87 protein-coding genes, 2 tRNA genes and 3 pseudogenes (1 of these 92 running past the window's edge) are annotated in these 96,329 nt (G+C 71.9%); 35 read left to right on the plus strand and 57 right to left on the minus strand.

Features of this window, described 5'->3' with window-relative positions:
* From folB to ACFC8N_RS38530, 3 genes are all read left to right on the plus strand, one after another.
* On the plus strand, positions 1 to 256 hold the 3' portion of the coding sequence (gene folB / locus ACFC8N_RS38520) for a dihydroneopterin aldolase (protein WP_356029223.1). 104 nt of this gene lie to the left of the window's left edge; the window shows 256 of its 360 coding nt (coding positions 105–360); its start codon lies off the left edge, out of view; the stop codon is at positions 254 to 256.
* Complete coding sequence (gene folK / locus ACFC8N_RS38525; protein WP_356029226.1) at positions 253 to 864, plus strand: 2-amino-4-hydroxy-6-hydroxymethyldihydropteridine diphosphokinase; 612 nt, start codon at positions 253 to 255, stop codon at positions 862 to 864. The genes folB and folK overlap by 4 nt, the downstream gene beginning before the upstream one ends.
* A 71-nt stretch (positions 865 to 935) precedes the next feature.
* Complete coding sequence (locus tag ACFC8N_RS38530) at positions 936 to 1,424, plus strand: DUF3180 domain-containing protein (protein ID WP_362821669.1); 489 nt, start codon at positions 936 to 938, stop codon at positions 1,422 to 1,424.
* 36 nt (positions 1,425 to 1,460) lie between these two features.
* On the opposite strand, the gene folE is transcribed toward ACFC8N_RS38530, so the two are convergent.
* From folE to dacB, 6 genes are all read right to left on the minus strand, one after another.
* Complete coding sequence (folE, locus tag ACFC8N_RS38535; RefSeq protein ID WP_356029230.1) at positions 1,461 to 2,066, minus strand: GTP cyclohydrolase I FolE; 606 nt, start codon at positions 2,064 to 2,066, stop codon at positions 1,461 to 1,463.
* Positions 2,067 to 2,178: 112 nt separating this feature from the next.
* A complete protein-coding gene (ftsH, locus tag ACFC8N_RS38540) occupies positions 2,179 to 4,221 on the minus strand; it encodes an ATP-dependent zinc metalloprotease FtsH (protein WP_356029232.1) in 2,043 nt (680 codons plus the stop codon).
* Positions 4,222 to 4,419: 198 nt separating this feature from the next.
* The gene (gene hpt / locus ACFC8N_RS38545) at positions 4,420 to 4,959 is read right to left on the minus strand and encodes a hypoxanthine phosphoribosyltransferase (protein ID WP_356029235.1); all 540 of its coding nucleotides are present in this window, start codon (positions 4,957 to 4,959) and stop codon (positions 4,420 to 4,422) included.
* A gap of 97 nt (positions 4,960 to 5,056) precedes the next feature.
* On the minus strand, positions 5,057 to 6,085 hold the full coding sequence (gene tilS, locus ACFC8N_RS38550; RefSeq protein WP_376293730.1) for a tRNA lysidine(34) synthetase TilS: 1,029 nt from the start codon (positions 6,083 to 6,085) through the stop codon (positions 5,057 to 5,059).
* Between the two features lie 192 nt (positions 6,086 to 6,277).
* A complete protein-coding gene (locus tag ACFC8N_RS38555; protein ID WP_376293732.1) occupies positions 6,278 to 7,411 on the minus strand; it encodes a zinc-dependent metalloprotease in 1,134 nt (377 codons plus the stop codon).
* A 67-nt stretch (positions 7,412 to 7,478) separates the two neighbouring features.
* On the minus strand, positions 7,479 to 9,035 hold the full coding sequence (gene dacB / locus ACFC8N_RS38560; RefSeq protein WP_362821671.1) for a D-alanyl-D-alanine carboxypeptidase/D-alanyl-D-alanine-endopeptidase: 1,557 nt from the start codon (positions 9,033 to 9,035) through the stop codon (positions 7,479 to 7,481).
* Positions 9,036 to 9,159: 124 nt separating this feature from the next.
* On the opposite strand from dacB, the gene ACFC8N_RS38565 reads away from it, so the two are divergent.
* Positions 9,160 to 9,651, plus strand: coding sequence for an inorganic diphosphatase (locus tag ACFC8N_RS38565; protein WP_018547987.1), 492 nt, complete (start codon positions 9,160 to 9,162; stop codon positions 9,649 to 9,651).
* Between the two features lie 121 nt (positions 9,652 to 9,772).
* The gene (locus ACFC8N_RS38570; RefSeq protein ID WP_376293734.1) at positions 9,773 to 11,422 is read left to right on the plus strand and encodes a threonine/serine exporter ThrE family protein; all 1,650 of its coding nucleotides are present in this window, start codon (positions 9,773 to 9,775) and stop codon (positions 11,420 to 11,422) included.
* Between the two features lie 5 nt (positions 11,423 to 11,427).
* Here the strand turns inward: ACFC8N_RS38570 and ACFC8N_RS38575 are convergent, their stop codons facing one another.
* Positions 11,428 to 12,408, minus strand: coding sequence for a DedA family protein (locus ACFC8N_RS38575; RefSeq protein ID WP_376293826.1), 981 nt, complete (start codon positions 12,406 to 12,408; stop codon positions 11,428 to 11,430).
* A gap of 160 nt (positions 12,409 to 12,568) precedes the next feature.
* Here ACFC8N_RS38575 and ACFC8N_RS38580 point away from each other — a divergent pair, with 160 nt between their 5' ends.
* Positions 12,569 to 12,934, plus strand: coding sequence for a YbjQ family protein (locus tag ACFC8N_RS38580; protein WP_356029250.1), 366 nt, complete (start codon positions 12,569 to 12,571; stop codon positions 12,932 to 12,934).
* Positions 12,935 to 12,987: 53 nt separating this feature from the next.
* On the opposite strand, the gene ACFC8N_RS38585 is transcribed toward ACFC8N_RS38580, so the two are convergent.
* Positions 12,988 to 13,749 carry a MerR family transcriptional regulator gene (locus ACFC8N_RS38585; protein WP_356029251.1) on the minus strand — a complete coding sequence of 254 codons (762 nt, stop codon included), beginning with the start codon at positions 13,747 to 13,749 and terminating at the stop codon, positions 12,988 to 12,990.
* Positions 13,750 to 13,899: 150 nt separating this feature from the next.
* Between ACFC8N_RS38585 and ACFC8N_RS38590 the strand changes: the two genes are divergently transcribed.
* A complete protein-coding gene (locus tag ACFC8N_RS38590; RefSeq protein ID WP_376293738.1) occupies positions 13,900 to 15,186 on the plus strand; it encodes an ion channel protein in 1,287 nt (428 codons plus the stop codon).
* Between the two features lie 39 nt (positions 15,187 to 15,225).
* Positions 15,226 to 16,632 (plus strand): glutamate decarboxylase, encoded by a 1,407-nt coding sequence (locus tag ACFC8N_RS38595; protein WP_376293741.1) that lies wholly within the window; start codon positions 15,226 to 15,228, stop codon positions 16,630 to 16,632.
* A 131-nt stretch (positions 16,633 to 16,763) separates the two neighbouring features.
* On the opposite strand, the gene ACFC8N_RS38600 is transcribed toward ACFC8N_RS38595, so the two are convergent.
* The 5 genes from ACFC8N_RS38600 to ACFC8N_RS38620 all read right to left on the minus strand — a co-directional run bounded on the left by ACFC8N_RS38600 (position 16,764) and on the right by ACFC8N_RS38620 (position 20,693).
* The gene (locus tag ACFC8N_RS38600) at positions 16,764 to 16,946 is read right to left on the minus strand and encodes a DUF397 domain-containing protein (protein WP_376293744.1); all 183 of its coding nucleotides are present in this window, start codon (positions 16,944 to 16,946) and stop codon (positions 16,764 to 16,766) included.
* 38 nt (positions 16,947 to 16,984) lie between these two features.
* Complete coding sequence (locus tag ACFC8N_RS38605; RefSeq protein ID WP_376293747.1) at positions 16,985 to 17,626, minus strand: PadR family transcriptional regulator; 642 nt, start codon at positions 17,624 to 17,626, stop codon at positions 16,985 to 16,987.
* Positions 17,627 to 17,665: 39 nt separating this feature from the next.
* Complete coding sequence (locus ACFC8N_RS38610) at positions 17,666 to 18,214, minus strand: DinB family protein (RefSeq protein ID WP_362821676.1); 549 nt, start codon at positions 18,212 to 18,214, stop codon at positions 17,666 to 17,668.
* 119 nt (positions 18,215 to 18,333) lie between these two features.
* Positions 18,334 to 19,794, minus strand: coding sequence for an aldehyde dehydrogenase family protein (locus tag ACFC8N_RS38615; protein WP_356029266.1), 1,461 nt, complete (start codon positions 19,792 to 19,794; stop codon positions 18,334 to 18,336).
* 68 nt (positions 19,795 to 19,862) lie between these two features.
* The gene (locus tag ACFC8N_RS38620; protein WP_356029394.1) at positions 19,863 to 20,693 is read right to left on the minus strand and encodes a helix-turn-helix transcriptional regulator; all 831 of its coding nucleotides are present in this window, start codon (positions 20,691 to 20,693) and stop codon (positions 19,863 to 19,865) included.
* A 365-nt stretch (positions 20,694 to 21,058) separates the two neighbouring features.
* Between ACFC8N_RS38620 and ACFC8N_RS38625 the strand changes: the two genes are divergently transcribed.
* Positions 21,059 to 21,535: an ATP-binding protein gene (locus ACFC8N_RS38625; protein WP_356029269.1), complete on the plus strand. Its 477-nt coding sequence runs from the start codon at positions 21,059 to 21,061 to the stop codon at positions 21,533 to 21,535.
* A 103-nt stretch (positions 21,536 to 21,638) separates the two neighbouring features.
* On the opposite strand, the gene ACFC8N_RS38630 is transcribed toward ACFC8N_RS38625, so the two are convergent.
* From ACFC8N_RS38630 to rpmG, 8 genes are all read right to left on the minus strand, one after another.
* Positions 21,639 to 21,917 carry a DUF397 domain-containing protein gene (locus ACFC8N_RS38630; RefSeq protein ID WP_071373266.1) on the minus strand — a complete coding sequence of 93 codons (279 nt, stop codon included), beginning with the start codon at positions 21,915 to 21,917 and terminating at the stop codon, positions 21,639 to 21,641.
* A 170-nt stretch (positions 21,918 to 22,087) separates the two neighbouring features.
* On the minus strand, positions 22,088 to 22,552 hold the full coding sequence (locus ACFC8N_RS38635) for an SRPBCC domain-containing protein (RefSeq protein WP_376293751.1): 465 nt from the start codon (positions 22,550 to 22,552) through the stop codon (positions 22,088 to 22,090).
* Positions 22,549 to 22,896, minus strand: a complete 348-nt coding sequence (locus ACFC8N_RS38640) for a metalloregulator ArsR/SmtB family transcription factor (protein WP_356029273.1) — start codon at positions 22,894 to 22,896, stop codon at positions 22,549 to 22,551. Before ACFC8N_RS38640 ends, ACFC8N_RS38635 begins: the two co-directional genes overlap by 4 nt.
* A gap of 7 nt (positions 22,897 to 22,903) precedes the next feature.
* On the minus strand, positions 22,904 to 23,278 hold the full coding sequence (locus ACFC8N_RS38645; protein ID WP_376293754.1) for a VOC family protein: 375 nt from the start codon (positions 23,276 to 23,278) through the stop codon (positions 22,904 to 22,906).
* 76 nt (positions 23,279 to 23,354) lie between these two features.
* Positions 23,355 to 23,585 (minus strand): 30S ribosomal protein S18, encoded by a 231-nt coding sequence (rpsR, locus tag ACFC8N_RS38650; protein WP_362821678.1) that lies wholly within the window; start codon positions 23,583 to 23,585, stop codon positions 23,355 to 23,357.
* Positions 23,585 to 24,865, minus strand: a complete 1,281-nt coding sequence (locus ACFC8N_RS38655) for a GTP-binding protein (protein ID WP_376293756.1) — start codon at positions 24,863 to 24,865, stop codon at positions 23,585 to 23,587. Before ACFC8N_RS38655 ends, rpsR begins: the two co-directional genes overlap by 1 nt.
* Positions 24,862 to 25,125 (minus strand): type B 50S ribosomal protein L31, encoded by a 264-nt coding sequence (locus ACFC8N_RS38660; protein ID WP_356029284.1) that lies wholly within the window; start codon positions 25,123 to 25,125, stop codon positions 24,862 to 24,864. Before ACFC8N_RS38660 ends, ACFC8N_RS38655 begins: the two co-directional genes overlap by 4 nt.
* 9 nt (positions 25,126 to 25,134) lie before the next feature.
* The gene (gene rpmG / locus ACFC8N_RS38665) at positions 25,135 to 25,299 is read right to left on the minus strand and encodes a 50S ribosomal protein L33 (RefSeq protein ID WP_020141033.1); all 165 of its coding nucleotides are present in this window, start codon (positions 25,297 to 25,299) and stop codon (positions 25,135 to 25,137) included.
* 61 nt (positions 25,300 to 25,360) lie between these two features.
* Here rpmG and rpmB point away from each other — a divergent pair, with 61 nt between their 5' ends.
* The 4 genes from rpmB to ACFC8N_RS38685 all read left to right on the plus strand — a co-directional run bounded on the left by rpmB (position 25,361) and on the right by ACFC8N_RS38685 (position 27,209).
* Positions 25,361 to 25,597: a 50S ribosomal protein L28 gene (gene rpmB / locus ACFC8N_RS38670; protein ID WP_362821680.1), complete on the plus strand. Its 237-nt coding sequence runs from the start codon at positions 25,361 to 25,363 to the stop codon at positions 25,595 to 25,597.
* Positions 25,597 to 25,902, plus strand: coding sequence for a 30S ribosomal protein S14 (gene rpsN / locus ACFC8N_RS38675; RefSeq protein ID WP_356029289.1), 306 nt, complete (start codon positions 25,597 to 25,599; stop codon positions 25,900 to 25,902). The genes rpmB and rpsN overlap by 1 nt, the downstream gene beginning before the upstream one ends.
* 131 nt (positions 25,903 to 26,033) lie before the next feature.
* On the plus strand, positions 26,034 to 26,516 hold the full coding sequence (locus ACFC8N_RS38680) for a hypothetical protein (RefSeq protein ID WP_362821682.1): 483 nt from the start codon (positions 26,034 to 26,036) through the stop codon (positions 26,514 to 26,516).
* Between the two features lie 165 nt (positions 26,517 to 26,681).
* Positions 26,682 to 27,209, plus strand: coding sequence for a DUF4232 domain-containing protein (locus ACFC8N_RS38685; protein ID WP_362821683.1), 528 nt, complete (start codon positions 26,682 to 26,684; stop codon positions 27,207 to 27,209).
* A gap of 57 nt (positions 27,210 to 27,266) precedes the next feature.
* On the opposite strand, the gene ACFC8N_RS38690 is transcribed toward ACFC8N_RS38685, so the two are convergent.
* Positions 27,267 to 28,418: a DUF2786 domain-containing protein gene (locus tag ACFC8N_RS38690; protein ID WP_356029296.1), complete on the minus strand. Its 1,152-nt coding sequence runs from the start codon at positions 28,416 to 28,418 to the stop codon at positions 27,267 to 27,269.
* Between the two features lie 250 nt (positions 28,419 to 28,668).
* Between ACFC8N_RS38690 and ACFC8N_RS38695 the strand changes: the two genes are divergently transcribed.
* Both ACFC8N_RS38695 and ACFC8N_RS38700 read left to right on the plus strand, forming a co-directional pair.
* Positions 28,669 to 29,439 (plus strand): Clp protease N-terminal domain-containing protein, encoded by a 771-nt coding sequence (locus tag ACFC8N_RS38695; RefSeq protein WP_356029299.1) that lies wholly within the window; start codon positions 28,669 to 28,671, stop codon positions 29,437 to 29,439.
* Between the two features lie 133 nt (positions 29,440 to 29,572).
* Positions 29,573 to 31,273 carry a bifunctional 3'-5' exonuclease/DNA polymerase gene (locus ACFC8N_RS38700; protein WP_376293761.1) on the plus strand — a complete coding sequence of 567 codons (1,701 nt, stop codon included), beginning with the start codon at positions 29,573 to 29,575 and terminating at the stop codon, positions 31,271 to 31,273.
* Between the two features lie 7 nt (positions 31,274 to 31,280).
* Here the strand turns inward: ACFC8N_RS38700 and ACFC8N_RS38705 are convergent, their stop codons facing one another.
* The 3 genes from ACFC8N_RS38705 to ACFC8N_RS38715 all read right to left on the minus strand — a co-directional run bounded on the left by ACFC8N_RS38705 (position 31,281) and on the right by ACFC8N_RS38715 (position 36,841).
* Positions 31,281 to 34,598 carry a BTAD domain-containing putative transcriptional regulator gene (locus ACFC8N_RS38705; RefSeq protein WP_376293764.1) on the minus strand — a complete coding sequence of 1,106 codons (3,318 nt, stop codon included), beginning with the start codon at positions 34,596 to 34,598 and terminating at the stop codon, positions 31,281 to 31,283.
* A gap of 442 nt (positions 34,599 to 35,040) precedes the next feature.
* On the minus strand, positions 35,041 to 35,934 hold the full coding sequence (locus tag ACFC8N_RS38710) for a glycosyltransferase (protein ID WP_356029304.1): 894 nt from the start codon (positions 35,932 to 35,934) through the stop codon (positions 35,041 to 35,043).
* A 307-nt stretch (positions 35,935 to 36,241) separates the two neighbouring features.
* Positions 36,242 to 36,841 (minus strand): hypothetical protein, encoded by a 600-nt coding sequence (locus ACFC8N_RS38715; RefSeq protein WP_376293767.1) that lies wholly within the window; start codon positions 36,839 to 36,841, stop codon positions 36,242 to 36,244.
* Between ACFC8N_RS38715 and ACFC8N_RS38720 the strand changes: the two genes are divergently transcribed.
* Positions 36,815 to 37,054, plus strand: coding sequence for a hypothetical protein (locus ACFC8N_RS38720; RefSeq protein WP_376293769.1), 240 nt, complete (start codon positions 36,815 to 36,817; stop codon positions 37,052 to 37,054). The two genes, ACFC8N_RS38715 and ACFC8N_RS38720, sit on opposite strands and share 27 nt — an antisense overlap.
* A gap of 756 nt (positions 37,055 to 37,810) precedes the next feature.
* Here ACFC8N_RS38720 and ACFC8N_RS38725 read toward each other — a convergent pair.
* The 11 genes from ACFC8N_RS38725 to bldG form a co-directional block, all read right to left on the minus strand.
* Positions 37,811 to 37,884 (minus strand) — tRNA-Thr (locus ACFC8N_RS38725).
* A gap of 130 nt (positions 37,885 to 38,014) precedes the next feature.
* Positions 38,015 to 39,619 carry an alpha/beta hydrolase gene (locus tag ACFC8N_RS38730; protein ID WP_376293772.1) on the minus strand — a complete coding sequence of 535 codons (1,605 nt, stop codon included), beginning with the start codon at positions 39,617 to 39,619 and terminating at the stop codon, positions 38,015 to 38,017.
* A gap of 163 nt (positions 39,620 to 39,782) precedes the next feature.
* The gene (locus ACFC8N_RS38735) at positions 39,783 to 40,988 is read right to left on the minus strand and encodes a DNA polymerase III subunit delta' (protein ID WP_356029314.1); all 1,206 of its coding nucleotides are present in this window, start codon (positions 40,986 to 40,988) and stop codon (positions 39,783 to 39,785) included.
* Positions 40,989 to 41,162: 174 nt separating this feature from the next.
* On the minus strand, positions 41,163 to 44,336 hold the full coding sequence (gene tmk / locus ACFC8N_RS38740; protein WP_376293774.1) for a dTMP kinase: 3,174 nt from the start codon (positions 44,334 to 44,336) through the stop codon (positions 41,163 to 41,165).
* A 155-nt stretch (positions 44,337 to 44,491) separates the two neighbouring features.
* Positions 44,492 to 47,350, minus strand: coding sequence for a type I DNA topoisomerase (gene topA, locus ACFC8N_RS38745; protein WP_376293777.1), 2,859 nt, complete (start codon positions 47,348 to 47,350; stop codon positions 44,492 to 44,494).
* 267 nt (positions 47,351 to 47,617) lie between these two features.
* Positions 47,618 to 47,815 carry a hypothetical protein gene (locus ACFC8N_RS38750; protein ID WP_356029321.1) on the minus strand — a complete coding sequence of 66 codons (198 nt, stop codon included), beginning with the start codon at positions 47,813 to 47,815 and terminating at the stop codon, positions 47,618 to 47,620.
* 275 nt (positions 47,816 to 48,090) lie between these two features.
* Complete coding sequence (locus ACFC8N_RS38755) at positions 48,091 to 49,620, minus strand: methyltransferase (RefSeq protein WP_362821691.1); 1,530 nt, start codon at positions 49,618 to 49,620, stop codon at positions 48,091 to 48,093.
* A gap of 20 nt (positions 49,621 to 49,640) precedes the next feature.
* A complete protein-coding gene (locus ACFC8N_RS38760) occupies positions 49,641 to 50,270 on the minus strand; it encodes a small secreted protein (protein WP_362821692.1) in 630 nt (209 codons plus the stop codon).
* A gap of 268 nt (positions 50,271 to 50,538) precedes the next feature.
* Positions 50,539 to 52,941, minus strand: a complete 2,403-nt coding sequence (locus tag ACFC8N_RS38765) for a sodium-translocating pyrophosphatase (RefSeq protein ID WP_376293779.1) — start codon at positions 52,939 to 52,941, stop codon at positions 50,539 to 50,541.
* A 271-nt stretch (positions 52,942 to 53,212) separates the two neighbouring features.
* Positions 53,213 to 53,641, minus strand: a complete 429-nt coding sequence (locus ACFC8N_RS38770) for an ATP-binding protein (RefSeq protein ID WP_376293782.1) — start codon at positions 53,639 to 53,641, stop codon at positions 53,213 to 53,215.
* Between the two features lie 158 nt (positions 53,642 to 53,799).
* Positions 53,800 to 54,141, minus strand: a complete 342-nt coding sequence (gene bldG, locus ACFC8N_RS38775) for an anti-sigma factor antagonist BldG (protein WP_023547751.1) — start codon at positions 54,139 to 54,141, stop codon at positions 53,800 to 53,802.
* An 82-nt stretch (positions 54,142 to 54,223) separates the two neighbouring features.
* Between bldG and ACFC8N_RS38780 the strand changes: the two genes are divergently transcribed.
* On the plus strand, positions 54,224 to 56,791 hold the full coding sequence (locus tag ACFC8N_RS38780) for a DEAD/DEAH box helicase (RefSeq protein WP_376293785.1): 2,568 nt from the start codon (positions 54,224 to 54,226) through the stop codon (positions 56,789 to 56,791).
* 40 nt (positions 56,792 to 56,831) lie between these two features.
* Here the strand turns inward: ACFC8N_RS38780 and ACFC8N_RS38785 are convergent.
* The 7 genes and pseudogenes from ACFC8N_RS38785 to ssd all read right to left on the minus strand — a co-directional run.
* Positions 56,832 to 57,170: pseudogene (locus ACFC8N_RS38785) on the minus strand (Rv3654c family TadE-like protein); the annotation flags it as partial.
* Positions 57,167 to 57,505, minus strand: coding sequence for a TadE family type IV pilus minor pilin (locus ACFC8N_RS38790; protein WP_376293787.1), 339 nt, complete (start codon positions 57,503 to 57,505; stop codon positions 57,167 to 57,169). The pseudogene ACFC8N_RS38785 and the gene ACFC8N_RS38790, both read right to left, overlap by 4 nt.
* 22 nt (positions 57,506 to 57,527) lie before the next feature.
* Complete coding sequence (locus ACFC8N_RS38795) at positions 57,528 to 57,728, minus strand: DUF4244 domain-containing protein (protein ID WP_356029337.1); 201 nt, start codon at positions 57,726 to 57,728, stop codon at positions 57,528 to 57,530.
* 72 nt (positions 57,729 to 57,800) lie between these two features.
* Positions 57,801 to 58,580 carry a type II secretion system F family protein gene (locus ACFC8N_RS38800; protein ID WP_376293789.1) on the minus strand — a complete coding sequence of 260 codons (780 nt, stop codon included), beginning with the start codon at positions 58,578 to 58,580 and terminating at the stop codon, positions 57,801 to 57,803.
* 61 nt (positions 58,581 to 58,641) lie between these two features.
* The gene (locus tag ACFC8N_RS38805; RefSeq protein WP_376293828.1) at positions 58,642 to 59,487 is read right to left on the minus strand and encodes a type II secretion system F family protein; all 846 of its coding nucleotides are present in this window, start codon (positions 59,485 to 59,487) and stop codon (positions 58,642 to 58,644) included.
* A gap of 77 nt (positions 59,488 to 59,564) precedes the next feature.
* Positions 59,565 to 60,782 carry a TadA family conjugal transfer-associated ATPase gene (locus ACFC8N_RS38810; RefSeq protein ID WP_376293790.1) on the minus strand — a complete coding sequence of 406 codons (1,218 nt, stop codon included), beginning with the start codon at positions 60,780 to 60,782 and terminating at the stop codon, positions 59,565 to 59,567.
* A complete protein-coding gene (ssd, locus tag ACFC8N_RS38815; RefSeq protein ID WP_376293792.1) occupies positions 60,779 to 61,885 on the minus strand; it encodes a septum site-determining protein Ssd in 1,107 nt (368 codons plus the stop codon). Before ssd ends, ACFC8N_RS38810 begins: the two co-directional genes overlap by 4 nt.
* A gap of 593 nt (positions 61,886 to 62,478) precedes the next feature.
* On the opposite strand from ssd, the gene ACFC8N_RS38820 reads away from it, so the two are divergent.
* Positions 62,479 to 63,309, plus strand: coding sequence for an HAD-IB family hydrolase (locus ACFC8N_RS38820; protein ID WP_356029346.1), 831 nt, complete (start codon positions 62,479 to 62,481; stop codon positions 63,307 to 63,309).
* 369 nt (positions 63,310 to 63,678) lie between these two features.
* Here the strand turns inward: ACFC8N_RS38820 and ACFC8N_RS38825 are convergent, their stop codons facing one another.
* Positions 63,679 to 64,503 (minus strand): oxidoreductase, encoded by an 825-nt coding sequence (locus ACFC8N_RS38825; RefSeq protein ID WP_362821699.1) that lies wholly within the window; start codon positions 64,501 to 64,503, stop codon positions 63,679 to 63,681.
* A 100-nt stretch (positions 64,504 to 64,603) separates the two neighbouring features.
* Between ACFC8N_RS38825 and ACFC8N_RS38830 the strand changes: the two genes are divergently transcribed.
* On the plus strand, positions 64,604 to 65,596 hold the full coding sequence (locus ACFC8N_RS38830) for an ATP-binding protein (RefSeq protein WP_376293795.1): 993 nt from the start codon (positions 64,604 to 64,606) through the stop codon (positions 65,594 to 65,596).
* A gap of 31 nt (positions 65,597 to 65,627) precedes the next feature.
* Here the strand turns inward: ACFC8N_RS38830 and ACFC8N_RS38835 are convergent, their stop codons facing one another.
* Positions 65,628 to 66,893 carry a hypothetical protein gene (locus tag ACFC8N_RS38835; protein ID WP_356029353.1) on the minus strand — a complete coding sequence of 422 codons (1,266 nt, stop codon included), beginning with the start codon at positions 66,891 to 66,893 and terminating at the stop codon, positions 65,628 to 65,630.
* Between the two features lie 480 nt (positions 66,894 to 67,373).
* Between ACFC8N_RS38835 and ACFC8N_RS38840 the strand changes: the two are divergent.
* From ACFC8N_RS38840 to ACFC8N_RS38860, 5 genes and pseudogenes are all read left to right on the plus strand, one after another.
* Positions 67,374 to 68,621: pseudogene (locus ACFC8N_RS38840) on the plus strand (carbonic anhydrase); the annotation flags it as partial.
* Between the two features lie 116 nt (positions 68,622 to 68,737).
* Positions 68,738 to 70,693: an acetate--CoA ligase gene (gene acs / locus ACFC8N_RS38845; RefSeq protein ID WP_376293798.1), complete on the plus strand. Its 1,956-nt coding sequence runs from the start codon at positions 68,738 to 68,740 to the stop codon at positions 70,691 to 70,693.
* Between the two features lie 234 nt (positions 70,694 to 70,927).
* Complete coding sequence (gene nhaA / locus ACFC8N_RS38850; RefSeq protein ID WP_356029357.1) at positions 70,928 to 72,370, plus strand: Na+/H+ antiporter NhaA; 1,443 nt, start codon at positions 70,928 to 70,930, stop codon at positions 72,368 to 72,370.
* Positions 72,371 to 72,495: 125 nt separating this feature from the next.
* Positions 72,496 to 72,984, plus strand: coding sequence for a phage holin family protein (locus ACFC8N_RS38855; protein ID WP_356029359.1), 489 nt, complete (start codon positions 72,496 to 72,498; stop codon positions 72,982 to 72,984).
* Positions 72,981 to 73,913 (plus strand): alpha/beta hydrolase, encoded by a 933-nt coding sequence (locus ACFC8N_RS38860; RefSeq protein WP_356029361.1) that lies wholly within the window; start codon positions 72,981 to 72,983, stop codon positions 73,911 to 73,913. The genes ACFC8N_RS38855 and ACFC8N_RS38860 overlap by 4 nt, the downstream gene beginning before the upstream one ends.
* Positions 73,914 to 74,323: 410 nt before the next feature.
* On the opposite strand, the gene ACFC8N_RS38865 is transcribed toward ACFC8N_RS38860, so the two are convergent.
* The 3 genes from ACFC8N_RS38865 to nth all read right to left on the minus strand — a co-directional run bounded on the left by ACFC8N_RS38865 (position 74,324) and on the right by nth (position 77,106).
* A complete protein-coding gene (locus tag ACFC8N_RS38865) occupies positions 74,324 to 75,523 on the minus strand; it encodes a MarP family serine protease (RefSeq protein ID WP_356029364.1) in 1,200 nt (399 codons plus the stop codon).
* Positions 75,524 to 75,536: 13 nt separating this feature from the next.
* On the minus strand, positions 75,537 to 76,232 hold the full coding sequence (locus ACFC8N_RS38870) for an NUDIX hydrolase (protein WP_376293802.1): 696 nt from the start codon (positions 76,230 to 76,232) through the stop codon (positions 75,537 to 75,539).
* A gap of 76 nt (positions 76,233 to 76,308) precedes the next feature.
* Positions 76,309 to 77,106, minus strand: a complete 798-nt coding sequence (gene nth, locus ACFC8N_RS38875; protein ID WP_376293831.1) for an endonuclease III — start codon at positions 77,104 to 77,106, stop codon at positions 76,309 to 76,311.
* Positions 77,107 to 77,439: 333 nt separating this feature from the next.
* Here nth and ACFC8N_RS38880 point away from each other — a divergent pair, with 333 nt between their 5' ends.
* Both ACFC8N_RS38880 and ACFC8N_RS38885 read left to right on the plus strand, forming a co-directional pair.
* Positions 77,440 to 78,114, plus strand: a complete 675-nt coding sequence (locus tag ACFC8N_RS38880; protein ID WP_014674022.1) for a Crp/Fnr family transcriptional regulator — start codon at positions 77,440 to 77,442, stop codon at positions 78,112 to 78,114.
* Between the two features lie 94 nt (positions 78,115 to 78,208).
* Positions 78,209 to 79,051: a nucleotidyltransferase domain-containing protein gene (locus ACFC8N_RS38885; RefSeq protein WP_376293805.1), complete on the plus strand. Its 843-nt coding sequence runs from the start codon at positions 78,209 to 78,211 to the stop codon at positions 79,049 to 79,051.
* Between the two features lie 17 nt (positions 79,052 to 79,068).
* Here ACFC8N_RS38885 and ACFC8N_RS38890 read toward each other — a convergent pair whose 3' ends face one another.
* From ACFC8N_RS38890 to ACFC8N_RS38905, 4 genes are read right to left on the minus strand one after another with little or no spacing between them, the layout of a single operon-like run.
* Positions 79,069 to 79,899 (minus strand): MBL fold metallo-hydrolase, encoded by an 831-nt coding sequence (locus tag ACFC8N_RS38890; RefSeq protein WP_376293807.1) that lies wholly within the window; start codon positions 79,897 to 79,899, stop codon positions 79,069 to 79,071.
* A complete protein-coding gene (locus tag ACFC8N_RS38895) occupies positions 79,896 to 80,780 on the minus strand; it encodes an NUDIX hydrolase (RefSeq protein WP_356029374.1) in 885 nt (294 codons plus the stop codon). The genes ACFC8N_RS38890 and ACFC8N_RS38895 overlap by 4 nt, the downstream gene beginning before the upstream one ends.
* Positions 80,781 to 80,837: 57 nt before the next feature.
* Positions 80,838 to 81,302, minus strand: a complete 465-nt coding sequence (locus ACFC8N_RS38900) for a RidA family protein (protein ID WP_356029376.1) — start codon at positions 81,300 to 81,302, stop codon at positions 80,838 to 80,840.
* Complete coding sequence (locus ACFC8N_RS38905; protein WP_356029377.1) at positions 81,299 to 81,457, minus strand: hypothetical protein; 159 nt, start codon at positions 81,455 to 81,457, stop codon at positions 81,299 to 81,301. Before ACFC8N_RS38905 ends, ACFC8N_RS38900 begins: the two co-directional genes overlap by 4 nt.
* Before the next feature lie 96 nt (positions 81,458 to 81,553).
* Between ACFC8N_RS38905 and ACFC8N_RS38910 the strand changes: the two genes are divergently transcribed.
* Together ACFC8N_RS38910 and ACFC8N_RS38915 are read left to right on the plus strand one after the other, a co-directional pair.
* Entirely contained in the window at positions 81,554 to 82,531 is a 978-nt protein-coding gene (locus tag ACFC8N_RS38910; RefSeq protein ID WP_356029379.1) for an ArsA-related P-loop ATPase, read from the plus strand.
* Positions 82,528 to 83,910: an ArsA family ATPase gene (locus ACFC8N_RS38915; protein ID WP_376293810.1), complete on the plus strand. Its 1,383-nt coding sequence runs from the start codon at positions 82,528 to 82,530 to the stop codon at positions 83,908 to 83,910. The genes ACFC8N_RS38910 and ACFC8N_RS38915 overlap by 4 nt, the downstream gene beginning before the upstream one ends.
* A 348-nt stretch (positions 83,911 to 84,258) precedes the next feature.
* Here ACFC8N_RS38915 and wblA read toward each other — a convergent pair whose 3' ends face one another.
* Positions 84,259 to 84,597, minus strand: a complete 339-nt coding sequence (wblA, locus tag ACFC8N_RS38920) for a transcriptional regulator WblA (RefSeq protein ID WP_067046754.1) — start codon at positions 84,595 to 84,597, stop codon at positions 84,259 to 84,261.
* Between the two features lie 493 nt (positions 84,598 to 85,090).
* Between wblA and ACFC8N_RS38925 the strand changes: the two genes are divergently transcribed.
* Entirely contained in the window at positions 85,091 to 87,415 is a 2,325-nt protein-coding gene (locus ACFC8N_RS38925; RefSeq protein WP_356039837.1) for a transglycosylase domain-containing protein, read from the plus strand.
* 131 nt (positions 87,416 to 87,546) lie between these two features.
* Here ACFC8N_RS38925 and ACFC8N_RS38930 read toward each other — a convergent pair whose 3' ends face one another.
* Positions 87,547 to 88,017: a GatB/YqeY domain-containing protein gene (locus ACFC8N_RS38930; RefSeq protein WP_356039840.1), complete on the minus strand. Its 471-nt coding sequence runs from the start codon at positions 88,015 to 88,017 to the stop codon at positions 87,547 to 87,549.
* Between the two features lie 94 nt (positions 88,018 to 88,111).
* Between ACFC8N_RS38930 and ACFC8N_RS38935 the strand changes: the two genes are divergently transcribed.
* The 3 genes from ACFC8N_RS38935 (at position 88,112) to ACFC8N_RS38945 (ending at position 90,065) form a co-directional block, all read left to right on the plus strand.
* Positions 88,112 to 89,044 (plus strand): metallophosphoesterase, encoded by a 933-nt coding sequence (locus ACFC8N_RS38935; RefSeq protein ID WP_356039843.1) that lies wholly within the window; start codon positions 88,112 to 88,114, stop codon positions 89,042 to 89,044.
* Positions 89,045 to 89,166: 122 nt separating this feature from the next.
* Positions 89,167 to 89,925: a Pr6Pr family membrane protein gene (locus tag ACFC8N_RS38940; protein WP_376293813.1), complete on the plus strand. Its 759-nt coding sequence runs from the start codon at positions 89,167 to 89,169 to the stop codon at positions 89,923 to 89,925.
* Between the two features lie 66 nt (positions 89,926 to 89,991).
* Positions 89,992 to 90,065 (plus strand) — tRNA-Pro (locus ACFC8N_RS38945).
* A 97-nt stretch (positions 90,066 to 90,162) separates the two neighbouring features.
* On the opposite strand, the pseudogene ACFC8N_RS38950 reads toward ACFC8N_RS38945, so the two are convergent.
* A pseudogene (locus ACFC8N_RS38950) lies at positions 90,163 to 90,348 on the minus strand (site-specific integrase); the annotation flags it as partial.
* Between the two features lie 164 nt (positions 90,349 to 90,512).
* A complete protein-coding gene (locus tag ACFC8N_RS38955) occupies positions 90,513 to 90,725 on the minus strand; it encodes a hypothetical protein (protein ID WP_376293816.1) in 213 nt (70 codons plus the stop codon).
* Positions 90,726 to 91,375: 650 nt separating this feature from the next.
* Between ACFC8N_RS38955 and ACFC8N_RS38960 the strand changes: the two genes are divergently transcribed.
* Together ACFC8N_RS38960 and rodA are read left to right on the plus strand one after the other, a co-directional pair.
* Positions 91,376 to 93,109: a TIGR03767 family metallophosphoesterase gene (locus tag ACFC8N_RS38960; RefSeq protein ID WP_356039850.1), complete on the plus strand. Its 1,734-nt coding sequence runs from the start codon at positions 91,376 to 91,378 to the stop codon at positions 93,107 to 93,109.
* 110 nt (positions 93,110 to 93,219) lie between these two features.
* A complete protein-coding gene (gene rodA / locus ACFC8N_RS38965; protein WP_356039853.1) occupies positions 93,220 to 94,419 on the plus strand; it encodes a rod shape-determining protein RodA in 1,200 nt (399 codons plus the stop codon).
* Positions 94,420 to 94,558: 139 nt separating this feature from the next.
* Here the strand turns inward: rodA and ACFC8N_RS38970 are convergent, their stop codons facing one another.
* Complete coding sequence (locus ACFC8N_RS38970; protein ID WP_362821711.1) at positions 94,559 to 95,533, minus strand: heavy metal transporter; 975 nt, start codon at positions 95,531 to 95,533, stop codon at positions 94,559 to 94,561.
* A gap of 122 nt (positions 95,534 to 95,655) precedes the next feature.
* Between ACFC8N_RS38970 and ACFC8N_RS38975 the strand changes: the two genes are divergently transcribed.
* The coding region (locus ACFC8N_RS38975; protein WP_376293820.1) for an FtsW/RodA/SpoVE family cell cycle protein at positions 95,656 to 96,329 on the plus strand (674 nt) is incomplete at its 3' end.

The raw sequence follows: 96,329 nt of genomic DNA on the forward strand, positions 1-96,329 counted from the left end.
GCTGGACACCCGGCCGGCCGCGGCGGACGACGACCTGACGAAGACCGTGCACTACGGCATCGTGGCCGAGGAAGTCGTGGCCGAGGTCGAGGGCGAGCCGGTGAACCTCATCGAGACGCTCGCCGAGCGGATCGCGCGCACCTGTCTGAAGCACGAAGGGGTCCTGGAGGTGGAGGTGTGCGTCCACAAGCCGGACGCGCCGATCACCGTCCCCTTCGACGACGTGACCGTCACCATCACCAGGAGCCGAGTATGACCCGACCGTACCTCCAGGGTCACAGCGACCCGACCGTCCAGCCGGTGCCCGCCTCGGTCGTCGAGCAGGTCGACGCCGCCGACACGACCTTGCAGAACCCCAAATGGGCCGTCATCTCCATCGGCGCCAACCTCGGCAACCGCCTGGAGACCCTCCAGGGCGCCGTCGACGCGCTGGAGGACACCCCGGGAGTGCGCGTCAAAGCGGTCTCGCCGGTGTACGAGACCGAGCCGTGGGGCGTGGCACCCGGCACCCAGCCGTCGTACTTCAACGCGATCGTGGTCCTGAAGACCACCCTGCCCCCCGAGTCCCTGCTGGAGCGCGCGCACGCCGTCGAGGAGGCCTTCAAGCGGGTCCGGGACGAGCACTGGGGCCCGCGCACGCTGGACGTCGACATCGTCGCCTACGCCGACGTCACCTCCGACGACCCGCGGCTCACCCTCCCCCACCCGCGCGCCCACGAGCGCGCCTTCGTGCTCGCCCCCTGGCACGACGTGGACCCGCAGGCCAAGCTCCCCGGCCGGGGCCCGGTGGCCGATCTGCTGGCGGCCGTCACCCGCGAGGGCGTGACGCCCCGCGCGGACCTGGAACTCCGACTGCCCGAGTAGTCGTTAAGGTCAGGACGGCAAGGTCGGAACGACCACGGTCCGGGCCGGTCCGGGGGAGCTGAAGGGACACCGTGAAAGAGCTGCGCATCAGGGTGCTGGTCGGCGTGTTCGTCGTGGCCGGAGTCCTGTCGTGGGCGGGCGCCCGCCTCTGGAACGCGATCGGGACCCTGCCGAGCGTCCCCCTGGCCGCGCCCATCGTGCTCGCCCTGATCGCCGTGGTCCTGGCCGCGACGGCGCTCTCGCTGCGCGCCCGGCTGAAGGCCCAGCGCGAGCGCCGGCCCGGTGCCAAGGGCGTCGACCCGCTGATGGCCGCCCGCGCGGTCGTCTTCGGCCAGGCCAGCGCCCTGGTCGCGGCCCTCGTCGCCGGCATGTACGGCGGCACGGGCGTGTTCCTGCTGGAGCTGCTGGACCTGCCCACCCGCCGCGACCAGGCCATCTACGCCGGCTTCTCGGTGCTGGCCGGCATCGCGGTGATAGTGGCGGCCCTGTTCCTGGAGCGCGTGTGCAAGCTCCCGGACGACGAGGACCAGAACCACCCGGGGGCGGAACCGGCGGCGTGACCGCCCGGCCGCATCCCGCCGGGTCCGGCGCGCGGTTCAGCGCGCCATGATCAGGCTCATCGCCTCGTTCCGGGTGGCGACGTCCCGCAGCTGACCGCGGACGGCCGACGTTATGGTCTTCGCCCCCGGCTTGCGGATGCCGCGCATGGACATGCACATGTGCTCGCACTCCACGACCACGATCACGCCCCGGGGCTCCAGGATCTCCATCAGGGAGTCCGCGATCTGCGTAGTGAGACGTTCCTGCACCTGCGGGCGGCGTGCGTAGACGTCCACGAGGCGGGCCAGCTTGGACAGGCCCGTGATCTTCCCGGACGTCGACGGGATGTACCCGACGTGCGCGATGCCCCGGAACGGCACCAGGTGATGCTCGCAGGTCGAGTACACCTCGATGTCCTTCACGAGGACCATCTCGTCGTGACCGATGTCGAACGTCGTCGTCAGGACGTCCTCCGGCTGCTGCCACAGGCCCGCGAAGATCTCCTTGTACGCCCGGGCCACCCGCGCCGGCGTCTCCCGCAGCCCCTCGCGGTCCGGGTCCTCACCGACCGCGATCAGCAGCTCCCGCACGGCGTTCTCGGCGCGCTTCTCGTCGAACTCGCCGATGCGTCCCTCACCGTCCAGCGTCACCGGGTCGGTCATCTGGTGCCTCGTTCCTGTCGTCCACATGCGTGCATAAGGAAAATGCCGCGCCCCCCAGGCTAAAACCCTGGGGGGCGCGGCGTGCATTCCGGGCCGCTTGGCCGAAACACGCTCAGCTCTCGGAGCGGTCCTCCGGAGCCTGGTCCGTCACCGGAGCGGACTCCGATGCAGTGGACTTGACCGTGCTGATCGAGGCCGTCGAGCCGTTCGCACCGTTGGTCAGTGCCAGCTCCTTCGGGGAGAGCACCGGCGGGCGGGTGGACGGGGTGCGGCGCGAGGAACCGGTCCACGCGGGCCGCGGCGGGCGCTTGACGATCGGGGCGAAGATCTCGGCGATCTCCTCCTTGCCCAGGGTCTCCTTCTCCAGCAGGTGAAGGACGAGCTGGTCGAGCACGTCGCGGTTCTCGACCAGGATCTCCCAGGCCTCGTTGTGCGCGTTCTCGATGAGCTTCTTGACCTCTTCGTCGACCAGCGCGGCGACCTCTTCCGAGTAGTCGCGCTGGTGAGCCATCTCACGGCCGAGGAAGGGCTCGCTGTTGTCGCCGCCGAACTTGATGGCGCCGAGCCGCTCGGTCATGCCGTACTGCGTGACCATCGCGCGGGCCAGGTTGGTGGCCTTCTCGATGTCGTTCGCGGCGCCGGTGGTCGGGTCGTGGAAGACCAGCTCCTCGGCCGCGCGGCCGCCCAGCATGTAGCCGAGCTGGTCCAGCATCTCGTTGCGCGTGGTCGAGTACTTGTCCTCGTCGGGCAGGACCATCGTGTAACCGAGGGCACGGCCGCGGGACAGGATCGTGATCTTGTGGACCGGGTCGGAGTTCGGCGAGGCCGCCGCGACCAGGGCGTGACCGCCCTCGTGGTACGCGGTGATCTTCTTCTCCTTGTCCGACATGATCCGGGTCCGCTTCTGCGGGCCCGCGACCACGCGGTCGATCGCCTCGTCCAGCGCCTTGTTGTCGATCAGCTTCTGATCGCCGCGGGCGGTGAGCAGCGCGGCCTCGTTCAGCACGTTCGCGAGGTCGGCACCGGTCATGCCCGGGGTGCGGCGGGCCACGGCGGACAGGTCGACGTCGGGCGCGACCGGCTTGCCCTTCTGGTGGACCTTGAGGATCTCCAGACGGCCCTGGAGGTCCGGCGGGTCGACCGCGATCTGCCGGTCGAACCGGCCGGGGCGCAGCAGCGCCGGGTCCAGGATGTCGGGGCGGTTGGTGGCGGCGATCAGGATGACGCCGCCCTTGACGTCGAAGCCGTCCATCTCGACGAGCAGCTGGTTCAGCGTCTGCTCGCGCTCGTCGTGACCACCGCCGAGGCCGGCGCCGCGGTGGCGGCCGACCGCGTCGATCTCGTCGACGAAGACGATCGCCGGGGCGTTCGCCTTGGCCTGCTCGAACAGGTCACGGACACGGGAGGCACCGACACCGACGAACATCTCGACGAAGTCGGAACCGGAGATCGAGTAGAACGGCACGCCCGCCTCGCCGGCGACGGCGCGCGCGAGCAGCGTCTTGCCGGTACCCGGGCGGCCGTAGAGCAGCACACCCTTGGGGATCTTGGCGCCGACGGCCTGGAACTTGGCCGGCTCCTGCAGGAACTCCTTGATCTCGTGGAGCTCCTCGACGGCCTCGTCGCAGCCTGCGACATCGGCGAACGTCGTCTTCGGGGTGTCCTTGGTGATGAGCTTGGCCTTGGACTTGCCGAAGTTCATGACCCGGGAGCCGCCGCCCTGCATCTGATTCATCAGGAACAGGAAGACGACCACGATCAGGACGAAGGGCAGCAGGGAGAGCAGGACGCCGACGAACGGGTTCTGCTTGGACGGCGACACGGTGTAGCCGTCCGGGATCTGCTTGCTCTCGTACTTGGTCTGAAGGTTGCTGGCGAGCTGGGTGCCCTGCTGGTCGCCGATGTAGCTCGCCTGGATCTTCGAGCTGCCGTCGACCTTCTGGCCGTCCTTGAGGGTGACCTTGATGGTCTGCTCGTCACCAGTGGTGATCTTGGCCGACTGGACCTTGTCGGCATTGATCGCTGCAACGACCTGGCCGGTGTCCACCGTCTTGTAGCCGCCGGACGAGCCGACGACCTGCATCAACACGACCACGGCAAGGACGGCCAGCACGATCCACATGACCGGCCCACGGAAGTATCGCTTCACGTCCATCCATACGGAGCGGTGCCGCCCCGTCCCTCCTGCCATAGTGAGTTTGATAAGACAGTTCTTCTGACGGTACCCCAGCGTGGCTGTGTCCGAAGCCGCACGAAGCGTTTCGAAACAGCCGGGAGGCCCGTCTCTGCATGCTTCAACGGCGCGGAACCCGCCGGGGTTCCCGATCGTCCTACAAGGCTTGAGCCGAGTGGCTCAGCCGCCGTAGACGTGGGGCGCGAGCGTACCGACGAACGGCAGGTTGCGGTACTTCTCGGCGTAGTCGAGGCCGTAGCCGACGACGAACTCGTTCGGGATGTCGAAGCCGACCCACTCGACGTCGATCGCGACCTTCGCGGCGTCGGGCTTGCGCAGCAGCGTGCACACCTTCAGCGAGGCGGGCTCGCGCGAGCCGAGGTTGTTGATCAGCCAGGACAGGGTCAGCCCGGAGTCGATGATGTCCTCGACGATCAGGACGTGCCGGCCCTTGATGTCGGTGTCGAGGTCCTTGAGGATCCGCACGACACCGGAGGACTGGGTGCCCGCGCCGTAGGAGGACACGGCCATCCAGTCCATGGTGAGGGGCGTGGACAGCGCGCGGGCGAGGTCCGCCATGACCATCACCGCGCCCTTGAGGACGCCGACGATGAGCAGGTCCTTGCCCGCGTACTCCGCGTCGATCTTCGCGGCCAGCTCCGCCAGCTTCGCGTCGATCTCTTCCTTGGTGATGAGCACCTTCTCGAGGTCGGCACCCATGTCTTTCGCGTCCACCCGCATCACTTTCGGTCGTCCCGCACTTCCCGGCGGCCGGCCGCCCGGACCGCCGGAGGGTCGCTCCGCCGGGTGTCGGGATTCAGCCTTGCCGAATCACCAGTCTGCCACCCTGCCGCTGGGCGACGACTTTGCCCGGGAGATTGATGGCTCCCTGGCCGCGCCAGCCGGTGATCAGACGGTCGACTTCCTCGATGTGACGGGCGAACAGCGCGCCGGCCGGAGCACCGGCCTCGATGGCCGCGCGGCGCAGGATGCGGCGGCGCACGGCGGGCGGCAGGGCGTACAGCTTGGCGCATTCCAGCAGGCCGGCGCCGTCCCGTACGGAACCCTCGGCCTGACGGGCCCAGCTGTCGAGGGCGTCGGCGTCGTCGCGGGAGAGCTGGGCGGTGCGGGCGAGCGCCTCCACGACGCCCTTGCCGAGGGCCTTCTCCAGGGCGGGCAGACCCTCGTGCCGCAGCCGGGAGCGGGTGTAGGCGGGGTCGGCGTTGTGAGGATCGTCCCAAACGGGCAGGGACTGGACCATGCAGGCCTTGCGGGCGGTCTGCCGGTCGAGCTGGAGGAAGGGCCGCCGGTAACGGCCGCCGGCCCCCGAGACCGCGGCCATGCCGGACAGGGAGCGGATGCCGGAGCCGCGGGCGAGGCCGAGCAGGACCGTCTCGGCCTGGTCGTCGCGGGTGTGGCCGAGCAGGATCGCGGCGGCGCCGTGGCGTTCGGAGACGGCGTCGAGGGCGGCGTAGCGGGCGTCGCGGGCGGCGGCTTCGGGGCCGCCCTCGCGGCCGACGGTCACGGCGACCGACTCGACCGGGTCGAGGCCGAGGCCGCGCAGGCGCAGGGCGACCTCGTCGGCGCGGAGGTCGGAGCCGGCCTGGAGGCCGTGGTCGACGGTGACGCCGCCGGCGCGGATGCCGAGGCGGGGCGCTTCGAAGGCGAGCGCGGAGGCGAGGGCCATGGAGTCGGCGCCGCCGGAGCACGCGACGAGGACGAGCGGGGAGGGGGGCCGCTCGGCCGTCCGGCCCGGGATCTCGCCCGAGGTGTGGTCATTGAGGATGTCGTGGAGGACGCGGCGGACCGCCAGGCGTATCGCCGCGACCGCAGGATGGGGACCCATGGTCGGTTCCCTTCATGAAGTTGTCGGGGGGTGGGTCCGAGCTCAGTCACTCAGAGTGTGTAGATGGTGACAGAACCGGGGGGTTCCCCGAGCATTGCACGCCTACGCAAGGCTCACGGTCCCTCGGACGGGTGATTGGAGGGGCGTTCGCCTGCCGCAGGCCGAATTCGATTCACGACGCGGCCGTCGCGTTCACGACTCGGCCTTGCGGTGCACCCGCGCGACCCAGTCCGCCGGTTTCGCGATCTCGGCCTTGGTGGGAAAGGTGTTGGGCGAGGTCCACACCCGGTTGAAGCCGTCGGTGCCGACCTGCTCGACGACGGCCCGTACGAACCGTTCGCCGTCCCGGTACTGCCTCAGTTTGGCATCCAGACCGAGCAGCTTGCGCAGGGCGAGATCCAGCCGGGAGGCGCCCTTGGCGCGGCGCTGCTGGAACTTCTCGCGGATCTCGGCCACGGACGGTACGACGCTCGGTCCGACGCCGTCCATGACGTAGTCGGCGTGGCCCTCCAGCAGGGACATCACGGCGGTGAGGCGGCCGAGGATCTCCCGCTGGGTGGGGGTCTGCACCAGCTCGACGAAGGAGCGGCCGCCGTCGTCCTCCTCGCCCTCGGGGCGGCCCCCCGCCAGGGACTGGGCGGCCTCGCGGATGCGCTCCAGGAACGTCATCGGGTCGACGTCGGTCTCCGCCAAGAACGACTGGATTTCGCCCTCAAGGTGGTCGCGCAGCCAGGGCACGGCGGTGAACTGCGTCCGGTGGGTCTCCTCGTGCAGGCACACCCACAGGCGGAAGTCGTGTGGTTCGACGTCGAGTTCGCGCTCGACGTGGACGATGTTGGGCGCGACGAGCAGGAGGCGGCCACCGCCGTTCTCGCCGGCCGGCAGCTCGCGGGTGGCCGGGGCGAAGGTCTCGTACTGGCCGAGGACCCGGGAGGACAGGAACGACAGCAGCATGCCCAGTTCGACCCCGGTGACCTTGCCGCCGACGGCGCCGAGGACCGCGTTGCCGGGGGTTCCGGAGCGGCGCTCCTGCATTTTCTCCAGGAGCGGTTTGAGGATCTCGCGGAAGCCGGCGACGTTGGCCCGGACCCAGCCGGGGCGGTCGACGACGAGGACCGGCGTGTCGTGGATCTCGCCGGTGCCCATCCGGGTGAAGCCCCGGACGTGCTCCTCCGAGGCCTTCGCGTGCCGTCGCAGCTCCGCGACGACGGTGCGTGCCTCGTCGCGGCTGACGTCGGGGCCCGGTCGCACGAGCCGTGTCGCGGTCGCCACCGCGAGGTTCCAGTCGACCATCCCGGGAGATGTGGTGCCACCGAAGCCAGTCATGTCGTCAACCGTACGTGAGCGTTCCCACTTCGGGCAGGCCGTGTGAACGTGCGGCACGCGCGTGTGCCTAGCCGCATCCGCACCCCGCCAGCGCGGTGGCCGTCCGGTCGAGGGCCGACTGGGCCTCCTCGGGGTTCGTCGTGCCGGCGGCCATGAAGGCGAAGGCCAGGAGGCGGCCGTCGGCGTCGACGACCGTGCCGGCCAGGGTGTTGACGCCGGTCAGGGTGCCCGTCTTGGCGCGTACGACGCCGGCCGCGCCATTGGCGTAACGGCTGGTCAGGGTGCCGGTGAAGCCGGCGATGGGCAGGCCGGTGAGGACGGGGCGCAGGCCGGGGCGGGCCGGGTCACCGGCCGTGACCAGCAGGCCGGTGAGGAGGTCGGGGGTGAGCCGGTCGTCGCGGTTGAGGCCGCTGCCGTCATGGAAAGAGGCACCGGCCATCGGCAGGCCCAGCTTCGTCAGCCGCGCGGAGATCGCCTTGGCGCCGCCCTCGAAGCTGCCCGGCTGACCGCTCGTGAGCGCCGTCTGGCGGGCCAGGGTCTCGGCGATGTCGTTGTCGCTGTTGGTCAGCATCCGCTCGACGATGTCGGCCAGCGGGGGCGAGGAGACCGTGGCGAGGGTCTGCGCGCGCGTGGAGGCCTTCGAGGGGCCCGGGGACGAGGTCGTGACGCCCGCGGAATTCAGGTAGTCCGCGAACTTGGCCGCCGTGTCCTTCGCCGGGTCGCTCACCCGGGGTGCCGGGCCGCCGGCGGAGTCGTCGGTACGGCCCTCGTCGACGGTCAGGGCGCTGACCGGGGCGAGGTTGTCGTTGACGCCGATGGGGTGCAGGGCGGGGCCGGTGAACAGGGTCGTGTCGTAGGAGAGCGTGACCTTGCGGATGCCGCGCCTGTGCAGCGCCTGGGCGGTGTCGGCGGCGAGCCGGCGCAGGCTCGCCCAGATGTCGGCCTCCTTGTGGGCGGTCAGCGTGGGGTCGCCGCCGCCGACCAGGACGAGCTCGCCGGTGTCGGGTTCGAAGGCCGCGCGGGTGGTGAAGCGGTGGTCGGGGCCGAGGGCGGACAGGGCGGCGACCGCAGTGGCGATCTTGGTGGTGGAGGCGGGCGTGAGGGCCTCGGTGTCGGCGCTGCCGTACAGGCGCTTGCCGGTGGTGACGTCGACGACGGCCGCCGCGTGGCTGTCGCCCAGCGCGGGAGCGTCCAGAAGGGGCCCGAGGACGTCCGAGAGGGGCTTTCCGCCCGGGGCGGCCTTCTTGGTGCCCACGGCCTGCGTCGCGGCGTCCAGGCCCACCAGGACGGGCGCGGCGCTCGGCGCGGGCCGCGGCGCCCCGGCGGCCGCTCCGGAACCGCCGTGATCTGCGCCACCTGAGCGGTCCAGAGCGATCGCTCTGTCCCGCTCGGCCGTACGCTGACCGTTGGCGTCCCAGGGGCCGGACACGGTCACCACGCCGGCGGCGAGTGCGAGGCCGGCGGTGGCGGCGCCCGCGGTGTACTGCCAGGTCCTGACGGCTCGCGGACGGGGGAGGTGCGGGGACCGGGCGACAAGGGCCCGGGTCAGCCGCGCGGCCCGCGGCCGTACGGCTGCGAAGGCCCGCGCCAGACGCGGTCGTACGGCGTTCGCAATCCGCTCCACCTGCGGTCCTGCGGCCCGCCACGGCCTCGGCTCCGGCACGACCACCAGCCCCTTTCGCGATCACACACGTGCGTGAGGGACACTTAACCACCAGAACTATGTGCTGATCATGGAGGAGCCACCGGTGGAGTTCGACGTCACGATCGAGATCCCGAAGGGTTCGCGCAACAAGTACGAGGTGGACCACGAGACCGGTCGGATCCGCCTGGACCGTCGCCTCTTCACCTCGACCGCCTACCCGACCGACTACGGCTTCGTCGAGAACACCCTCGGCGAGGACGGCGACCCGCTGGACGCGCTGGTCATCCTGGACGAGCCGACCTTCCCGGGCTGCCTGATCAAGTGCCGCGCGATCGGCATGTTCCGCATGACGGACGAGGCGGGCGGCGACGACAAGCTGCTGTGCGTCCCGGCCACCGACCCGCGTGTGGAGCACCTGCGCGACATCCACCACGTGTCGGAGTTCGACCGCCTGGAGATCCAGCACTTCTTCGAGGTCTACAAGGACCTGGAGCCCGGCAAGTCCGTCGAGGGCGCCAACTGGGTGGGCCGCACCGACGCCGAGGCCGAGATCGAGCGGTCCTACAAGCGCTTCAAGGAGACGGGCGGCCACTGAGCCGGTCCTGTCCCGCTGAGACGGGCCGCACGCGCACGCGTGCGGCCCGTTTGTGTGTCCGCCGCGCAGGCATGCGCATACTGAGGGTTGCAGAAGGGTGTCGTTCAGGGAGCGGTGCGAGGTGACGGAGGCGGAGGACCGCAAGCCCCGGTCGGACGAGGCGCGGTACGACCCGGAGATCACGTCCGAGTTCGCCATTCCCCAGGGCATCGAGGTCCCCGAGGGCAGTGTCGAACCGGAGACGACGTCCGAGTTCGCCGTGCCGGACGGGCTGGCGGTGCCCCAGGCGCCGGGCGCGGAGCCGGAGGGGTCGGCGTTCAGCCTGCCGAGCGCCTACAGCGCCGGTGCGTCGGCCGCGTTCACCCCGGCGTCCGGGATACCGGTCAGCCTGATCAAGGACGCGCCCTGGCAGGACCGGATGCGCACGATGCTGCGCATGCCGGTGACCGAGCGGCCGGCGCCCGAGCCCGTGCAGCGCCACGAGGAGGAGGGCCCGGCGGTTCCGCGCGTGCTCGACCTGACGCTGCGTATCGGGGAGTTGCTGCTCGCGGGCGGGGAGGGCGCGGAGGACGTGGAGGCCGCGATGTTCGCGGTGTGCCGCTCCTACGGCCTGGACCGCTGCGAGCCGAACGTCACCTTCACGCTGCTGTCGATCTCGCACCAGCCGTCGCTGGTGGAGGACCCGGTGACGGCGTCGCGGACGGTGCGCCGGCGGGGCACCGACTACACGCGGCTCGCGGCCGTGTTCCGGCTGGTGGACGACCTGACCGACCCGGAGACGCACGTCTCGCTGGAGGAGGCCTACCGGCGCCTCGCGGAGATCCGCCGCAACCGGCACCCCTACTCCGGCTGGGTGCTGACCCTCGCCGGCGGGCTGCTGGCCGGTGCCGCCTCCGTCCTGGTCGGCGGTGACCTGATCGTGTTCGTCGCGGCGGCCCTCGGCGCGATGCTCGGCGACCGGCTGGCCTGGCTGTGCGCGGGGCGCGGACTGCCGGAGTTCTACCAGTTCACCGTCGCCGCGATGCCGCCCGCCGCGATCGGTGTGGCGTTCGCGCTGGCCGATGTCGACGTGAAGGCGTCCGCCGTGGTCACCGGTGGGCTGTTCGCGCTGCTGCCGGGGCGGGCGCTGGTGGCGGGCGTGCAGGACGGCCTGACCGGCTTCTACATCACCGCCTCCGCGCGCCTGCTGGAGGTCATGTACTTCTTCGTCGGCATCGTCACCGGCGTGCTGCTCGTCCTGTACTTCGGCGTGAAGGTCGGCGGCACGCTGAACCCGGACGCGGCGCTGATGATCAACGAACGGCCGCTGATCCAGATCGCGGCGTCCATGGTGCTGTCGCTGACCTTCGCGGTCCTGCTCCAGCAGGAACGTTCGACCGTGCTGTGGGTGACCCTCAACGGGGGCGTCGCGTGGTCGGTGTACGGCGCGATGCACTACGTCGGCGGCATCTCGCCGGTGGCCTCCACGGCCGTCGCGGCGGGGCTGGTGGGTCTGTTCGGGCAGTTGCTGTCGCGCTACCGGTTCGCGTCGGCGCTGCCGTACACGACGGCGGCGATCGGGCCGCTGCTGCCCGGTTCGGCGACGTACTTCGGGCTGCTCAGCATCGCCCAGAACCAGGTGGACAAGGGGCTGGTGTCGCTGGCCAAGGCGGCGTCACTCGCCATGGCCATCGCCATCGGGGTCAACCTGGGGTCGGAGATCTCCCGGCTGTTCCTGCGGATCCCCTCCGCCGGGAAGCGCAGAGCCGCCAAGCGGACCAGGGGGTTCTGAGCGGCCTACTGGTTGCGGTAGCCGTCCGGGTAGGGGCTCTGGTCGTACGGGTTCGGCGCGTACTGGTTCTGGTCGTACTGCTGCTGGTCGTACTGCTGGTGCCCGTAGTGCTGCTGCTGCCCGTACTGCTGCTGTCCGTGCTGCTGGTACTGCCCCTGGTCGTAGTACTGCTGCTGGTTCCACTCCTGCTGCGGCTGCTGCTGGTACTGCGGCTGCTGAGGCTGCTGGTAGGCGTACGGCTCCGGCTCGGTCGGCTCGATGCGGCGGAGCTGGGCCGTCGCGTCGTCCGTCACCGGCTGCCGGTGCTGGTACGCGGGCCGGGGCTGCTGCGGGAGGGGCTGCGGCTCGGGGCGGGCGGCGGCCTCCTTCCTGGCCTTGCTCCGCGCGCGCAGGAACTCGATCGCGATCGGGACCACGGAGACGAGGACGATCAGGATCAGGATCGCCTCGATGTTGTTCTTGACGAAGTCGATGTTGCCGAGCCAGGAGCCGAGCAGGGTGACGCCCGCGCCCCACAGGGTGCCGCCGATGACGTTGAACGTCACGAACGAGCGGTACTTCATGCCGCTGACGCCCGCGATGATCGGCGTGAACGTGCGCACCACGGGCACGAAGCGGGCCAGGACCAGGGACTTCGGGCCGTACTTCTCGAAGAACTCGTGCGCCTTGGTGACGTTCTCCTGCTTGAACAGGCGGGAGTCGGGGCGGTTGAAGAGGGACGGACCGACCTTCTTGCCGAACATGTAGCCCGCCTGGTCGCCGAGTACCGCGGCGAGGCAGATCAGGCCGACGGCGCCCCACAGGGGGAAGTTCAACTGGTGCGAGGTGATCAGCAGGCCGCAGGTGAACAGCAGCGAGTCACCGGGCAGGAAGAACCCGATGAGCAGGCCGGACTCGGCGAAGACGACGAGCAGCAGGCCCCATATGCCGAAGTTGTCCAGCAGGTTGTTGGGATCGAGCCAGCTCGGGCCGAGGGCGAGTGTCATCACGGGTCCGGGCTCCTGAGGGGGTGAAGGCGGTTGCGGCGGCTGAACGGCGTACTTCCCTGCGAGTGCCGCCCAAAGCTATCAACGTGAAGTGACCGCCCCAGGTTCCACCGATGCCTCCAGGATGCACTGTGGGACAACCGAGAGAAAGCTGTGACTCATGGGACTCGAAGACTACGGCGGCGGCCAGGAGCCGCAGCCGGACGTGCTGGTCGTGACGACGAACGACGTGCCCGGACGCCGGGTGGAGCAGGTGATCGGCGAGGTCTTCGGACTCACCGTGCGCTCGCGCCACCTCGGCAGCCAGATCGGCGCCGGACTGAAGTCGATGATCGGCGGCGAGCTGAAGGGCCTCACCAAGACGCTCGTGCAGACCCGCAACCAGGCCATGGAGCGACTGGTGGAGCAGGCACGCGCGCGTGGTGCCAACGCCGTGCTCGCGTTCCGGTTCGACGTGACCGAGGCCGCCGACGTGGGCACCGAGGTGTGCGCCTACGGCACCGCGGTGGTCCTCGCCAAGGAGTGACCGCCGCGGTCCCGGCCCGGGAGTGAGCTCGTGCGCCCCCGGGCCGGGACCGGTCAGGAGGTGTGCCGGTCGGCGTTGGCGTCGATCGCGCCCCGCAGATGCTCGGCGAGGCCCGGCCGCACCGCGTCGTAGAAGGCCTTGAAGCGCTCGTCGGAGACGTACATCCCGGCGAAGCACCGGTGCATCTCGTACGGCACCTCGAAGTACCACCGGCCGATGTGCCGCCGGTGCTCCTCGGCAAGGTCCATGGCGGCCTCGCCGGACGGCTCCTCGCCGGCGTCCACCAGGGCGGCGTAGCGCTCCTGCCAGTCGTCGACCTCGGCCTGGATGCGCTTCCAGTCCTCCTTGGTGTACGTGGCGGCCCGGCGCTGGGACTCGGCGTACGCCTCGGTGTTGCCCCAGCGCTGCTCCGCCTCCTCGCGGTACTGCTCGGGGTCCTTGTCCCCGAAGACCTCGAACCGCTCCTCGGGGGTGAGTTGAATGCCCATCGTGCGTGCCTCCATGGCGTGCTCCACGGCCTCGGCCATCTTCTGCAGCTTCTCGATCCGGGCGGTCAGCAGGTCGTGCTGCCGGCGCAGGTGTTCCCGCGGGTCCACCGCCGGATCGTCGAGCAGGGCCGCGACCTCGTCGAGCGGGAAGCCGAGCTCCCGGTAGAACAGGATCTGCTGAAGCCGGTCGAGATCGGCGTCGGTGTAGCGCCGGTGCCCGGCGTGCGTGCGCCCGCCGGGCGCGAGCAGGCCGATCTCGTCGTAATGGTGCAGGGTGCGCACCGTGACCCCGGCGAACCCCGCGACCTGTCCCACGGAGTAGCTCACTCTTCCGCTCCTTGACGTCCTTGTCGTCGGTACGTCCCCACGCTGAGGCCTCACGTGGCGTGAGGTGCAAGCCGGTTCGCGTTCCGGATCACTCCGGACGCTCCATACACTTTGACCGTTTTGTTTGTTCTGTCCGCTTATGGTGAGCCCGTGGCCCAGGAAACCGCGCGGCAGCCGCCCCCGACCGCTTCCACGGCTCCGGCACGGTCCCTGCTGCCGTTCATCCTGCCCGCCGTCGTCGTGGGCGTGGCCGCGGCCCTGGTCTTCGTCGGGGTGAGCGCAGCGGCGGAGAGGCTCCAGCACGTGCTGTGGGGGCCGCTGCCGGACGCGCTCGGGGTGGGCCGCTACTCGGTGCAGTGGATGTTCGTGATGCTCGTGGCGACCGGGATCGCGGTCGGGCTGGTGGTCTGGAAGGTGCCGGGCCACGCCGGCCCCGATCCGGCGACGCTCGGCCTCGACGCCCCGGCCCTGCCGCCGGTCGTGCTGCCGGGCCTGCTGCTGGCGGCCGCGCTGATGCTGGCCGGCGGTCCGAGCCTCGGCCCGGAGAACCCGGTCATCGCCGTGAACGTGGGCCTCGCGGCCTGGCTCGGCACCCGGCTGCTGCCCCGGACGCCGGACTCGCTGTGGCCGGTGCTGGCCGAGTCGGCGACGATCGGCGCGCTGTTCGGCACCCCGGTGGCGGCGGCGCTGGTCATCTCCGAGGCGCTGGCCGGGAAGCCGATGCGGGGGCGGCTGTGGGACAACCTGTTCGCGCCGCTCACGGCCGGCGCGTGCGGGGCCCTGACGACCTCCCTCGTCTTCCGTCCGACCTTCGACCTGGGACTGCCGCCGCTGCGTCACCTCGACGCGAAGGACGTGCTGGCCGCCGTGGTGATCGCCTCGGCCGCCGCGCTGCTCGGCATGGGCGCCGTGTACGCCTTCCCGTACGTCCACGCGGGCTTCCGGCGGCTGAGGCACCCGATGCTGATGCTGCCGGCGGGCGGGCTCGTGCTGGGCGCGCTGGGGGCGCTGGGCGGTCGTCTGACGCTGTTCAAGGGGCTGGCGGAGGTCGGGGAGCTGGCCCGGAACCCGGCGGGCTGGTCGGCGGGGCAGTTCGCCGTGATGGCGGTGGTGAAGCTGGCGGCGCTGCTGGTGGCCGCGGCCTGCGGCTTCCGTGGCGGCCGTATCTTCCCGGCGGTCTTCATCGGCGCGTCGCTGGGTCTGTGTGCCCATGCGCTCGTTCCGGCCGTGCATCCCTCGGTGGGCGTGGCGACGGGCGTCCTGGGCATGCTCCTGGCTGTCACGCGACAGGGCTGGGTGAGCCTGTTCACCGCCGCCGTCCTGGCGGCCTCGCCCGCGGTCCTCACCCTGCTGTGCGTCGCCTCGCTGCCCGCCTGGCTGCTGGTGACGGGGCGTCCGCAGCTGCAGTTGCGGACGGACGGCACGCCGGTCCGCTGAATCCCCCGATTCCTTCCCGAACTCCCGGAGGCACGTCTCATGGCCCTGCACAAAGGTCCCGAGCAGCATCAGAAGCGCGTGATGTCGGTCAACCCGTTCTTCGGCGAGGCCAATCCGGTCGCGGGGATGACCGAGGCCCCGCCCACGCACCGGCTCCCGGACGGCCCGCTGCCCCCGAACACGGCGTACCAGCTGGTGCACGACGAGCTGATGCTGGACGGCAACTCCCGGCTGAACCTGGCCACGTTCGTCACCACCTGGATGGAGCCGCAGGCCGGGGTGCTGATGGGCGAGTGCCGCGACAAGAACATGATCGACAAAGACGAGTACCCGCGCACGGCCGAGCTGGAACGGCGCTGTGTGGCGATGCTCGCCGACCTGTGGAACGCGCCGGATCCGTCGGCGGCGGTGGGCTGTTCGACGACCGGGTCGAGCGAGGCGTGCATGCTCGCCGGGATGGCGCTGAAGCGGCGCTGGTCACGGCGGAACGCCGACCGCTATCCGGGCGCGCGCCCGAACCTCGTCATGGGCATCAACGTCCAGGTGTGCTGGGAGAAGTTCTGCAACTTCTGGGAGGTGGAGGCCCGGCAGGTCCCGATGGAGGGCGACCGCTTCCATCTGGACCCGCAGGCGGCGGCCGAGCTGTGCGACGAGAACACCATCGGGGTCGTCGGCATCCTCGGCTCGACCTTCGACGGCTCCTACGAGCCGATCGCCGACCTGTGCGCGGCCCTGGACGCCCTCCAGGAGCGCACCGGACTCGACATCCCGGTCCACGTGGACGGCGCCTCCGGCGGCATGGTGGCACCCTTCCTGGACGAGGACCTGGAGTGGGACTTCCGCCTGCCCCGCGTGGCCTCGATCAACGCCTCCGGGCACAAGTACGGGCTCGTGTACCCCGGAGTCGGCTGGGCGCTGTGGCGGGACGCGGAGGCGCTGCCGGAGGAGCTGGTGTTCCGGGTGAACTACCTGGGCGGCGACATGCCGACCTTCGCGCTCAACTTCTCCCGGCCCGGCGCGCAGGTGGTCGCGCAGTACTACACGTTCCTGCGCCTCGGCCGCGACGGCTACCGGGCGGTGCAGCAGTCGACCCGGGACGTGGCGACCTCGCTGGCCGAACGCATCGGAGAACTGAGCGACTTCAGGCTCCTCACCCACGGGGACGAGCTGCCGGTGTTCGCGCTGACCACGGCCGACGACGTCACGGCGTACGACGTCTTCGACGTCTCCCGGCGGCTGCGCGAGAGCGGCTGGCTGGTGCCCGCGTACACCTTCCCGGCGAACCGCGAGGACCTGTCCGTGCTGCGGGTGGTGTGCCGCAACGGCTTCTCGCACGACCTGGCCGACCTGTTCCTGGACGACCTGACCCGCCTGCTGCCCCAACTGAACCGCCAGCCACACCCGTTGACCCGGGACAAGGCTGCGGCGACCGGCTTCCACCACTAGGCGCTCCGCTGGCGGTGCCGCGATGTGCCGTCGGTCGGCTGCGGGTCCGTCGTGGCCGGTCGCGCAGTTCCCCGCGCCCCTTCGGGCGCAGCCGAACCGCGCGTACTTCGCCGACCCGGCTGAGACCCCGGTCAGCGGCGCAGGGCTCCGCCCTTGACCGCCGTGACGAACGACGCCCACACCGGCCCCGCGACGATGAGCGCGGGGCCCTCCGGCTGCTTGGAGTCGCGGACGAGGACGCCGGCGGAGGGGTGGTGGTCGAGGACTTCGAGGCAGCTACCGCCGTTGTCGTCGCTGTACGACGACGCCGGCATCGGAGCCGAGGGCGAGGGACTGCGACGTGGCCGCTCGCTCAGCGGTCGTCCTGGGGATGCCGCTCCCCCGTCGCGTACGGGTTCTCCTCGCCCTCGGCGAGCACGCCGACGAACGGCTCGCCCTCGCCCGCGAAGGTGTACGCGCCGTTCTCCAGGCGCTCCACGAGGCCCCGGGTCCACGCGGCCTCGGAGTCGGCCGTGTGGACCCACATGTTCATGATCTCGCCGATGTGCCCGAGCCCGGCGGGCCCGCCCTCGGGCACGTAGTGCTCGGTCACCGAGGCACGCCACGCCTCGATCCGCCGCGAGCGCTCCTTGAACAGGGCCACCGCCTCGGCCCGGGGCAGGTCGACCATGAAGCCGAGGGCCGCCGTCTTCATGTCCCCGCGCTGGTCGTAGGCGACCAGCGCCTCGCGCAGCAGGGCGAAGTACTCCTCGGTGCCCCTCGGCGTCACCTCGTACTCGGTGCGCGGCGGGCCGCCGACCGTGGACGGCGCGATCTCGTGCGCGTGCAGCAGCCCCTGCTTGGCCATCTGCTTCAGGGCGTGGTAGATCGAGCCCGGCTTGGCGTGGGACCACTCGTGCGCGCCCCAGTACTCCAGGTCGCCGCGCACCTGGTAGCCGTGGGCCCGCCCGTGCTGGCGGACCGCGCCCAGCACGAGAAGACGGATCGCTGACATGCGGTCCAGGTTATTGCCGTACGGCCGCGCGCCCGGCGCTCACCCCCAGGAGGTGCCCTGCTCCAGCGCCACCAGCTCGAAGGCGGTCTTGCCGTCCAGGCTCTCCCGGATGATGTCGGCGTGGCCCGCGTGCCGGGCGGTCTCGCGGATCAGGTGCAGGCACACCCAGCGCAGCGAGACCCGGCCCTCCGGCGGGAACCAGGGGTCCGGCGGCAGCGGGAAGGAGTCGTCCAGGCTCGGCGCGGACCGGATGAACTTCTCCGTCTCGGCGGCGACCTCCTCCCAGTACGCCAGCCGTCCCGCGACCGTCTCGTCGTCGGCCAGCTGGAAGCACTCGTGCCAGTTCGACTGGTCGCGGTGCACCGCCGGCGGCTCGTGCTTCGCCCGCGCGATCCAGGACTGCTCGACCTCGGCGACATGCTTGAGCAGGCCGCCGAGCGACAACTCGCTGGCGCTCGGGCGGGTGCGGGCCTGCTCCTCCGTCAGCCCGAGCAGGGCCCGGCGGACGCCGCCCCGCTGCTCCTCGATGAACGCGAGCAGCGCCCCGCGCTCGTCGCCCTGTGCCTCCGCCGCTACGTGCATGACCATGACCGGCCGCCCTTCGTGGTTGCCGTCGGGACTCCCTGCCCTGACACCGACGAACGTACGGGCCATTGAGGTCAGATCCTGACCTCAATGGCCCGCCGCCGCCGAAAACGTCCGAGAGGTCAGAACGGGAAGCCGCTGCGCCCGTGCTGGACCGAGATCCACTTGACGGTCGTGAACGCCTCCAGCGTCGTCTCGCCGTTCAGGCGGCCGATGCCGGAGTGCTTCTCGCCGCCGAACGGCACGAGCGGCTCGTCGTGGACCGTGCCGTCGTTCACGTGGAACATGCCCGTGTCGATCCGCTTGGCGAAGGCGACGCCCCGCTCGATGTCACCGGTGTGGACGGCACCGCTGAGGCCGTACGGCGTGTCGTTGACGATGCGGACCGCCTCCTCCTCGCCGTCGAACCGGATGAGGAAGACGACCGGGCCGAAGACCTCCTGCTGGAGCAGCGCGGAGCCGGCCGGGACGTCCGTGAGCACGCTGGGCTCGACCAGGTTGCCCTCCGTGGCACCTCGCACCAGGGCCGTGGCACCCTCGGCGAGTGCCTGCTCGACGGTGCCGGAAAGGGCGGCCGCCTGCTGGGAGTTGATCACCGGGCCGATGACCGTCTGCGGGTCGCGCGGGTCACCGGTCTTCAGGGTGCGGACCTTGGCGACGAACTTCTCGGTGAACTCGTCGGCGACGGAGGCGTCCACGAGGACCCGGTTGGCGGCCATGCAGACCTGGCCCTGGTGCACGAAGCGGCTGAAGACCGCCGCGTCCACCGCGTAGTCGATGTCGGCGTCGTCCAGGACCACCAGCGCGCTGTTGCCGCCCAGTTCGAGCACCGAGCGCTTGAAGTTCTTGGCGCACACGGTGGCGACGTGCCGGCCGACCGCGTCGGAGCCGGTGAAGGAGATGACCTTCGGGACCGGGTGTTCGAGGAAGGCGTCGCCGATCTCGGCGATGTCAGTGACGACGACGTTGAGCAGGCCGCCGGGCAGCCCGGCGTCCTCGAAGATCTTCGCGATCAGGGTGCCGCCCGCGATCGGGGTGTTCTGGTGCGGCTTGAGGACCACGCCGTTGCCGAGCGCGAGGGCCGGGGCGACCGACTTCAGCGACAGCAGGAAGGGGAAGTTGAACGGGCTGATCACGCCCACGACCCCGACCGGCACCCGGTAGACGCGGTTCTCCTTGCCGTCGGCCGGGGAGGGCAGGATCCTGCCCTCGGGACGCAGCGCGAGGTGGATCGACTCGCGCAGGAACTCCTTGGCGAGGTGCAGCTCGAAACCGGCCTTCACGCGGGTGCCGCCCAGTTCCGCGATGATCAGGTCGGCTATCTCCTGCTCGCGGTCCTCGATCAGCCGCAGGGCGCGCTCGAACACCGCACGCCGCGTGTAGGGGTTGGTCTCGGCCCACTGCTTCTGGGCGCGCGCGGCGGCACGGTAGGCCTGGTCCACCTCGTCGACGGTGGCCACGGTGATCGAGGCCAGCTTCTCGTCGTCGTACGGGTTGAAGTCGATGACGTCCCAGGAGCCGGTGCCCGGACGCCACTCGCCGTCGATGTACTGCTGGGCCAGGTCGCTGAAGTAGGACGACATGTGATCCCTCAATCACTCGCGGACACAGATCCGGTCAAGGTCTGATCGCACGTCATCGTACTTATGTTTCAAGATAGTTGGAGGAGACCTCGCAGAAGATCCCGGCTCTCGTCGGGGCCGGGGCTGTCCTGCTGGAGTTCCTTCAGCGCCTGCTCGTACTGGGCGACGTCCTCGCGCTTGTCCAGGTAGAGGGCGCTGGTCAGCTGCTCCACGTAGACGACGTCGGACAGGTCGGCGTCCGGGAAGCTGAGGATGGTGAAGGCGCCGCTCTCGCCGGAGTGCCCGCCGAAGCGGAACGGCATCACCTGGAGGCGGACGTTGGGCCGCTCGGAGACGTCGATGAGGTGCTGGAGCTGACCGCGCATCACCTCGCGGTCGCCGTACGGGCGGCGCAGCGCGGCCTCGTCGAGGACGATGTGGAACTCGGGGGCGCCGGCGCCGTCGGCGAGCAGGTGCTTCTGCCGCTCCAGGCGCAGGGCGACCCGGCGCTCGACGTCGTCCGGGCTCGCGCCCGTCATGCCGCGCCGCACCACCGCGCGCGCGTACCGCTCGGTCTGGAGCAGGCCGTGGACGAACTGGACCTCGTAGACACGGAGCAGCGAGGCGGCGCCCTCCAGGCCCACATAGGTGGGGAACCAGCTGGGCAGGACGTCGGTGTAACTGTGCCACCAGCCCGCCACGTTGGCCTCGCGGGCGAGGGAGAGCAGCGACTGGCGCTCGACCTCGTCGGTGATGCCGTACAGCGTCAGCAGGTCTTCCACGTCCCTGACCTTGAAGCTCACCCGGCCCAGTTCCATCCGGCTGATCTTCGACTCGGATGCGCGGATCGAGTAACCCGCCGCCTCGCGCGTGATCCCCCGTGCTTCACGCAGCCGCCTGAGTTGCGAGCCGAGCAGCATCCGCCGCACCACCGATCCGGGCTCTCCCGCGCTCACGTTCGCCAGCCTCCCCAACCGTCTTAGGGCCCGCAGTCTGCCACTAAAACGCTTCGCGCAGTACTCGTCCGGTTACGGAAACGGAAAGAGCTCGGCCGTTTCTGCCTGCGTCTGGCGGGAAGAGGTCAGGACCACTGGCGGCAATCGCCCTGAAGATGGCAGAAAAAATGGCCAAGAAGCGGTACGGGCAGTGCCATTTCGGTCGCGTGCACGTGCATCTGCCCTTGCATCTGCTCTGCGCATCCGAAACCATGGTGCCGCGCCACCGCTGCATCGCAACGACCGCGAACTCTCCGGGAGTGCCTCGCATGGGAACGAATGGATCGACCATGCTCAAGCCGTTACGGCAGGGCCTTCCGCCGTTGGATCCCGCAGCCGTGTCGGACGCCGCCTCCTGTGCCCTGCCCGCCCGCTACGAAGCGGTGCGCGAAGCGCGGCGCTTCACCCGCGCCACCCTCGGCCAGTGGGACGTCGGCGACCGCTTCGACGACATATGTCTCGTCGTCTCCGAACTCGTCACCAACGCCCTGCGCCACGCGGTGCCGACCGACACGGCGTGCTCCGCACACGCCGCCCCGTCCGCCCGGCTGCACCTGATGCGCTGGACCGAGCGGCTGGTGTGCGCGGTGCGCGATCCGAGCCACGAGACGCCGACCCCGCGCGACTCGGACGACTTCTCGGCCGAGTCCGGGCGCGGACTGTTCCTGGTCGACTCCTTCGCCGACAGCTGGGGCTGGCACCCGCTCGCGGGCACGCTCGAAGGCAAGGTCGTCTGGGCGCTGTTCCGGCTCCGGCCGACGGCCTGACTCGGTGCAGCACCCTGCGACGCGCAGTTTCTACGCGCGTCGCCCCGGGTGCTCCGCCCGCCCCGACATCGTTGCCACCGCGCGCCGCACCGGCCCCGGCGCGTCAGCCCGCGATCAGATGGTCGAACTCGCCGTCCTTGATGCCGAGGAGCATGGCCTCGATCTCCGCGCGTGTGTAGACGAGCGCGGGCCCGTCCGGGAAGCGCGAGTTGCGCACGGCGACCTCGCCACCCGGCAGCCGCGCGAACTCCACGCAGGAACCCTGCGAGTTGCTGTGCCTGCTCTTCTGCCAGGCCACTCCGTCCAGCTGCGTGGCAGCCATGCCGTTGTACACGTTGCACACGTCGTACCCCCCGTACACGCCGTCAACGTCGCGGTCCACAGGTCGCTCCCCGCTGGTGCACTGGCTGGTGTGGCCATGGATGCTGTAGTCAACTGACCCGGATCATAACCCCGTTCACGTGCAGATGCATGAGCAAATGCACGTGCACGCGCGGTGTTCCCACGGTTACAGCTTTGACGTTCGCTTTACCCGCCGGGAAGACGCCTGTGTCACCGAAGCCGTTCGAGCGTCTGCCCCAGAGCAGGCAGGACATGCCCCCGCCATCCCCCGTCCATGATCTTCCGCGCCGTCATCTGAGCCGGGTCGTCCGTATCGAACCCTTCGTGCACTAGGAACAGACGCGTTCCGCGCCCTTCCTGTTCCAGCGTCCATGTGATCGTCCAGTCGGCCCGGTTGGCCGGATCGGCGTCCGCCCAGCGGACGGACAGCATCCGCTCGATGTCGTAGGCCAGGACCCGCACCTCCACGACGCCCGAGAAGTTGGAGTTGGGACGCGGGACGGAGGTCATCCGGTACACGTGCCCGACCTCCAGCCGGAAGCCCTCGGCTCCGGGCATCTGCCACTGCACGAGCAGATCGGGGTCGGTCAGGGCACGCCAGACCTTGGCGGGCGGGTGCGGGAAGAACTGGTCGACGCGGACGGTCGTCAGGTCGTCATCGGGTTCGGTGCTCATGACCGGTCATCGTCGGGCATGCGGTCGAGCAGATCGCCGAGGCCCTTCAACCGCTCGCGCCAGAACCGCTCGTACGGATGGAGCCAGTCCTGCACCTCGGCGAGCGGGGCGGCTTCGAGGCGGTAGATGCGCCGGCGCCCGGAGCGCTGCTCGGAGACGAGGCCGGCCTCCCGCAGCACCCTGAGGTGCTCCGAGAGGCTCGGGCGGCGCATGTCGAAGTGGTCCGCGAGGTCCTGGACCGGCTGGGGCCCGCGCTCGCGCAGCAGCCGCAGCACCTCGCGGCGGGTGGCGTTGGCGAGCGCGGCGAAGACGCGGTCCTCGGCGGCCGCGGCGGTCCCGTTCATCGACTGGTCAGAAGCCTTCCTTCTCCGTCAGCAGCATCAGACCGTTGCCGTCGGGGTCCGCGAAGGAGCCCATGCGCCCCCAGGGCAGCTCGTCCGGCCCCTGCACGGGGATCCCGGCCGCGGCGAGCCGGGCGCAGTCCGCGTCGACGTCGGTCGTGACCAACATGATCCCCCGCGCCGAGCCGGGCTCGAAATCACCCATGCCCGGGCCGGAGAGCGTGAAGACGGTCTGCGCGCCTTCGGGGGCGACCTGGAGCCAGCGGCCCTGGGGCATGTCCCGGTCGACGGTGACGGCCAGACCGAGGACGTCCCGGTAGAAGCGCAGGGCGCGGTCCTGGTCGGCGACGGGAAGCGTGACGAATGAGGCGTGCGTGATGGTCATGCCCGAAGAATAGGTAGGCAATTCCCTACGCGTCAATCGTAGGGAATTGCCTACGCATAGGAGTCCATCTGCGGGTTCACCTGCTGGAGTACGGCAGCAGCGCCATCTCCCGCGCGTTCTTGATCGCCTGCGCCAGCTGTCGCTGCTGCTGCGCCGTGACCCGGGTGACCCGGCGGCCGCGGATCTTGCCGCGGTCGGAGAGGAACGTGCGCAGCAGCTCGGTGTCCTTGTAGTCGATGTACGTGATCCCGGCCTGGTCCAGAGGGTTCGGGCGGGTGCGGGGCGTGCGGTCGGGCTTGCGGGACATCAGATCTCCAGCAGGGTGTCGAAGGCGGGCGGGAGCCGCTTCCAGGCAGCGCGCCCGGCGGCGTACTCCGCGTCGGTGAGCAGGCAGGTCTCCAGCAGGTGCGCGAGCCCGTCGCGGTCCAGGGCGGGCGAGGTGAAGACCAGGTGGTTGCAGCGGTCGCCGTGCTCCGGGTGCCAGTCCAGCGCAGCGGCGGCCCGGCGCACCGGCGGCACCAGCTCCCAGGCGGCGTCCGGCAGCGCCGCCAGCCACGGCCCCGCGCTCTCCACGCACAGCGCACCGCCCGCCGCGTCCCAGTGCAGGAGCGCGTCGGGCTTGTCGGCGAGCCAGAACCGGCCCCGGCTGCGGGCCGCAGCACAGGTCAGGTCCTCCAGCGCCGCGTACAGCCGCTCCGGGTGGAAGGGCCGGCGCCGGTGCCAGACCAGCGTCGAGACACCGTGACCGTCGGCCTCGGCGGGCAGACGAGCACAGGCCGGATGCTGGGCCGCCGCGGCCGCCTCGACATCGAACCCGGCGAGGGCGGCGCGGGCGAGGGGGGCCTGAGCGGGAGGCGGGGGGGTGAGTGGGTCCCGCGGCTGCTGTCCTTCCAGGGCTTGGGGCTCCGGTGCACGTGCAGCTGCTGGTTCCGTTGCAGGTGCGGCGCCGTCGGGCGGCAGGAGCGGAGGTGGGGGTGGGGTGCCCGCCAGGGCACCGTGGCCGATCGGGACCTGGCGGGCGGTCGGGTGGAGCTGTGCGAGCAGCTCGCGGTCCTCGTCGTCGGCCTCCGGAGAGTCGGCGACGGCGAGGACGGGGGCGTACTCCAGCTGCCGGGCGAAGGTGTCGGCGACCGTGCGCCGGTCGGTGGCCGCCGCGGCGAGCCCGGCCTCGGCGAGGTCGTCGCCGTTGCCGAGGTACGGCAGGACCAGCGCCGGGTCGACCGCGGTGATCACGGACGTGACGGTCAGCCCGCCGGACACGATCACCTCGGCCATCGCCTTGGGCTCGACCGAGTCCCACAGCTCCACGACGGCGAGCCGGGTCGTGCCGTCGGCGGCGAGCCGGCGCAGCTCGGGCACCAGGTCCTCGCGCAGCGCACAGCACGCGCAGTCGTCGACCAGCGGCGTCTCGCCCGAGGACAGGGCCCCGTCGCGGTCGCGGACCGTGCGGACGACCGTGCCGGCGGCGGCCGTCGCCAGGTCGTGGTGGAGTACGACACTGCCGGGCACGTCCGCAAGCAGCCGGTCGACGGCCGCCCTGCGCGCGTCGGCGTGCAGCCCGCCGACGACGGCCACCGCCAGGCTCACGCGCCGCCCCGCTTCCCGTACCGGCGCTCGAAGCGCTCCACGCGCCCGGCGGTGTCCAGCACGCGCGCGGTGCCGGTGTAGAAGGGGTGGCTGACGTTCGAGATCTCGACGTCGACCACCGGGTAGGTGTGGCCGTCCGTCCACTCGATCGTCTTCCCGCTCGCCCCTCCCACGAGCGTCGAGCGGGTGAGGAAGGCGTGGCCGGCGGCCCGGTCACGGAACACGACGGGCCCGTAGTCCGGGTGGATTCCCTTGCGCATGGCGGCGGCTCAGCGCTCCTCTCGGAAGTCGACGTGCCGGCCGGCGACCGGGTCGTACTTGCGCAGCGTCATACGGTCCGGGTCGTTACGGCGGTTCTTGCGGGTGACGTAGGTGAAGCCGGTCCCGGCGGTGGACCGGAGCCTGATGACCGGGCGGAGTTCGTTGCGTGCCATGCTGCTATCTTACTGAAAATGAAATCCATTACGAACTATGCCTGAGGAGAGCTGCGTCACCATGTCCGCGCACTGCATGCTCACCGGAGCCCGGCCGGGCTTCGGCAACCGCGTTTCCCACTCCCACCGGCGCACCTCCCGCCGCTTCGACCCCAACATCCAGAGCAAGCGCTACTGGCTTCCCGGCGAAGGGCGGTACGTCCGGCTGCGGCTGAGCGCGCGGGCCGTGAAGACCGTCGACGCGATCGGCGTGGAGGCGGCCGTGGCCCGGATCCGCGCCCGGGGGGTGCGGGTCTGATGGCGAAGAAGAGCAAGATCGCGAAGAACGAGCGCCGCAAGGAGATCGTGGCCCGGTACGCCGCCCGGCGCGCCGAGCTGAAAGAGGTCGTCCGGCGGCCGTCGTCCTCGGACGCCGAACGGCTCGCCGCGCAGCGCGAGCTGCGCCGGCAGCCGCGGGACGCGAGCGCCACGCGCGTGCGCAATCGCGACCAGGTGGACGGCCGTCCGCGCGGATACCTGCGCGCCTTCGGCCTGTCGCGGGTGAGTGTGCGCGAGCAGGCTCACAACGGATTCCTGCCCGGAGTCCGGAAATCCTCCTGGTAACGGCTGGTAGCTTGCTGCGGGCCACCCGGCCGAGGGCGGCCGGCCGCTACAGCTTGGGAGCTTTTCCGGTGACTTCTGCGACTGCAAGGGCTGCGAGGACCGCGAGGGCCACGAGGGTTGCGCCCGCAAGGGTGCGGACCGCCGTCGTGGCCGCGGGGCTGGTGGGTGCGCTCGCCGCGCTGACCGCGTGCAGCGGGGGCGGCAGCGACAAGAGTGCCGCCAAGACGACGCCGAGCGCCACCGCGACCCCCTCCTCGTCGTCGCCGTCGAGCTCCGCGGCCGTGACGGGCGCGTCCGGCAAGCTCCAGGGCAGCTGGGTGACCACGAACGGCGGCAAGATCGTGGCGCTGGTGATCAGCGGGAAGAAGGCCGGGCTCTTCGTGACCGGCCAGAAGGCGTGGTGCGCGGGCGCAGCGGGCGAGGAGTCGGGGATGCAGATGATCCATCTGACCTGCCCCGACGGCAGCAAGGACCGGGGCACCGGCATGGTCGACTCGGTCGACGCCAAGTCCCTGAAGGTGACGTGGTCGGGCAAGGCCGGCCAGGAGACGTACTCCAAGGCGGACGGCGGCACGCTGCCGACCGTGCCGACGCCCCACCCGAAGAAGAAGTGACCCCGACGGCGGGGCCGGTCCGGTGTGAATGCGGCGCGGGTCCGGTGCGTTGACTTCGGGCGCTCGACCCACCTGAAGTGGTGATTCCGGAGGGGTGGGCGAACAGGGCCGGGCCGCAGGCGCCATGATGCAGGGGCACCGTCACGACCTCGATGGGACCTGCTCATGCGCGCCATTCCGCTCACCGTCACCGCCCTCGCCGCCGCCCTGCTGCTGACCGCCTGCAACGGCGGCGGCAGCAAGAGCAGCGCCACCAGCGGCACAAGCGGCAAGAACAGCTCGGCCTGCGAGATCGGCAGGGTATCCGTGCAGATCGGGTCGGCGAGCGTGGCCCCGGGCGTCGGCGACACGGGCGAGATCCCCGTCAGCCTCACCAACCAGAGCGCCCCCTGCACCCTGGACGACTTCGCCGGTGTGGTGCTCGGCGCCGGCGGCACCGAGGCCAAGGTGCCCGCGCTCAAGGGCGCCAAGGCCCAGAAGCTGAAGCTCAACAAGGGCGACTCGGCGACCTTCACGATCACCTACGTGCGCGGCAAGGCGGGCGACAAGACCGGCCTGGACGCGAAGACCGTGAAGATCACCCTGCCCGGCACCAGCGCCTCCCACGGCTTCCCCTGGTCGTACGGCCCCGTCGCCGAGCAGGGCGGCGCCCCGAACGCCTCGGTGAGCGCCTTCCAGCAGGTCGGCGACTGACGGCTGCCCGCCGCGCCCCGCCGGGAGGCTCACCCGCGCAGGCTCACCCGCGCAGGTTCATTCGAGCCGGGGGCGGGAGCGGACCTGCGCCCGGTCGGCCGCCCGGGCGCCCTCCGTCCAACCGGCGGCGTCGCTCACCCCGCGCAGCCGGGTCGTGGTGGTCTGCGGGAACATCCGCTCCATCCGGTCCGTGACGGCTATCTCCCGGGTGGCCAGGACCGGCAGCAGGTCCTGGCCGACCTGGCTCTCGGCGACGGCCGCGAGCCGGTCACCCACGCGGTGGGCGTAGGCCGCGAGGAACGACTGCCGGAAGGTCTTCGTCCGCTTGCGCCCGCCCGCCCGCTGCGCGGCCTCCGCCCTGGCCATCGCGTGCGTGGCCTGCACCAGCAGCGAGGTGTAGAGCAGCTCGACCGCCTCCAGGTCCGCCTCGAAGCCGACGACCGTGGAGAAGCCCAGCGGTTCGTTCCACACCGAGCGGCAGTGGTTCGCGCCCGCCACCGCGTCCAGCAGCACCGCCTTGGCCTGCTCGTACGGCGGCTCGACCCCGATCCGGCAGGCCCCGGGCGCGTCCGGCGCGGGCGCCTCGGCGGCGAGCAGCGCCTCGTCGACACTGTGCCGGGCCATCAGCTCCTGCGCCTTGGCGCTCAGCGCCTCCGCCTCCTCCGGATACCCGGTCGCCTCGGCCTTGGCGAGCAGCGCGCGGATCCGGGCGAGCATGCGGGAGGCCTGCGGACCGGCCGCGCGGCGGGGCTCGTCCTGCAGCGGCTCCAGGGCGGGCAGCCGCAGCAGCAGGCGGTACAGCTCCAGCGCGGTCGTGGCCTGCGAGAAGCGGTCGGTGTCGCGCGCGGGCGCCTCGGGCAGCTCCGCCAGCTGGGCCGTCCACCGGCGCCCGCGCGCACGGTCCCGTCCGGCCTGCGCCCGGATCAGCGCGGCGGCCAGGCACACGTGCGCCTCCGCCAGCTCGCGCCGCACCAGCCGTACGACATCGGCGGGCTGCCAGCCGCGTTGCCAGGCCGTCGCGACGAACTCCTCGCCGCGCCGCGCCAGTTCGGCATCGGCGGAGGAATCGGCGGCGAGCAGGGAGGCGCCCGTGTCGAGCCCGGTGTCGGTGTCGTCGTACAGCGCGGCCCGAAAGGCCCGTTCGACGGTACTGGCAGTGCTGGTCACGCCATCGATCGTGCCATGCCCCACCGACAGCGGACCGAGCATCGTCCACAGCCTGTGGATAAATGCCGGGGCGATGCCCGCACGGCCGGAGGTCACCGGAGGCCAGAAGTCGGAAGTCGGGCGACTGGGCGGCTGGGCGGCTGGGCGGCTGGGCGGGACCACGGTAGTGGCCGAGGGGTGCCGGGGCCGGGAGGGCGCCACCCCCGTCCGCCCATCCGCCCGCCCGTCCATGGGAAAACTGGACTGTCAACCATCGGTTGACAGTGGGGGAGGCGCAACCTACGGTTGACGCATGGCGACCAACCCGAACATCACGGCATTCGTGCGCCTCGACGACCTCATCGAGGCCATCAAGAAGGTTCACCCCGAACCCCTCGACCAGCTCCAGGACGCGGTGATCGCCGCCGATCACCTCGGTGACGTGGCCGACCACCTGATCGGCCACTTCGTCGACCAGGCCCGCCGCTCCGGCGCCTCCTGGACCGAGATCGGCAAGAGCATGGGCGTGACCCGGCAGGCGGCCCAGAAGCGCTTCGTGCCGAAGGAGTCCAACGACCTCGACCCCAACCAGGGCTTCAGCCGCTACACCCCGCGCGCGCGGAACGTGGTCGTGGCCGCGCACAACGAGGCGGCGGCGGCCCACAACCCGGAGGGCCGGCCCGAGCACCTGGTCCTCGGACTCCTGGCCGAGCCGGAGGGCCTGGCGGCGAAGGCGATCATCGAGCAGGACGTCCTGCTGGACTCCGTACGGCAGGCCGCGACCGCCGCACTCCCGCCCGCCTCGGACGACATGCCCGACCTGATCCCCTACGGCCCCGAGGCCAAGAAGGCCCTGGAGCTCACCTTCCGCGAGGCGCTGCGCCTCGGCCACAACTACATCGGCACCGAGCACATCCTGTTGGCGCTCCTGGAGCAGGAGAACGGCGAGGGCGTACTCAGCGGGCTCGGCATCACCAAGGGCGGGACCGAGAAGTACATCGCCAAGGTGCTGTCGCTGATGGCGGACCAGAAGATCCCGGGGACCGGCGGGGCGGCGGACGAGTCGCCCGCCACCGAGGACTGAGACCGCCGGCCTGTTCGAGGAGCGTCGGCCCGTCCGAGGACCGCTGCCGTCGACAGACCTCTGCCGTCGGCTCCTCGAAAGGATGAAACTGCAGGTCGGAGGGATTGTCAGACCTGCCTGTCAGACTCGCACCATGACCGACCGGTGGGCACTCGCTCCGGCCGAGGACGGTGGCGTGGACGTCGCCCCCCTCGGCCCGGACGGGCTGCCCTCCGGGCCGGTGCGGCGGGAGAGCGATCCCGCCGGGGCGGTGCGGAGCCGCCCGGAGGTGACACGCTGGGTGTGGCGGTCCACCCCCGAGGTCTACCCGCGTCTGCTCGCCACGGGGGTGCGAGTGGAGCGGTGCTACGACATCGAGGACGCCGAGACACTCCTGCTGGGTCACGAGGGCCGGCACGGCGAGCCACGCTCGGCCGCCGCCGCCCTGGCCCGCCTCCGGGGCGGCCCCGTACCGCCCGACCCACCACTGCGCGCGGCCGAACCGGGCGCCCAGTCCCCGCTGTTCGAGCCGATGGGCACCCCCTTGCCCCTGCCCGACCTCCTCGCGGTCTACGCCGAGCAGCTGCGGCGGCACGCGCGCACGGCCCACCCCGACCGGATGCGGCTGCTGACGGCCGCCGAGTCGGCCGGGATGCTGGTGGCCGCCGAGATGAACCACGCGGGCGTGCCCTGGAGCGCCGAGGTCCACCGCGAGCTGCTGCACGGCCTGCTGGGCGAGCGGTACGCGGGCGGGGGTGAGCCGCGCCGCCTCGCCGAGCTGGCCGACGAGGTGTCCGTGGCCTTCGGCCGCCGGGTGCGCCCCGATCTGCCGGCCGACGTGGTCAAGGCCTTCGCCCAGGCCGGGATCAAGGTGCGCTCGACGCGCCGCTGGGAGATCCAGGACGTCGACCACCCGGCCGTCGCCCCCCTGCTGGAGTACAAGAAGCTGTACCGCATCTGGGTGGCCCACGGCTGGTCCTGGCTCCAGGACTGGGTGCGCGACGGCCGTTTCCGCCCCGAGTTCCTCGCCGGCGGCACGGTCACCGGGCGCTGGGTGACCAATGGCGGGGGCGGGTTGCAGATCCCCAAGGTGATCCGCCGGGCCGTGGTCGCCGACCCCGGATGGCGGCTGGTGGTGGCCGACGCCGACCAGATGGAGCCGCGCGTGCTCGCCGCGATCTCCCGCGACCCCGGTCTGATGGAGGTCGCGGGCCGCGAGAGCGACCTCTACCAGTCGGTCTCCGAGCACGCCTTCTCCGGTGACCGCGACCAGGCCAAGCTCGCGGTGCTCGGCGCGGTCTACGGCCAGACCTCCGGCGACGGCCTGAAGAACCTGGCCGCGCTGCGCCGCCGCTTCCCGAAGGCCGTCGCCTACGTCGACGAGGCGGCCCGCGCGGGCGAGGAGGGCCGGCTCGTGCGCACCTGGCTGGGCCGGACCTGCCCGCCCGCCGCCGGCTCCGGCGAGGACGCGGCGGAGGAGGCGGGCATCCCTCTCGGCGAGGACGACGGCGAGCCGGCGCCGGCGGACGGCCAGGCCTGGGTCCCCGGCTACGCCTCGACCAACTCCCGCGCGCGGGGCCGCTTCACGCGGAACTTCGTCGTCCAGGGCAGCGCCGCCGACTGGGCCCTGCTGATGCTCGCCGCGCTCCGCCAGGCCTGCGCGAATCTCAAGGCAGAGCTGGTCTTCTTCCAGCACGACGAGGTGATCGTGCACTGCCCCGCCGAGGAGGCCGACACCGTCGTGACGGCCATCCGCGCCTCGGCCGACCTCGCCGGACGGCTGACCTTCGGCGAGACACCGGTGCGGTTCCCGTTCAGCACGGCGGTGGTGGAGTGCTATGCCGACGCCAAGTGAGCGCTGGTCAGGACCCGTTGGGCCGGTCCTCCCGATCACCCCGGTCCGTTCTGTCCGTTCGATCCGTTCGGTCCGGTCGGTCCGGTCGGTCCTCGGCGAGCAGGGCGCGCAGTTCGCCGAGCACGGTCTGATCGTCCGTGCCGTCCAGCGCCGTGAGGGCCGCGCGCCAGGCGTCGTACGCCTCCGGCCACCGCCCCCGCTCGCGCAGCAGCAGCCCGTACTGGTGCCGGGCGAGACCGCCGATGTACCGGTCGGCGCGGGCGTCCGCGCGTCGCAGCAGCTCGGCGCACTCCCCGTCCGCCCGCTCGGTCTCCCCCAGCTGTCGCAGCGAGCGGACCAGCCCGAGCCGGGTCTGGGACTCGCCGTGCCAGTCGTCGGCGCCGCCGAGGATGCGCAGGCTCTCCTCGAAGTGCCCTGCCGAGGCCGCCGGTTCGCCCAGGGCGAGATGCGCATAGCCGATGTTGCAGTGCGCCGTGTGCCGCACGATGACCGCGCCGATCGCGTCCCCGATCGCCAGCGAGTGCCGGTGCTGCTCGATGGCGGCACGCGGGTCGGTGTGCTCGTAGAGGTTGCCGAGATGCTGGTGGGTGACGGCCTCGCCGTAGGGGTCGTTCAACTGCCGCGAGTACGCGAGACTCTGCCGCAGCGCCTCCTCGGACTCCTCGAACCGCCCGAGCCCCTCCAGCAGCAGCCCCCGGTTGTTCAGGCAGCGCCGGACCCGGGAGGCCGTGCCGAGCCGCCGCCAGATCTCCAGGGAGCGGTCGGTGAGGGCGAGGGCCTCCTTCTTCCGGCCGGTCAGAAAGTGCAGGCCCGAGAGGTCGCCGAGGGCGTACGCCTCGGCCGCCGCGTCCCCGAGCCGCCGCGCCGCCCCGAGCCCGGCCCGCCCCAGCACCTCCATCTCGGCGAAGCGCCCCCTGCGCTGGATACACGGGAAGAGCAGCCGCACGAGCACGGACAGATACGCGGCCCGGTGCGGGTCGGCCGTCTCCGCGTTCCGCGCCACCAGGGTGACCACGTTCTCCAGCTCCACCTCCCCCCACCCGAAGGCCTCCTCGGCGGACCCGAAATACCCCAGCTCCGCCACGTCGGACGCATGTTCCGCCGGCTGCGCGGAGGTCGCCCGCCGCCGATCCTCCAGATCGAGCCCGGGCTCCACGATCGCCTCGATCATCCGCTCGGCGACGGCGGCGTACCAGCGGAGGGCGGCCAGGTCGGGGGCGGCGGCAGCGGGTGAGCCGGTGTCCGCGACGGCGCCCGGTGTCCCGCCGTCGGCACCCCGTTCCAGGTCCGCGAGTTCGCGGGCGAAGTCGCGGACCAGGTCGTGCGGGGTGTAGCGGCCGTAGGCGGTCTCCTCCAGGAGGGCGACGTCGACCAGGCGGTCGAGGGCGGCCTCGGCACGGCGCGCGTCGGTGCCGGTGAGGCGGGCGATCAGCGGGGCGCCGTAGGTCGGCAGGTCGAGCGCGCCGAGGCGGCGCAGCGCGAGGGCCGCGTCCCGGTCGGCCTCCCGCCCGGCGGCGGCGAGCGCGTCGTGGGCGACGGCCAGGGAGCGCCGGACACTCAGGTCGTCGTATTCCAGGTGGTGCAACCGGCGGCCGATCTCCGCCAGTTGACCCGCCAGCACCTCGGGGGTGAGGGCGCGGCGGGCGGCGAGCCGGGCCGCGACCACGCGCAGCGCCAGCGGGAGCCGCCCGGTCAGCTCGACGAGCGCGTGCCCGGCGTCCAGCCCGTCCCGCCCGCTCACCGCACGCAGCAGCGCCGCGCTGTCCTCGCCGGTCAGCGGGGTGAGCGGGAACCGCCGGGCGCCGTCGAGCGCGGTCAGCGGAGACCGGCTGGTGACGATCACGGCACAGCCGGGCCCCGCCGGCAGCAGGGGCCGTACCTGGGCCGCGTGCGCCGCGTCGTCCAGCACCAGCAGGATGCGGGCCGGGGCGAGCAGCGAGCGGAGCAACGCGGCTGCCGCGTCCGGGTGTTCGGGGATGCTGCGGGGCTCGACGCCCAGGTCCCGGAGCAGCGCGGCGAGGGCCTGTACGGCGGTGAGCGGGGTCATGCCGGGGGTGGCGCCGTGCAGGTTGACGTAGAGCTGACCGTCGGTGAAACGTTCCCGCAGCTCGTGTGCGACGTGCAGGGCGAGCGCGCTCTTGCCTACGCCCGCCATGCCGCTGATCACGGCGACGGCGGGGGCCGGGGCGGGCGGCTCGGTGAGCGCGCGCCGCAGCTCGCGGAGCGCGTCCGTACGGCCGGTGAAATGGGCCGGCGGAGCGGGGAGCTGGGCCGGGCGCGGAGTCTGCCGAGCGGCGGGCGCAACTCCCGGCTCCCGCCCGTCCCCGAGCGCCCCCGCGCCCCCCTCGCCGCGCCCCTCTCCGTACGCCTCGCCCTGCTCCTCGTCCTGTTCGCCCTTCCCCTCCTCGGCGACGGCCTCGGCGGGCCTGTCGCCGTGCCCGTGCCGACGGACGTCCGTCACCGCGGCGTCCGCCTGCTCCCCCTGCCGGCCGCTCCCCCGCAGCACCTCGACGTGCGCCGCGCGAACCGCCGGGCCGGGCTCGATGCCGAGTTCCTCGATCAGGCGGGCCCGCAGATCGCGATGGACGGCGAGGGCCTCGGCCTGGCGGCCGGTGCGGTGCAGGGCGAGCATGAGCTGACGGTGGTACGCCTCGCGCAGCGGATGTTCGGCGACGAACGCGGCCAGCTCCGGTACGAGCGCCGCCAACCGTGCGCCACCGAGCGCGAGTTCGGCGTCGTAACGCCACTCCAGCAGGAGCAGCCGCGCCTCCTCCAGACGCTGCACCAGCGCGTAACCGCCGAAGTCGGCGGGGAGCCCGCTCAGCGGGGTACCGCGCCAGAGCGACAGCCCGGACGTGCACGCCCGCACGACGCCCGGCCACTCCCGCCGGGCGTGCGCGGCCCGCGCCTCGGCGACGCGGGTGTCGAAGACGTGCACGTCCAACTCGCCGGGTTCGACGCGCAGCACGTACCCGGGCGGTACGGCCCTGAGCCGCTCGGGGTCGTCCAGGAGCCGGCGCAGCCGGGTGACGTGGTTGTGCAGGGACGCCTGCGCGGAGACGGGCGGCGCCCCGCCCCACAGGGCGTCCTTCAGCGACTCGACCGACACGACCCGGCTCCCCTCCAGCAGCAACGCGGCCAGCAGGGCGCGCACTTTGGGGCTGCCGATGGCCCGGACACCACTGTCGGGGACGTCGTCGAAGGCCTCGCCGGAAAGACCGCCGGGAGTCTCGTACGACGACGGCTCGTGCGCCGTCTCGTATGGCGGCCGGTCGTACAGGACCGGCGGTCCCAGCAGCCCGAACCGCAGCCCGCACCGCCGCATCACGCCGCTCCACTGCCTTTCCGCGCGGTCGGGGCCGACCGCACTGCGTGGTGGGCACACGCCCACCGTTCCCTGACGGAAATCCGCCCTGCCCACAACGGTTTCCCGCCACCTTCCGCCGACCGAACCCGCCCTGGGTCGGCCCGGGATCGGCTCACAGACCGGACGGTCCGACGGCCGGGCTCCCGTACGCTCGGCGAGCTCCGCCCACCCGGTTCGCGACCTTCCGGCGAACCGTTGGCCACATGTTAGCGATCCGTTGGCGAGTCCTGATGTGATCACTTCATCGGATCCGGCTCAACGGCGCGCGCGTGTGTCGCGTAACTCGGGGGAGTGTCGCCGCAGGCTGGATCCGGGGACGCGGGGGCCCCGGTCGGCGGAGGTGAACGACCGGGGCTCCGTCCCGTCTTCCCGGAGGCTCCCGGCCGACGCCGCCCACCGCTCAGATCACGGGCGGGCGCCCCAGCCTGCTGAGCCGCCACACCGTCCGCCAGCGCATGGGCCGCCGCTCACCGGCCGGCTCCCGCAGGCCCTCCACGAACCCGGCGAGCCAGGCCTTCAGCCCTGCCGGGGAGCGGGTGCGGGCGAGAGTGAGGAGGGTCCACACCCCGAGGTGCACGGGGACGAGGGGCAACGGCAGCCGGCGGCGGACCAGCCAGACACGGTTGCGGGCGTTGACGCGGAAGTAGATGGCGTGCCGGGCGGGCGAGGTCTTGGGGTGCTGGAGCAGCAGCTGCGGGGCGTAGAGGATCTTCCAGCCGGCGTCCGCGGCGCGCCAGGCGAGGTCGGTCTCCTCGTGCGCGAAGAAGAACTCGGCGGGCCAGTCCCCGGTTTCGGCCAGCATCGCCATGCTGAGGGCGTGCCCGCCGCCGAGGAACCCGGTGACGTACCCCCCGCGCAGCGGGTCCGACTTCCCGACGCGGGGCACATGCCGCTGCTGCGTCTCGCCGTGCTCGTCGGCGATGCGGAACCCGACGATGCCGAGACGCGGATCGGCGGCGTACAGGTCCCGCACGCGGCGCAGCACATCGGCGTCGACGAGCAGTCCGTCGTCGTCCAGCTCGACGACGATGTCGACGTCCCCGAACGCGCGCAGCCGGGCGAGGGCCACGTTCCGGCCGCCCGGACAGCCGAGGTTCTCCTCGACGTCGATGGTGGTGACCTCACCGGGCAGCGAGAGCCGGCCGGCGAACTCGGGCAGCCGGCAGCCGTTGCCGACGACCACGATGCGGGCGGGGGCGAGATCCTGCTTGGCCACGGACTCCAGCAGGGCGTCGACCTCGGCGGGCCGGTTGCCCATCGTCACCACGGCGACGGCGATCCTCGGCTCCACCACGTCCTTCACCCCATCGGGCCGACGGCGGCGCCGCACCCTGACCGCGCGGCGCTCCCCGTTCACCAAGATGTTGCCTCAGCTCCGCGGGTTCACCCGATCCGGATTCACTTTGCGGCCCCTTTGCTCCGAGGGCTGGCCAAGGCTTGCCGGGTGGTTCCGGACGGCGCTTCGGTGTCCGGAACCACCCGGTCCGGGCATGATCGCCGTGATGTGCGGTGCGGCTCGGTTGACACAGCGGCGAGCTGACGGGGAGTGACGCGGTTCGTCACCGGGACGCTCACACTGCCCACCAGGGCCTTCGTGGTTCTTACGTGACCTCGTCCAAACGCAGCCTCGTCAGATCCGGCATGCCACCGAGTGAAGTCAGCACAGATTGGTCTGGATTCGTCAGGTATACAAGGGTCGAATAGTCAGGAAAATCGGGCTCCGACTGGTTCCCTTCTTCGTCCGTCCAGTTCTCTTCCACGGTTGCCTTTTCGAACTGCGCGCTCCGCAACAGAAAGTAGATGCCACCCGCGTACGAACTCTCGTGCTCCTCCAATTCGGCGGCAAGCGTTCGGGCCAGGTTCTCGCTGACTTCGGCGAGGTCTGCACCGGTCGAGCCGAAGAGGTAAAAGCGGTCGGGCACACCGTCCTCCGTCTGTCCGTCCGAAAATCCGAGTTCATTCTGGCCATCGTGCAACTTCGTCAGGAACTGCTCGTCCTGGGCGGTGTCCGAAAAGCCGCGCGGAATGTAAGGACTGGCTCCGCTGAGTGCCGGGTCATCGCCATGGGCCGCACCAGGGCCGAACCTTCGCGGTTGGGTCGTGGGCGGTTCGACGGCGTCCTTTCCCCAGCCGGTCAGTCCGCCGAGGCCGGTGAGGAGGATCTGCTGGGTGAGTTGGTCGCAGCCCTGCCGGCGCAGCATTTCGGCCGCGCGGTAGAGGCGGCAGGCGGGGCGGACGGGGAAGTACTTGTCGATGAAGGCGCCAGCGCCGCCATTGCGGCCGGAGACGCCGACACCGAGGTCGCCGATGAAGGTGAAGGGGAGTTCGGCGCCTTCCTTCAGGCCGCTGCCGATGGCTTTGAGGCGGCTGGTGATCGGATCCCACCAGCTCTGGCCCGAGAGGTCGACGGCTAGGTCGGCCGGTCACCGGTGTACCTGTACGCCGAGGTGCAGGGCTCGGCCTGCTGCGGCTGGATGGGGTCGGTGGTGGTGAAGCGGCCGGTGGCGGGGGTCGTAGTTGCGGGCGCGAAGGTTGTAGCCGGCGGCCTTCGTGGTGGGTTCGGTGTACTGGCCGGTGGCCGCAGGCGGTGTAGGTCCAGCTGGACTGGAGGTCGCCGGTGGGGTCGGTGAGGTCGGTGGCGGAACCGAGTTGGTCGTGGTGCTGGAAGTACGCGTCTCCGCTGGGCAGGGTCTGGGACTGGATCTGCTCCAGCGGGTTGTACTGGTAGCTGCCGGTGTAGTCGGCGGCTGCCTGCGGAAGGGCGTTGTTGGGGTCCCAGACGGTGGTGCGCAGCAGGCCCGTGCCGGTCTTCGAAGCGGTGGGTGCTGGTGGTGGCGGTGGTCAGCTGGTCGGCCGCGTCGTAGGTGTAGTTGGTGGTGGTGCCGGCGGTGACGGAGGTGCAGTCGTCGATCTCTTCGAGCGGCTCGTCGGGGCCTTCGGTCTCCCGCCGATCCGACTGCACGACCTCCGCCACGGCGCCGCGACGCTCGCTGCCGACATCGACATCGAGATTGCGTCGCAAGAAGCAGGCCCGGAGGAAGAAGCCCAAGGAGTGGGGCCGAGCCCCTCCGCTCACGCAAGCCACTACACAGCGCCCTGGCCGTGTGACGCGCCATGCCCCGAGCAACAAAAACCCCAGGTCATCGACTATCTGACCTGGGGTTTCTCGGAGCCGCCTTCGGGATTCGAACCCGAGACCTACGCATTACGAGTGCGTTGCTCTGGCCATCTGAGCTAAGGCGGCGCGCCGTCCGCACTATGGTGCGATCGGCAACATCGGTAAGTCTACACAGTTTCCGAGGGTGCTCCGACCACGCCCCGGATGCGCAGGGTCCGGGGCCGGTGGCAGGGGGTGTGAGCAGGGGTTTCCCGGGTTACGAGCAGCGCTTTCCCGGGGTCGGCGGGGTGCCGTTCAGCAGGTAGGTGTTGATCGAGGTGTCGATGCAGGTGCTGCCGCGGCCGTAGGCGGTGTGGCCGTCGCCGACGTAGGTCAGCAGGTGTCCCGAGGAGAGCTGGCGGGACAGCGACTGGGCCCAGCGGTAGGGGGTCGCCGGGTCGCGGGTGGTGCCGACCACCACGATCGGCGCCGCGCCCTTCGCCTCGATGCGGTGCGGCTTGCCCGTGGCCTTCACCGGCCAGTACGCGCAGTTCAGCGCGGCCCAGGCCAGGGTGTCGCCGAAGACCGGGGACGCCTTCTCGAACGTGGGGAGAGCCTGGCGCACCTGGTCGGGGCCGGTGAAGGCGGGCGGCAGGTCCAGGCAGTTCACGGCGGAGTTGGCCATCATGAGGTTGCTGTAGTGGCCGCCCGCGTCCCGTTCGTAGTAGCTGTCGGAGAGCGCGAGCAGGCTCGCGCCGTCGTGCTCCTTCATCGCCGACGTCAGCGCCTCGCGCAGTTGCTCCCACTCCCCCTGGTCGTACATCGCCGCGATCACGCCGGTCGTGGCCAGCGGTTCGCTGAGCTTGCGGCCGTCCGCGTCGCCCGTCGGGATCGGGTGCGCGTCCAGCGTGCGGAAGAACGCCTTGAGGTGGTCACCGACCTGCGCCGGCGTCGTGCCCTTGCCGCCGAGGGGGCAACCGGAGTGCCGTACGCAGTCCTTCGAGAACGCCTGGAACGCCGTCTCGAAGCCCGCCGTCTGATCGAGGTTCAGCGTGCGGGCGTCGATGGAGGGGTCCATCGCGCCGTCCAGGACCAGCCGCCCGACCCGGTCGGGGAACAGGCCCGCGTACGTCGCACCGAGGAACGTGCCGTACGACGCCCCCACGTAGTTCAGTTTCCGGTCGCCCAGGACCGCCCGCAGGATGTCCATGTCCCGCGCCGCCTCGACGGTGGAGACGTGCCGCAGCAGTCGCGCCGAGTGCGCCCCGCAGCTCTCGTCGAACTTCTTGTCCGCCGCGACCAGCGCGTTCCGCTCCCGCTGGTCGTCGGGCGTCATGTCCGCCTGCGTGTACGCGTCCATCAGACGGCCGTCGAGACACTTCACCGGCTCACTGCGGGCCACGCCCCGCGGGTCCATCGCGACCATGTCGTAGCGGGCGCGGACGCCCGCCGGGTAGCCGACACCCGCGTAGCTCTGGAGGTAGTCGATCGCCGAGCCGCCCGGACCGCCCGGGTTGACCAGCAGTGAACCGATCGGCCGACCCTTGCCGGTGGCGTTCTTGCGGGCGACGGCGAGCTGCACGTCACCGGCCCCGGGGTTGTCGTAGTCCAGCGGGGCCTTCATCGTCGCGCACTGGAAGCCCGGGGCACCGCAGCTCTTCCAGCGCAGCCGCTGGCCGTAGTACGACGACAGCGCCGGCGGCGTCGCCCGCGGCAGCGCGGCCAGCGCCGCATCCGCCGTGTCGCCGGCCGGGGTGGTCGAACTGCCGGGGGAACAGGCGGACACGAGCAGGGCGGCGGCCGCCAGCAGGCTGGCGGCGAGGCGCGCCGTCGTCCGGCTGCGGGAGCCCCGGGTCCGGCGGGGGGATGGCCTGGTGTGCATTCGGCGAGCGTAACGCTGTGCTACGGATCGGGCGCGGCCCGTGCGGGTGATGTGCTCGTACGGGGGACATGCGGGACTGCGAGTGGTGTCACGGGCGTCCCGCGCCCACCCCGGCGGCACCCACCCGCCGCTCATCCCGTCTCCCGCGGCGCCCGCACGGCCGTCACCCCGCCCGCAGCGCCATCGTCATCGCCTCCACCGCCAGCAGCGGGGCCACATTGCGGTCGAGGGCCTCACGGCACGCTCCGATCGCCTCGATGCGGCGGAGGGTGGATTCCGGGCTGCTGCCCCGGGCCAGCCGGTCCAGGGCGTCCTCGGCGTCGGCGTTGGCGATCGCCACACGGGAGCCGAGCTGGAGGGCGAGCACGTCGCGGTAGAAGGCGGTGAGATCGCCGAGGGCGACGTCGAGGCTGTCGCGCTGCGTGCGGGTTCTGCGGCGCTTCTGCATGTCCTCCAGGTCCTTCATCACGCCCGCCGTGCCGCGCGGCAGGCGACCGCCCTGGGACGCGCCGAGCGCCGCCTTCAGCTCCTCCGTCTCCTTGCCGTCCATCTCCTCGGCGAGCTGCTTGGCGTCCTCGGCTGCCGCGTCCACCAGCTCCTGGGCGGCCCGGAGACAGGCACCGACCTCGTCGAGCCGCAGGGGCAGCTTCAGCACGGCGGCCCGGCGCTCGCGGGCCGCCGGGTCGGTGGCCAGACGCCGGGCCCGGTCCACGTGCCCCTGCGTGGCGCGGGCGGCGGCGGCCGCGACCTGAGGCTCGATGCCGTCCCGCCGCATGAGCATGTCGGCGACCGCGTCGACGGAGGGCGTGCGCAGGGTCAGGTGGCGGCAGCGGGAGCGGATCGTCGGCAGGACGTCCTCGACGGAGGGGGCGCACAGGAGCCAGACCGTGCGCGGGGCGGGCTCCTCCACGGCCTTGAGGACGGCGTTGGCCGACTTCTCGTTCAGCCGCTCGGCGTCCTCGACCAGGATGATCTGCCAGCGGCCGTTCGCCGGCGCCGTGAACGACTTGCGGACCGTGTCCCGCATGTCCTTGACCAGGATCTCGGAGCCGACCGCGGCGACCGTGTTGACGTCGGCGTGCGTGCCGAGCAGGGCGGTGTGGCAGCCGTCGCAGAAGCCGCAGCCGGGGGAGCCGCCGAGGGCGCGGTCGGGGCTCACGCACTGCAGGGCCGCGGCGAAGGCCCGCGCCGCCTGGTTCCGGCCCGCGCCGGGCGGGCCCGTGAACAGCCAGGCGTGCGTCATCCTCGACGCCTCGGGCAGCGGCTCGTCGGCCGCGGCGGCCGTGACGAGGGCGTCGGCGTCCCGCGCGGCGGCGCCGAGCACCGCGCTCACCTTCTCCTGCCCGACGAGGTCGTCCCACACGGTCATGGGTCACGCCGCCCTTCCGTCACACTCCGCGTTCCTGCCCTCCATTGTGCGGGCGGGCACTGACAACGCCGCCCGGCCGCCCCGGCGGCCGTCGGGAAAGCGCGAGGGCGGCGCCGGTCGATCCCTCCGACCCGTGCCGCCCTCCGCCTCGCCGGACCCCGCCGGGGCCTGCCGTCAGCCGCGCCGGCCCCGGCCCCGGCTGCCGCCCTGCTCCTCGTCCCGGTCGCCGTACTCCCGCTCGTCGTACGACCCCAGCAGTTCGTCCGCCAACGACGGCAGGTCGTCCAGCGGGGTCTCCTCGGCCCAGTCGGGGCGCGGGCGGCGGCGCGGTGTGCCGTCGGCGTCGAGCTGGGGCATCTCGCGGGTGCGGTCCTCGGAGCCGTCGGGGCCCGCGCCGGGCCGTACGGGCGGCAGGACGGCCGTCTCGTCGACCGCGCCCGGGGTCACCGGCGGCAGGACGGCCGTCTCGTCCGCCGCGCCCGCAGCGGCGGCCGGCGGCTGCGGCAGCTCGGCGGTCACCTCGGACTCGGAGGCGGTGCCGGTCCCGGACTCGCGTGCGGGACGGGCGTCCTCGTCGGCACGACGCTCGTCCTTGCCGAGCGGCACCACCGGCGTCGGGACCGTCTCCTCGGCACCGCGCGGCGCCGGGGACACGACCGGCGTGGGAACCGTCGACGCCTCGGGCATGACACCCGGCGCCGCCGGCTGGCGGGTGCTGGACCTGCGGGCCGCCGTGTCGGCCGCCGCCGCTGCCTCGGCCGCCTGACGGCGGGCCTCCTCGGCACGCAGCAGCGCCTCCTCGGCCTTGCGCTGCTTCTCCAGGCGCCGCGCCTCCTCCTCGGCGCGCAGCCGGGCCTCCTCCTCGGCCTGCTTGCGGCGCCGCTCCTCCTCGGCCCTGCGGCGGGCCTCCTCCTCGGCGCGGGCCTTCTCCTCGGCGAGCAGCCGCAGGCGCTCCTCCTCCGCGCGCCGGGCGGCCTCCTCGGCCCGCTGCCGGGCCTCCTCCGCCTGCCGCTCGGCCTCGCGGCGCTGCGCCTCCTCCAGCTCGCGGCGCTTGCGCTCCTCCTCCTCGGCGCGCAGCTTGGCGAGCTGCTCCTGGCGCTCCCGCTCCAGGCGCTCCTCCTCGGCCTTGCGGGCGGCCTCTTCCTCGGCCTTGCGGCGGGCCTCCTCCTCGGCCTTCTTCCGCGCCTCCTCCTGGGCCGCGATCTCGGCCTCGGACAGCGGCAGCACGGTGTCGAGCCGGTGCCGGATCACGGTGGTGACGGCCTCGGGCTCCTGACCGGCGTCCACCACCAGGTAGCGGCCGGGGTCGGCGGCGGCCAGCGTGAGGAAACCGGCCCGCACGCGCGCGTGGAACTCCGCAGGCTCCGACTCCAGCCGGTCCGGCGCCTCGGTGAACCGCTCGCGGGCCGTCTCCGGGGAGACGTCCAGCAGGACGGTGAGGTGCGGGACGAGGCCGTCGGTCGCCCAGCGGTTGATGCGGGCGATCTCGGTCGGGGACAGGTCGCGGCCGGCGCCCTGGTAGGCGACGGACGAGTCGATGTAACGGTCGGAGATGACGACGGCGCCGCGCTCCAGGGCGGGGCGTACGACCGTGTCGACGTGCTCGGCGCGGTCGGCGGCGTACAGCAGCGCCTCCGCGCGGTGCGACAGGCCCGCCGAGGACACGTCCAGCAGGATCGAGCGCAGCCGCTTGCCGACCGGCGTGGCACCCGGCTCGCGGGTGAGCACGACCTCGTGGCCCTTGGCGCGGATCCACTCGGCGAGGGCCTCCGCCTGGGTGGACTTGCCGGCGCCGTCGCCGCCCTCCAGGGCGATGAAGAAGCCGCTCGTGGCCGGTGCCTCGACCGGGTCGTCCCCGCCGAGCAGCGCGTCCTTGAGGTCCTGGCGCAGCGGGATGCCGGAGCGGTCGTCGACCTTGGCGAGCACCAGCGCGGCGACCGGCAGCAGCAGCGCGCCGACCAGCATCAGCGTGAAGGAGGCTCCGCCGTGCGCGAAGACGAACCGGCCGTTCTCCAGGCGATGCCGGCCGATGAGTCCGGCGACGACGGGCGCGATCAGGACGGCGAGCGCTATGGAGACGCGCACCACGGCGTGCAGGTGCTCGGTGACGCGCGCCCGGCGGAAGTCCTCGGTCTCCTGGTCGAGCAAGGCGTGCCCGGTGTTCGCCGCCACGCCCGCGGTGACGCCGGCGCCGGCGACGATCAGCAGCACCGTGGTGACGTCCGGGACCAGGCCGGCGGCCAGCAGGGCGATGCCGGTGAAGGCGATCGCGAGGGCGAGGAGCCGGCGGCGCGAGAGCGAGGGCAGCAGCGCGGGGGCCGTACGGATGCCGACGGCGACGCCGCCGGTCAGGCCGAGGACCAGCAGGCCGTACAGGACCGGGCCGCCGCCCAGGTCGGTGGCGTGCAGCACGCACACCGAGACGGCGGCGGCGATGGCGCCGGCGACGGCGGCGCAGGCCGGGACCAGCAGCGGGATCGCGCCCGTACGGCCCTTGTCGACGCCGGTGCCGGTGCGCGGGCGGCGCAGGCCCTCCAGCGGGGACCGCGCGCGCGGGGTGCGCACGTCGGGCAGTTCGAGCGAGGTCAGCACGGACAGGGAGGCGGCGAACAGGCCCGCCGCGACGTACGAGCCGAGGGCCGCGTGGTGCTGGTCGAACCAGGCCACGCCCGTGCCCAGCAGGTTGTTGAGCAGTCCGGCGAGGACCAGGGCGGCGGCGGCCAGCGGGACGGCCAGGAAGCCGGTGCGCAGCGACAGCCGGCGCAGGGCGTCCATGTGGTCCGGCAGCGGCCGTACGGTGGCGCCCTCCGGGGGCGGGCCGGGCAGCAGGGCGGGGGCCGCGCTCTCCCGGCACACCGTCCACAGGCGCTCGGCGACGCCGGTGACGAAGGCGGTGACGAGCAGGACGGCCAGGGCGTTGTCCGGCGTCCAGTCGATCCACAGGGGCGCGACGATCAGCAGCAGGGCGCGCACGGCGTCGGCGCCGACCATGGTCCAGCGCCGGTCGAGCGGGCCCTCCTGGCTGGTGAGCGAGGTCAGGGGGCCGAGCAGGACGGCGCCGAAGAGCAGGGTGGCGAGTACGCGCGCGGCGAAGACGGTCGCCACTGCGAACGCCACGCCTCGGTATCCCCCGCCGAACGCGCCCTGGGCGATCGCCGCCTGGAGGACGAGGACGACCAGGACGAGAAGGGCGAGGGCGTCACCGGTGCCGCCGACCAGATGTGCGCTCCACAGGCGCCGCAGTTCCGGTCGGCGCAGCAGGGAGCGGACGGCGCGCTCGCGGGAGTCCGCGACCAGGGCTTCGTCCGGTTCTGTGGTGGGGGCCGTTGGCTGCTCGGCTCGCGTCATGCGTTCAGCCTATCGGCAGCCACCGACAGGACACGTCTCCTGTCCTGGCATGCGCACGCCCCGACACCAAAGTGATGCCGGGGCGTGCCCAAGTGACACCGGGCGGGCGCTTCGCGAAGCCGAACGGAAACCCGGAGGCGAAACCGTGCGGCGGATCAGTCCTCCGTGCCGGAAGCCGTCGCCTTGGCGGCGGTGGCCTTCTTGGCGGTGGTCTTCTTGGCCGCCGTGGTCTTCTTCGCGGCCGCGGTCGTCTTCTTCGCCGCCGTCTTCTTGGCCGCGGTCTTCTTCGCCGGGGCCGTCTTCTTGGCCGGCGCCTTCTTCGCGGTCTTCTTGGCGGGCCCCTTCGCGCGCTTCTCGGCGAGCAGCTCGAAGCCGCGCTCCGGGGTGATCGTCTCGACGCTGTCGCCGGAGCGCAGGGTCGCGTTGGTCTCGCCGTCGGTGACGTACGGACCGAAGCGGCCGTCCTTGACCACGACCGGCTTCTCGCTGACCGGGTCGGTGCCCAGCTCCTTCAGCGGCGGCTTGGCGGCCGCGCGGCCACGCTGCTTGGGCTGGGCATAGATCGCCAGCGCCTCCTCCAGCGTGATCGTGAAGAGCTGGTCCTCGGACTGGAGCGAGCGCGAGTCCGTGCCCTTCTTCAGGTACGGGCCGTAACGGCCGTTCTGCGCGGTGATCTCCTGGCCCTCGGCGTCGACGCCGACGACGCGCGGCAGCGACATCAGCTGCAGCGCCTCCTCCAGCGTCACCGTGTCGAGCGACATGGACTTGAAGAGCGAGGCCGTGCGCGGCTTGACCGCGTTCTTGCCGGTCTTCGGGGTGCCCTCGGGGAGGATCTCCGTGACGTACGGGCCGTAGCGGCCGGCCTTGGCGACGATCTGGTGGCCGGTGACCGGGTCGGCGCCCAGCTCGAAGTCGCCGCTGGGCTTGGCCAGCAGTTCCTCGGCCAGCTCGACGGACAGCTCGTCCGGCGCCAGGTCGTCCGGGATGTCGGCGCGCTGGTGCTGCTCGGTGTCCTTCTCGCCGCGCTCGATGTAGGGGCCGTAGCGGCCGACGCGGAGCACGATGTCGTTGCCCACCGGGAACGACGACACCTCGCGCGCGTCGATCGCGCCCAGGTCGGTCACCAGCTCCTTGAGGCCGCCGAGGTGGTCCCCGTCGCCGTTGCCGGCGTCGGCCGCGGTGCCGTGGCCGCCCGCGGCGGAGCCGCTGTCGGACAGGGTCTCGCCGAAGTAGAAGCGCTTCAGCCACGGCACGGCCTTCGCCTGACCGGCGGCGATGCGGTCGAGGTCGTCCTCCATCTTGGCGGTGAAGTCGTAGTCGACGAGCCGCCCGAAGTGCTTCTCCAGGAGGTTGACCACGGCGAAGGACAGGAAGGACGGCACCAGGGCCGTGCCCTTCTTGAAGACGTAGCCACGGTCGAGGATCGTGCCGATGATCGACGCGTACGTCGACGGGCGGCCGATCTCGCGCTCTTCCAGCTCCTTGACCAGGGAGGCCTCGGTGTAGCGGGCCGGGGGCTTGGTGGCGTGGCCGTCGACCGTGATCTCCTCGGCGGACAGCGCGTCGCCCTCGGCGACCTGGGGCAGCCGGCGCTCGCGGTCGTCCAGCTCGGCGTTCGGGTCGTCGGCACCCTCGACGTAGGCCTTCAGGAAGCCGTGGAAGGTGATCGTCTTGCCGGAGGCGCTGAACTCGACGTCCCGGCCGTCGGCCGCGGTGCCGCCGATCTTCACGGTCACGCTGTTGCCGGTCGCGTCCTTCATCTGGGAGGCGACGGTCCGCTTCCAGATCAGCTCGTAGAGCTTGAACTGGTCGCCGGTCAGGCCGGTCTCGGCCGGGGTGCGGAAACGATCACCCGAGGGGCGGATCGCCTCGTGCGCCTCCTGGGCGTTCTTGACCTTGCCGGCGTACGTACGCGGCTGCGGCGGGAGGTAGTCGGCGCCGTAGAGCTGCGTGACCTGCGCACGGGCCGCCGCGATCGCCGTGTCGCTCAGCGTCGTGGAGTCCGTACGCATGTACGTGATGTAGCCGTTCTCGTACAGCTTCTGGGCCACCTGCATGGTGGCCTTCGCGCCGAAGCCGAGCTTGCGGGACGCCTCCTGCTGGAGCGTCGTCGTACGGAACGGGGCGTACGGCGAGCGGCGGTACGGCTTGGACTCGACCGAGCGCACGGAGAAGCGGGTGCTCTCCAGGGCGGCGGCGAGGGCGCGGGCGGTCGCCTCGTCGAGGTGGAGGGTGTTCTCGCTCTTGAGCTGTCCCAGGGAGTCGAAGTCGCGGCCCTGCGCGACCCGCCTGCCGTCGACGGTCTGCAGGCGGGCGACCAGCGACGACGGGTCCGACGGGTCTCCCGCGCGGCCGGTCGCGAAGGTGCCCGTCAGGTCCCAGTACTCGGCAGAACGAAAAGCGATGCGCTCGCGTTCCCGCTCGACGACGAGTCGCGTGGCGACGGACTGGACGCGGCCGGCCGACAGCCGGGGCATGACCTTCTTCCACAGGACCGGCGAGACCTCGTAGCCGTAGAGGCGGTCGAGGATGCGGCGGGTCTCCTGGGCGTCGACCAGCTTCTGGTTGAGCTGGCGCGGGTTGGCGACGGCCTCGCGGATCGCGTCCTTGGTGATCTCGTGGAAGACCATCCGCTTGACGGGGATCTTCGGCTTGAGGACCTCCTGGAGGTGCCAGGCGATCGCCTCGCCCTCCCGGTCCTCATCGGTGGCGAGGAACAGCTCGTCGGAGTCCTTCAGCAGGTCCTTGAGCTTCTTGACCTGTGCCTTCTTGTCCGCGTTGATGACATAGATCGGCTGGAAGTCGTGTTCTACGTCCACACCGAGGCGGCGGACCTCGCCGGTGTACTTCTCGGGCACCTCGGCGGCGCCGTTGGGAAGGTCACGGATGTGCCCGACGCTCGCCTCGACGACGTAGCCGGGGCCGAGGTAGCCCTTGATCGTCTTCGCCTTGGCAGGCGACTCGACGATGACGAGTCGGCGGCCGCCCTGTGCGGTCTCGCTGGTCGGGGACAACTTCGCTCTTCTCTCCGGTCGACGCTGTGGCCTCCCCAGGCCTTCGTCCCGGGGTCGCGGCGTACTGCTGGCACGTGTGACGCTGCGGAGTGTGACGGTACATCCCGCCCCCGTGTCAAACGGGAAAAGCCCACAACGGCCACTCGAACGGTAACCCGACTACCGGCATTCCTGCCGCCCGGACCGCCCCGCGGCCCCGTGCCCCATGTCCGGAGCGTAACGCTCCCCTTACTCCCGCGACAGGCCGTCGCGGGGCGCCTGCCGACGTCAGAGGCGGGTCAGGCAGTACACGCCGAGGGCGAGCGCGACCGTTCCGGCGACGCCCGCGAGGGTGGCCGATGCGACTCGGTTCACACCGTGGGCCACCGGTTCCCCGTGTCGGACCCGGGTGCCGGTCCAGGCCAGCAGGGCGCCTCCGAACAGGGCGAACACCACTCCCGCGAAGATCGCCGGCCCGCTCTCCATCCCCCGCGCTCCCCTTCCGTGTCTCCGCCTCCGCCCAGCGCGGGGAGGGTGGCACGCACGGGAGACGGGCGGGCGACATCGGGGTGAACGGCGGACCGACTCGTTATCGAACACACGATCGAGTGCCGCTCGGCCACACATGCCATCCGCATTTTCCGGCCTTTTTGCATCCGCCCGCGCCGAGCGGCGTGCCGGGGCCCCGGCACGCCGCCGTCGCCACCCGGTGGACCCCGGTCTCCGGCTTCCGCCGACGGCCGGGACGCGCCGGGGCGGTGTCAGCGCACCGGCTCCAGGAAGCCCTGCTCCACGAGCAGGCGGATCTGGGCCGGGGTGCGGTCGCGGAGCAGGACCGGGTTCTCGTCCATGAGCTGGGCGATGGCGTCCAGGATCCGGCCCGCGCTGAGCGTGCCGTCGCACACACCCGCGAAGCCCGCGCCGATCGTGTCCACCTTCGTGGCCCGGCGCATGCCGCGGTGCTGGCGCAGCACCACGTGCTCCGGGTCCTCGGCGCCGGGCAGGCCGACCTGCTCCTGGACCACCTCGGCGGTCAGCCTGAAGTGGCCGTCGAGCAGCGCCGCGTCGTCGTGCTCGCGGAGATAGTCGAGGCGCTCGAAGTGCGCCAGGATCGTGTCCCCGAGAGGCTGCTCGACCGGATGCGGCCACTCCTCCACCGTGACGACGGGCTCGGCGGAACCCGTCCGGCGCAGGGTGATCCAGCCGAAGCCGACCGCCTTGGCCTTGCGCGCCTCGAACTCGTCGAGCCAGGCGTCGTAGCGCGCCTGGTACTCCGCCGGATCCCCGCGGTGGTCACCGGCGTCCCTCAGCCACAGCTCGGCGTACTGCGTGACGTCCTGCACCTCGCGCTGCACGATCCAGGCATCGCACCCGCGCGGCACCCACGACCTGAGTCTGTCCTGCCAGTCCTCCCCTGCCACGTGCTGCCAGTTGGCGAGGAACTGCGCGAACCCGCCCTCGTTCAGCCGTTCCCCCGCCTGCTGAACGAGCGAGCGGCACAGATCGTCCCCGCCCATCCCGCCGTCCCGGTACGTCAGCCGGGCGCCGGGAGAGATGACGAAGGGCGGGTTGGAGACGATCAGGTCGTACGTCTCGTCGTCCCGGACCGGCTCGAAGAGCGAGCCCTCGCGCAGCTCGGCCGCCGGCGCGCCGGACAGCGCCAGCGTGAGCGCGGTGATGTGCAGCGCGCGCGGGTTGAGATCCGTCGCAGTCACGCGCGTGGCGTGCTGGGCGGCGTGCAGCGCCTGGATGCCGGAACCGGTACCGAGGTCCAGGGCCGAGGCCACCGGGGTACGGACGGTGATGCCGGCGAGGGTCGTGGAGGCACCGCCGACGCCCAGGACGACTCCCTCGTCGTGCTGCCCGATGCCGCCCGCACCGCCCACCGCGCAGCCCAGGTCGGAGACGATGAACCAGTCCTCGCCGGCGGGGCCGCCGTAGGGCCGTACGTCCACGGTGGCGGCCACCTCGTCGCCGCCCACGCGCGTGAGCCACCCGGTGTCCACGGCCTCCTCGGCCGGCAGAACGGCGGCCACGCGCGCGTACGGCACCGGTTGCTGGAGCAGGAAGAGCCGTACGAGCGTCTCCAGCGGCGTGTCGCCGCGGGTCGCCCGCAGGGCGGGCACGGTCTCGCTGCGGGCCAGCGCCGCGTACGCGGGGGCGCCGAGCAGGTCGAGCAGCCCGTCGGCGGTGAAGGAGGCGGCCAGCAGCGCCTCCCGCAGGCGCGCGGCGGCGTCCGGCCGGTCGGAGGCGGGCAGGGGGGCGAGTCCGGTGTCAGTCACGCCCCCCATTGTGGCCCGCGACGGACGACTCAGCCGTTGGCGGACGACGGCGAGGCCGAGCTCGACGCGGAGCTCGACCCGGAGGTCTTCGTGCAGCCCGCCTGCTTGGCCACCGCCTCGTTGACGTCGCCCTTCTCCAGGTTCTTCAAGGCGGTGATCACACTGTCGTACTGCGTCAGCACCACCTTCATCCGGTCCGAGAGGTCACTCAGGCCGGAGGCGAACTTCGTCTGGTCCTTGGTGTCGAGCCCGTCCACCCGCTTCTTCAGGTCGGCGTACGCGGCCGACAGGGCCGTGAGCTTCTTGACGGCGTCCTGCTGCTTCTGCGCGCCGCCCTCGACGCCCGGAGGCGCCCCGGCGCCGTCCAGGGTGGCCGCGCGCGCCTTGAAGCCGTCGGCCAGGTCCTGGAAGGCCTGGGAGTCGGTCTGCTGGACGTCCTTCGGCGGCCCGTCCTTGGCGACCTTCGACAGCGCGTCGTAGGCACCCGAGATCTTCGCCTGCTGCGCGGGCAGCGGCTGGCACACGGACTTGGCCCAGGCGACCATCTTGGGGTCGGGCCCCTTGGCGCCACTGCTGCCGCTGCCGCTGCCGGTGCATCCCGTCAGCGCCACTACCAGTACCGCACCGCCGGACAGTGCGGCCGCGAGCTTCTTGTTCACCGGATCGGTCCCTTCCATGGCTCTCGGCCCACGGACCCTACACGTCGGGCGCACACCCCTCACATCCCGTACGCCCCCTAAAGCGCCCCTTATGGCGCTTTGCACCAAGAGAGCCGAGAGAGAGAAGGCTCACCACGCGGGCGGGCCCGCAGCCGACCCGCGGACGCCCCGCACACGTCCTCGCAGACGCGGGTGGGCGGACGGCACGTCAACACGCGCCGCCCGCCCACCCGTTGAGCAGGGCTTCTGGAACGAACCAGCGGTACGGCTACGAAGCCACCGCTGTACTGGCCGAGTTGGCGACCCGCTCGGCACTCTCGTCGTCGCCCACGGCGATGCCGCGCCGCTTGGAGACGTACACGGCGATGACGATCACGGCGAGTGAGAGGGCCGAGATCAGGATCCGTACGCCGATGTTCTTGTCGGCGCCGTAGGAGAACTTGATCACCGCGGGCGCGATGAGCAGCGAGACCAGGTTCATGACCTTCAACAGCGGGTTGATGGCCGGTCCGGCCGTGTCCTTGAACGGGTCGCCGACGGTGTCGCCGATCACCGTGGCCGCATGGGCGTCGCTGCCCTTGCCGCCGTGGTGGCCGTCCTCCACCAGCTTCTTGGCGTTGTCCCAGGCGCCACCGGAGTTGGCGAGGAACACCGCCATCAGCGTGCCCGCGCCGATCGCGCCGGCGAGATAGGAGCCGAGCGCGCCGACGCCCAATGTGAAGCCGACGAAGATGGGCGCCATCACGGCGAGCAGACCCGGGGTGGCCAGCTCCCGCAGGGCGTCCTTGGTGCAGATGTCGACGACACGCCCGTACTCGGGCTTCTCGGTGTAGTCCATGATCCCGGGGTGCTCGCGGAACTGCCGCCGCACCTCGAACACCACCGAACCCGCCGAACGCGACACGGCGTTGATGGCCAGTCCGGAGAAGAGGAAGACGACCGCGGCGCCCGCGATGAGGCCGACGAGGTTGTTGGGCTGCGAGATGTCCAGCGACAGACTCAGCGGTGAACCGGGCCCGGTGAGCTTCTCCCCCACGTTCTGCACGTTGGTGGTGATGGCGTCCCGGTACGACCCGAACAGCGCCGAGGCCGCGAGGACGGCGGTGGCGATGGCGATGCCCTTGGTGATGGCCTTGGTGGTGTTGCCGACCGCGTCCAGGTTGGTGAGCACCTGGGCACCCGCGCCCGCGACGTCACCGGACATCTCGGCGATGCCCTGGGCGTTGTCGGAGACCGGGCCGAACGTGTCCATGGCGACGATCACGCCGACCGTGGTGAGCAGACCGGTGCCGGCGAGGGCGACCGCGAACAGCGCCAGCATGATCGACGTACCGCCGAGCAGGAACGCGCCGTACACGCTCAGCCCGATGAGCAGCGCGGTGTAGACGGCGGACTCCAGACCGAGCGAGATGCCGGACAGCACGACCGTCGCCGGGCCGGTGAGGGAGGTCTTGCCGACGTCCCGCACGGGGCGCCGGGTGGTCTCGGTGAAGTAGCCGGTGAGCTGCTGGATGACGGCGGCGAGCAGGATGCCGATGGCGACCGCGACGAGGGCGAGCATCCGCGGATCGCCGGCCTTGCCCCGGATCGCCGCGTCCGTCACGCCGTGCAGGGCGGAGTACGACGACGGCAGGTAGACGAAGACCGCGACCGCCACCAGCACGAGGGAGATCACCGCGGAGATGAAGAAGCCGCGGTTGATCGCGCTCATGCCGCTGCGGTCCGCGCGGCGCGGGGCGACCGCGAAGATGCCGATCATCGCGGTGACGACGCCGATGGCCGGCACGAGCAGCGGGAACGCCAGCCCGGAGTCGCCGAAGGCGACCTTGCCGAGGATCAGCGCGGCCACCAGGGTCACGGCGTACGACTCGAAGAGGTCGGCCGCCATGCCCGCGCAGTCGCCGACGTTGTCGCCCACGTTGTCGGCGATGGTCGCGGCATTGCGCGGATCGTCCTCCGGAATGCCCTGCTCGACCTTGCCGACCAGGTCGGCGCCGACGTCGGCGGCCTTGGTGAAGATGCCGCCGCCCACCCTCATGAACATGGCGATCAGGGCGGCGCCGAGGCCGAAGCCCTCCAGCACCTTCGGCGCGTCGGCCGCATAGACGAGCACCACGCAGGAGGCGCCCAGCAGGCCGAGGCCCACCGTGAACATGCCGACGACGCCGCCCGTGCGAAATGCGATCTTCATCGCCGTGTGCGAGACGGTGGTGAGATCCTTTTCCGTCTCGCCCGGCGCCGGTGTGGCTTCCCGGGCGGCCGCGGCGACCCGCACATTGCTGCGCACGGCCAGCCACATGCCGATATAGCCGGTGGCCGCGGAGAAGACCGCGCCGATCAAGAAGAACACCGATCGTCCGGCCCGCTGATTCCAGTCGTCCGCGGGCAGCAGCATGAGCAGGAAGAAGACGACGACGGCGAATGCGCCGAGTGTGCGCAACTGCCGGGCGAGATACGCCTTCGCGCCTTCCTGGACCGCCTCGGCGATCCGCTTCATGCTGTCGGTGCCCTCGCCCGCGGCCAGCACCTGGCGCACCAGGATCGCCGCGACCACCAGCGCGGCCAGGGCGACCACGGCGACGACGGCCACGAGGATGCGGTTGTGGTCGGTCAGGACCGCGGCCGCGAGGTTGGTCGAGTGAACCGATGGAGAAGTAGAAAGCCCCGCCATTCGTCCTCCTTGACGCTTGGACTGAGCTCAAGATGTGGACGGATTCTAGGTACCCCGGAGTGATCTCAACAGAGCGCGGTAAACGGAATTAGCCTAACCGGCTCATCGGCAAATGATCGAGACCGCGCCAGACAACCCGAATGGAGTAATGCCCCCGGGGCATTGACGGTGATCGTGAATTCCTTCACGAATTCGGAAGGATCTCTGTTCGTGCCGGAAAAACACCGAGGGCCCTGCTCGGCAGGGCCCTCGTGAAGTGGTGCGACGGCTTTCAGAGCACGACCGCCGCCGGCGGTGTGGTCGGCCAGGTCATGCGGATCAGGCCGCCGTCCTGCCCGGTGGTGACCTCCATGTCGTCGACGAGGCCGCTGATGACCGCGAGGCCCATCTCGTCCTCCTCGACGTCCGCCTCGCCGTCCTGCGCCGCGCCGGGCGCGTCCGGGGTGGCGTGCGGGGCCTCGTCGCCGACCTCGATGGAGAACTGTTTCTCCTCTTCGATCAGCGCCACCTTCACGGGTGCCGAGATGCCGCTGTTCTGGTGCAGCCCGACGGCACGGGAGCAGGCCTCGCCCACGGCGAGCCGGACCTCGTCCAGGACGGCCTCGTCCACTCCGGCCCTGCGTGCCACCGCGGCCGCCACCAACCGGGCGGTCCGGACGTGCTCGGGCAGCGCGCTGAAGCGGAGTTCGACAGTGGCCATGCATCCCCCTCGCGGCTATGGGCGTGCGGTCGGGACGCGGGGACGCCGAGCGCCCGCACCCCAGATGTACGTCGGCGTCCGGGCCACGTCATCGGCCCGGACGGGACCGCCCGGCGCCGGACTCCCGGCAGGAGCCCGACGCCGACGGACGATCCAGGTCAGTCGGTGGCCGCCACCGCTTCCTCGACCGAGGTGTGGATCGGGAACACCTTGGTGAGGCCGGTGATACGGAAGATCTTGAGAATGCGCTCCTGGTTGCAGACCAGGCGCAGCGAGCCCTCGTGGGCACGCACACGCTTCAGGCCGCCGACCAGCACGCCGAGCCCGGTGGAGTCGAGGAAGTCCACGCCCTCCATGTCGACGACGAGGTGGAAATTCCCGTCGTTCACCAGCTCGACCAGCTGCTCGCGCAGCTTGGGCGCGGTATACACGTCGATTTCACCACCGACTCGGACGACCGTACGATCGCCGACGGTCTCGGTCGACAGGGACAGGTCCACGGATCCTCCAGCACCTTGCTATCGAGCGGGTCGCCCCTCGGGCACCTCGGCTTGCGGCCCCCGGGACGCTTCGCCAGCCGCGATGGCATTCAATCACTTACCGGCAGGCGTGCACGACGCCTTGGCTCCATTGTCCGTCACGCCAGTGACACACTCGGTGCCGATGGCCAAGAATCTCCGATCCGATCGATCCCCGGCGAACCCGGCGTCCCGCCCGTCTCCGGGCGTGGTCCTGGACCGGCTCGCCTCCGGGCCGAGCCGGGCTGCGCGCATCACTCATACGGAGCACTTGCCCCCGCGCGCGGGCCGCCATGCCGTCTGGCCTGACCGGATTCGGTCGGAAGTGATCGCGGCCGTGCGGGCGGCCGGGATCGAGCATCCATGGGCACACCAGGCGCTGGCCGCCGAGCACGCCCTGGACGGCGATTCGGTGGTCGTCGCCACCGGCACCGCCTCCGGCAAGTCCCTCGCGTACCTCGTGCCCGTCCTGTCCACCCTGCTGGACGGCTCCGAGGCCCCGAACGGGCGCGGGGCCACCGCGCTGTACCTGTCCCCCACCAAGGCGCTCGCGGCGGACCAGTGCCGGTCGGTGAAGGAACTTTCACAACCCCTTGGCAACGCCGTGCGCCCCGCCGTGTACGACGGCGACACCCCGGTCGAGCAACGGGAGTGGATCCGCCAGTACGCCAACTACGTCCTCACCAACCCCGACATGCTGCACCGCGGGATACTCCCGTCCCACCCGCGCTGGTCCTCCTTCCTGAAGTCGCTCAGGTACGTCGTCGTCGACGAGTGCCACACCTACCGCGGCGTCTTCGGCTCGCACGTCGCCCAGGTGCTGCGCCGCCTGCGCAGGCTCTGCGCCCGCTACGGCGCGTCGCCCGTCTTCCTGCTGGCCTCGGCGACCGCCGCCGAGCCGTCCGTCGCCGCCCGCCGGCTGACCGGTCTGCCGGTGGTCGAGGTCGCCGACGACGCCTCCCCGCGCGGTGAGGTCGTCTTCGCCCTCTGGGAGCCCCCGCTCACCGAGCTGCACGGTGAGAAGGGCGCCCCCGTCCGGCGCACCGCCACCGCGGAGACCGCCGACCTGCTGACCGACCTGACCGTGCAGGGCGTGCGCTCGGTCGCCTTCGTACGGTCCCGGCGCGGCGCCGAGCTGATCTCGGTCATCGCCCAGGAGCGGCTGGCCGAGGTCGACCGCTCCCTGGTCCGGCGGGTCGCCGCCTACCGAGGCGGCTACCTCCCCGAGGAGCGGCGCGCCCTGGAACGCGCCCTGCACTCCGGCGACCTCCTCGGCCTCGCCGCCACGACCGCCCTGGAGCTGGGCGTGGACGTCTCCGGCCTGGACGCGGTGGTGATCGCCGGCTATCCGGGCACGCGTGCGTCCCTGTGGCAGCAGGCGGGCCGAGCGGGCCGCTCCGGGCAGGGTGCGCTCGCCGTGCTGGTCGCCCGCGACGACCCGCTGGACACGTTCCTGGTCCACCATCCGGAGGCCCTGTTCGACCAACCGGTGGAGTCGACGGTCCTCGACCCCGACAACCCCTACGTCCTCGCCCCGCACCTGTGTGCGGCCGCGGCGGAACTCCCGCTGACCGAGCAGGACCTGGACCTCTTCGGCCCCGCCTGCGCGGACGTGCTGCCCCAGCTGGAGGCCGCGAAGCTGCTGCGCAGGCGCACCAGGGCCTGGCACTGGACCCGCCGGGAGCGGGCCGCCGACCTGACCGACATCCGCGGCGCCGGGGGCAGCCCGGTGCAGGTCGTGGAGGAGGGCACCGGCCGCCTGCTGGGCACGGTCGACGCGGGCGCCGCGCACTCCACGGTCCACGAGGGCGCGGTCCATCTCCACCAGGGCCGCACCTATCTGGTGCGCCGGCTGGACCTGGAGGACTCGGTGGCCCTGGTCGAGCAGGCCGACCCGCCGTACTCCACGGTCGCCCGCGACACCACCTCGATCTCCGTCCTGGAGACGGACACCGAGATCCCCTGGGGCGCCGGCCGTCTGTGCTACGGCTCGGTCGAGGTCACCAACCAGGTGGTCTCCTTCCTGCGCCGGCGCCTCATCACCGGCGAAGTGCTCGGCGAGACGAAACTCGACCTCCCTCCTCGCACCCTGCGCACGCGCGCGGTGTGGTGGACGGTCACCGACGACCAGCTGGACGAGGCCCGGATCAACCCGGAGATCCTCGGCGGCGCCCTGCACGCCGCCGAGCACGCCTCCATCGGCCTGCTGCCCCTGTTCGCGACCTGCGACCGCTGGGACATCGGGGGCGTCTCCGTCCCCCTCCACCCCGACACCCTCCTTCCGACGGTCTTCGTCTACGACGGCCACCCCGGCGGCGCGGGCTTCGCCGAGCGCGCCTTCCACACCGCCCGCACCTGGCTCGCCGCCACCCGCGAGGCCATCGCCTCCTGCGAGTGCGAGGCCGGCTGCCCGTCCTGCATCCAGTCCCCCAAGTGCGGCAACGGCAACGACCCGTTGCACAAGCGGGGGGCGGTCCGGCTCCTCACCGTGCTGTTGCGAGGGGCACCGGAGGAGAAGTCCGCGGAGCCAGCGGTGCGGACTGTGCGGGAGACGGGGGCAGAGGCGGGGACGGAGGCAGAGGCGGGGGCGCAGGAGCCGGGAGCGGCCCCGCGGGGCCCGCTCTCGACCTGACCTCCGCCGCGAACGGGCCTCTTCCCGCGGCCGCCGTCACGTCCGAGGTCTCGCCCACGATCGCGCACCGCACCAGCCGTACCCCCTGGGCCGCCGCCACCCGCCCGGCCCGGGCGCAGGCCGCCGCCCCGCCCTCGGCCCAGTGGTCCGCCGCCGCGAGCGCGGCCAGATCCGCGCCGCCGGCCGCGCGGTGCCGGACGACGACGGCGTGCCCGAGCGCGAGCACGGCACCGAACACCACGCACAGCAGGGCGATCACCCCGAGGCTCCACACGGTGGCGGACCCCCGGTCCCGGCCGGCGCAGGGCCGGTCCTCCGGGCAGTCTCTTCCCCGGCATCCGCAGGCAGGGCCGCCGGTTCGCCCGACCTTGCCTGTCACGGCCCCTCCTCCCGCGCTCCCACCGTCTCCTCGGCCAGCGCCATGGCCTGCTCGCGGACCTCGAAGGGCAGCCCGCCGAGCACCGGCGGTCTGGCCGTCACCGTCACCCGGACCTGGTCGCCCACGCGCTCCACGGTCACGCGTGCCCCGCGCGGTGCCGCCTCCCGGGTCACCGTCACCACCGCGTCGGCCGGGTCCTGCCGGGCGGCGGCCCGGGCGCCCGTGCGGGCCGCGTCCACGCACTGGATCTGCGCCGCCACCACGAGCAGCCCCCAGACCAGCGCCATCGTGAACGCCACCAGCACGCAGAGCACCACGGCCGCCTCGGCCGTCACGAACCCCCGGTCCGCCCCTCGCTCACATCCGCGCACTGAGGGCCCTCTTCACGATCGACTGGAGCTCGGCCCGGACCTGGCCGCTGGTGACGACCTCGTAGAGCAGCACCGCGAATCCGACGGCCGCCAGGATCCCCATCGCGTACTCCGACGTGACCATGCCGGCGTCCCTGCGGCCCCTGCCCCGCAGCCGCACCACGACTTCCTTGATCTTCCTGTTCATTCCAACCCCCGTGAGATTTCAGGTCTTTTGTGTTCATGCACGTCTAGTCGCTCTCGTTCGCCCCCGTACGCCTCACCTCCCTCCCCGCACGCCGCCCGCGAGTCCGATCACGACGGGGAGCACGCCGACGGCGATGAAGGCGGGCAGGAAGCACAGGCCCACGGGCGCCGAGATCAGTACGGCGGCGCGCCGGGCCCGGGCGGTGGCCCCGCGAGTCCACTGCGCGCGGGCGTCCGAGGCGAGGCGCGCGGCCGGGGCGGCCGCCGGCAGCCCGGACTCGTCGGCCCGCGCCAGCAGCCGCGCCAGCGCCGCCGCGCCGGGCAGCGCGGCCAACCGGCGCCACGCGTCGGCCGGTTCACCGCCGAGCCGGACCTCCGCCGCGCCCCGCGCCAGCGCCTGGCCGACGGGCCCGCCGAGCGCCTCTCCCACCGCCTGGGCCGCGATCACCGGACCGGCACCGGCCGCGATACAGGCGGCCAGCAGATCGGCGGCGAGCGGGAGTCGGCGTGCGGCCTCGGCCCCGTCCGCCGACTCCACCCCGGCGGCCGCCGCCCGCCGGCTGTGCCACCGCCACAGCCCCGCACCGACGGCCAGTCCCAGGGCGGCCCCGGGCAGGCCACCGACCAGCGCCCACGCGCCGCACCCGGCCCCGGCCGGCGGCAGCCACCGCCGCAGCGCGCCCGCGACCTCGAAGGAGCGCCTCGGCACCGGCACGTCCAGCCCCAGCAGCTCGGCCATTCGACGCCGCGACCGGCGTCGCCGCCGCGCCAGCTCCAGCCGTCGGACCGCCCACCCGACGCCCAGCACCACGACCACGGCCATCCCCACCCTGTGGACAACTTCCGCGCTCATACCGCCCGTTCCCCTCGCCTCTCCGCGTCTCTCCGCGTCTCTCGCCTTCCTGGCCTCCCCCTCACACCGCCTCCGCTCCCCGCACGATCCGGGCCGCCCACGCCGTCCCCGCCGCTTCGAAGGCCGCGCCGACCGTCAGGCAGCCCAGGCCCGCGCCGGTGTGGAGCAGGACGTGGAGCGGGTCGGCGCCCATGGCCGTGCCGAGGAGCAGGCCGAGGGCGGGGAGGGCGGCGAGCAGTACGGCGGTCGCCCGAGCGCCCGACAACTGCGCACGCAGGTCGGCGCGTTGGTCCCGCTCGGCGCGCAGAGCCGCGTCCAGCCGGTCCAGGCCGACCGCGAGTCCGGCGCCCTGGTCCACCGCCACCCGCCAGCACGCGGCCAGCCCCAGCAGTCCCTCGGCACCCGGCTGCCGGGCCGCCGTGGCGAGCGCGCCGGGCACGTCCCCGCCGAACCGCGCCGCCGCGACCACGGCCCCCTGCGCGTCGCCGAGCCCTCCGGTGTCCCGGGCCGCCTGTGGCAGCGCCTCCCCCGGCTGTCGTCCGGCACGCACCTCCCCGGCGAGGGAGCCGCACAGGGCGATCACCGCGTCGGCCCGCCGCTCACGGTCGCGTGCGGCCTGCCGCGCCCGCCGGACCCTGCGCAGCACCGGCACCCCGGCCGCCCCCGCGACGACCGGAATCAGCGAGGCACCCAGCACCGCCAGCAGCAGTCCGGCCGCGAGCGCCCACCACTCGGCCCCCAACCTGCCGCCCAGCCGCCGCAGTTCCCCGCTCAGCCGGTCCCACGGAGGCGGCCCGGTCGGCACGACTCCGCCGCCCGCGAGCAGCAGCCGCGCCCGCCGCATCCCGTAGTGCCGCCCGCCCAGCAGCCAGACCAGCGCGACGAGGCAGACCAGCGCCGCGCCCATGGACATCCCGGACAGCCCACCGGTCCCACCGATCCCGCCGATTCCTGCGACCCCACCGACCACGTCCGTCCCCTCCCTCACCGGTCCCCCTCTCGCTCGTCTCCGAGGTCGCCCTCGAATTCGCCTGCCGCGCTGAGCAGTTGCTGAAGTCGCCCCCAGCCCCGTTCGCGGACGAACGCCCGCTCTCCCCAGCGCAGCGCGGGTACCGTCCGCACCAGGCCCGCGCCGTCCCGCTCCAGCACGTGCACCTCGGCGATCCGGCGCCGCCCGGACCGGTCCCGTACGAGGTGCAGGACCACGGAGAGCGCGGCCGCCAGCTGGCTGTGCAGCGCGGCCCGGTCGAGCCCGGCGGCCGTGGCCAGCGCCTCCAGCCGGGCCGGGACGTCCGCCGCGGCGTTGGCGTGCGCCGTGCAACAGCCGCCTTCGTGACCGGTGTTGAGGGCCGCGAGCAGGTGCACGACCTCGGGGCCGCGCACCTCCCCGACGACCAGCCGGTCGGGCCGCATCCGCAGCGCCTGCCGGACGAGGTCCTCCAGGGTGACCAGGCCGGCGCCCTCCTGGTTGGCGGGCCGGGTCTCCAGCCGCACGACGTGCGGGTGGTCCGGCCGCAGCTCGGCCGAGTCCTCGGCGAGGACGATGCGTTCGCCGGCTCCGACCAGGCCCAGCAGGGCACTGAGCAGGGTCGTCTTGCCGCACCCGGTGCCGCCGCTGATCAGGAAGGACAGCCGGGCCGCGAGCAGCGCCCGCAGGATCCGGTCGCCGCCGGGCGGCACCGTGCCGGCCGCGACCAGCTCCTCCAGGGTGAACGCCCGGGGCCGTACGACCCGCAGGGACAGGCAGGTGCAGCCGACGGCGACCGGGGGCAGCACCGCGTGCAGCCGGGTGCCGTCGGGCAGCCGGGCGTCCACCCACGGCCGGGCGTCGTCCAGGCGCCGTCCGGCGACGGCGGCCAGCCGCTGCGCGAGGCGTCGTACCGCCGCGGGATCGGGAAAGGTCACCGAGGTCGGTTCCAGGCCGCGGCCGCGGTCGACCCAGACCCGGTCCGGGGCGCAGACCAGGACGTCGGTGACGTCCGGGTCGGCGAGGAGGGGCTCCAGCGGGCCGCTGCCGACCAGTTCGCTCCTCAGGTGTGCGGCCGCGCCGAGGACTTCGGCGTCGCCGAGCACGCGGCCCTGTTCACGCAGGGCCTGGGCCACGCGCGCGGGAGTGGGTTCGCCGCCGCTCTCGGCGAGCCAGCGCCGGACGCCGTCGAGCAGGGCGGCGCCGTCGGCCCGGGCGAGTCCGGGGAGTGTCATCGGGCGCCTCCCGCCTCGACCAGCGCGCGCTCCCAGAAGGCCGTGCAGAAGCGGGCGAGCGGGCCGCGACCGGTGGCCCCGGGCGGTTTCGCGCCGCCCTGGGGACGCAGCAGCGCCGGCTCGACCGGGACCTCGCCGGCCAGTGGCAGGCCGAGCAGCCGGGCCACCTCACGGCCGTCCAGGCCGGGCGCGTACGGCCCGCGGACCGCCACGCGCACGTCGCGGACGACCATGCCGACGGCGGACGCCACCCGTCCGGCGGCCGCGACCGCCCGCAGGTCGGCGGGGACGACGAGCAGGGCCAGATCGAGCTGGGCGAGGGCTTCGGCGACGCCGTCGTCGAGGCGGCGGGGCAGATCGACCACGACCGTGCCGCCGCGCCGCCGGGCGGCGGCGAGCACCGCGCGCACCGCCTGGTGCGGGACGGCGACACAGTCGCCGCGGTCCCAGCTGAGCACGCGCAGCGCGTGCAGTTCCGGCAGGGACTCCTCCAGCGCGCCGCCGCCGACCCGGCCGCGCGAGGCGGCGAAGGCCGGCCAGCGCAGCCCTTCGGCGCTCTCCCCGCCGAGGAGGACGTCGAGTCCGCCGCCGAGCGGATCGGCGTCCACCAGGAGGGTGCGCAGGCCCTCGCGCGCGGAGGTGACGGCGAGAGCGCACGCGAGCGTGGAGGCGCCGGCCCCGCCCCGGCCGCCGATCACCCCGACGGTGAGGGCCGGGCGGCCGACCCCTTCGGCGACGTCGGCGATGCGGTCGACCAGCCACTGCTCGCCATCGGGGAGCATCAGGACGTGGTCGGCGCCGATCTGCACGGCGCGTTTCCACACCCCCGAGTCGTCCTGGTCGCGGCCGACCAGGACCACTCCGCGTCGGCGCGCGGCCCCGCCGACCCGCCGGGCCGCGTCGTCGCCGACCAGGACGAGCGGGGCCGTCTCCCAGCCGTCGCCGTGGTCCGGCACCCCGTGATGGACCTCGGGTGTGGCCCCGGCGGCCGCGCACAGGCGCAACAGGTCGTCCAGAAGTTCGGCGTCCTCGGTGACGATGAGCGGCCGTCCCGGGCGTCCCGGCGCGCCGGGCGGTGGGTCGTGGGTGACGGTTCCGGTCACGGGTGTTCCCCCTTCGCTGCATGGGCCGCGCAGCCCCTGCGGCCCCGCGATTCCCAAAGATGCGGAGAACCGACAAGCGGCCCCCCATATGAACGGCCGACGGAAACCGGCCATACGCGCTCCGACAATCGGATCCGGCCATGAACTCGCCACGGCCGCAGCGCGCTGGAATCACGGTGCAGCGGTCCGCGAAATAATGTGGATCTTGGTGGAAAACTGTGGACAACTCAGGGCCTGTGAATATCTCCATCACCCATACCGGTGATGCCCGTACTGATCCCTGTGCGACTTCCGCAGAGCAGCGCAACGATTACCGTGAGTAACGAATCATGGGCGCACGGAAGCGGCGGCCGCAGCGGCGCGAGGGCGGCCGTACGGTCGCGGAGCGAGAGGAGAGGCGGACGAAAAGGCGTCCGGACATGCGACGACCCCCGCCGGGGGGGAGAGCGGGGGTCGTCCCCACGGCCGACTCGGGGGGGGAGGAGTCGGACCGGGTTAGCACGGTCGCGAACGATCCGTGACTTCCATGGTGTACCCGAGAGCCCTCTCAGGCAAACCCACACGCCCCACCTTACGCCGAATGGTGGGCGCCTATGCTCAGGGGCGTGGAAAACCACTCCTTGCCCCGCGCAGCGGCGTTCTTTGACCTGGACAAGACGGTCATTGCGAAGTCGAGCACGCTCACCTTCAGCAAGTCCTTCTACCAAGGCGGGCTGATCAACCGCAGGGCCGCGCTGCGTACCGCATATGCCCAGTTCGTCTTCCTGGCCGGCGGCCTGGATCACGACCAGATGGAGCGGATGCGCGAGTATCTGTCCGCCCTGTGCCGCGGCTGGAACGTGCAGCAGGTGCGGGAGATCGTCGCCGAGACCCTGCACGACCTGATCGACCCGATCATCTACGACGAGGCCGCCTCCCTCATCGAGGAGCACCACACGGCCGGGCGGGACGTGGTCATCGTGTCGACCTCGGGCGCCGAGGTGGTCGAGCCGATCGGCGAACTGCTGGGCGCGGACCGGGTGGTGGCCACGCGCATGGTCGTCGGCGAGGACGGGTGCTTCACCGGCGAGGTGGAGTACTACGCGTACGGCCCGACCAAGGCCGAGGCGATCCGCGAGCTGGCCGCGTCCGAGGGCTACGACCTCGACCGCTGCTACGCCTACAGCGACTCGGCGACCGACCTGCCGATGCTCCGGGCGGTCGGACACGCGCACGCGGTCAACCCGGACCGCGCGCTGCGGCGCGAGGCACTCGCGCGCGGGTGGCCGGTCCTGGAGTTCCGCCGGCCGGTCCCGCTCAAGAAGCGGCTGCCCTCGCTCTCCGTACCGCCCCGCCCCGCGCTCGTCGCGGCGGCGGCCGTCGGAGCGGCGGCCGCGACCGCCGGCCTCGTCTGGTACGCCAGCCGACGCCGCAGCACGGCCTGAACTTCGCCCGTTTCACCCCTGTTTGAACCTGAAAGTAAAGAAGTGCAGGCAGGGGTTCCGCTTCCTCCGGGCTCGCGGTAGAAAGAACCTAGGCCCGCGAGACCAAAGGACATCCGAGAGGATCACCTTTCACTACGCACTTGGCCCACGGACCCCGCATGGACACCGGGCACCCACGCGACGTCGACCCGTCGATTACGGGCCAGCCGCACCAGGTGACGGGCAAAGTCCCCGACCTGATGGGCACATATCGAGGACGCTTGGTAACCGGGTGAGCATGCCAGCGGCGGTACGAGAATTCGTACCGCCGCAACCCTGTCCGGCGCCTCTCGCGCACTTCCGGCGCCCGGGTCGCCGCCTCGCGCCGCCTCAGGCCGCGCCGCGCTGGAGCGCCTCGCAGACCGCCGTCGACTCGCGCACACCCAGCTCGACCGCCTTGCCGCAGTGGGCGATCCACGCCGCCATGCCCTCGGGGGTGCCGGAGACGTAGCCGTCGAGGGCCGCCAGGTAGGCGGCGCGGCCCAGTTCGGCGTATCCGACCTCGGCCGGGCAGATCGCCTTCGGGTCCAGGCCGCTGCCGATCAGGACGATCCGCTCGGCCGCGCGCGCGACCAGACCGTTGTGCGACACGAAGGGCCGCAGCGCCAGCAGTTCGCCGTGCACCACGGCTGCCGTGACCAGCGCGGGCGCGGACGTCCCGGCGATGATCAGGTCCGCGAGCCCCTCCAGCCGGCCGGAGACCTCCGCGGCGTCCGGCAGCGGCAGCTCGATCAGCGGCTCGTCCACCGCCTCGCCCGCCAGGCGCGGCCGGCCGACCTCGTCGCCGCTGCTCGCCGCGGCCACCAGGTGCAGCCGGGCCAGCACCCGCAGCGGCGACTGCCGCCAGATGGACAGCAACTGCCCCGCCTCGGCCGACAGCCGCAGGGCCGCGCCCATCACGCGCGCCTCGGCGTCACCGCTGAAGTCGGTACGCCGCCGCACCTCCTCCAGAGCCCAGTCGGCGCCGGACAGCGCGGCGGAACCGCGGGCGCCGCGCAGGGCCGCCTCGGCGGTGATCTCGGTGCTGCGGCGCCGCATGATCCGGTGTCCGTAGACCCGGTCCACGGCCTTGCGCACGGACTCCACGGACTCAGCCACACCCGGCAGCGAGCCCAGGGCGGAGAGCGGATCGGCGGTCGCGCCTGTCGTACTCATGAGTACGACACTACGCACCACAGTGCCCCACCCCTCGAAGGAGTGGTCTTCTTCACTCGGACCGCCACATGCAGCTATCAGCTGACTACCGTTGGTGAACATGAAAATTGCTTTCGTCGGGAAGGGCGGCAGTGGCAAGACCACGCTCTCCTCCCTCTTCATCCGCCACCTCGCGGCCGCCGGTGCCCCGGTGGTCGCCATCGACGCGGACATCAACCAGCACCTCGGTCCCGCACTCGGACTCGACGAGGCGGAGGCGGCCGCGCTGCCCGCCATGGGCGAGCGACTGCCGCTGATCAAGGACCATCTGCGCGGCGCCAACCCGCGCATCCCCTCCGCCACCACGATGATCAAGACGACCCCGCCCGGCGAGGGCTCGCGCCTGGTCCGGGTGAGCGAGCCGAACCCGATCTACGACGCCTGCGCACGCCCGGTGGAACTCGACGGCGGCGCCGTCCGTTTGATGGTCACGGGCCCCTTCACGGACGCCGACCTGGGGGTCGCCTGCTACCACTCCAAGACGGGAGCGGTGGAGCTGTTCCTGAACCACCTCGTCGACGGCCCCGACGAGTACGTCGTGGTCGACATGACGGCCGGTTCGGACTCCTTCGCCTCCGGCATGTTCACCCGCTTCGACATGACGTTCCTCGTCGCCGAGCCGACCCGGAAGGGAGTCTCCGTCTACCGCCAGTACAAGGAGTACGCCCGCGACTTCGGCGTCGCCCTGAAGGTCGTCGGCAACAAGATCCAGGAACAGGACGACATCGACTTCCTGCGCGCGGAGGTCGGGGACGATCTGCTCGTCACGGTCGGTCACTCGGACTGGGTGCGCGCCATGGAGAAGGGGCGACCTCCCCGGTTCGATCTCCTGGAGGAGGCCGGCTCCCGCGCCCTGCACACCCTCAAGGACACCGTGGACGCCACGTACGCCCTGCGGGACTGGGAGCGCTACACGCGCCAGATGGCGCACTTCCACCTGAAGAACGCCGAGGCGTGGGGCAACGAACGCACGGGAGCCGACCTGGCCGCTCAGATCGACCCCGACTTCGTGCTCAGCGAGAGCGCCGGTGCGGGCGTGGCGGCTCCCGCCTGACAGCATCCGGCCGGCAACTCCCGCCTGCCGCCTACTGCCTGACCGCCGGCGCCCCGGGTACGCCCTTGGGCGCCGGAGCCGGACGACCGGAGAGGAAGGACGCCCAGCCCTGGCGGGGCGCCTCGCCCACCGTCAGGGTGCGCAGCTTCTCCAGGGTCTTCGGGTCCTGCGCGTCCAGCCAGTCGGCCAGTTGGTGGAACGACACACAGCGCACGTCGGGCTTGTTGCACACCTCCTTCACCGTGTCCTCGACGGCACGCATGTACGTGCCGCCGTTCCAGGACTCGAAGTGGTTGCCGATGATCAGCGGCGCCCGGTTGCCGTCGTAGGCCCGGTAGAAGCCCTTGACGAGGCCGTCGCGCATCTGGTCGCCCCAGTAGTCGAACTTGTCGGGGTCGCCCTGGGTCTGGGTGCCGGACTGGTTGACCATGAAGTTGTAGTCCATGGTCAACTGCTCGAAGGTATGGCCGGGGAAGGGGACCAGTTGCATGGACAGGTCCCACAGGCCGTCCTTCTTCTTGGGCCAGACCTGGTTGTCGACGCCGCTGGAGTCGTAACGGAAGCCCAGCTGACGGGCCGCCTCCGTGAAGTTCTTCTGACCTTCCAAGCAGGGCGTGCGGGCGCCGATCAGCTCCTTGTCGTAGTCGAAGGGCAGCGAAGCCGAGTTCTTCATGCCGGTGTTGGTCTTCCACGTCTTCACGAACTGCTTGGCCTGGGCGATCTCGCTCTTCCACTCGTCCACCGACCAGGTGCCGACGCCGCCGTCGGGCCCGCAGAAGTGGCCGTTGAAGTGGGTGCCGATCTCATTGCCCTCCAGCCAGGCCAGCCGCGCCTGCTTGACGGTGTCGGCGATCCCCTTCTGGTCGTTGAAGCCGATGTCGGAGCGGCCCGGCGAGTGCTGCGGGGGCTTGTAGAGGTCACGCTTGGCCTCCGGCAGCATGTACACGCCGCTGAGGAAGAAGGTCATGGTCGCGTGGTTCTCCTTGGCGACCTTACGGAAGTGCGAGAACAGCTTCTGGCTGTCCTCGCCGGCGCCGTCCCAGGAGAAGACGACGAACTGGGGCGGCTTCTGACCGGGCTTCAGCCGCTCGGGCCTGGGCAGATGCGGCTGTGCGCCGGTGTACGCGGTGGACCCGTCGCCGATCAGCCGGACGAGGCTCCGGGGCGGCGGCGCCGCCTTCTGGGGGCCGGGCGCCCCTTCCTTCGAACCGTGGGAGCCGGTCGCGCAACCGGCGAGTGACGAGGCACAGGCCGCGGCAGCCACGACGCCGACGGCGATCCTCTGGGTGGCGGTCATGTGTTCCGCCCACCTTCTTCCTTCTCTCAGGTAAACGCTGGCGAGGTCGTTTTCTGGCGATCTGCCGGGCTTGAACCGACAGCGCGGCCAACGTCGCACGGGACCGAGAAGGAATTAGTACGACAAGCCGATCAAATGATTACTTCGCCCATCCGAGGGATCTCATGAGTCATTTGCCCCGCAAAGCTATACCGCTTCTTTACGTTGCGTTACTCTTCATTTACTGAGAGTGCCCCATCCCGCCCCAGTCCGCGACCACGCCGCCCCGGAGGAGACGGGACCATGCCCACCTGCGCATCCCCTCACGCCCAGCACCCCGCCGGCCTGTCCGCGTCGACGTCGACGTCCGTCGCGGTCCTCCTGATCGCCCTGTCCCCGTCTCTCGGACTCGGCTGCGCGGACCTCGTCGCGCCCCTCGCAGTAGCTGCCGTGCTGCTGACGGTCCCGATCCTGGAGGAGATCCCGCTCGTCCCCCTCGCCCGCATCACGCATGGCCGGCAGAAAGGAGCCCATCACGGAGGAGTCCACGACCAGTTGACCTTTCTCGCGGTGCACCGACCCGGCGGGGCCTTCCCGCTCATGCCCCAAGGCGCCCACGCCGTCACGAACGCCCGCATCGCGCGAGGCGGCACGGCCGACCTGTCGGGCCGACACGGCACACCCCGGACCGTCGCCGGACCGAACCCGCCTGCCGCCGGGCCGACTTGGCCCGGCACCGAGTCGGCCAGAGCCAACGCCGAATCGACCGGAGCCGCCACCGGGCTGATGGCGTCCACCATCCGGTCGGCCGGCTCCAGCGCCAGATCCGTCACCGACTCGGCCCGGTCCGCGCTCTGCCGGTGTCGGCCCTGGACGCCGTGGCGTGCCCACCAGGACTGCGTCACGGGTGCTCCGGCCTCTCCGGCAGGACAGGAGACGGCGGGAGAGGTGGCGGCGGCGAGGGAACTCGCGCGTGGCATCAGCTCGTTCCAGCGTCACACCGCGCCGCTGGTGCGAGCGGAGCTGGCGCAGCTCGCCAGGGACGGCCAGCGGCCCGCACAGCTCTTCCTGACCTGTGCCGACTCCCGGCTCGTCACATCGATGATCACCGCCAGCGGCCCCGGCGACCTGTTCGTCGTCCGCAACGTCGGCAATCTGGTGCCGCCACCGGGCGAGGAGCACGGCGACGACTCGGTGGCGGCGGCCATCGAGTACGCGGTGGAGGCGCTCGGGGTGCGCTCCATCACCGTGTGCGGTCACTCCGGATGCGGGGCGATGCAGGCGCTGCTGTCCGGCGAGTGCGGGGGCGGGGGCGGGGACGGCGGCAGGGGCGGTGATTCCGGAACGGCGGGGGCCGGGACGGCAGCCGGTGCCGCGGGCGCCGCCGAGGCCGTGGTCACCCCCCTGCGTCGCTGGCTCCGGCACGGGCTGCCGAGTCTCGCGCGGATGGACCGGGAGGACTGCTGCGCCCGGCCCCGGCTGACCGGTCGGTCCACGGTGGACGCCGCGCACGCCATGGACGCCGTGGAACGACTGTGTCTGGTCAACGTGGTCCAGCAGTTGGAGCACCTGCGGGCGCACGGGCCGGTGGCGCGGGCGTTGGCCAGGGGCGAGCTGGAGCTGCACGGGATGTACTTCCACGTGGCCGAGGCGCGGGCGTATCTGCTGGTGGAAGCGGAGGGCGGCCGGGTGTTCGAGGACGTCGCCGAGGGTGTCGTCGCAGGAGAGGAGGCACATGGTGCCGTGTGAGTCCCACGTCGTCGATAGGTCTACACCAATTTCGTCGACGACTCTTGTCACCGGGCCCCCGCGTCTGATGAGCTGTGGGCTGGGACACAACGGACACCCTTCGAAAGGGAGATGTCGTGAGCAACGAAAGCCTGGCCAACCTGCTCAAGGAAGAACGCAGGTTCGCGCCGCCCGCCGACCTGGCCGCGCACGCCAACGTCACCGCGGAGGCGTACGCACAGGCCAAGGCTGACAGGCTCGGCTTCTGGGCCGAGCAGGCCCGTCGGCTGACCTGGGCCAAGGAACCGACCGAGACGCTGGACTGGTCGAACCCGCCGTTCGCGAAGTGGTTCAAGGACGGCGAGCTGAACGTCGCGTACAACTGCGTGGACCGCCACGTCGAGGACGGACTCGGCGAACGGGTCGCCATCCACTTCGAGGGTGAGCCCGGCGACAGCCGCTCGATCACCTACGCGGAGCTGAAGGACGAGGTCTCCAGGGCGGCCAACGCCCTGCTGGAGCTGGGTGTCCGCAAGGGCGACCGGGTCGCCATCTACATGCCGATGATCCCGGAGACCGCGATCGCGATGCTGGCCTGCGCCCGTATCGGCGCCGCGCACTCGGTCGTCTTCGGCGGCTTCTCGGCCGACGCGCTCGCGACCCGCATCCAGGACGCCGACGCCAAGGTCGTCATCACCTCCGACGGCGGCTACCGCCGCGGCAAGCCCTCCGCCCTCAAGCCCGCCGTGGACGAGGCGATCGACAAGGTCGACAACGTCGAGCACGTGCTGGTGGTGCGCCGTACCGGCCAGGACGTGGCCTGGGACGACACCCGGGACGTCTGGTGGGACGACCTCGTCGGCCGGCAGTCCGCGGAGCACACCCCGGAGCCCTTCGAGGCCGAGCACCCGCTGTTCATCCTCTACACCTCGGGGACCACGGGTAAGCCGAAGGGCATCCTGCACACCTCCGGCGGCTACCTCACCCAGGTGGCGTACACCCACCACGCCGTCTTCGACCTCAAGCCCGAGACGGACGTGTTCTGGTGCACGGCCGACGTCGGCTGGGTCACCGGGCACTCGTACATCGTCTACGGCCCGCTGGCCAACGGCGCGACGCAGGTCATGTACGAGGGCACCCCGGACACCCCGCACCAGGGCCGGTTCTGGGAGATCGTGCAGAAGTACGGCGTCACGATCCTCTACACCGCCCCGACGGCGATCCGGACGTTCATGAAGTGGGGCGACGACATCCCCGCGAAGTTCGACCTCAGCAGCCTGCGCGTCCTCGGTTCCGTGGGCGAGCCCATCAACCCCGAGGCGTGGGTCTGGTACCGGAAGAACATCGGCGCCGACAAGACCCCTGTCGTGGACACCTGGTGGCAGACCGAGACCGGCGCGATGATGATCTCGCCGCTGCCCGGCGTCACCGAGGCCAAGCCCGGTTCCGCGCAGACCCCGTTGCCCGGCATCAGCGCGACCGTCGTCGACGACGAGGCGCACGAGGTGCCCAACGGCGGCGGTGGCTATCTGGTGCTGACCGAGCCGTGGCCGTCGATGCTGCGCACCATCTGGGGCGACGACCAGCGGTTCATCGACACCTACTGGTCACGCTTCGAGGGCAAGTACTTCGCCGGTGACGGTGCGAAGAAGGACGACGACGGCGACATCTGGCTGCTGGGCCGGGTCGACGACGTCATGCTCGTGTCCGGCCACAACATCTCCACCACCGAGGTGGAGTCGGCCCTCGTCTCGCACCCTGCTGTCGCGGAGGCGGCCGTCGTCGGTGCCGCCGACGAGACCACCGGCCAGGCCATCGTCGCCTTCGTCATCCTGCGCGGCACGGCCTCGGAGGACGACACGCTCATCGGCGCGCTGCGCGACCACGTGGGCGCCACGCTCGGCCCGATCGCCAAGCCCAAGCGGATCCTGCCGGTGGCCGAGCTGCCGAAGACGCGCTCCGGCAAGATCATGCGCCGCCTGCTGCGCGACGTCGCCGAGAACCGCCAGCTCGGAGACGTCACGACGCTGACGGACTCGTCGGTCATGGACCTCATCCAGACCAAGCTGCCGGCCGCCCCCGGCGAGGACTGACCCGCACGGTCCGAGGACCGACCCGCACCGCCCGCGAAGGGGCACCCGGCCGACGCGCCGGGTGCCCCTTCGGCGTCCGGCGTGAGGATCACCGGTCCCGGACCGCATCCCTCCGCCCTTGGGTAAACGAGCAATCTTAGGTAAGCTAAGTAAAGCGTCAAGAACGCGGCAAGGGTGTGCCGGGAAGTCTGGTCGGCGAAGTGAGCCGTCCTGCCTACCCACCGGAGGTCCCCCGTGACCGCGCCCCGCGCCCGCACCAACGCCCGCAAGGTCCTCGGACGCCTGTCCCTGCCCGAGCGGTCCTTCGTGGCGGACGCGCTGCGCACCGAGACCGTCGGCGGCATCCTGCTGCTGATCGCCGCCGTCACGGCCCTGGTCTGGGCGAACGTCCCCGCCCTCCGCCACAGCTACGAAGCCGTCAGCCACTTCCGGCTGGGCCCCGGCGCGCTCGGCCTGAACCTCTCCGTGGCCCACTGGGCCGCCGACGGCCTGCTCGCGGTCTTCTTCTTCGTCGCCGGCATCGAGCTGAAGCGCGAACTGGTCGCCGGGGACCTGCGCGACCCGAGGGCGGCCGCGCTGCCCGTGGTCGCCGCGCTGTGCGGCATGGCCGTACCGGCGCTCGTCTACACCCTCACCAACCTCACCGGACACGGCTCGACCCAGGGCTGGGCGGTGCCCACCGCCACCGACATCGCCTTCGCGCTCGCCGTCCTCGCGGTCATCGGCACCTCGCTGCCCAGCGCCCTGCGCGCCTTCCTGCTCACCCTCGCGGTCGTGGACGACCTCTTCGCGATCATGATCATCGCGATCTTCTTCACGGACCGGCTGAACTTCGCCGCCCTCGGCGGGGCCGTCGCCGGGCTGGTGGTCTTCTGGCTGCTGCTGCGCAAGGGCGTGCGCGGCTGGTACGTGTACGTGCCGCTCGCGCTGGTGATCTGGGCGCTGATGTACAACAGCGGCGTGCACGCCACCATCGCCGGTGTGGCGATGGGGCTGATGCTGCGCTGCACCGCCCGGGACGGCGAGGAGCACTCGCCCGGCGAGCACGTCGAGCACCTGGTGCGCCCCCTGTCGGCAGGGCTCGCCGTGCCGGTGTTCGCGCTGTTCAGCGCCGGGGTGACGGTCTCCGGCGGGGCGCTCCAGGACGTGTTCACCAGGCCGGAGACGCTCGGCGTGGTGCTCGGGCTCGTCATCGGCAAGACGCTCGGCATATTCGGCGGCACCTGGCTGACCGCCCGTTTCACCCGCGCCTCGCTCAGCGACGACCTCGCCTGGGCCGACGTCTTCGCGGTGGCCTCGCTCGCCGGCATAGGCTTCACCGTCTCGCTGCTCATCGGCGAACTCGCCTTCGCCGGTGACGCCGTCCTCACCGACGAGGTGAAGGCCGCCGTCCTCACCGGATCGCTGATCGCGGCGGTGTGTGCGACGGTGCTGCTGAAGATACGCAACGCCAGGTACCGCAGGCTGTGCGCGGAGGAGGAGCGCGACGACGACCTCGACGGCATCCCGGACGTGTACGAGCAGGACGACCCGGCGTACCACCTGCGCATGGCCGAGATGCTTGAGCGCAGGGCAGCCGAACACCGGCGCATCGCCGCCGAGCGGGCCGCAGCGGCCCGCCACGGGCTTGCGGAAGTGGCGGGCGGGGCAGGCGAGGAGGACGACCGTCCGGCATGATCTGACGAGACGGTACAAAACAAGACGGCCACACAGCAGGACGGCCGGGCCGGACGGCCGCACGAGCGGGGTGGCCGGACCGGGCCCGACGCCTGCGGCACGTCAGACCTTTGAGGGAGAACGCGATGAGCGCACCCGACGGCAGCCCGGTCGGCGCCGAACGCAGCGTCGGCCAGCTGTTCGCCTCGGCGACGGCCGAGATGTCGGCGCTGGTGCACGACGAGATCGCGCTGGCCAAGGCCCAGCTGAAGCAGGACGTGAAGCGCGGCGCGGTCAGCGGCGGCGCCTTCACGATGGCGGCCGTGGTGCTGGTCTTCTCCCTGCCGATGCTCAACTTCGCCCTCGCGTACGGCATCCGGACCTGGAGCCACTGGAACCTGGCGATCTGCTTCGTGCTGTCCTTCGCGGCCAACGTGTTCGTCGCGATCCTGCTCGGGCTCATCGGCCTGGCGTTCGCGAAGAAGGCCAAGAAGAGCCAGGGCCCGAAGAAGGTGGTCGCCTCGGTGAAGGAGACGGCGGGCGTCCTGCAGAACGCCAGGCCGCACCCGCGCGCCGAGCTGCCCGAGGACCGTACCCCCGCCGCCATCGAAGCTGTGGCACGCTCGTCGTCATGACCGACCCCGCCCCCTCCGCCGTACGGATCGACGTCCCCCACGGGAAAAAGGTGAGTCACCGGGACGTCGCCGCCAACGGCGCGCGCTTCCACATCGCCGAGCTCGGCGACGGCCCGCTGGTGCTGCTGCTGCACGGCTTCCCGCAGTTCTGGTGGACGTGGCGGCACCAGCTGGTGGCGCTCGCGGACGCGGGCTACCGAGCGGTGGCGATGGACCTGCGGGGCGTCGGCGGCAGCGACCGCACGCCCCGCGGGTACGACCCCGCCAACCTGGCGCTGGACGTCACCGGCGTGATCCGCTCGCTCGGCGAGCCCGACGCGGCGCTGGTCGGCCACGACCTGGGCGGCTATCTGGCGTGGACGGCGGCGGCGATGCGGCCCAAGCTCGTCCGCCGGCTGGCCGTGGTGTCGATGCCGCATCCGCGGCGCTGGCGCGCGGCGATGCTGCGCGACGCCCGGCAGACGGCCGCCAGCTCCTACATCTGGGGCTTCCAGCGGCCGTGGATCCCGGAGCGTCAACTCACCGCGAACGACGGTGAACTGGTGGGGCGGCTGATCCGGGAGTGGTCCGGGCCGCGCCCGCCGGAGGACGAGGCGGTGGAGACGTACCGGCGGGCGATGTGCATCCCGTCGACCGCGCACTGCTCGATCGAGCCGTACCGCTGGCTGGTCCGCTCGCTGGCCCGCCCGGACGGCATCCAGTTCAACCGCCGGATGAAACGACCCGTTCGGGTGCCCACCCTGCATCTGCACGGCTCACTCGACCCGGTGACCCGCACCCGCAGCTCGGCCGGCTCCGGCGAGTACGTCGAAGCCCCGTACCGCTGGCGGTTGTTCGACGGTCTCGGCCACTTCCCCCACGAGGAGGACCCGGTGGCCTTCTCCACGGAACTCGTCAACTGGCTGAAGGACCCCGAGCCCGACCGGTGAAGGCCGCGGCCCGCCCGGTGACGTATGCCGGTGACGGTATGCCAGTGACCGTACGGTGACAGGTCCGATGCGTGGAGTATCCGGTTCCTGAACACTTGTCCCTCGAACGGCCACATGCCTGCCGCATAGGCCAATTGGGGGGCGCGGAGGCGGTTATCGACCTTCTGGCGGGGCACACGTCGGGGTATGGGCTGGACGCACGACAGTGACGCACCCCGCAACCGCCGCTCGGCCGCCGGTCCGGGCACGCCTCAGCGAGGCGCCCCGCAACTCGCGGAAGCGGACCTGCGCGTAGGGATCCCGCGCATCCTGCGCCGCCGGGCCCGCTGGGTCTCGGTACGCCTTCGCCACCCGCGCGGCTGACCCCTCGGGCACCTCTCGGCGCACCTCTCGCCGAGGCGCACCGGGGCTCACAGGGCGCAGCTGTCCGTCCCCACCTCTTCGGTCGCCGTGCGGCCGCGGTCGGCGTCGGAGCGGATCTCGTCCGCCGTGAGGGCGTAGCCGGTCTCGGCGTCGTCGAGGGACTTGGCGAACACCACGCCGTACACCCGGCCGTCGGGGGTGAGCAGCGGGCCGCCCGAGTTGCCCTGGCGCACGGTCGTGTACAGCGAGTAGACGTCGCGGCTGACCGTGCCCCGGTGGTAGATGTCGGGGCCGTTGGCCGTGATGCGCCCGCGCACGCGCGCGGCGCGCACGTCGTACGAGCCGTTCTCGGGGAAGCCCGCGACGATCGCGCCCTCACCGCCGGACGCCTCCTGGCCGGAGAACCGCAGCGCGGTCGCCCTCAGGTCCGGTACGTCGAGTACCGCGATGTCGCGCTTCCAGTCGTACAGGACGACCTTGGCGTCGTACTTGCGGCCCTCGCCGCCGATCTGCACGGTCGGCGCGTCGACCCCGCCGACCACGTGCGCGTTGGTCATGACGCGGCGGTCGGCGAAGACGAAGCCGGTGCCCTCCAGGACCTTGCCGCAGCTCTGCGCGGTGCCGGTGACCTTGACGATGGAGCGCTGGGCCCGGGTGGCGACCGGGCTGCCGGCGAGGGCCGGGTCGGGCGGCCGGACGTCGTTGATCGGCTCGTTGGCGAACGGGCTGAAGACCTGCGGGAAGCCGTTCTGCGCGAGGACGGAGGAGAAGTCCGCGAACCAGGTGTTCGCCTGCGCGGGCAGCGCCCGGGAGACGCCGAGCAGCACCTTGGAGCTGCGCACCTCCTTGCCGAACGTCGGCAGCGTCGTACCGGCGAGGGCGGAACCGATCACCCACGCGACCAGCAGCATCGCGACGACGTTGACGAGCGCGCCGCCGGTGGCGTCCAGGGCGCGGGCCGGGGACCAGGTGATGTGCCGGCGCAGCTTGTTGCCGAGGTGGGTGGTCAGGGCCTGGCCGACGGAGGCGCAGACGATGATGACGACCACGGCGACCACGGCCGCGGTGGTGCCGACGTTCGCCTTGTCGGTCACGGCGTCCCAGATGACGGGCAGCGCGTACACGGCGGCGGCACCGCCCCCGAGGAAGCCGATCACCGACAGGATGCCGACGACGAAGCCCTGGCGGTAGCCCACGATCGCGAACCACACGGCCGCGAGCAGCAACAGGATGTCCAGCACATTCACGGACGACACCCTGTCATGACCGCCAGTCGAGCGGGACCCGCTTCTCTCTGTCCCAGGCGCGCTCCCAGCCCGCGTAGTGCAGCAGACGGTCGATCACGCCGGCCGTGAAGCCCCACACGAGGGCCGATTCGACCAGAAATGCCGGGCCTCGGTGCCCGCTGGGATGGACGGCGGTGGCGCGGTTGGCGGGGTCCGTGAGATCCGCCACGGGGACCGTGAAGACCCGCGCCGTCTCGTTCGGGTCGACGACGCCGACCGGGCTGGGCTCGCGCCACCAGCCGAGCACGGGCGTGACGACGAAGCCGCTGACCGGGATGTAGAGCGCGGGCAGCACGCCGAAGAGCTGGACGCCGGACGGGTCGAGGCCGGTCTCCTCCTCGGCCTCGCGCAGCGCGGCTCTGAGCGGCCCGTCGGCGCGCGGATCGCCGTCCTCGGGGTCGAGCGCGCCGCCCGGGAAGGACGGCTGCCCGGCGTGCGAACGCAGCGAGCCCGCGCGCTCCATGAGCAGCAGCTCGGGCCCTCCCTCGCCCTCGCCGAACAGGACCAGCACGGCGGACTGCCGCCCCGAGCCGTTCTCCGGCGGCAGGAAGCGGCTCAGCTGGAGCGGCTCGACCGTCTCGGCCGCCTTCACCACCGGCGCCAGCCACTCCGGCAGTCCGTCCTTGCTGAGCGTCACCGCACCGCCCCGCGCCTCACCGGCCGTCGCCATCGCCACCCCCTCGCCCCTGCCCGATACAACGCCCGAGGGCCCCGAGATCGTTCCGCCACGCGGCGGGATCGCTCCGTCACGCGGCCCCCAGCGGCGGGGCCGGCCGCCCGCCCGCGTCGAGGTAGGCCTGCGGAGGGTTGAGGCGCTGGCCGGGGAAGCCGCCCTTCTCGTACTTCAGCAGCTTCTTCGCCTTCTCCGGATCGGTCTCGCCCTCGCCGTAGGCCGGGCAGAGCGGGGCGATCGGGCAGGCGCCGCAGGCGGGCTTGCGGGCGTGGCAGATCCGGCGGCCGTGCCAGATCACGTGGTGGGACAGATCGGTCCAGTCGCTCTTCGGGAAGAGCGCGCCGACCTCGGCCTCGATCTTGTCCGGGTCGGTCTCCTCGGTCCACCGCCAGCGCCGTACGAGCCGCTGGAAGTGGGTGTCCACGGTGATCCCGGGCCGCCCGAAGGCGTTGCCGAGCACGACGAACGCGGTCTTGCGGCCGACTCCGGGCAGTTTGACGAGGTCTTCGAGGCGTCCGGGCACCTCGCCGCCGAAGTCCTCGGCGAGGGCCTTGGAAAGGCCTATGACCGACCGGGTCTTGGCCCGGAAGAACCCGCAGGGGCGCAGGATCTCCTCGACCTCCTCCGGGTTCGCGGCGGCGAGGTCCTCGGGGGTCGGGTACGCGGCGAAGAGCGCCGGGGTCGTCTGGTTGACGCGCAGGTCGGTGGTCTGGGCGGACAGGACCGTGGCGACGAGCAGCTGGAAGGGGTTCTCGAAGTCCAGCTCCGGGTGGGCGTACGGGTACACCTCGGCCAGCTCGCGGTTGATGCGGCGGGCGCGGCGGACCAGGGCCGTGCGGGACTCCTCCTTGGTGACGGGCTTTACAGGGATGACCTTTTTGACCGTTTTTCCGGTTTTCTTGCTGCCGCCGGAGCTCTGTTCGCCCACAGCGGAATCACGACGTACAACCACCCGCTATGCCCCCTTGGCCTGTGCTCTCACCGGTGATTTGGACACCCGGCCAGCCTAGAGCCCGCCACCGACATCCGCCCCGGACCCGGAAGATCGGCCCCCGATTGGACCCCTGACGCTTACCCGGGCACACCTGTGCGGCATCCTTGTGACAGATCACACTGTTTGGACCGTCCGGCAAAATGGGGAGCACGGTCCCCTGGTACACGGGGGAGCAAGATCCCCTGAGCAGGTCGACAAGGGAGAGAACTCGTGGACGACGTTCTGCGGCGCAACCCGCTCTTCGCGGCGCTCGACGACGAGCAGGCCGCGGAGCTCCGCGCCTCCATGAGTGAGGTGACCCTCGCGCGCGGTGACTCACTGTTCCACGAGGGCGACCCGGGCGACCGGCTGTACGTCGTCACCGAGGGCAAGGTCAAGCTGCACCGCACCTCCCCCGACGGCCGGGAGAACATGCTCGCCGTCGTCGGCCCCGGTGAGCTGATCGGCGAGCTGTCGCTGTTCGACCCGGGCCCCCGTACGGCCACGGCGACCGCGCTGACCGAGGTCAAGCTGCTCGGCCTCGGCCACGGCGACCTCCAGCCCTGGCTGAACGCCCGCCCCGAGGTGGCCGGTGCCCTGCTGCGCGCCGTCGCCCGCCGGCTGCGCAAGACCAACGACGCCATGTCGGACCTGGTCTTCTCCGACGTCCCCGGCCGCGTGGCCCGCGCCCTGCTGGACCTCTCGCGCCGCTTCGGCGTGCAGTCCGAGGAAGGCATCCACGTCGTCCACGACCTCACGCAGGAGGAGCTGGCCCAGCTGGTCGGCGCCTCGCGCGAGACCGTGAACAAGGCCCTGGCGGACTTCGCCCAGCGCGGCTGGCTCCGCCTGGAGGCGCGGGCCGTGATCCTGCTGGACGTGGAGCGGCTCGCCAAGCGCTCCCGGTAGGTCTCGTGGGTGTCGGGTGCCGGACAGGCGGTGTTCACCGTCCGGTACCCGAAAATCAGCTGCCCCGGACAGGGACGCGCGCGACAGTGGCCGCATGGCTGAAACGATCCGTCGTCCCCGTCTCGACGCCCTGCGTCCCGGCCTCGACGACCTGGGCTTCATCGCGCGCGAAGGCTCCCTCGCGCGCGTGCCCGGTGCCTTCCGCCCGGTCGTGGCCGACGCGCGCGACCGGGTGCTGGACCTCTTCGGCACGCGCCTGCACAGCGCGTACCTCTACGGGTCCATCCCGCGCGGCACCGCGCGCGTGGGACGCAGCGACCTGGATCTGCTCGTCGCCCTGCGGGACGAGCCCGGCGAGGCCGACCGGGCGGCCGTACGGGCGCTCGGCGAGGCCGTCGACAAGGAGTTCCGGCAGATCGACGGGGTCGGCACGCTGCTGTACGGCCGGGACCGGCTGCTGAGTGAGCTGGAGCGGTACGACCTGGGCTGGTTCGTGGCCTGTCTGTGCACCCCGCTGCTCGGCGACGACCTCGCCGAGTACCTGCCGCGTTACCGGCTCGACTCCCTGCTCGCCCGCGAGACCAACGGCGACCTGGCCCGGTGGCTGCCCCGCTGGCGGGAGCGGATCGCGGGCGCCGAGGACACCGAGGAGGCCCGGCGCCCCCTCGTGCGCTTCATGTCCCGCCACCTCGTGCGCACCGCCTTCACCCTCGTCATGCCCCGCTGGAACGGCTGGACCAGCGACCTGCGCGAGATGGCCGACGCGTTCGGCGGCTACTACCCGCAGCGCGCCGCACAGCTGCGCACGGCGGCGGAGGTCGGCTGCGAACCCGTCGGCGACCCCGAGGTGCTGCGCACGTACGTGGACGACCTCGGCCCCTGGCTCGCCGCCGAGTACACACGCGTGCACGGCGTCAAGGCACCCCGGCCCGACTAGCTGGGCCGGGGACGGGACTAGATCAGGCCGTGTTCGGTCAGGTAGTCCAGCTGGGCCCGTACCGACAGTTCCGCCGCCGGCCACAGGGAGCGGTCCACGTCGGCGTAGACGTGGGCGACGACCTCGGCCGGGGTGCGGTAGCCGTCCTCCACCGCCGTCTCCACCTGGGCGAGCCGGTGGGCGCGGTGGGCGAGGTAGAACTCGACGACGCCCTGGGCGTCCTCCAGGACCGGCCCGTGGCCCGGCAGGACCGTGTGGACGCCGTCGTCCACCGTCAGGGAGCGCAGCCGGCGCAGGGAGTCCAGATAGTCGCCCAGGCGGCCGTCGGGATGCGCCACGACGGTCGTACCGCGCCCGAGGACGGTGTCGCCGGTCAGGACCGCCCGGTCGGCCGGGAGATGGAAGCTCAGCGAGTCCGCGGTGTGCCCGGGGGTCGGGACGACCCGCAGCTCCAGGCCGCCGACGGTGATCACGTCCCCGGCGCCCAGGCCCTCGTCGCCGAGGCGCAGCGCCGGGTCGAGGGCACGCACGCGCGTGCCGGTCAGTTCCGCGAACCGGGCCGCGCCCTCGGCGTGGTCCGGGTGGCCGTGCGTGAGCAGGGTCAGGGCTATGCGCCGGCCGGCCTGCTCGGCGGTGTCGGCCACCGCGCGCAGATGGCCGTCGTCCAGCGGGCCCGGGTCGATCACCACGGCCAGGTCGGAGCCGGGCTCGGCGACGATCCAGGTGTTGGTGCCGTCCAGGGTCATCGCCGAGGCGTTGGGCGCGAGGACGTTGACGGCCCGCTCGGTGGCGGGGCCGGAGAGCACCGCGCCCCGGGGCTGGCCCGGCAGCGTGCTTGCGTCGGTCATGCGGGGCCTCCTCCGGGCGGACCGGGGGTCGTCGGGACGTGCTTGGTGAACTCCTCGTGCCCCGGCCAGGACAGCACGATCTCGCCGTCCAGCAGACGCGCCGTCGCCATCACCGGCGTCATGTCGCGCGCGGGGGCCGCGCCGAGCGCCTCGGCGGCGGTGCCGTACGGCAGCAGCTGGCGCAGGGTGGCGATGGTGGGCGGCATCATCAGCAGCTCGCCCTTGTCGTAGCCGGCGGCGGCCTCCTCGGGGCGGATCCACACCGCGCGGTCGGCCTCCGAGGAGGCGTTCCGGGTGCGCTGCCCCTGCGGGAGGACGGCCACGAAGAACCAGGTGTCGTAGCGGCGGGACTCGAACTCCGGGGTGATCCAGCGGGTCCAGGCGCCCAGCAGGTCCGAGCGCAGCACCAGAGAGCGCCGGTCGAGGAACTCGGCGAAGGACAGCTCGCGCGCGACCAGCGCGGCCCGGTCCGCCTCCCAGTCCTCCCCGGTGGTGTCGCCGACGACCGAGTCCCCGTCAGGCCCCGCGAGCAGGACGCCCGCCTCCTCGTAGGTCTCGCGCACGGCCGCGCACACGATCGCCTGGGCGCCCGCCTCGTCGACACCGAGCCGCGTCGCCCACCACGCGCGCGTGGGGCCCGCCCAGCGCACCTGACGGTCGTCGTCACGCGGGTCGACACCGCCCCCGGGATACGCGTACGCGCCTCCGGCGAAGGCCATGGAGGCGCGTCTGCGCAGCATGTGGACGACCGGACCGGCCCCGGTGTCTCTCAGGAGCAGCACCGTGGCCGCGCGCCGGGGGGACACCGGGGTGAGGGTGCCGTCCGCGAGCGCGCGGATGCGGTCCGGCCACTCCGGGGGGTACCACTGACCGTTCGCCATGGCCGGAGGCTATCCCGTGTAGGGCGAATGTTCGAGAGGTACCCGAGGTCAGCGGGCCTACGGAAGCAGCTCGACCTGGATCTCGACCTCGACCGGCGCGTCCAGCGGCAGCACCGCGACACCGACCGCGCTGCGCGCGTGCACGCCCTTCTCGCCGAGCACCTCGCCGAGCAGTTCGCTCGCGCCGTTGACGACACCGGGCTGCCCGGTGAAGTCGGACGCGGAGGCGACGAACCCGACGACCTTCACCACGCGCGCGATGCGGTCGAGGTCACCGGCGACGGACTTCACGGCCGCCAGCGCGTTCAGCGCGCACACGCGGGCGAGGTCCTTGGCCTCCTCCGCCGTCACCTCGGCGCCCACCTTGCCGGTGACCGGCAGCTTGCCCTCGACCAGCGGCAGCTGGCCCGCGGTGTACACGTACACGCCGGTCCGCACGGCCGGCTGGTACGCGGCCAGCGGCGGTACGACGTCCGGCAGGGTCAGGCCCAGTGCGGCCAGCTTGGCCTCGACCGCGCTCATGCCTGCTTCACCCGCTTCAGGTAGGCCACGAGCTGCTCGGGGTTGGGCCCGGGCACGACCTGGACGAGCTCCCAGCCGTCCTCGCCCCAGGTGTCCAGAATCTGCTTCGTGGCATGGACGAGCAGTGGCACGGTTGCGTATTCCCACTTGGTCATGGGGCCGACTGTAGCCGCTGTGCCGGGAGGGGCCGTGACCTGCGTTATCCACAGCCTCTCGCGTGAGTGTCGGCCGGACTGGTTAGTCTCGAAGGCGTGAGCAGGCTCCAGGTCGTCAGCGGCAAGGGCGGGACCGGCAAGACGACGGTCGCCGCCGCACTCGCGCTGGCCCTCGCGACCGAGGGGAAGCGGACGCTTCTCGTGGAGGTCGAGGGCCGGCAGGGCATCGCCCAGCTCTTCGAGACGGAGGCGTTGCCGTACGAGGAGCGGAAGATCGCGGTCGCTCCGGGCGGCGGGGAGGTGTACGCGCTCGCGATCGATCCGGAACTGGCCCTGCTGGACTACCTCCAGATGTTCTACAAGCTGGGTGGAGCCGGCCGGGCCCTGAAGAAGCTCGGCGCCATCGACTTCGCCACCACCATCGCGCCGGGCATCCGGGACGTCCTGCTGACCGGCAAGGCGTGCGAGGCGGTGCGCCGCAAGGACAAGAGCGGGAGGTTCGCGTACGACTACGTCGTCATGGACGCCCCGCCGACAGGCCGCGTCACCCGCTTCCTGAACGTCAACGACGAGGTGGCGGGCCTCGCGAAGATCGGCCCGATACACAATCAGGCGCAGGCCGTGATGCGGGTGCTGAAGTCCCCGGAGACGGCCGTGCACCTGGTGGCGCTGCTGGAGGAGATGCCGGTCCAGGAGACCGCCGACGGCATCGCCGAACTCCGCGCGGCCCGGCTCCCGGTGGGCCGCGTCATCGTGAACATGGTCCGGCCCGAGCTGCTGGACGCGGCCGACCTGGAACTCGTACGGACCGTGGGACGTTCTTCCGTCGCACAGGCACTCTCGGCCGCGGGGCTCGGCGGGGCCCGGCGCGGCGGTCACGCCGAGAAGCTGGTGGACCCGCTGCTGCGGCAGGCGTCGGAGTACGCCGAGCGGTACGCGCTGGAGCAGGAGCAGCGCACGGTCCTCGGCGAGCTGGGCCTGCCGCTGGGCGAACTGCCGCTGCTGGCCGAGGGCGTGGACCTGGCGGGGCTGTACGAACTCGCCACCGAGCTGCGGAAGCAGGGGTTGTCATGAGTGCGGACCCGGCCGAGGCCCCCGAGACGGCTCCCGAGGCGCACGAGACCGCCGAGGGGCCCGACAGGGCCCACCGTCTCGCCCCCGCGCGCGTGCTGGACGTCGACCCGCTGCTCGACGACCCGAAGACCCGGATCGTGGTGTGCTGCGGCTCGGGCGGCGTCGGCAAGACGACGACCGCGGCGGCGCTCGGCCTGCGGGCCGCCGAGCGGGGCCGCAAGGTCGTCGTGCTGACCATCGACCCGGCCCGCCGGCTGGCGCAGTCGATGGGCATCGACTCCCTCGACAACGTCCCGCGCCGGGTCAAGGGCACCGAGGGCGACGGCGAACTGCACGCCATGATGCTCGACATGAAGCGCACCTTCGACGAGGTCGTGGAGGCGCACGCGGACCCCGAGCGGGCGGCCGCGATCCTGTCCAACCCCTTCTACCAGTCACTCTCGGCGGGCTTCGCGGGCACGCAGGAGTACATGGCGATGGAGAAGCTGGGCCAGCTGCGCGCGAAGGACGAGTGGGACCTGATCGTGGTCGACACCCCGCCGTCCCGCTCCGCGCTGGACTTCCTGGACGCGCCCAAGCGGCTCGGCTCCTTCCTGGACGGCCGCCTCATCCGCCTGCTGACGGCCCCGGCCAAGCTGGGCGGCCGCGCGGGCATGGCCTTCCTCAACGTCGGCATGTCGATGATGACCGGCACGCTCGGCAAGCTGCTCGGCGGTCAACTGCTGAAGGACGTCCAGACGTTCGTGGCCGCGATGGACACCACCTTCGGCGGGTTCCGCACGCGCGCGGACGCCACGTACAAACTGCTCCAGGCGCCCGGTACGGCGTTCCTGGTGGTCGCGGCGCCGGAGCGGGACGCGCTGCGCGAGGCGGCGTACTTCGTGGAGCGGCTGGCCGCGGAGCGGATGCCGCTGGTCGGCCTGGTGCTCAACCGCGTCCACGCGAGCGGGGCCGACGGGCTGTCGGCCGAGCGGGCGCTCGCCGCCGCGGAAAATCTTGAGGACCCCCGCATTGTCGATCAGGGGGGCGGGAAAGCTGGACTTCGTAACTCTCCCGACACGTACGGCAGTTCACAATCTCCCGCATCATCTCCCGCGCCCGAGGCCGCGAGCGGCACCCCTGCTTCCGAAGAAGGCTCCCCCGCCGACGCGGAACGCCCCGTCGACCGGCTCACCGCGGGTCTGCTGAGACTGCACGCCGATCGCATGCAGCTGCTCGCGCGCGAGCGGCGCACGCGTGGCCGTTTCACCGCCCGTCACCCCGAGGTGGCGGTCGTCGAAGTACCCGCGCTGCCCGGCGACGTCCACGACCTCACGGGCCTGCGCGACATCGGCACGCGGCTGGCCGCGGGTGCGCGGGGCGCCGAGGGTGAGCGGTGAGGGAGCGCGCGACAGGGGTCGTACACGCGCAGACACGTACACGCACAGGCAGATGAGCACATACGGATGTTGTGGCGTGGGCCGCAGGACACCCCGGCGAGACCGCGAGCCGTGTCCGCGGACGCGCGGGACCACACGTCAGCCACGCGAGGCGTCTCTCACGGCGAGGCGGGCCGCAGGCCGATCGCGGTGTCCCCAGGTCCAGGCCCGATCGGCGCTTGCCGGCCCTATGCCTCGTAACCTTCCGGCCCCGTAGCCCTGTAGCTCTCTGGCCCTACAGCCCCCTGGCAGTGGCCATGGCCGCGGTCCGACGCTGTTCCTCCGGGCGTGTGCCGGAGGGACATGCCCTCAGCTGACGGCCGCGTAGTGCTCGTACACCTCGTCGCTGTCGAGGGGCACGATTCCGGTGCCGCGCTCGTACTCCGAGCGGGCCGTCTCCAGCAGCCTGCGCCACGACGTCACCGTGGGCCGCCGGCGCAGCAGTGCGCGGCGTTCCCGCTCCGTCATGCCTCCCCACACGCCGAATTCGACGCGGTTGTCCAGCGCGTCGGCCAGGCACTCGGTGCGTACCGGACATCCGGTGCACACCGCCTTGGCCCTGTTCTGCGCTGCTCCTTGAACGAACAGTTCATCCGGATCGGTAGTGCGGCAGGCAGCCTGCGCACTCCAGTCGGTTACCCAGCCCATACCGGCGCCGTCCTCTCCCGAATCGAGGCTCCCCCACGGCGGCAGCGGCATATTCACCGCCGCCAGTTGAGGACGTTACGGAAGGTGGGGACAGCGCAACACCCCCTTCGGGCCCAATCTTGAATGGCCCGAACGGACTATGGGTAAGCGGCAGATCACCCGCGGGAGTGAGCTGGCGACATACGCGACTCTCCCGGCAAACCGGGACAGCTGCGGTGCGCTACATCGGGCACCGGATGACACACGAGGCGGATTCGGACACGTGCCCCTCAGAGAACCGGGCACGCCCCCGTGGAAGAACCGGGATACGACCGGAACGATTCGGGGTCGCCGGACGTATTGATACGTGACCGCACTGCTGTGACAGTTGAGAGCAGCTTAGGCCAAGGCCTGCGCGCGTGTCCGGCGATTGAGAAGGTAGACGTCTCGCTTTGCCGTGCCGTGACGCGGGTGCTCCATCGGAACGCTCAGAAGTACGGATTAGGCTGCCCTCATGCCAAAGAAGCGCTCGGGCGGTGGTCTGTCGCCAACGCAGCAGGCCGCCAAGTTCCTCGGTGTCAGTGTGCTCGCCGGAGCCGTGATGGCGGGCATCGCGCTGCCCGCGGCCGGCGCGCTCGGCCTCGTGGCCAAGGGGTCGGTCCAGAGCTTCGACGAGATCCCGGCCAACCTCAAGAGTCCCCAGCTGAGCCAGCGCACGACGATCCTGGACAACCAGGGGAACCAGATCGCGTCGGTCTACTCCCGCGACCGCACGGTGGTCGACCTCAAGGACATCTCGCCGTACATGCAGAAGGCGATCGTCGCGATCGAGGACTCGCGCTTCTACCAGCACGGCGCGATCGACCTGAAGGGCGTGCTGCGCGCGCTGAACAAGAACGCGCAGAGCGGCGGGGTCGCCCAGGGCGCCTCCACGCTCACCCAGCAGCTGGTGAAGAACTACTTCATCGAGGAGGCCGGTGACGACCCGACGAAGGTCGCCGAGGCCACCCAGCAGACCATCGGCCGCAAGATCCGCGAGCTGAAGTACGCGATCCAGATCGAGGACCAGCTCGGCAAGAAGAAGATCCTCGAGAACTACCTGAACATCACCTTCTTCGGCGAGCAGGCCTACGGCGTCGAGGCCGCCTCCGAGCGGTACTTCTCCAAGCACGCCAAGGACCTGAGCCTCCAGGAGTCGGCGCTGCTCGCGGGCATCGTGCAGTCCCCGAGCCGCTACGACCCGGGCAACGACGAGGCGGAGGCCACCAAGCGCCGCAACACCGTCCTCCAGCGCATGGCCGAGGTCGGCGACATCTCCCAGAAGGAGGCCGACCAGGCCAAGGAGGAGCCGCTCGGGCTGCACCCGAGCCAGCCGAAGAACGGCTGCATCACCGCGGTCCGCGGCGCCGGCTTCTTCTGCGACTACGTGCGCGACGTCGTCCTGACCGACCCGTCCTTCGGCAAGACCAAGGAGGCCCGCGCGAAGCTGTGGAACCAGGGCGGTCTGACGATCCGTACGACGCTCGACCCGCAGGCCCAGGACTCCGTACAGGCGTCCGTCAGGAACCACGTCTACCAGACCGACCCGGTGGCCACGGCCGCCACCATCGTCGAGCCCGGGACCGGCAAGATCCTGGCGATGGGCCAGTCCCGCCCGTACGGCTTCGGCAAGAACGAGACGCAGATCAACCTGTCCGTCAACCAGGGCATGGGCGGCGGCGCCGGCTACCAGCCCGGTTCGACGTTCAAGCCGATCGTCGCGGCGGCCGCGATCGAGGGCGGCAAGCCCCCGACGCAGCAGTACTCGTCGCCGTACGAGATGCCGTACCCGAGCCCCGTGCAGGCGTGCGACGGCAAGGTCTGGCGCACCGACCCGAACAACCCGGACAAGCTCACGAACGAGAACAAGTCCGAGCACGGCCCGATGGGCATGAAGGAAGCGACCGCCAAGTCGGTCAACACCTACTACGTGCAGCTGATCAGCGACATCGGCATCTGCCCGGTGACGCAGATGGCGCAGAAGATGGGCGTGGCCCGCGCCGACGGCCGCAAGATCGACCAGGCCCCCTCGATCGCGCTCGGCACCCAGGAGATGTCCCCGCTGACGATGGCGAGCGCGTACGCCACCTTCGCCTCGCGCGGGACGTACTGCACCCCGGTCGCCATCATGTCGATCACCCAGAAGGTCGGCAGCGAGGTGAAGTCGCTGCCGGTGCCGAAGACGGCCTGCTCGCGCGCGATGTCCCAGAAGACCGCGGACACGGTCAGCACGCTCCTCAAGGGCGTGGTCGAGGACGGCACCGGCCAGGAGGCCGGCCTCGGCGACCGCCCGAGCGCGGGCAAGACGGGCACGACGGACCAGCGCTACGCGGCCTGGTTCGTCGGCTACACCCCGAACATGGCGGGCGCGGTCTGGGTCGGCGACCCGGCCCACAAGCGCCAGATGACCAACATCACCATCGGCGGCGTCCCGTACGACAAGGTCTACGGCGGCCAGGTGCCCGGCCCGATCTGGCGCGACATGATGACCGGCGCGCTGGCGGGCAAGCCCGCCCCGGACTTCAACCTGATCGACATCCCCGACGACAACAAGGGCAAGGGGGACGGTCAGGGAAAAGGCCAAGGGGGGGCCAACGGGGGCAAGAACGGGGGCAGCACGGGGGGAATCGGCGGCCTGATCGGCGGACTGACAAACGGCGGCACGGCTGACGGCGGCACCACGGGCGCCACGACCGGCGGCCCCGTCCCCACCCCGACCTTCTCCCTCCCCGGCGGCTTCATCCAGGGCCAGGGCAACGGCGGGAACAACGGAACCGGGAACGGCGGCGTCTGGCCCTAGGCGGCCGTGACCGGCAGGTACGTGCATGCGTACGGCGGCGGGGCCGCACCCTGAGGGAAAGGGGTGCGGCCCCGCCGCCGTACTCGGTCACTCGGCCACTCGGACATTCGGCCCCGGTCCGGCCGGCCGGCTCAGCCCTGGAGCAGCTGCTGCTTGACCACGGCGGCGACGCGGCCGCCCTCGGCCTGGCCGGCCACCTTCGCGTTCGCGATCTTCATGACGGCACCCATGGCCTTCGGGCCCTCCGCCCCGGCGGCCTTCGCCTCGGCCACGGCCGCGGCGACGATCGCGGTCAGCTCCTCGTCCGACAGCTGCTTGGGCAGGTATCCGGCGAGGACCTCGCCCTCCGCCTTCTCCCGCTCCGCCGACTCGGCACGGCCGCCCTGCGCGAAGGCGTCGGCCGCCTCACGGCGCTTCTTCGCCTCGCGGGTGATCACCTTGAGGACCTCGTCGTCGGACAGCTCGCGCTTCTCCTTGCCCGCGACCTCCTCCTTGGTGATCGCGGCGAGCGTCAGCCGGAGCGTCGAGGAGCGCAGCTCGTCACGCTCCTTGATCGCGGCGTTGAGGTCGTCGTGGAGCTTCGACTTGAGCGTGGTGGTCATGAGGTCGATTGTCGCAGGTGTGCGGCGGCGAACGCCCGTTGTTTTAGCCGCCCGCCCGTCTTCCGGCCCTCCGCGGGTCTGACACGATGGGCGTATGCGCGCGCGATACGGAGTACCCCTGGGAATCATGGCGGCAGGCGCCGCCGGTCTGGCGTACGCGGCGGGCTTCGAGGCCCGCTCCTTCCGCCTGCGACGGGTGACGGTGCCGGTCCTCCCGCCGGGCATGCGCCCGCTGCGCGTGCTCCAGGTCTCGGACATCCACATGGTCGGCGGCCAGCGCAAGAAGCAGCGCTGGCTCCAGTCGCTGGCGGGCCTGCGCCCGGACTTCGTGATCAACACCGGCGACAACCTCTCGGACCCCGAGGGCGTCCCCGAGGTCCTGGACGCACTCGGCCCCCTGATGGAGTTCCCGGGCGCGTACGTCTTCGGCTCCAACGACTACTACGGCCCCAAACTCCGCAACCCCGCCCGCTACTTGATGGAGAAGACGAACGGCCGGCACGGCCTGAACGGCAACAAGCCGGCGGTGGGCGCCATCCACAACCCGTGGGAGGACCTCCGTGACGGCTTCGACTCGGCGGGCTGGCTGAACCTGACGAACACGCGGGGCGTGCTGAAGGTCGAGGGCGTGTCGATCGAGCTGACGGGCCTGGACGACCCGCACATCAAGCGCGACCGCTACGCCCGGGTCGCCGGCGGCCCCTCGGGGACGTACGACTTCTCCTTCGGCGTGGTCCACGCGCCGTACCTGCGCGCACTGGACGCCTTCACGGCGGACGGCTACCCCCTGATCCTGGCCGGCCACACCCACGGCGGCCAGCTCTGCATCCCCTTCTACGGCGCCCTGGTCACCAACTGCGACCTCGACACGGACCGCGTGAAGGGCCTGTCCACGCACACGGCGGAGGGCAACACCTCCTACCTCCACGTCTCGGCGGGCTGCGGCACCAACCGCTACACCCCGGTCCGCTTCGCGTGCCCACCGGAGGCGACCCTGCTGACGCTGGTGGGGCGGGAGCGGGGGTAGCAGCCGGTGGGGCTGGGGGGACGGGCGTGGCCGACGGGGTCCCGGCCGTCCGGCCGTGGCGGTGTAACCCGACCGGACCAACCCGCATGGTCCGCCCTCGCCCCCGCTCCTAGCGTGAGGGCATGACCGCACCGATACCCAGGGACATCCCGGACCTGCCCGCGGTCCCGGGCCCGCCCCTGCTGCTGCCCGCCCCGGTCCCGGCGACGGCGGTGGTGGCCCCGGTCCGCCGCCCCGTGGTCGCACTCGTCCGCCTCCTGATCGCCCTGGCGGCGGGCGGCGGCGTAGCCCTGGAGCTCCTGCTGGGGAGCCCGGCCCGCGTCCTGAGCTACTTCAGCGTCCAGACGAACATCCTGCTGGCCGTGGTCATGCTGCTGTCGGCGACGCGGACCTGGCGGGCACGCCGCCCGCTGCCGTCCGCAGTGACAGGCGCCACACTTCTCTACGCCGTGATCGCGGCGCTGGTCTACCACCTGCTCCTGGCCCACACGACGCCCCCGTTCTCCATGACCGGCGCGACGACGGCACCGGCACGCTGGCACGGCCAGTGGGCGACCCTCCAGATCCTCCACACGGTGACCCCGGCGGCGGTCGTGCTGGACTGGCTGCTGCTCACCCCGTCGGCCCGCCTGCACCTCCGCCAGGCCGCGGCCTGGCTCCTCTACCCCCTGGCCTACCTGGCCTTCTCCCTGATCCGAGGGATGTTCCTCGCCCCCTCGAACCCCGCCCGCTACCTCTACCCCTTCCTCGACGTCGCCGCCCACGGGTACCGCAGCACCCTGGCCAACGCCCTCCTCCTGGGCCTCGCGATCTACGGCCTGGCCGTCCTCCTGGTAGCCCTGGACCACACCCGCCCGACCCCGGTCCGCCGCCGCGTCTAAACCGGATTTCGTCTACAGCCACCGGTGGGCTAAAGTAAACGACGTCGCCGCGGGAAGCAGCGACACCGGGGTGTAGCGCAGCTTGGCAGCGCGCTTCGTTCGGGACGAAGAGGTCGTGGGTTCAAATCCCGCCACCCCGACAGCCGTAACAGCAGGTGAGGCACCTACTAGTCACTAGTAGGTGCCTCACCTGTTTGGTCTGCGTGTCTGACTGCGTGACTACCGCTTTTCGCGTGTCTACGGGCGCCGCTCCTGCGCTCCGAAGATCCCGGCCATGACCACCGCACCGGTCTGGATCACAGGCCGGATCTGCTTCCGGTGCACCTCCTCGGTCACGGCCGTCCCGGAGTGCCCGACAAGCCGGGAGATCTCCTCCAGCGGGACGCCCCGGCCGGACAGCAGGGACACGAAGCTGTGCCGCAGTCCGACGCCGGCCGAAGAGGCCGACGGCCATGAACACCGAGCCGAGCAGCAGCGGAACACCCGCCCCGATCCGTCCGCCCATGAACCCGCACTCCCTTGTCGCCCGGGCCCATTGCATCACGCGTCTTCAGTCGGTGGATCGGCTGTGTGCGCCCCCCTGGCCGTCAGCCCGTGCTGAGCCAGGTCGCGGTGAAGTCGCGGCCGCCGCCCGAGAGGGGTCTGCCGTTGACGGTGGCGTCGGAGAACGTGACGGAGCCGAAGTCGGTGACGTTGCCGGACGGGCCGCCGTGCCGGAGCCGGCCTCGACGATGACGTGCGCGGAGGTCGGGGTCCCTCCCGTGGCGGCCTGAGTCTCGTTCTCCGTCCTCGTCCAGCACCGGGTGACGTCCTTGAGGGTGAGGGTGAAGGCGTTGTTCCCGTCGTAGGTGACCGAGGCCCGCACGTGGTCGCCGGGCTCGGTCGGCACGGTCATCGGGACGAGAAGCCGGTCTGCTGGTCGCCCCCGCGGCAGGTGGCGGCCGGCTGGGTCCAGTTCGCCGAGACCGAGGTGTAGGTCCCGTTGATCGCCGAATAGCCGGAGCCGAAGTTGTAGGGCGGCTCGGCCCCCCCCCGGTGCCGGTCGCCGCGATGCCGGTCGCCGGCGTGTCGGTGGAGGCGTTGGCCAGGCCGGCCGGCGCGCCCAGGAGGACGACGGCCGCCTCGCCGCTGACGGCCGCGCGCCGGGAGGGGCGGCGGCCTCGGTGCTCTGTACTCGTGGGACGTGTTCCTGCTTCGGCCGACGGTGTGCCGGAGCGGAGCGGTCCGTACGACGGTGCCGGCCCGCTCCGCGGTGAGGTGGCCGCCGGTGCGCAAGAAGGCTGCCGCGAAGGGTGCACCCCCTGTTTCCCGTCCTCCCCTGTTTCCCCCAAGTTTCCCCCCGCCCCCTGGACACTCCCTTACTCGTCGGTAAGGCTCGCCCAGGCGTATCCGCCGCTCCCGCTCGCGCCTCGGGCGGGAGTCTCAAGTACCGGAATCGACAGGGGGATTCATGAACGGGATGAACCGGCGGCGGTTCATGGCGGGGCTCGGGGCCGCGGGGCTCGGGTCCGTGGTCATGTCCGGGCGGGCCGTGGCGCGGGAGCGGGCGCTCGCCGAGAGTGCCGCGCGGGCCGTGCGGGTCGAGGGGACCACGCTCCAGCAGGCCGCGACGGCCGTCGGGGACGGGGCGTACAAGCGGCTCACGGCCGGGCCCGGTTGGCCGTTGGTGGTGCGGGAGGAGCTGCGCGGCGCCGGGGGCGGGCGCGACGGGCGGCGGACCGGGCTCGCGTCCTTCGTGCAGTTCACCGACCTGCATCTGACCGACACCGAGTCGCCGGTGCGGTTCGAGTACCTGGCGCGGCTCAACGACAGTGCGCACCGGCCGCAGGAGACCCTGACCGTGCGTGGCGCGTCGTCGCTCGTCGAGCGGGTCAACGCGGTGCGGCAAGGGCCGTACACGGGGCTGCCGTTCCGGTGTGTCATGGCCACCGGGGACAACACCGACAACCACGAGCGGATCGAGCTCGACTGGTACCTGAGCGTCATGAGCGGCGGGCGGATCGTGCCGAACAGCGGGGATCCCGGGCGCTACGAAGGCGTCCAGAACTCCGGGAGCGGGCTGTACTGGAATCCCGGATCCCCGGCGTCGGACGCCTACAAGGCCAAGGGGCTGCCCGAGATACCGGGGCTGCTCGGCGGTGCCGTGCGGCCCTTCGACGCGCCCGGACTGAGCGTCCCCTGGTACACCACCGTCGGCAACCACGACGACAGCATCGAGGGCAGCCTGCCCGACCTCGGGCTGCTGAACGACCTCTACACCGGGTCGCGGAAGCTGGAGGGGTGTGACGACGCCACGGCCGCCCGGCTCGCGGACGCGCTGGTGCGTGATCCCGCGCAGGCCGTCCTGCTGCTCGGCGAACTGCTGGCCGGCGGCGGTGCCGTGCGTACCGTCACGCCCGACGAGCGGCGGCATCCGTTCACGCCTGCCGAGTTCGCCCGGGCCCATCTCGACGCGAGGTACACCGGAGCCGGGCCCGTCGGGCACGGGTTCGGCCAGGACTCCGTCGACAGCGGGCGGCTCTACTACACCTTCGACCTCGCCGACGGCGTCCTCGGGATCAGCCTCGACACCACCAACCGCGCCGGATTCGCGGACGGTTCGCTCGGCACCGCGCAGCTGAACTGGCTGGAGTCGGTCCTCAAGGGCAACAGCGGGCACTGGTACGACGCCGACGGGCATGTGGTGCGCGGCGGGGCCGACGGCCGGCTCGTCGTGGTGTTCAGCCATCACACCAGCACCACCATGGGCAATCTGCTGCCGGACCCCTACCGGCCCTTCGAGGGGCGGCACGGCGGGGCGGAACTCGTCACCCTGCTCCAGCGCTTCCCGAACGTCGTGGCCTGGGTGAACGGGCACACCCACACCAACCGGATCGTCCCGCACGGGCACAGCGTCCCCGAGCGCGCCTTCTGGGAGATCAACACCGCCTCCCACGTGGACTATCCGCACCACGCCCGGATCATCGAGATCGCCGACAACCAGGACGGCACCCTCTCCCTGTTCACCACCCTCATCGAGTCCGCCGCCCCCTACCGGACCGACTTCGCGGACACCTCCGACCCCGGCCTCGCCGCCCTGTACCGCGAACTCGCCTACAACGACCCCTACGCCACCCCCGCCACCCGCATCGGCGCCGCCGCCGACCACAACACCGAGCTGATCCTCACCGCGCCGGCCAGGTAGGAGCACGACACGTTCGGGCCCTGCACACGCGGGTTCATTTGCAGATTTACGCAACTGCGCAGCTATTATTCCGGCACGGACAGCCAGCCAGACCGCCGGAGGCAGCTGACATGACCAGCGTGAAGAGCTTCTCCGTCTCGGGGTACGGGCCCGAACGGTCCCGGCTGACGCGGCTCTTCGCCCGGGACTCGCCGCTGCGCCGGCTGGACTGGCCGATACTGCTGTCGGCCCTCGCGCTGTCCTTCATCGGCTCGCTGCTCGTCTACTCGGCGACCCGCAACCGCACCACGATCAACCAGGGCGACCCGACCTACTTCCTGGTCCGGCACCTGATGAACCTCGGCATCGGGTTCGCCCTGATGACCGCCACCCTCTGGCTGGGCCACCGCGTCCTGCGCAACGCCGTGCCGATCCTCTACGGCGTCTCCGTCCTGGGTGTGCTGCTGGTGCTCACGCCGCTCGGCGCGACCATCAACGGCAACCGCAACTGGATCGTGCTGGGCGGCGGATTCTCGCTCCAGCCCTCGGAGTTCGTGAAGGTCGCGATCGTCCTGGGCATGGCGATGCTGCTGTCCGCCCAGGTCGACGCGGGCGACCGGACGCACCCCGACGGCCGGGCCGTGATCCAGGCGCTGGGGCTGGCCGCCGTACCGATCATGGTCGTGATGATGATGCCGGACCTCGGTTCGACGATGGTCATGACCGTCACGATCCTCGGCGTGCTGCTCGCCTCGGGCGCGTCCAACCGGTGGATCTTCGGCCTGCTCGCCATCGGGGTCGCGGGCGCCGTCGCGGTGTGGCAGCTCCATCTGCTGGACGCGTACCAGATCAACCGGTTCGCGGCCTTCGCCGACCCGAATCTGGACCCCTCCGGCGTCGGCTACAACACCAACCAGGCCCGGATCGCCATCGGGTCCGGCGGGCTGACCGGGCAGGGGCTCTTCCACGGGGCGCAGACCACCGGGCAGTTCGTGCCCGAGCAGCAGACCGACTTCGTCTTCACGGTCGCCGGCGAGGAGCTGGGCTTCGCCGGCGGCATCCTGATCATCGGCCTGATCGGGGTCATCCTGTGGCGGGCCTGCCGGATCGCGCGCGAGGCGACCGAGCTGTACAGCACGATCGTCGCCGCCGGGATCGTCGCCTGGTTCTCGTTCCAGTCCTTCGAGAACATCGGCATGGCCCTCGGCATCATGCCGGTGGCCGGCATCCCGCTGCCCTTCGTCTCCTACGGCGGCTCGTCCATGTTCGCCGTGTGGGTGGCCGTGGGACTCCTCCAGTCGATCAAGGTCCAGCGCCCCGTCCAGGCCTGAGCGCATCTGCGGCGCCGACGTGGCCGGTCGCGCCCACGCGGCGGAGCCGCATATCGGTGGAGCCCCGCGCCCCTTCGGGGCGTTGCCGAACCGCGGCGGACTTCGCCGGACCCGCTTGGCGAGTGCGCGCACCGAGCCCTCACGCAGAGCCCTGGGTGTTCTCGGCCAGGGTCACCGCCACCGCACCGGCCCGGCCGGTCCCGGGCGCGGACGCCGCGTGCGTCCAGCCCCGGTCCGACGCGGTACTGGTCCAGCGCCGGCCGTCGAACGTCACGGACGTGGCGTGCAGGGCGGTGGCGTGGCAGACCAGCCACAGGGCGAGGGACCAGCCCGTGGCCGCCCGGCCGGGCGCGATCGGGTAGCTGACGCTGCCGCTGCCGGCCACGGACACGGCGGCCGGCGCCCCGCCGAACTCCCGCCGGACCGCGGCCTCGACACCGGCCTCGCTGTCCGGCACCGAGCCGGCCGCACCGCCACCGGCACCTCCGCCGACCGCCACCGTCCCGCTTCCCCCGCCGGAGGCGCCCGCCTCGCCGGAGGCCGCCGTCGCCCCGCTCACCGTGCAGCTCAGCGCCGGGCCCTCCCGGCCCGTCAGCACGTCGGCCAGCGTCGCCGCCATGTCCTCGTGCTGGGCGTACGCCTGCGGGTAGCCGCTGTGCTGGACCTGCTGCGCGGCGACGGTGACCGGCAGGCCGAGGTAGTCCGGCACCTTGACCAGCGCGTCGAAGAACCTGCCCGAGGCGTAGACGGGATCGCGGATCTGGGCGGGGGTGCCCCAGCCCTGGGACGGGCGCTGCTGGAACAGGCCGAGGGAATCCCGGTCCCCGTAGGCGAGATCGCGGAGTTTGGACTCCTGGATCGCGGTCGCCAGGGCGATGGTGACGGCCCGTTCCGGCAGGGCGCGCGCATGGGCCACGGCCGCGATGGTCGCGGCGTGGGACGCCTGGTCCAGGTCGAGCGAGACGGCCGTACCGTCCGGGCCGTGCGCCGTGCACTCGTCGGAGGCCGTCGAGTGGATGAAACGGACGGCGAGATAGCTCACGAGCGCCAGGACCACGCCCAGCCCGGTCACCACCGCCCACGCCTTGCGGCGCCCCCTCCCGCGTGCCGCCACGTCGACCCTCCTCTTACCCGCCCTCAGCTACAGTTCAGTTGCGTTATTGCGCAACCATATAACTCTGATCGCCGGGCCCCGGAGCGGGATGCGGGGCGGCGGACCCGATCAAGGGGGAAGGCATGACTGGTCGGCGTGGGCCGGCGAAACTGGCCGTGCGGCCGAGCCGGTCAGGGCGGCTGGGCGACCGGGGGCTGGAGCTGGCCCTCCTGCTCGGCGCCGTACTCATATGCGTGTTCGGCTACGCCGAGACGGCCCTCGCGCTCACCGGGAAGCTGCCGCCCGGCATGGCGCTGACGTGCGTGGCCGCGGCCGCACTGCCCCTGGTGTGCCACGTCGCCGTACGCCGGTTCGCGCCGCACGCCGATCCGCTGATCCTGCCGCTGGCCACCCTGCTCACCGGCCTGGGGCTCGTCCTGATCCACCGTCTCGACATCGCCTACTCGACCCACTACCACCACGCGCCGCCCGCGGCGTCCGGGCAGCTGATGTGGTGCGGCATCGCGGTGGCGGTGTTCGCCGGGGTCGTGGCGCTGCTCAAGGACCACCGCAGGCTCCAGCGCTATCCGTACGTCACGATCGCCGTGGGCATGGTCCTGCTGATGGCGCCCGCGTTCTATCCCGGCGACGTCTACGGCGCCAAGCGGTGGATCTTCATCGGGCCGCTGTCCTTCCAGCCCGGCGAGTTCGTGAAGATCGTCATCGTGGTGTTCTTCGCCGGGTACCTGACGATGCGCAGGGACGCCCTCGCGCTCGCCGGACGGCGGCTGATGGGCATGTACCTGCCGCGCGGGCG

Origin of the sequence: Streptomyces sp. NPDC055966 (genome assembly GCF_042269865.1) — a bacterium.
Lineage (GTDB): Bacteria > Actinomycetota > Actinomycetes > Streptomycetales > Streptomycetaceae > Streptomyces.

Bases quoted from the DNA above. Each gene is read 5' to 3' on its own strand.
- folK (WP_356029226.1), top strand. From the start codon at position 253: ATGACCCGACCGTACCTCCAGGGTCACAGCGACCCGACCGTCCAGCCG.
- folE (WP_356029230.1), bottom strand. From the start codon at position 2,066: ATGACCGACCCGGTGACGCTGGACGGTGAGGGACGCATCGGCGAGTTC.
- ftsH (WP_356029232.1), bottom strand. From the start codon at position 4,221: ATGGACGTGAAGCGATACTTCCGTGGGCCGGTCATGTGGATCGTGCTG.
- hpt (WP_356029235.1), bottom strand. From the start codon at position 4,959: ATGGGTGCCGACCTCGAGAAGGTGCTCATCACCAAGGAAGAGATCGAC.
- tilS (WP_376293730.1), bottom strand. From the start codon at position 6,085: ATGGGTCCCCATCCTGCGGTCGCGGCGATACGCCTGGCGGTCCGCCGC.
- ACFC8N_RS38555 (WP_376293732.1), bottom strand. From the start codon at position 7,411: ATGACTGGCTTCGGTGGCACCACATCTCCCGGGATGGTCGACTGGAAC.
- ACFC8N_RS38575 (WP_376293826.1), bottom strand. From the start codon at position 12,408: ATGACACTCGCCCTCGGCCCGAGCTGGCTCGATCCCAACAACCTGCTG.
- ACFC8N_RS38580 (WP_356029250.1), top strand. From the start codon at position 12,569: ATGGGACTCGAAGACTACGGCGGCGGCCAGGAGCCGCAGCCGGACGTG.
- ACFC8N_RS38595 (WP_376293741.1), top strand. From the start codon at position 15,226: ATGGCCCTGCACAAAGGTCCCGAGCAGCATCAGAAGCGCGTGATGTCG.
- ACFC8N_RS38600 (WP_376293744.1), bottom strand. From the start codon at position 16,946: ATGCCGGCGTCGTCGTACAGCGACGACAACGGCGGTAGCTGCCTCGAA.
- ACFC8N_RS38605 (WP_376293747.1), bottom strand. From the start codon at position 17,626: ATGTCAGCGATCCGTCTTCTCGTGCTGGGCGCGGTCCGCCAGCACGGG.
- ACFC8N_RS38610 (WP_362821676.1), bottom strand. From the start codon at position 18,214: ATGGTCATGCACGTAGCGGCGGAGGCACAGGGCGACGAGCGCGGGGCG.
- ACFC8N_RS38615 (WP_356029266.1), bottom strand. From the start codon at position 19,794: ATGTCGTCCTACTTCAGCGACCTGGCCCAGCAGTACATCGACGGCGAG.
- ACFC8N_RS38620 (WP_356029394.1), bottom strand. From the start codon at position 20,693: ATGCTGCTCGGCTCGCAACTCAGGCGGCTGCGTGAAGCACGGGGGATC.
- ACFC8N_RS38625 (WP_356029269.1), top strand. From the start codon at position 21,059: ATGCTCAAGCCGTTACGGCAGGGCCTTCCGCCGTTGGATCCCGCAGCC.
- ACFC8N_RS38635 (WP_376293751.1), bottom strand. From the start codon at position 22,552: ATGAGCACCGAACCCGATGACGACCTGACGACCGTCCGCGTCGACCAG.
- ACFC8N_RS38640 (WP_356029273.1), bottom strand. From the start codon at position 22,896: ATGAACGGGACCGCCGCGGCCGCCGAGGACCGCGTCTTCGCCGCGCTC.
- ACFC8N_RS38645 (WP_376293754.1), bottom strand. From the start codon at position 23,278: ATGACCATCACGCACGCCTCATTCGTCACGCTTCCCGTCGCCGACCAG.
- rpsR (WP_362821678.1), bottom strand. From the start codon at position 23,585: ATGTCCCGCAAGCCCGACCGCACGCCCCGCACCCGCCCGAACCCTCTG.
- ACFC8N_RS38660 (WP_356029284.1), bottom strand. From the start codon at position 25,125: ATGCGCAAGGGAATCCACCCGGACTACGGGCCCGTCGTGTTCCGTGAC.
- rpmG (WP_020141033.1), bottom strand. From the start codon at position 25,299: ATGGCACGCAACGAACTCCGCCCGGTCATCAGGCTCCGGTCCACCGCC.
- rpmB (WP_362821680.1), top strand. From the start codon at position 25,361: ATGTCCGCGCACTGCATGCTCACCGGAGCCCGGCCGGGCTTCGGCAAC.
- rpsN (WP_356029289.1), top strand. From the start codon at position 25,597: ATGGCGAAGAAGAGCAAGATCGCGAAGAACGAGCGCCGCAAGGAGATC.
- ACFC8N_RS38685 (WP_362821683.1), top strand. From the start codon at position 26,682: ATGCGCGCCATTCCGCTCACCGTCACCGCCCTCGCCGCCGCCCTGCTG.
- ACFC8N_RS38690 (WP_356029296.1), bottom strand. From the start codon at position 28,418: ATGCTCGGTCCGCTGTCGGTGGGGCATGGCACGATCGATGGCGTGACC.
- ACFC8N_RS38695 (WP_356029299.1), top strand. From the start codon at position 28,669: ATGGCGACCAACCCGAACATCACGGCATTCGTGCGCCTCGACGACCTC.
- ACFC8N_RS38700 (WP_376293761.1), top strand. From the start codon at position 29,573: ATGACCGACCGGTGGGCACTCGCTCCGGCCGAGGACGGTGGCGTGGAC.
- ACFC8N_RS38705 (WP_376293764.1), bottom strand. From the start codon at position 34,598: ATGCGGCGGTGCGGGCTGCGGTTCGGGCTGCTGGGACCGCCGGTCCTG.
- ACFC8N_RS38715 (WP_376293767.1), bottom strand. From the start codon at position 36,841: ATGCTGCGCCGGCAGGGCTGCGACCAACTCACCCAGCAGATCCTCCTC.
- ACFC8N_RS38730 (WP_376293772.1), bottom strand. From the start codon at position 39,619: ATGCACACCAGGCCATCCCCCCGCCGGACCCGGGGCTCCCGCAGCCGG.
- ACFC8N_RS38735 (WP_356029314.1), bottom strand. From the start codon at position 40,988: ATGACCGTGTGGGACGACCTCGTCGGGCAGGAGAAGGTGAGCGCGGTG.
- tmk (WP_376293774.1), bottom strand. From the start codon at position 44,336: ATGACGCGAGCCGAGCAGCCAACGGCCCCCACCACAGAACCGGACGAA.
- ACFC8N_RS38750 (WP_356029321.1), bottom strand. From the start codon at position 47,815: ATGGAGAGCGGGCCGGCGATCTTCGCGGGAGTGGTGTTCGCCCTGTTC.
- ACFC8N_RS38755 (WP_362821691.1), bottom strand. From the start codon at position 49,620: ATGGGGGGCGTGACTGACACCGGACTCGCCCCCCTGCCCGCCTCCGAC.
- ACFC8N_RS38765 (WP_376293779.1), bottom strand. From the start codon at position 52,941: ATGGCGGGGCTTTCTACTTCTCCATCGGTTCACTCGACCAACCTCGCG.
- ACFC8N_RS38770 (WP_376293782.1), bottom strand. From the start codon at position 53,641: ATGGCCACTGTCGAACTCCGCTTCAGCGCGCTGCCCGAGCACGTCCGG.
- ACFC8N_RS38780 (WP_376293785.1), top strand. From the start codon at position 54,224: ATGGCATTCAATCACTTACCGGCAGGCGTGCACGACGCCTTGGCTCCA.
- ACFC8N_RS38795 (WP_356029337.1), bottom strand. From the start codon at position 57,728: ATGAACAGGAAGATCAAGGAAGTCGTGGTGCGGCTGCGGGGCAGGGGC.
- ACFC8N_RS38800 (WP_376293789.1), bottom strand. From the start codon at position 58,580: ATGAGCGCGGAAGTTGTCCACAGGGTGGGGATGGCCGTGGTCGTGGTG.
- ACFC8N_RS38805 (WP_376293828.1), bottom strand. From the start codon at position 59,487: ATGGGCGCGGCGCTGGTCTGCCTCGTCGCGCTGGTCTGGCTGCTGGGC.
- ACFC8N_RS38810 (WP_376293790.1), bottom strand. From the start codon at position 60,782: ATGACACTCCCCGGACTCGCCCGGGCCGACGGCGCCGCCCTGCTCGAC.
- ACFC8N_RS38820 (WP_356029346.1), top strand. From the start codon at position 62,479: ATGCTCAGGGGCGTGGAAAACCACTCCTTGCCCCGCGCAGCGGCGTTC.
- ACFC8N_RS38825 (WP_362821699.1), bottom strand. From the start codon at position 64,503: ATGAGTACGACAGGCGCGACCGCCGATCCGCTCTCCGCCCTGGGCTCG.
- ACFC8N_RS38830 (WP_376293795.1), top strand. From the start codon at position 64,604: ATGAAAATTGCTTTCGTCGGGAAGGGCGGCAGTGGCAAGACCACGCTC.
- ACFC8N_RS38835 (WP_356029353.1), bottom strand. From the start codon at position 66,893: ATGACCGCCACCCAGAGGATCGCCGTCGGCGTCGTGGCTGCCGCGGCC.
- ACFC8N_RS38855 (WP_356029359.1), top strand. From the start codon at position 72,496: ATGAGCGCACCCGACGGCAGCCCGGTCGGCGCCGAACGCAGCGTCGGC.
- ACFC8N_RS38860 (WP_356029361.1), top strand. From the start codon at position 72,981: ATGACCGACCCCGCCCCCTCCGCCGTACGGATCGACGTCCCCCACGGG.
- ACFC8N_RS38870 (WP_376293802.1), bottom strand. From the start codon at position 76,232: ATGGCGACGGCCGGTGAGGCGCGGGGCGGTGCGGTGACGCTCAGCAAG.
- ACFC8N_RS38885 (WP_376293805.1), top strand. From the start codon at position 78,209: ATGGCTGAAACGATCCGTCGTCCCCGTCTCGACGCCCTGCGTCCCGGC.
- ACFC8N_RS38890 (WP_376293807.1), bottom strand. From the start codon at position 79,899: ATGACCGACGCAAGCACGCTGCCGGGCCAGCCCCGGGGCGCGGTGCTC.
- ACFC8N_RS38895 (WP_356029374.1), bottom strand. From the start codon at position 80,780: ATGGCGAACGGTCAGTGGTACCCCCCGGAGTGGCCGGACCGCATCCGC.
- ACFC8N_RS38900 (WP_356029376.1), bottom strand. From the start codon at position 81,302: ATGAGCGCGGTCGAGGCCAAGCTGGCCGCACTGGGCCTGACCCTGCCG.
- ACFC8N_RS38905 (WP_356029377.1), bottom strand. From the start codon at position 81,457: ATGACCAAGTGGGAATACGCAACCGTGCCACTGCTCGTCCATGCCACG.
- ACFC8N_RS38915 (WP_376293810.1), top strand. From the start codon at position 82,528: ATGAGTGCGGACCCGGCCGAGGCCCCCGAGACGGCTCCCGAGGCGCAC.
- wblA (WP_067046754.1), bottom strand. From the start codon at position 84,597: ATGGGCTGGGTAACCGACTGGAGTGCGCAGGCTGCCTGCCGCACTACC.
- ACFC8N_RS38925 (WP_356039837.1), top strand. From the start codon at position 85,091: ATGCCAAAGAAGCGCTCGGGCGGTGGTCTGTCGCCAACGCAGCAGGCC.
- ACFC8N_RS38930 (WP_356039840.1), bottom strand. From the start codon at position 88,017: ATGACCACCACGCTCAAGTCGAAGCTCCACGACGACCTCAACGCCGCG.
- ACFC8N_RS38935 (WP_356039843.1), top strand. From the start codon at position 88,112: ATGCGCGCGCGATACGGAGTACCCCTGGGAATCATGGCGGCAGGCGCC.
- ACFC8N_RS38940 (WP_376293813.1), top strand. From the start codon at position 89,167: ATGACCGCACCGATACCCAGGGACATCCCGGACCTGCCCGCGGTCCCG.
- ACFC8N_RS38960 (WP_356039850.1), top strand. From the start codon at position 91,376: ATGAACGGGATGAACCGGCGGCGGTTCATGGCGGGGCTCGGGGCCGCG.
- rodA (WP_356039853.1), top strand. From the start codon at position 93,220: ATGACCAGCGTGAAGAGCTTCTCCGTCTCGGGGTACGGGCCCGAACGG.